Genomic DNA, 112,442 nt, shown 5'->3' with positions numbered 1-112,442 from the left:
CGAGCGTCGCCTGCTCGAGCTGCGACTTCGGCGCGAAATTCTTGGCGTAGAGCTGTTCGGCGCGCTTGCGCGTAAGCTCGACTGTCTCGACCTGACGGTCGGCAGCATCGAGGCTGGCCTGAGCGCTTCTCACCGAAAGCTCGTAGTCGGTGGGATCGATGCGGGCGAGAACGTCGCCCGGCTTAACGCGGTCACCGATGTCGACAAGGCGCTCGGTGATCTTGCCATTGATGCGAAAGCCGAGATTCATCTCGGTGCGGGCGCGCACCGATCCGGAATAGGAAAGCTGACGGGTATCGCTCGCCTTGGCGATCTCGACCACCTTGACCGGGCGGATGATCTCCTTGACCTCGGCTTTCTCCTGCGAGCAGCCGGCGAGGCCGAGAGCGGCAACGACAATCAGTGCCAGGCCGGCGGCCGGTCGCCTGTAGGTGATGGACTTGGACAAAGACACTTTCGTACTCCCGAACTGTGGAGATGAATTCTCGGCATCGCCGCCCGACGGGCGGCAACGGTCATTTCTTCAAGGCTCTGATGGCAAAGTCGGCAAGCTCGTCCGGCGTTGCCCGGTTCTTCTTGGCGAGGCACTGGGCCATGATCTGCGGATGGCAGAGGCTGATAATGGCAGCGCCGAAGCACCGGGACGCGATCACCGGATCCTGATCGACGAACTCGCCGGTGGCGATGCCCTCGCGGATCACTTCCGCGACCAGTTCGTGGATGCTGTCGATGTGCTTTTCGATGACGTGCCAGTCGCGCTCGATGGCGACGATGACCATCTCGTGCACCTTCTCCTGGTCGATCATGGTCTCGAGCGTCCACTGATAGTGCGTATGCACATAGCGGCGGAGTTTTTCGCTGGCGGTGCCGGGGCCATGGCAGGCCTCGTAGGTCAACCGGTAGCAGGTCTCGAGCATACGGCCGCAAACCGCCTGGTGGATTTCGACCTTAGAGGCGAAGAAGCGATAGATGTTGGCGGTCGACATGCCGAGTTCGCGCGCTATATCGGCGACGTTGGTCTTGCCGTAGCCGTAGTGGCGAAACAATCGCTCCGCGCAATCCAGGATGCGCGTGACATTCTCCTGGCGGGCGGAATCGGCGGTGGTGTCTAGGGTTTCAAGCATCTCGTTGGCCAAAATTTACGACTGACGAATTTAGAATTTCGTCACTCGTAAATTGAAAACCGTCACCTGTCAAGGCACGATTTTGGGCGCTGACGACAGAGGGTGACATCTCTGGACGGAGTTGGCCCATGAAGCGCATGGGATTGGCGCCGGGCGCGCCTGCGACAGCGCGCGTTTTTTTGTGCGAAGGATTTTTGAAAAGATGCTTTCCGAAATCGGTTCCGTTTCGGATCAGGCGCTAAGGCTGCTTTGCCATCTCCCGCAGCCGGAACTTCTGGATCTTGCCCGTCGAAGTCTTCGGGATTTCGGCGAAGATCACCGCTTTCGGCACCTTGAAGCGGGCGAGCAGTGCGCGGCAGTGCTCGATGATTTCGGCCTCAGTCGCCGCCTTGCCCGGCTTCAGCTCGACATAGGCAACGGGCACCTCGCCCCATTTATCGTCGGATCGGGCGACAACGCCGCAGGAAGCGACGGCGGGATGCTTGTAGAGCGCCTCCTCGACCTCGATCGAGGAGATGTTTTCGCCGCCGGAGATGATGATGTCCTTGGAACGGTCCTTGAGCTGGATGTAGCCATCCGGATGCATCACGCCGAGGTCGCCCGAATGGAACCAGCCGCCGGCAAAAGCCTCGTCGCTCGCCTTGCGGTTCCTGAGATAGCCCTTCATGACGATATTGCCGCGGAACATCACCTCGCCGATCGTCTCGCCGTCGGCCGGCGTTTCTTGCATGGTCTGCGGGTCCATCACCGTCAGGCCTTCGAGCGCGGCGTAGCGCACGCCCTGCCTGGCCTTCTTCGCCGCCCTCGCCCCCTTCTCCAGCCCGTCCCACTCGCCGTGCCATTCGTTGACGACGGCCGGGCCGTAGGTTTCGGTCAGGCCGTAGAGATGGGTGACGACAAAGCCCGCCTCGGCCATGCCCGACAGCACCGCCTCAGGCGGCGGCGCCGCGGCGGTGTTGAAGGTGACGGTCTGCGGAAATTGCCGCTTGTCCTCGTCCCTAGCGTTGATCAGCACCGACATCACCACCGGTGCGCCACACAGATGGGTGACGCCGTAATCGGCGATGGCGTCGTAGATCGGCTTCGGCCGCACCCAGCGCAGGCAGACATGGGTGCCAGCCTGCACGGCAAGCGTCCAGGGAAAGCACCAGCCGTTGCAATGGAACATCGGCAGCGTCCACAGATAGACCGGGTGCTTGCCCATGCCGGCATGGATGGTGTTGGCATAGGCCATCAGTGCCGCGCCGCGATGGTGACAGACGACGCCCTTCGGATTGCCTGTCGTGCCGGAGGTGTAGTTGAGCGAGATGGCATCCCATTCGTCGTCCGGCATCGACCAGGCGAAATCCTCGTCGCCGTCGGCGACAAACGCCTCATAGTCCAGCGTGCCGATCCGTTCCCCCTTGGGAGAGGGCGCATCGGCGGCATAGTCGGGATCGTCGTAATCGATCAGCAGCGGCCTGACCTTGGCTAGCGTCAGCGCTTGCTGGACCACGCCGGCGAATTCGCGGTCGACGATCAGCACCTTGCTTTCGGCGTGATCGAGCTGGAAGGCAATGACGGCGGCGTCGAGGCGGGTGTTGAGCGAGTGCAGCACCGCCTTGGTCATCGGCACGCCGAAATGCGCTTCCAGCATCGGCGGCGTGTTGGACAGCATGACGGTGACGGTGTCGCCCTTGCCGATGCCGCGCTTAGAAAGGGCCGAGGCAAGCCTCAGCGAGCGTTTCCAGAAATCGCGATAAGTCGTGCGCCGGCGGCCATGAATGATGGCGACCTGGTCGGGAAAGGTTTTTGCCGCCCGCTCGAAATAGGTGAGCGGCGTCAGCGGCTGATGGTTGGCCGGGTTCCTGTCGAGATCCTGTTCGTAGGGATTGCCCATCCCGTCCTCCCCGATGTTCGTCCAGAACTTTAGCTACCGGTTTGCGGTCCGTCACCACCAACGATGCCGCGACAGACCGCATTTGGCACAATGACGATCTAGATTCGACGGGCGCGAGAGCATTACCTGCCCGCGCGTAGTTTGACTTTTGTCGAGAGCCGTGAATAATGTCAGCGAGGAGATGGCATGGCGATCCGACCGGCAGAACAGCTTATCCACAAGGCCGCCTGGCTTTACTACGCACACGGGTTGCGCCAGGACCAGGTGGCCAGCCAGCTCAAGATTTCGCGTGCCTCAGTAGCGATGTATCTGCGCAAGGCGCGCGAGACCGGCATCGTCAACATCTCGACCTCGACCCAGCTTTTCACCGACGACGTGCTGGCGCGCGAGCTGGAAGACGCGCTGAAGCTCGACGCCGTCTGGATCGCGCCGGAAAACGGCTATGTCGCCGACCCGTCCACCGACATCGCGGTACTTGCGGCAAGCGTCTTTCTCGAGCTGGTCAGGAAGGGCGACCGCATCGGCGTCGCCTGGGGGCGGACCATCTACACCATCGCCGATATCATGTCCTATGCCGATCTGCAGGACGTCACCGTGGTGCAGCTCTGCGGCAATCTGGGCGCCCCCTATTCGTACCGGCCGGACCAATGCACCATGGAGATCGCCCGCCGGCTCAACGCCAAGGGACTGAATTTTTACGCGCCGCTGGTGCTGACGACGGAAGAACTGGCACGCGGCCTGCGCGCCGAGCCGGTGATCCGCGAGCAATTGTCGGGCATCGGTGACTGCAACCTGGCGCTATACTCGGTCGGCTCGGTGGATACCGACAGCCATCTGGTCAAATGCGGCGCGCTGACGCCAAGCGAAATGGCTGCATTGCGCAAGGCGGGTGCGGCCGGCGTCATTGCCGGGCAAATCATCGACGCCCAGGGCCAGGCGCTCGACTGCAGCTACAACCGCCGGCTGATTTCGGCGGAGCTGTCATCGCTGCGCCAGATCGAAAAGCGCCTTGTGGTGGTGCAGGAGGAGAGCAAGTTCGAACCGCTCGTCGCGGCGATCGCCGGCGGGCTCTGCACCCATCTCGTCGTCGGCGCGCGCATGGCGCGACGGCTGCTCGACCATGCCGGAGCGGCAGCAGAAAAGGTAGCGTGATAGCCGCCGGTGCATTGTCATCAAGGCGTCGCGGCATTCCTGTTCACAACAAAGAGAAATCGGACGAAGCTGACATGAAGAACCTATGGAATGACGGCGAGGCGGAGAAGCTGGTCGCCGACTATGCAAAGAAGGGTGTGGCCCGCGACCTGGCGTTGCGCGTCTACACGACCAGGCTGCTGGGCGGCGAGCCGCGGCTCGTCCTGCATGGCGGCGGCAACACCTCGTGCAAGACCAAGGCCACCGATCTTGTCGGTGACGAGTGGGACGTGCTCTGCGTCAAGGGCAGCGGCTGGGACATGGGCGTCATCGAGCCGCAGGGCCTGCCGGCGGTCAAGCTCGGCGCGCTGTTGAAGGCGCGGTCGCTGAAGAAGCTCTCCGACGAGGACATGGTCGCGCTGCAGCGGGCGAACCTCATCGATCCGTCCTCGCCCAATCCGTCCGTCGAGACGCTGCTGCACGCGTTCCTGCCGCACAAATTCATCGACCACACGCATTCGACCGCAATCCTCGCCATCGTCGACCAGGAGGACAGCGAGGCGCTGAGCCGGAAGGTGTTCGGCGAAAAGATGGGCTTCGTGCCTTACATCATGCCGGGCTTCGATCTGGCGAAGGCGGCCGCCGATGTTTTCGACGCCGATCCGATGGTCGAAGGCCTGATCCTCGACAAGCATGGGATTTTCACCTTCGGCGACGATGCCAGGCAGGCCTATGACCGGATGATCCATTATGTGAACGTCGCCGAGGATTTCATCGCCAGCCACGGCAAGCCGCGCACCGAAAAGGTGGCACTGCCGGCCAGGCTGGCGAAGCCCGCGGAGATTGCGCCGATGCTGCGCGGCGCGGTGGCGGTGGCTCGCGGTGAAGGCCGCTTCGACCGCATGATCAGCGATTTCCGCACCTCGGATGCGATCGTGGATTTCATCAATTCGGCAAAAATTGCCGACTATGCCGGGCGCGGCGTCTCGACACCCGACCTGTCGATCCGCATCAAGACCGGACCGATGGCACTGCCGGCGCCCGACGCTGACAAGGTAGGCGACTACAAATCCGTCATCCGCCAGCATGTCGAGAAATTCGCCAAGGACTATCGCGCCTATTTCGAAACCAATGATGCGCTCGACGACGTGAAGCGCACCATGCTCGACCCGATGCCGCGGCTGACGCTGGTGCCCGGCCTCGGCATGTTCGGCCATGGCCGCACGCTCAAGGACGCGAAGATCGCCTCCGATGTCGGTGAAATGTGGATCGAGGCGGCGCGCGGAGCGGAAGCGGTCGGCGACTTCCGTCCACTGTCCAAAGCCGACCTGTTCCCACTCGAATACTGGTCGCTGGAACAGGCCAAGCTCGCCTCCAACAAGCCGAAGCCGCTGACTGGCCAGGTTGTGCTGGTCACCGGCGGCGCCGGCGCAATCGGCGCCGCCACCGCAAAGCTGTTCGCCTACAACGGCGCTCATGCCGTCGTCGTCGATCTCGATGCGGCAAGGGCGACGGAAGCGGCGAAGAAGGCCGGCAACAATTCGATCGGCATTGGCGCCGACATCACCGATCCGGCGCAGATGCGCGCTGCGTTCGACAAGGCGGTCGACGTCTACGGCGGCCTCGACATTCTCGTCTCGAATGCCGGTGCCGCCTGGGAGGGCCGGATCGGCGAGCTCGACGACGCCACCTTGCGCAAGAGTTTCGAACTCAATTTCTTCGCCCACCAGTCGGCGGCGCAGAATGCCGTGCGCATCATGCTCGAACAGGGCACCGGCGGCGTGCTGTTGTTCAATACCTCCAAGCAGGCGGTCAATCCGGGGCCGAAGTTCGGCGCCTATGGCATTCCCAAGGCGGCAACGCTGTTTTTGTCTAGGCAATATGCCCTCGACTACGGCGCGCATGGCATCCGCTCCAATGCCGTCAACGCCGACCGCATCCGTTCGGGGCTGTTGACCGATGCCATGATCGCCAGCCGCTCGGGCGCACGCGGCGTGTCTGAAAAGGAGTACATGTCCGGCAACCTGCTCGGGCAGGAAGTGACGGCCGAAGACGTCGCCCAGGCCTTTCTGCATCAAGCGCTGGCCGAGCGGACAACCGCCGATGTGACGACGGTTGACGGCGGCAACATCGCGGCGGCGTTGAGGTAGATCTAAACGCCGGGCCAACAAAAAAAAGAGCGGCCCGCGAGCCGCTCTTTTCCTTTGCCGATAGCGAAAGACTACTTCGCGTTCGGGTTCGGCATCCAGGCCGGCATCGCGACATCGGCATGGGCGAATTGCGGCAGCTTGGCCGAGAGGTCCTCCATGTTCTTGATGTCCTTGTCGATCAGATCCTTCTGGGTGATCAGCGTCGGCGGCACGATGACGTTGTGGCCCGGGTCTTCGCCGGCCAAGAGTTGCGCCAGCGCACGCACCGAGACCTGGCCGACGACGGCCGGGTTGGTGGCGGCGGTTGCCGCCCAGGCGCTGTCCGGCTCGCGCATCGCGGCGATGTCCGAGGTAGAGATGTCGGCCGAATAGATCTTGATGTCCTTGTTCAACCCGGCCTCGTCGACGGCGATCTTCACGCCTTTGGCGAATTCGTCATAGGGCGCGAACATCACCTTGATGTCGGGATGAGCCGACAACACCGAGCGAGCCTGGTTGGCGACCGAATTGGCGATCGGATTGTCGAGCGTGCCGAACATGGCGACTTCGTTGATGCCCGAATATTTCTTCTTGAATTCGACCCAGGTCTCGTTGCGGCGGTCGAGCGGCGCGATGCCGGCGACATAGACATAGCCGGCCTTCCAGCTCTCGCCATTGTCTTTGACCGCCTGTTCGAGCGCCAGGCGCGCGAGGTCGCGGTCGGATTGCTCGATCTGCGGGATCTTGGGGTTTTCGACATTGACGTCGAAGGCGACGACCTTGATGCCGGCATCGACCGCGCGCTGGGCGGCGTCCTTCATCGATTCCGTCAGTCCGTGCTGGATGATGATGCCCTGGACGCCGAGCGCGATGGCTTGGTCGACCATGTCGGCCTGAAGCGCCGCGTCCTGGCGACTGTCGAGCACGCGCAGGTCGACGCCGAGCGCCTTGGCCTGCGCCTCGACACCTGACAAATACGCCTGGAAGAAGTCGCCGGTCGAGAGATAGCGGACCAGCGCTATCTTGACGGCGCCCGGCTTGTCGAACGGCGCTGGCCGATCCTGCGCCATTGCCGGCAACTGCATCAGCAATGTTGCGCCGGCAAGCCCGAGCGCTGCCTTCCCCAAAAGTCTTCTTGTGATGTTCACGTCGCTTCCTCCACTTGTTGAACCCAAAATGTGACCCGGTCGAACCCTATCTCCTGCCCCTGCCGGACAGGGCGAAGGTAAAGACAAGGGCGACCACGAGAACCACGCCCTTGACGAAATCCTGCGTGTAGTAAGGCGCGTTCATCATCGTCAGGCCCTGCAGCAACACGCCGACAAACACCGCGCCGACGGCGGTGCCGAAGGCGTTCGGCTTGGCGGCGCCGAGAACCGCGTAACCGATGAGTGCCGCGGCCACCGCGTCGAGCAACAGATTATTACCCGAGGCGATGTCGCCGCGTCCAAGCCGGGCGGCGAGCAAAATGCCGCCGATCGAGGCAAAAACCCCTGATATAACGTAGGCCCAGATTTTGTATGCCTTGACAGGGGCGCCGGCGAGTTCGGCGGCGCGTTCGTTGCTGCCGACCGCATACATCATGCGCCCGAAACGTGTGTATTCTAGAAAGAACCAGATCAGTACGGCCAGCACGAGCAGGACGACGACCGACACCGGGATGAGGTTCGGGATGAAGAAGTCGAAGCGGTGACGCCCAAGTGCCAGGAACGCTGCGCCGAAGCTGCCGTTGGCAACCGAGCCGTCGGGCATGGTCATGCCGGTGGCGATCGAGCGGCCCTCGGTAGGTATGCGCTGCAGGCCGACAAGCAGGAACATCATGCCGAGCGTCGCCAAAAGGTCCGGCACCCGCATATAGACGATCAGCCAGCCATTGATGAGGCCGACGACGGCGCCGATCACAAGGCAGACGACGACCGCCACGACGGCGTTCTGTTCCAGCACCACCATGACGTAGGCAGCCGCCATCATGGCGCTGGTGGCGACCGAGCCGATCGACAGGTCGAAGCCGCCGACGACCAGCGTGGCGGTGACGCCGAGCGCCAGAACGCCGGTGATGGCGACCGACTGGAAGATGAAGACGGCGCTTTGCGGCGAGACGAAACCATCGGCGGCGACGGCGAAATAGGCGATCAGCCCGAACAACAGAACGATGAAGCCGTAGCGAATAGCATGGTCGCGCAGGATCATTCAGCGCTCCCGCACGCTGGCACCGTCTTTATCCGACCCGAATTCATACCCTCTCCATTCCAATTCTCATCGTCTTCCCGCTGTCAGGCTGCGCTGTGCAACGGCCCGCCCGCCACTTCGGCCAATAGCCGCTCGAGATCGACATCGGTATTGCGGTGCTCGCCGACGATCGTCTGCTCCGACATCACCAGGATGCGATCGGCCGTCTCCAGGGCTTCGTCGAGTTCGGTGACGAACAGCAGCGTCGCGCGGCCGTGGGCGCTCGCCCGCAGCTTTGCGGCGATATCGCGTCTGGCCGAGATGTCCACACCTTGAAACGGCTCGTCGAGGATGAAAAGCCTTGCCGCCTGCGACATCCAGCGGGCGACCATCACCTTCTGCTGATTGCCACCGGAAAGCGACGCCATCTCGTCCCTCTCGGAGCGGCAGACGATGCCCAACTCCTGGATCTGCTGGCGGGCAACAGCGCGTTCGATACGGCGTTTGAGAACACCGAGACGCGACATGCGACTGTGAAACGGCAGGCTGATGTTTTCCTGGATGTTGAAGTCGCCGACGATGCCGTTTTCGCCACGGTCCTTGGCGACGAGAAACACGCCGGCGGCAATCGCTTCGCCGGTCGACGCCGGCGCATAGGGTTTCCCGTTCAGCACCATGGTCCCGGACAGCGGCTTGCGCAAACCGAACAGCGTCTCGGCGAGTGCGGTCTTGCCGACACCGACGAGGCCGGTGATGGCGACGACCTCGCCGTCGCCGAGGGTCAGCCAAATCGGCCTGGCGCCTTCAGCAATCCGCAACGCATCGGCAGTGAAAATTGCCTTGGCCGAATTCCTGGCGACGATCCGCTCGAGCTGGATCTTACGGCCGAGCATGGCGTTGACCGCACCTTCGTAATCCAGCGGCTTCTTGTCGAAGATACCTGAGATAACCCCATCGCGCATTGAAATGATGCGATCGGCAAGCCGTCTGATATCCGACATACGGTGCGAGATGTAGAGGATCGCCACGCCTTGCTGGCGGAGCCGGTCGAGCAATGCGAACAGCCGGTCGGCTTCGGCGCTGGACAGCGAGGAGGTCGGCTCGTCGAGGATCAGCACTTTCGGCCGGTGCGCCATGGCGCGGGCGATCGCCACCATCTGGCGGTCGGCCAGAGAGAGATCGCTGATCCGGGCCTTGAGGTCGATGGCCAGTCCCATGCGGTCGGCCACCGCCTTTGCCTCGCGACGCACCCGGCCTGGATTGAACAGGGTCGGCACGCCGCTGCCGCTCAACCTATCGAGGGTAAGATTGGTGGCGACGTCGAGGTCGGCGACGACACCGTCATTGATGTTCTGGTGGACGGTAACGACGCCGGCGCGGATCGCCTCCGCCGGCGTTTTCGGGTCGAACTCATGCCCGGCAAGCGACATCGAGCCGCCGCCATGGTCGTAAACGCCGCTGATGATCTTGACGAGGGTGGATTTGCCGGCGCCGTTGGCGCCCATCAGCACGGTCACTTCGCCGGCATGCAATTCGAGCGAGACGCCGCCAAGCACCTCGATATGGCCAAAGGATTTCCTCAGGCCATCGACGCGGAACACGGCATCATTGCCCATTCGTTCCTCCCTGACCGTGACGCTATGGGCTATATCGGCAATTGTCAACACGATTGACAATTGCCAGAAGGCTTCCTAGCTTGGCCCGGCCGCCATGGCTCCGCTATCATCGGAGCACATAAGCGGGAGGTGAGGATGACTGGGAAATCGCCGTTCGAAGCACTGTCGGTCGAGACACTGGCGGGCCGTCTCGGTGCCAACGAGGCCCTGTGTTCGCAGATCGGCAAGGATACGAGCCAGTGGAAGGTTCGTGAAGTCGGCGACGGCAATCTGAACCTTGTGTTCATCGTCGAAGGTGCTGAGGGTGCGGCCGTCGTCAAGCAGGCCCTGCCCTACGTCCGGCTGGTCGGCGACAGCTGGCCGCTGCCGTTAAAACGCTCCTTCTTCGAATACCATGCGCTGACGCGGCAACAGGCACGGGCGCCGGGTTCGGTGCCGGCCATCTACCACTTCGACGAAAGTCAGGCGCTGATCATCATGGAGTATCTGTCGCCGCACATCATCCTGCGGCGGGCGCTGATCGAGGGCCGGCAATTGCCCAACATCGCGAAAGATATCGGCTTGTTCATGGCCCGCACGTTGTTTCGCGGCTCCGACCTGCATATGGCGACCAGGGACCGCAAGGCCGATCTGGCGCTGTTCGCCGACAATGTCGAACTATGCGACATCACCGAGAACCTGGTTTTCTCGGATCCGTATTTCGATGCCAAGATGAACCGCCACACCAGTCCGCAGCTCGACGGCATTGTCGCCGAGCTGCGTGCCGACCGCGACCTCAAGGTCGAGGCGCAGCGGATGAAGCACATCTTCGCTGCCAATGCCGAGACGCTGCTGCATGGCGACCTGCATTCCGGCTCGATCATGGTCACCGACGCCGAAACGCGGATGATCGACCCCGAATTCGCCTTCTACGGCCCGATCGCCTTCGACGTTGGCATGCTGCTCGCCAATTTCTGGATGGCGTTCTTCTCGCAGCGCGGCCATGAACAGGGCGGAAGCCGCGATGCCATGCGCGACTATCTGCTCGGCGTTACGGTCGAGACATGGTCGGTATTCCGCGTCGAGTTCTCGCATCTGTGGCGAACCGAGCGTACCGGCATGCTCTACCAGAAGAGCCTGTTCGAGGATCAGGGCGACAGGCTTAGCGCCGAGCAGGCGCTCGACCACATGCTGCAGTCGATCTGGACCGATCTGCTCGGCTTTGCCGGCGTCGAGGTTCACCGGCGCATTCTCGGCCTTGCCCATAATGCTGATTTCGAGACCATTGCCGATCCTGATCTGCGCGCCAGATGTGAGGCAAAGGCGCTGAAATTCGGCCGTCACGTTGCCGTCAACCGGCGCCAGATCCACAGCATCGACGAGGTCAACCGGTTGGCCGCGCTGATCGAACGGGAGAGCAGAATTTGAACGTCGGCGACCGCCACTACCGCACTATCTGGCCGAGTGACGACGGGCGTTCGGTGGAGATCATCGACCAGCGCTGGCTGCCGCATGAGTTCCGCATCGAAAAGATCGATACCGTCGCCGGCATCGCCACGGCAATCCGCGACATGTGGGTGCGCGGGGCGCCGCTGATCGGCGTCACCGCGGCCTATGGCGTCGCCATGCAGATGGCCGACGACCCGTCGGATGCAGCACTCGACGCCGTCTGGGCAACCTTGCACGAAACGCGCCCGACGGCGATCAATTTGCGCTGGGCGCTGAACGAAATGCAGCGCTTCCTGCTGACGCTTCCCCTGGCAGAACGTGCCGCGGCTGCGTATCGGCGTGCCGGCGAGATCGCCGACGAGGATGTCGGCCTCAACCGCGCCATCGGCGCCCATGGGCTCGAAATCATCAAGGCGATCGCGGCGCGCAAGCAGCCAGGCGAACCAGTCAACATCCTGACCCACTGCAATGCCGGCTGGCTGGCCACCGTCGACTACGGCACCGCCACCGCGCCGATCTATCTGGCGACGGAAGCCGGCATTCCAGTCCATGTCTATGTCGATGAAACGCGACCCCGCAACCAGGGTGCCCAATTGACCGCCTGGGAGATGGCCGGCCACGGCGTGCCGCATACGCTCATTGTCGACAACGCCGGCGGCCATCTGATGCAGCGTGGCCAGATCGACATGGTCGTCGTCGGCACCGACAGGACCACCGCCGACGGCGATGTGTGCAACAAGATCGGTACCTATCTCAAGGCACTGGCCGCCGCCGACAACGACGTGCCGTTCTATGTCGCGCTGCCGTCGCCGACGATCGACTGGACCGTGGGCGACGGGCTGGCCGAAATCCCGATCGAACAGCGCTCGCCCGACGAGGTCTCGCTGGTCTGGGGCAAGACCGCGTCCGGCGAGATCGCCCAGGTCCGCGTGTCGCCGGAAGCCACGCCGGCGGCCAATCCGGCCTTCGACGTGACGCCGGCGCGGCTGGTCACCGGTTTGATCACCGAACGCGGTGTCGCTACGGCCTCGCGCGAAGGCCTGAAGACGATGTTTCCCGAGCGCGGATGATCCGCGGTCGGCGCCGCGATTGACAGTACAGCCCTGCCCTCCCATACATCTGCCGTCAATGTTCTCAGGGCGGGGTGAAAGTCCCCACCGGCGGTGAAGGGTTTCGGCCCAAGCCCGCGAGCGCCTTCCAGATGATCGGAAGGGTCAGCAGATCCGGTGTGATTCCGGAGCCGACGGTCAAAGTCCGGATGGAAGAGAACGAATGGAAGACGGTCCGCTTTCGCGGTTCGGATTCCATATCGTGCGTCCTGATTCTGGTTCGAAACGGAAGGATGGACCCATGAATCAGCATTCCCGGAAAAACTATGAAACGATCCGCGTTGCCGTCATTCGGGCGCGCTGGCACGCCGACATCGTCGACCAATGCGTTGCAGCGTTCGAGGCGGACTGGCGGTTCTCGGGGAGAAACGCTTTGCCGTCGATGTCTTCGACGTGCCGGGTGCCTATGAGATTCCCCTGCATGCAAAGACCTTGGCCCAGACCGGTCGCTATGCGGCGATCCTCGGCGCGGCGTTTGTCGTCAATGGCGGCATCTACCGCCATGAATTCGTGGCGGGCGCTGTCATCGACGGCATGATGAACGTGCAATTGTCGACTGGCGTGCCCGTGCTTTCGGCGGTGCTGACGCCGCACAACTACTATGACAGTGCGGACCATCACCGCTTCTTCTTTGAGCATTTCAAGGTCAAGGGCAAAGAGGCGGCCAGTGCCTGCGTGCAACTGCTGGCGGCACGCGAACGCATCGCGGCATGAAATCTCCGTCGCGGGTGGAAATCCCGGTAAGGCGCTGTAGTATCTCACGAAAACCAAGGAGGATGCCGGTGCAGACCAAGAAGATCATCAATGACGGTAACCGCTCCGTCGACGAGATGCTGGAGGGCATCCTGGCTGCGCATCCGCGCCATCTCAAAAGTGCGGAGGGAAGTCCGCGCTCCATCATCGCCCGCGACGGCCCACGCCCCGGCAAGGTCGGCCTCGTCATCGGCGGTGGCTCCGGCCACGAGCCGACCTTCCTCGGCTTCGTCGGCAAGGGGCTGGCCGACGCCGCCGCAATCGGCAATGTCTTCGCCTCGCCGCCGCCGGACCCGATCCTCGAATGCGCCAAGGCGGCCAGCGGCGGCGCCGGCGTGCTGTTCATGTACGGCAACTATGCCGGCGACGTGATGAACTTCGACATGGCCGCAGAGATGGCGGCGATGGACGACATCGAAGTGCGCACCGTGCTGACCACCGACGACGTCGCCTCGGCGCCACGCGACCAGAGGCAGAAGCGGCGCGGCGTCGCCGGAAATTTCTTCATTTTCAAGGCCGCCGGTGCCGCATGCGACCAGATGCTGTCATTCGATGAATGCGAGCGTATCGCCAGGAAGGCCAACGATCACACCTTCACGATGGGCGTGGCGCTGTCGCCCTGCTCGCTGCCGCAGACCCGCCGGCCCAATTTCGAGATCGGCCCGGACGAGATGGAGATCGGCATGGGCATCCACGGCGAGCCCGGCACCGCGCGTGGAAAGTTGAAAACCGCCGACGAGATCACCGACGAAATGCTGGACAAGGTCCTCGACGAGATGGCGCCGGCGCGCGGCGATAAGGTCGCCGTGCTCGTCAATTCGCTCGGCTCAACGCCGTTGATGGAGCTTTACATCATGAATCGGCGCGTCAAGCAGAGGCTCGACGACATCGGCGTTTCCGTCCACGCGACCTGGGTCGGCAATTATTGCACGTCGCTCGAAATGGCCGGCGCCTCGGTGACGCTGATGCATCTCGACGGCGAATTGCAGGCGATGCTCGACCATCCCTGCGACTGCGCCATGTTCCGCGCCGGCTGAGAGAGCATCATGAAATCCACCGATACGGCCAAATTGAAAAGAATGTTCGATGCGATCGCCGCGGCGATCGACGCCGACAAGGACAGGCTCTGCCGGCTCGACGGCATCATCGGCGACGCCGACCATGGCATCGCCATGGCACTAGGCTTCGGCGCTGTGCGCGACGCGCTGGACCAGATCGATGCGTCGACCGAGCCGACGGCATTGCTCAACACCGCGGCAAAGTCGTTTCTCAACGCAGTCGGCGCCTCGTCGGGCCCGCTCTATGCGACCGCCTTCATGCGCGGTGCCGCCGCCGTGAAAGGCAAGGCAATTCTGGAGGACGCTGACGTCATCGCCATGTTCCGCGCGATGGCGCAAGGAATCCAGGATCGCGGCAAGGCCGAGCTCGGCGAAAAAACCATGGTCGACGCCTGGCTGCCGGCAGCGCAGGCAGCGGGTGTCGCACAGGAAGCCGGCAAGAGCCTGTCCGAGAGCCTGGATGCGGCCCTTGCCGCGGCCGAAAGCGGCGCCGAGGCGACCAAGGACATGATCGCCACCAAGGGCCGCTCTTCGCGTCTCGGCGAGCGCTCGCTCGGCCACGTCGATCCTGGCGCCGCGTCGGCCGTGACGATCGTCAGGGCGATGCGGAACAGTCTGGCTTAGCCCCGCTTCGCTGCGTCGAGCCTGTCGATGGCCTGGACATTGCCGGCCGATGGTCCCCTCTCATCGAATTCCGATGCGAGCCAGGCGTCGACGATCGACTTGGCCAGTTCCGGGCCGATGACGCGCGCGCCCATGGTGATGATCTGGGCGTTGTTGGATTTCGCCGCGCGCTCTGCCGAATAGGTGTCGTGGGTGAGTGCGGCGCGAATGCCGGGGACCTTGTTGGCGGAAATGGATACACCGATGCCGGTGCCGCAAAACAGGATGCCGCGATCGTTCTCGCCGTCCAGGATGGTCTGGGCGAGCTTCTGCGACAGGTCGGCATAGTAGCCGGCCTGGCTGAGGTCGCTAACCGTGAGGCCGGGCTTGGTGGCGAGGTGAGCGGCAATGACGTCGAGCAGCGGCTTGCCGGCGCTGTCGGCTCCAATGGCTATTTTCATGTTCGGTTTCCTTCCTGTTCGATGCTTCAGATCGCCGCCGAGGCGCGTTTGAGGATGTCGATATAGCCTTCCGCCTGCCAGGCGGAACGGCCGATGAACAAGCCGTCTATATTGGGCTGGCCGACCAATTCGGCGGCATTTTGCGGATTGACGCTGCCGCCATAAAGCACCGGTGGCACCACGGGCAGCAGGTCGCGGGCGATTTTCTTGATCAGCGCCTGCTGCCTGTCGGCATAATCCGAACTGGCCGGCACACCCTTGTCGCCGATCGCCCAGACCGGCTCATAGGCAAACAGGATCGTCGCCGCCTTCGCCGCCCCTTCGAGAAACTGCAGTGCGCCGTGCACCTGCAGGGCCAGTACCGCAGCGGCCTGCCCGCTGTTGCGTTGAGCCAAGGTCTCGCCGACGCAGATGAGTGGCACGAGACCGTGCTTCACCGCCGCTGCAGTCTTCAGCCCGACAGCCTTGTCGGTCTCGCCGAAATGCTCGCGCCGTTCGCTATGGCCCAACTCTACCATATCAAGTTCGCAGTCTTTCAGCATTACCGGCGAGATCTCGCCGGTCCAGGCACCGGCGTCGGCCCAATGCATGTTCTGCGCGCCGACCTTGGTGCGTGTCGGCGACAGCGCTTTCTTGACCTCGCGGATCGCGGTGAAGGGCGGGACGACGAAAGGCTGAATGCGCTCGTCGAAACCGGGGACGAACTCCGCCAGCGCCTCGGCGAAAGCCATCGCCTCGGCGAGCGTCTTGTTCATTTTCCAGCTGGTGCCGACCCAATAAACCATACGCGCCCTCCTACTCTGCGATCACCGTCAGCGAAACGCCAGCGCCATCCAGTGCGGCGCGCATCTGCGGCTGCGGCTCGCGGCCGGTGAAGACCATGTCGAAGGCCTTGAGATCGGTGAGGAAGTGCAAGGCGGTGCGGCCAAACTTGCCGTGATCGGCCAGCAGATATTTGCGCGCTGCTGCGGCCATCATCAGCCGTTTGGTCTGGACCACTTCCTGATCTTGGTGAAAGGCAGAGGCACCATGGATGGCCGATGAAGACAGGAAGGCGACATCTGCGCGCAAAGATTTCAGCGTGTCTTCGGCGAGCAGGCCGAAGAAGCCGTGGAACTTCTTGCTGTATTGGCCGCCAAGCGCAATCAGGTTGATGCCGGCAACGCCCGCCAAATCCTGGATGACAGCCAGGTTGTTCGAGATCACCGTCAGCGGACGCAGATCGGCAAGGTGCCGAGCAACGCCGCCCGCGGTCGAGCCGTCGTCGATGATCACCGTCTGGCCCGGTTCGATCATCCTCACGGCGGCGACGGCGATGCGCTTTTTCTCGTCGCCAGCCAATCTCTGGCGGTAACGGAAATCGCTCTCGAAAAGGCTGCTCGGCTGGATCGAGGCGCCGCCGCGCACCTTGCGCAGGAAGCCGCTTTCCTCGAGCTCGTCGAGGTCGCGGTGGACGGTCATCTTCGACACGCCGAAGCGTGAGGCAAGATCGTCGACACTGGCGGTGCCGATGTCCATCAGAAAATCCATGATGCCTTGCCGACGGCCGTCGCTCTTCATTTCCGCGGCTTCCTCGTAGACCCCGGTTCCGAGATATAACAGCAAACGTCGCACAAGCCACCAAATTTTTTGTGATAATGTTATATCTCTATGGGATATCATGACGCTTCTGGTCGCGTGCTGTAACAAGAATTGCTGCCGGCCGAGCGCCCAGCGGTTGCGGTGCCGCGGAAATCCGGCCAGAAGCATCAGGGGCTCGACGACAACCGAACAGCCCGCAAACACTGGCTCGAAACCGGATACGGGAGACTACTGAGTGGCTCGCATCACACTGAGACAATTGCTCGATCATGCCGCCGAATACGGCTATGGCGTGCCTGCCTTCAACATGAACAATATGGAACAGGGCCTCGCCATCATGGAGGCAGCCGAGGAGACCAAATCGCCGGTTATCCTGCAGGCGAGCCGCGGTGCGCGAGCCTACGCCAACGACGTGGTGCTGGCCAAGCTGATCGACGCGCTGGTCGAAATCCATCCCGATATCCCGGTCTGCATGCATCTCGACCATGGCAACAACGAAGCGACCTGCGTCACCGCGATCCAGCACGGCTTCACGTCGGTGATGATGGACGGATCGCTGAAGGAAGACGGCAAGACACCGGCCGACTACGCCTATAATTCCGGCATCACCCGCCGCGTCGTCGACATGGCGCATTGGGGCGGCGTCTCGGTGGAAGGCGAGATCGGCGTTCTCGGATCGCTGGAGATGGGCGGCGGCGAGCAGGAGGACGGCCATGGCGTCGAGGGCGTCATCAGCCACGACCAGCTACTGACCGATCCCGTGCAGGCCGAACAATTCGTGCGCGACACCCGTGTCGATGCGCTCGCCGTCGCCATGGGCACCAGCCACGGCGCCTACAAGTTCAGCCGCAAGCCCGACGGCGCTGTGCTCGCCATGAACGTCATCGAGGAAATTCACCGCCGCCTGCCGAGCATGCATCTCGTCATGCACGGCTCGTCCTCGGTGCCGGAAGAGCTGCAGGAGATCATCAACAAATATGGCGGCCAGATGAAGCCGACATGGGGGGTGCCGGTCGAGGAGATCCAGCGCGGCATCAAGCACGGCGTGCGCAAGATCAACATCGATACCGACAACCGCATGGCGCTGACCGGCGCCATTCGCAAGGTGCTGACCGAGAACCCGAGCGAATTCGACCCGCGCAAATATCTGACGCCGGCGATGGCCGCCATGCGAAAGCTCTGCAAGGAGCGTTTCGAGCAATTCGGCACCGCTGGCAACGCGCCGAAGATCAAGCCGCTGCCGCTATCGGAAATGGCCAGGCGCTATAAATCCGGCAGCCTCGACCCTAAATTCGGCTGATGTGTTCTGGATGAGCAGGGGCCGGATCGGCTCCTGCTCATCCATCATGCTCGCGGCAAAAGATCGGCCCTGCCGGTCTCGATGAAGGGCGCCCAATAGTCGACCGACTCGCGGATCATGGCGATGACCTGGTGGTCGACGGGCTCGCGCTCGCGGAACGACAATTCGAGGCAGATCTCGTTGTCGACGCCGCCGCCACGGCGAACCGTCTCCAGCAGCTTTTCCGGCGTGATGCGGCCGTCCTTGTTGTGGGCGGCAATGAACGGCCAATGGCCACCCTTGTTCATCGACGACTGCTTGACGTGGATGATCGGCGATTGCTTTGGAAAGGCTTCGGCCCAGGCATAAGGGTCGATGTCGTCCGGATTGCTCGACGTCACGTCGCCATGGTCGATGTCGACCATCATGTTGAGCGGGATCGCCATGCCGGCGGCATCGATCTCGCGCTGCAGCGTCCGGCAGCTCTCGATCGTATGGCCGAACTCGCGGCCGACCGACATCGGCTCCCAGAACAGGTAGATCAAGCCGGCGGCCCGGGCATGCTCGGCAACCTCACGCCAGCACGCCAGCGCGATGTCGAAAAGCCGCGCGCGACGTTCAGGATCGTCGTAATCCCGGTGGGTGAAGATCGCGAACTGCGTACCCATGCCGCCGGCGCCGAGCTCGGCCGAAATTTCGGCAAAGGTCTTGAACCAGTCGACGTAGTAGCGCCGCACGTCGGCATCGGGATGGCCGAAATGATTGAGCCGGCCGTAAGGGCCGGTCATCGCCGAGGTCACGCGCACCCCGGTGCGATTGAGAGCGGAGCGGAACAGGCGGGTGAATTTGGCGATCGTTGCCGCCGGCCAGCCGGGATTGATGAACTCATGCGTGAGCTGCACGTCGCGGATGCCGATGTCGTAGGCGATCGTATCGATCAGGTCGTCCGGTTCGGCAAAACGGTTGACCAGCGGATTGGTGTTGAGGGTCAGCGTAAAGGCCATCAGCCGGCCTTCGCCAGCCGATTCGAACACCAGTCCTCGAACGCTTCTCTTTCCGCGGCGGACAGATGCAGGCCGTGCTTGGTGCGTCGTTCGAGAATATCGGCCGCGGTCTCGGCCCATTCGTGCTCGAGCAGGTAGTTGGCTTCGCGCTCGAAAAGATCCTTGCCGAATCGCCGGCCCAGTTCGGCGAGCGAACCGGCCGCGCCGACCAGATCACGCGTCCTTGTGCCATAGAGCCGGCCATAATGCTTGATCAGGGAGGCAGGCATCCAGGGATATTCGTGGCCGAGGTCACCGAGGAACTGCTCGAAATCGGCATTGGCGATATCGCCGCCCGGCAGATGCCCTTTCGAGGTCCACGGCTTGCCCATCTTCGGAAAGAATGGGGCGATGCGGTCCAGCGCGTGCTCGGCCAATTTGCGGAAGGTGGTGATCTTGCCGCCGAAGACGGAAAGCAGCGGCGCCTGCCCTGCCGAAGCGTCGAGTTCGAAAATATAATCGCGGGTCACCGCACTCGGATTGTCGGCATTGTCGTCATAGAGCGGCCTGACGCCGGAAAACGAATGAACGACGTCGCTGCGCGCAAGCTGGCGCTTGAAGTAGCGGTTGACCACCTTGATCAGATAATCGATCTCGCCGGCATCCGCGGTCACGTCTTCCGGCCGCCCGTCATAGGGGATGTCGGTGGTGCCGATCAGCGCCAGATCGTCCTGGTAGGGATTGATGAAGATCACGCGCTTGTCGCTGTTTTGGACGAGATAGGCCTGTCGCCCTTCCCAGAATTTTGGCACGACAATGTGGCTGCCCTTGACCAGACGCACGTTCCGCTTGGAGTTCTGGCCGGCCACGCGGTTGACGATGTCGTTGACCCAGGGACCGCCGGCGTTGATCAGCGCCCGTGCCCGGACTGTGGTCCTGACGCCGGTTCGACCGTCGCGCATCTCCACCGACCACAGGCCGTTTTCGCGACGGGCGGCAATGCAGGCGGTGCGGGTGAATATCCTGGCCCCACGCTCCGCGGCGTCGAGCGCGTTGATGACGACCAGGCGGGCGTCGTCGACCCAGCAGTCGGAATATTCGAAGCCGCGCTTGAAGGCGTCCTTGATCGGCGCGCCTTCGGGTGCGGTGCGCAGGTCCAGCGTGCGGGTGGCCGGCAGCCGCTTGCGGCCGCCAAGATGATCGTAGAGGAACAGGCCGAGCCGGACCAGCCAGGCCGGCCGGTCATCGGGGCTGTGCGGCAGCACGAAGCGCATAGGCCAGATGATGTGCGGCGCGGATTCGAGCAGCACCTCGCGCTCGATCAGCGCCTCCCGCACCAGGCGGAACTCGTAATATTCGAGATAGCGCAAACCGCCATGAACGAGCTTTCCTGATCGCGAACTGGTGCCCTCGGCGAGATCGTCTTTTTCGCAGAGAATGACCGACAGGCCACGGCCCGCCGCATCGCGCGCGATTCCGGCGCCATTGACGCCACCGCCGATGACGAAGAGGTCGACGATTTCGGTTTCGCCGTTCATCTCGCTCGATGCCCTGTCGTCAGCATGGATTGACCGGAGGCAGACCGGCGATGAAGCGGCGCACTTCCTCGGCCGCCTGCTCGGCCGCATAAGTCACCGTGCGCACCGACGCGCCGGCGATATGCGGCGTCAGTGTCACGTTCGGCAGCTGCAGCAAGGGCCAGTCGGCAGGCACCGGCTCGACGGCGAACGTCTCCAACATGGCACTGCCGATCTGTCCCGAGACGAGCGCCTCGTAGAGTGCATCGTAGTCGACCAGCGGTCCGCGCGCGGTATTGACGAAGATTACGCCTGGCTTCATCCGGGCAATAGCGTCCTTGCCGATGAGGCCGCGCGTCTCTTCGGTGACCCGGGAATGCAGCGTGACCACATCGGAGCGCGACAGCAGACCGTCCAGCGCTACCAGCTCGACGCCGGCATTGCGGTCCTCGACGCTCAACTGCACATAGGGATCGCAGACCAGGATGCGACAGCCGAAAGCACGCAGCAGCCGAACCAGCCTGGTGCCGATATTGCCATAGCCGATGACGCCAACGGTCATTTCGTTGAGCTCGCGGCCGGTGCGGTCGGCGCGGTAGAGATCGCCGCGCCACTCGCCCTTGCGCAAGGCTTCGTGGCCGACGCGGATCAGCCGCGTTTCGGCGAGAATGGCGCCGATGGTGAACTCGGCCACCGCGCTGGCGTTGCGGCCGGGCACATTGACCACCGTGATGCCATGGGCCTTGGCGGCAGCCATGTCGATGTTGATCGGCCCGCCGCGCGACACCGCAACCAACTTGAGTGTGGGCAGGCGCTGCATCATGGCTTCGGAGAGCGGCGCAAGCTGGGTAACAAAAATTTCGGCATCGCCGATAAAATCGACCACCTCGTCCGGATCGCCGAAATACTCCTTGACCTTGTCGAGGCCGAGCGCCGCATTGCCGAATTGCATCGGCTCGTCGGGCCAAGCGGTCTCAACGGTGCGGATGTCGAGATTGTCGCCGCAGGCCGCCTCGATTTTCTCGCGAAACACGTCCGGAAGCATGAAGCGGTCGCCGATGATCGCAATTTTCTTGGGCATGCTCTTCTCAATTCACGTCGGTTTGCCTGGACGCGGCCAGCGAACGCCAGACCGGCCGCAGCGCCTCGTGCGCCAATGTGTAGGACGGAGTCATCGCCTCATAGGCAGCGGCAAGTTTTCGGTCGCTGGGCTCGGCCGCACGGAGCAAAGGTGTGACCCATTCACTGACGCAATCGTCCATCGATGCGTATTGGCCGACGCAGACCGCAGCAATCATTGCGGCGCCCGCCGCACCGGCCTCCTCGCGCTCGCTGGTGCGAATGTCGGCGCCGATCGCAGCACCCAGGATATTGCGCAGCGCCGGGCTCCTGGCCGCTCCGCCGGTCAGGCGGATTTCCTTGGGCAGCGGCCCCATGGCGGCGTAGCAATCGCGTGCCGCGAAAGCCAGTCCCTCGAACACCGCACGAACCATGTCGGCATAGCCGTGCCTGGATGAAATGCCGATGAAGCCGGCCCGGGCATTGGCATCGACGAACGGGCCGCGCTCGCCGGCCTCCGAGACATAAGGCTGGTAGAGCAACGAGCCTGGCTCGGACGACGATATCCACTGGTCGACCAGCGCGATCATCTCGCCGTTGGTCCGTGTGATACCTTGCGAGGCGAGAATGCCGGAGGCGAGGCCAAGGACCCAGTCAATATTGAGCGTTGCCGCCATGTTCGACTGCATCTGCGCAAAGACGCCCGGCGCCGGCATCGTCATCGTGTAGCCGGTTGCAGCCTCGTTGAGCAGAACCTCCTCCGGCGTTTCGGCAAGCCGCATATGCATTCCGGTGGAGCCAATGATCGAGCATCCCGGCTTGCGCTCGCGATCGAACAGGCCGGCGCCAAGCGCCGTGCAGGCGACATCGACATAGGCCAGAACGACCGGTGTGCCGGCGAGCAGACCGGTCGCTTTGGCTGCTGCCGCCGACAGCGAGGTGCTTTGCCTGGTGCCATCGACGATGGGCGGCAGCAGATGCCGGAGATCGGTGACTCCGAGTACCTCGAGCACATCATCTGAATAGCCGCGCGTGCGGAAGTCGCCGAAGGTAAAGGTGCCCTCGGACGGGTCGGTGGCGCGTTGGCCCGTCAATTTGAAATAGAGCCAGTCCTTGCAGTGGAAGGCCGTCGCTGCATTGGCAAGCATCGCGGGCATGTGGCGCTTCATGAAGACGAACTGCGATCCCTGCTGGCAGGCAGCGAGCCCGCTGCCGGTCTTTTCGAAGCGCAGCCGGTCCTCGGGCCGCGCGCGGATCTCCTCTACGACCGCTGCAGCGCGCGCGTCGAGCCACAGCCAGCCCTTGGCCACCGGCTCACCATCCTTGTCGATCAGCCAGGTGCCGTCGCCCTGCCCGGTCACGGCGATGGCAATGGTCCGGCTGGCGAGATCCGGCACCTTGTTGGCAAGCTCGCGCAAGGTCGTCGCGGTATCGGCCCAGGTGCGTGTCAGGTCCTGCTCGGCGCCGCCGCCCGGCAGTGTCTCGTACTTGTTGGGCAGCGAGGCGGCCGCGATCTGCCTGCCCGCCGTGTCGAAGGCGACGGATTTGATGACAGACGTGCCGGCGTCGACGCCGATCAGCACATCCCGCATCAGGCAAGCTCCGTGCCATGCGATATGGCGTCACCGCTCGCCTGATCGAAGACGTGCAGGTTTTTTGGATCGATGCTGACCTTGATCGGCGCCCCGAGCTCCAGGCGGGTCCGGTCATGCTCGACCAGAACCAGCGAACCGCCGGCGAAATCGGCGGCGATATGGGTCTGATCGCCGAGCCATTGATTGGCCGAAACCGTGGCCGGCACGCCGTCCTTGGAGCGGCGGACAGCATAAGGCCTGACGCCGATGACGACGCGCTGCCGGTTGAGCAATTCGTCGCGAACCGGGCCGCTGAAGGCATCCTTGTCGTAGTCGAGCGAAAGCCCGTCGGGCAGCTTGAGACTGATCTTGCCGTCAGTCGTGCCGACATAGGCTTCGAAGACATTCATTGGCGGCTCGCCAACGAAGGTGCCGGTGAACAGGTTTGCCGGCCGCTCCTTGATCCTGTCAGGCGTATCGAACTGCTGCAGCACGCCGCCTTCCATAACGGCGATACGGTCGGCCAGCGCATTGGCCTCCGTCTGGTCGTGGGTGACCAGGATCGCGGTCAGGCCGCGCTCCTTGATGAAGTGCTTGATGCGGCCGCGCAGCACAGCGCGAAGCTGCGGCTCGAGTTGGCCCATCGGCTCGTCCAGCAGGTGCAGGTTGGCTTCGCGGATCAGCGCCCGGCCGAGGCTGGCGCGCTGCTGCTGGCCGCCGGAGATCGAGCTCGGATAGCGCTCGAGAATGTCCTCGATCTCAAGCAGCTTGGCGATATGAGCAACCTTTGCATCGACCGCGCTCTTAGCCAGCCTGGCAGCCTTGAGGGCGAAGGCCATGTTCTCGCGCACGGTCAGCGGCGGGTAGAGCGAATAGCCCTCGAAGGCCATCGCGACGTTGCGCTTGACCGGCGGCAACGTGTGCACCTTGCGGCCGGCAACCGAGATTGTGCCGCGCGAGACTTCTTCGAAGCCTGCGATCATGCGCAATGTCGAGGTCTTGCCGCAGCCGGATGAGCCGAGCAGTGCCACGATCTCGCCCTTGGCGATTTCCATCGTCAGGTTCTTGACTGCGTGCACGCCGCGGTCGATCGGACCGTAGAACTTGTCGACGCCCGAAATGGTGATTGCGCTCGAGCTCATGCCGCTTCTCCACTGCGCAAATTGACGACATTTTTCGAGCCGATGCGCTCGCCGCTTGCACGATCGAACAGCAGGGCGCTTTTGCTGTCGACAGCGATATGCGCCCTACCCTCGGATTGACCCGGTATCCCGGACGGACGCGAAACCAGGATTTCACGGCCGCGCACGGTGCGCACCAGGGTGACGATCTTCTCGTTGAGCGGCGTCTCGGCCTCGACCGTCACCGGGATGGCGCCGGACGTGCCTTCGTCAACAAAGGCCAGCGCCTCCGGCCGCAAGCCTATCACGCAGTCACGGCCGACCGCCGCCTCATGCGCGCCGGCCAGATGGACCTGGACATTGGACAGGCCGACATAGACGCCCTTGGCATCCCGGGACGGCTTGACGTCGAGCAGGTTGATGGTCGGGTCGCCGAACAGTCGGGCGATCTCGACGTTGGCCGGCTCGCGATAGATCTGTTCGGGCGTGCCGAGCTGTTTCACGACGCCTTGCGACATCACTGCGATGCGATCGCCAAGCGCCATCGCTTCCTTGTAGTCCTGGGTGACGTAGACAACGGTTGCGCCACGATCGGCGAGCAGTCTTGGCAGTTCGAGCCGCATTTCGAAGCGCAATTTGGCATCGACGTTGCGCAAGGGATCGTCGAGCAGCAGAAGCGGCGGCGAGCCGACCAGGGCGCGGGCAAGCGCGGTGCGCTGCTTCTGGCCGTTGGACAGCGCCCGCGGCTTGTGGCTGAGCACATGGCCGATCTTCAACAGCTTGCCGACGCTCTCGACGCCGGCCTTGATCGCGCCCTGCGACGAATGCTTCGCCTGCAACGGCGTGGCGATGTTGTCGAACGCCGTCATATGCGGGAACAGCGCGAAGTTCTGGAACGCCATGCCGACGCCGCGGAACTCGGCGTCGACGTCGGTCATGTCCTCGCCGCCGATGAGGATCTTTCCCTCGTCGGGGTCGATGACGCCGGCGACCAGCCGCAATAGCACCGTCTTGCCGGCGCCGGACGGCCCGAACAGGACCAGCGTTTCGCCGTCGGCGACGGTCAGCGACAGATTGTCGAGAACGGTCTGGCTTTTGTAGCGCTTGACGATGTTTCGCAGTTCGAGGCTTGCCATCGGACTATCCTTTCACCGCGCCAAGCGACAGGCCTTCGACGAGATAGCGCTGCGCATAAAGCGCGAGCGCGAGCGTCGGCGTGATCGACAGCACGATCGCGGCTGAGATCTGGCCGTACTGAATGCCGGAGGAGGTGATGAAAGCCAGGGCGCCGACCGTCACCGGCTGCTTGTCGGCCGAAGCGAGCACCAGCGCAAAGACGAAATTGTTCCAGGCGAAGATGAAGGCGAGCAGGCCGGCAGCGGCAATGCCCGGCCCGGCGAGCGGCAGCGCGATCTTGCGGAAGGTGGCAAACCAGGAATGGCCGGCGATGCGGTAGGCGTATTCGATGTCGGCCGGAATATCCTCGAAATAGCCGCGCACGATCCACAGGATCAGCGGCAGGCAGATCAGCTGGTAGACCCAGATCAGCCCGATATAGGTGTTGGCCAGCCCGAGCTTCTGGAAATAGAGAGTGAGCGGCAAAAGCACCAGCAGCGCCGGCGCGAACCGGAACGACAGCAGCGTGAAGGCGATGTCCTCCGAGCCACGGAATTTGTGCCGGGCAAAGGCATAGGCTGCGGGAACGCCGAGCAGCAGCGCGACGGCAACCGAGGTGACCGACAGGAAGACGGAATTCCAGAGATTGCGCATGAAGGCGATGTCGAGCGTGCCGGCAGCCGTCATCAGCTTGCCTGTGATCAAGGCGGTGTAGTTGGCGAGCGTCGGCTCGAAGACAAGCTGCGGCGGGATCCGCAGGATTGTCTCGTTGGTCTGGAACGACATCATCAGGATCCAGACGATCGGGAACATGAAGAAGATCACGACCAGCGCCAGGGCTATGCCACGCAGGATGCGTTCGAGAAGGGAGGTGTGTTCCATGCCAGCCTCCTATGCATGGCCGCGGGCGCGTTCGCGCAGCCGCAGCCAGTTCTTGATGAAAATGTTCGAGAGAAAATAGGTGATCGCCCACAGGATGATCATCAGTGCTGCCGAGCGGCCGACATTGGTCGACTGGAAGAAGTTGAGATAGGCCTCCACCTGGAAGACGGTCAGCGTATCGCCCGGCCCGCCTTGGGTCATGGCGTAGATGATGTCGAACTGCTGGATTGAATCGAGCAGGCGGAACAGCGTCGCTGTCAGGATATAGGGGGTCAGCATCGGCAGGGTGATGCGGAAGAAGACGAAGCTGCGCGGCACGCCGTCGAGTGCGGCCGCCTCGAAGGGCTGCGTCGGCAGGCTGCGCAGTCCGGCAAGCAGCAGGATCATGATGAAAGGCGTGTAGACCCAGATGTCGACAAGGACGACGGTGAGCAATGCCGTCGACGGAGACGAGGCCCAGCGGAAATCCTGCAGCCCGATCAGGCTAGCGAGATAGCTGAGCACACCGAAGCCGGGATTGGTCATCAGCTTCCACATCAGCGCGGCGAGCGCCGGCGCCGTCATCAGCGGCATCAACAGCATGATCGAGATGAAGTTGTTTAACGTCGAGCGCTTCTGCAGCAGCATGGCGATGCCGAGACCGAGAAGCAGTTCGAGCACGACGGTGATGCCGGCGTAGAGCAGCGAAATCTCCAGCGTGTTCCAGAACTTCGGGTCGGTGAAGAAGGAGATATAGTTGTCGCCCCAGTTGAACTGCCGCGCCCAGGGTTGGCTCAACCGGTAGCGCTGGAACGAATAGACCACCGAGGTCAGGAACGGGATCAGGATTCCGATGCAGACCAGCAGGGCCGGCAGGCTGAGGAGGTAAGGCAGCACACGCTTGCTGATCCTGAAGCCCGACGGCCTGTTTCTTTGTATTGTCGCCGCAGTCATCTGCTGCTCCGTCATCCTGTTGCTTCGCCGTCCCGGCCGCCCAAGGGAGCAAGGCGGCCGGTCGGGCGAGCAGGCGGCACCTTTCGGGACCGCGTCGCAAACGATCACATCTCAAAGGCTGGCCCGCGACGGGCCAGCCTTTGCCGCGGCTTAGCCGAGCCCGGCTTCCTTGAGCTGGCCGTTGATGCTCTCGGCCAGCTTGTCGAGGCCCTCGTCGACCGGCACTTCCTTGGCCACCATCTTCTGCAGCGTCGCCGCCCATTCGGTGGTGAGATCGAAGAACAGCGGCTGCGGAGTGAACTTGATGCTGGCGCCCGGCGCCGAGACGTCGAACATCTCGACATAACCGGGATAGCTCTTGTTCAACTTGTCCCGGAACATCTGGTCGTTCCAGACCGACTGGCGGACCGGATTGACGAAGTCCATCTTGGTCGCACCGAACAGTGCATGCTCGGGTCCGGATGCCCATTGCATGAAGTACCAGGTGGCGTCCTTGTCCTTGGAGAAGTTGGACATCGACAGCGACCAGATCCAGATATTGGGCGTCGGTGCCTTGGCGGCGGGATTGGCCTTGAACGCCGCGAAGGCGAGCTTGCCGGCCATCTTGTTATCGCCGCCATTCATGAAGTAGCCGAGAATGTCGGCATCGTAGATCATCGCCGAGGCGCCTGCACCGAGATCGGTGCCGACCTGGTACCAGGTGTAGGTCGACCAGTCCTTGGGGCCGCTCTCCTGAATCATCTGGACCCACTGTTTGTGGAAAGCCTTGGATTCGGCGGTGCTCATTGCGGCCGACAATTTGCCGTCAGCCGAGACGTTCAGGTCCTTCTGGTCAAAGTTGGCGTAAGCCGAGAGGAAGCCGGGATGGATGGTCGCCCAGGAGCGCGAGCCGCGCACGCCGATGCCGTAGACGCCTCCACCAACATCCTTGGTAAGTTTCGCCGCGGTAGCGACCATCTCATCCATATTGCCGGGAACGCTGACGCCGACCTTGTCGAACATGCCCTTGTTGTAGGTGATGTTGTTCTGTTCGAAGCCCCACGGAATGCACCACTGCTTGGCGTCGTCGGAACCGAGCACTCCGCCAGGCTGGCCGTTCCAGGCGCAGGACTTCCTGACGCCGGGCAGGAAGTCGTCCCAGGCATATTTCGGGTTGGTCTTGGCCGAATCCTTGATCCATTCGTTGAGGTCGGTGATCCAGCCGGCCGGGCCATAGGTCCAGGTCATGTAGGCGCCGGTCATGAAGGCATCGTATTCGGGCGAGCTGGCCGACAGCGCGGCGGTAACCTTGTCGAAATAGACGTCTTCGGGGAACACGTCATAGACGACATTCATGCCGGTCAACTGCTTGAAATTGTCGAGGTTGGCGATCATCGCATCGGCGTAAGGATGCTTGTTGAGCAACAGCTTGATGGTCTTGCCCTTATGCGCCTGCCAGTCGAAATCAGCCGCCAGGGCGCGGGTCTGCCCGAAATTGAGCAGTGTGCCGGCGGTGCTGGCGGCAAGGCCCATTGCACCGAGGCCCTTGATCAGCCCACGGCGGTCGACTTGTCCACGCAGGAACGCGTCGATGAGGTCTTTCTCTTTCTCATGCATTTCTCTTCTCCTCCACAGGGTAGTTTCAACGAAATGGTTGCCGGCTACCCGACCGGCGTCTGTTCCACGAGCGATCGCGCCGTCCGCTCGTCAGTTATCAAGCCTTTGAGATAGCGGCCCTCCAGCACTGATTTGATGGCGCGAACCTTCACCTTGCCGCCGGCCACGGCGACAATCCTGCGGTTGCTGATGTCTTCGCGCGCCAGCGCCAGCGCCCGGTCGGAAAGCGTCGTCGCAACGGCCTTTCCGGCGTCGTCGAAGAAATGCCCGAGCAGTTCGCCGACGCCGCCATTACGGCGGATCTCCTCCATCTCGCCCTTCTCGATCATACCGGTGGCGACAAGCGAGGCCTCACGCTCGGCGGTGCCGATGCCGGCGATAAGCAAGTCGGCGGACTTGGCGAGGTCGAAGACATCGCTGACGCCCTTCTGCCCGAGCAACACGGTTCGATCCTCGACCGTGTTGGCGAACATCGGTACGGGCATCACATAGGCCTCCGCACCGGTCCGTTCGGCGACGCGGTGGATGACGTCATGCGGATTGGCCGAGAACTTGCGCGTCAGGCCGCCAAGCAGCGAGACGAAACGGATCCGGCCGGCCGATATGCGCGGCAGATACTCCACGCAGGCGGCAAGCGTGCGGCCGTGGCCGACGCCGATCAGCGCCTCTTCGCCGCGTTCGATCTCGCGCTTGAGAAACTGCGCGCCGGCGATGCCGAGCGCCTTGAGCGGCAGGTCTTCGGCATCGAAGTCCGGAACTACCTCGCAATAGTCGAGGCCGTAGCGGCCGGACAACTCGTCCTCAAGCTCCACGCATTCGGAGACTTCGCCGTCGATATAGACTTTGACCAGGCCTTCCTGATTGGCCTTGGTGATCAGGCGATGCGCCTTGAGGCTGGTCAGGCCGAGCCGCTTGGCGACCTCCGACTGGGTCAGGCCGCCGGCATAGTGAAGCCAGGCGGCACGGGCTGCCATACCTGTCTCATCGTCGCGCAGCAGGCCGTTGCCAAAACCAACCATTTCCGCCCTTTGATATTTTTATCAGTTGCTGCAAAATTTTTCACAAGGCGTCGCCCGAGTCAAGCAACCGCTGCGTTTAAATCGCCGACCAGGAGCTTGCGGGCCGGGGTCGATAGGGCCGCGCTACCCAACGAGCAAGAAACAAAACCGATCGCGCGTCATTTAAAACGTTTGCAATTTCGCTTGAAGTGATTACAAACGTTTCAAACTTCGTTCGGGAGGAACGATGCCGGCCCGGGTTACCACCCTCAAGGAACTTGCTGCGCAGCTCGGCCTGTCGATCACCACCGTTTCGCGGGCCCTTGCCGGCCACGAGCAGATCGCCTTGAAAACGCGCCAACGTGTCACCGAGGCCGCGCGCCTGGCCGGCTATGTGCCGAATACCGCAGCCCGCACGCTGGTCTCCGGCCGCAGCGGCTTTGTCGGCATGGTGCTGCCGATCCGCGGCCCCAATCTGGTCGATTCCTTCCTCGGCGAATTCGTCACAGGGCTCGGCGAAGGGCTGGTTTCGCACGGCTCCGACCTGATCCTGGCCGCAGCGGCGCAGGGCCAGTCGGAACTTTCCGTGCTTCGCCATGTCGTCGAATCGGGCCGCGCCGACGGGGTCGTCGTCACCCGTATCGCCGAGGTCGACGAGCGGCTTGCCTATTTGCGCCAACGCAATTTCCCTTTCGTCGCGCATGGCAGGCTGCTCGACGGCGACTTTGCCTACCATTGGCTCGATACCGATGGCGCACATGCTTTCGGCGAAGCCTTCGACATGCTCTACGACCTCGGACACCGGCATTTCGGCCTGGTGACGATTTCCGAGCCGATGACGTTTCGCCATCTTAGGCAGGATGGGCTCGCCGCCGCGATCGCCCGCCGGGGCGATCCGTCGGTCAGGCTCGATGTGGCGACGGCGCCGCGTTTCGATCGCGGTGCCCGCATCCAGGCGATCAACCGGCTGCTGCACGCTGCCGAGCGGCCGACGGCCATTGTCGCGCTGTTCGACGAGCTGGCGCTGACGGTCATGGAAGAGGCGGGGCGCGCCGGACTTGCCATTCCTCACGACCTGTCGGTGATCGGCTTCGACAACATAGCCGCCTCCGCCTATGCGCCGCCGGGGCTGACCACTTTCGACGCCTCGATCCGCCAGTGCGCGCGCGAGATCGGCGAGATGCTGCTGACCGTCATCGGCGACAGGCCGACCACGCCGCTGACGCGGCTGGTGCGGCCGACACTTGTCTCGCGGGCAAGCCATGGCCCGGCACCTACAGGACGGAACTGACGCCTTAGCGGCGCACAACCAGGGAGGAAGATGACGATGAATGCGTTGAGGACATTGGCAGGTGCGGTGCTGGCGTTGTCGCTTGCTGCCGGCGCAGCACAAGCCCAGCAGGTGTTGTTCTGGTCGACACAGGCGCGACCAGTGGAAGAGACACAGAAGATGCGCAGCGAAGTGCTGAAGGGGTTTGACGGCCAGGTCGACTATCAGGTCGCCGAGGACGGGCCCTGGCTCACCCGCCTTCAGGCCGAACTGCAGGCCGGCTCCGGCACCATAGGTGTGCTCGGCGGCCTGCACGGAGACTTCTCCACCGTGGGCGCGAACCTTGTCGATCTCTCTGGCGTCGATCTCGGTGGCGTCAGGGTCAACGAGACCTACAAGAAGCTCGGCATGCTCGGCACCGGCGAGCAGAAGTACCTGCCATGGATGCAGGCCACCTTTCTGATGGCGGCAAACAAACAGGCGCTGCAATATCTGCCGGCCGGCACCGATCTCAACACCATCACTTATGACCAACTGATCGAGTGGACGAAAAACATCGCTGAAAAGACCGGTTCGCCCAAGTTCGGTTTTCCGGCCGGCCCGAAAGGGCTGAAGCATCGTTTCTTCGAGGGTTTTCTCCTTCCGTCTTATACCGGTTCGATGGTGACCAAGTTCCGCTCGGCGGAGGCCGAGACGGCGTGGAACAAATTCAAGGAGTTGTGGCAGTACACCAACCCGAATTCGCCCAACTATGCCTTCATGCAGGAGCCGCTGCTGACCGGCGAAGTCTGGGTGGCATTCGATCACGTGGCGCGCCTCGCCGACGCCTTCAACCAGAAACCGGACGAGTTTGTCGCCTTCCCGGCGCCGGCTGGCCCGGCAGGCCGCGGCTACATGCCGGTGGTGGCCGGTGTCGCTATCCCGAAGACCTCGCCTGACATGGACAAGGCCAAGGCGCTGGTCGCCTATATGCTGAAACCGGAAACCCAGATCGCGACGCTGAAGGCGACAAACTTCTTCCCCATCGTCGACGTCAAGCTGCCCGACGACATGCCGGCCTCGGTGAAGGCCTTCAGCCCAGTGATCGCCACCATGACAGCAGCTCCCGATGCGTTGCCGGCGCTGCTGCCGATGGGACTTGGCGGCCTCGGCGGCAAGTTCAATCAGATCTACACCGACAGCTTCGAGCGCATCGTGCTCGGCGGCGAGGATGTGCACGGCGTGCTCGACGAACAGGCGACGGCGCTTAAAGCGATCATCGAACAGGCGAAGGCGCCGTGCTGGGCGCCCGACAAGCCATCGCAAGGCGCCTGCCCGGTCGACTAAGAATCCTCCCTGGGCGTCCGGATTTCCAGCGCGCCGGGCGCCCACCCGTTTTCAAGCGTCGAATAGAGAGCGCTCCATGCACGGCAAGGCCCTTCCCTATCTGCTGCTGATGCCGGCGACGCTGTTCCTCTGCGTCTTCTTCCTCTACCCGTTCGCGCTGGTCGCCTTCGAGGCGTTCACCCGCGACGGCGGCTTTACGCTCGACAATTTCCGCACCATGGCGGGCAGCTGGAAGTTTCCGGTCACGGTCCGCAACACGCTGCTGCTGAGCGCCATCGTGGTGCCGATCCAACTGGTGATGGCGCTGCTAATGGCAACGGTGGTGTCGCGGCTTGAAACCGGGCGCAGCACCGCGCTTTACATCTTCGCTATTCCGCTCGGCATCTCCGATCTCGCCGCCGGGCTGATCTGGCTCGCCATCTTCGACCAGTCCGGCTTCCTGAACACCTTGCTCTCCAATCTCGGCGTCATCGACAGGCCGGTTATGTTCCTCGGCTACCAGAGCAAGCTGACGATCTTCATCGCCGTGGCGCTGGCCGAGATCTGGCGCGCGACCGCCATCATGATGGTCATTCTGGTCGCCGGCATGGGGCTGATCCCCCGGGAATACTACGAGGCGGCGGAGGTTTTTGGCGCTAGCCCGTGGAAGCGCTTCATCAAGATCACGCTGCCTCTGCTGCGCCCAAGCCTGCAGACGGCGATCATCCTGCGCGTCATCCTTGCCTTTGAAGTCTTTGCTGTGGTTGCAGCACTCGGCGGCACCAATCTGCCGGTGCTGATGGGCGAGACCTACAATTGGCAGTTCACGCTGCAGGACCGCAATGTCGCCGCCGCCATGGCGCTGTTCATCCTCGCCATCTCGATCGGTTTCACGCTGTTCTTCCTGCGGGTGCTGCGTGTGCCGAAGGAGGCGCGGATATGAGCACGGTCGCGGAGCTCTCGATCGCCGCGCCTGAGGCCCGCAAAGCCGGCAACTGGTTGCTTGTCGCCGCCGTCATCCTGCTTTGCGTCTGGGTGCTGCTGCCGATCTATCTGTTGATCGTCAACGCGCTGTCGTCGCCGGAAGAGGTGACCGCCTTTCCCAAGCGCTTCTTCCCGTCATTCGATTTCGGCAGCCTTTCTTTCTTCATCAATTTCGCCGGTGTCGCCAAGGCGCTGTGGAACTCCGTTCTCGTCGCCACGCTGACGATGCTCCTCTCGATCGGCTTCGGCGCACCCGCGGGCTACGCGCTGTCGCGCTTCGATTTCCCAGGCAAGGAAACGTTCCGTTTCCTCGTGCTGATGACCCGCGCCTTCCCGCTGCCGCTGCTGGCGCTGCCGCTGGCGGTGATGTTCATCCGCACTGGCCTCGACGATACCGCGATCGGGCTGGCGCTGGTCCACACCACGCTGGCGCTGCCGTTTGCGGTGCTGATCACCTTCTCGCTGTTCTCCGGCATCCCAGTCGAGCTGGAGGAAGCTGCCTGGACGCTCGGCTGCACGAGATTGCAGGCATTCCGAAAAGTCATTCTGCCGCTGGCGCTGCCGGGCATCGCGGCGTCGGCGGTGTTTGCCTTCACCATCTCCTGGAACGAGGTGTTTGCCGCCGCAGTGCTCACCATAGAGAACCGGACGCTGACCGCCTTCCTGCTGCAGAGCCTTGGCGAATCGCCGCTCTACCTCAAATTCGCCGGCGGTGCTGCCTTGGTTATCCCGGCGCTGATCTTCATCTTCGCCGTCCGCAAATATCTGTTCGCCATGTGGGGGATCGCCAATCGATGACGCGCACAAAAGAGAACGCCGATGGCTGAGATCGTCATCAAGCAGGTGGCAAAACGTTTCGGCGGCTTCACGGCGCTGCATTCGATCGACCTGACCATCGCCGACCAGGAATTCATGGTGCTGCTTGGCGCCTCGGGCTGCGGCAAGACCACGCTGCTGAGGATCGTCGCCGGGCTGGAAACGCCAAGCCAGGGCGAGGTCTGGATCGGCGGCCGTCGCGTCGACCATCTGCCGCCGCGCGACCGCGGCATCGCCATGGTGTTCCAGAACTACGCGGTCTTTCCGCACCTGACGGTATTCGAGAACATCGCCTTCGGCCTGCGCATGAAGAAGCTGCCGCAGCAGGAGGTCGACGGGCGCGTCAACCGCACCGCGGAGCTCATGCATATCGAGCAGCTTTTGAAGCGCTATTCGGGCCAGCTTTCCGGCGGCCAGCGCCAGCGTGTGGCCGTCGCCCGCGCGCTCGCCATGGAGCCCGATGTGATCCTGATGGACGAGCCGCTGTCGAACCTCGACGCGCTGCTCAGGCTCGAAATGCGCGCCGAGCTCAAGGGCGTGCTGGCGGCGTCCAAGACCACCACCATCTACGTTACCCACGACCAGGTCGAGGCGATGAGCCTCGCCGACCGCATCGCTGTCATGCATCAGGGCCGTATCGTCCAGGCCGCCTCGCCGGTAGAGGTCTACCGCAATCCGGCGGCCCGCTTCGTCGGCTCCTTCATCGGCAACCCGCCGATGAATTTCATCCCGGCGACGAAGACTGCGAACGGCAACTGGACCGTCGCCGGGGTGACGCTGCCCGGCCCCAAATCGGACAAGCAGACAATAGAATTCGCCATTCGCCCCGAGGATGTGGACGCCGGCAACGAAGGTATTAACGCCACCGTGCGCGTCGTCGAGCCGCTCGGACCGCACACGCTGGTCACTTGCGATGTCGAGGGCGGCCTGTTTCGCGCCATCCTCGAATCGAATGCCACGGTCGCGGTCGGCGATCATCTTCGGCTTGCTCCCAAACCCGACCGCATCCGCTGGTTCGATCCCGAAACCACGAACGCCCTTTGATTCCTCCTTCGATCCTGAAAGCACGAACGCCTCAATGATATCTCTTGCCATTGACGAAACCATCGCCCGCGCCGTCGAGGTGCTCAGGGAAAACGACCAAGGCACCTACACCATACCGACCAAAGGCCTCTACCCGTTCCAGTGGAATTGGGATTCCTGCCTGACCGCCCTCGGTCTTGCCCACTATGACGAGGCCCGAGCCTGGACCGAGATCGACACGCTGTTCGCTCACCAGTGGCCGGACGGCATGGTGCCGCACATCGTCTTCCATGTCTGGAGCGACGGCTATTTCCCCGGGCCGGAGGTCTGGCGAACGGACCGCCCGACCGCCACCTCGGGCATCACCCAGCCGGCAGTCGCCGGCTTTGCCGTGCGCCGCTTGTTCGACCGGGCCAAGGACAAGAAACTGGCGGCCGAGCGCGCCCGCGCGCTGCTGCCGAAGATCGACGCCTGGCACCGCTGGTTCTACGAAAATCGCGACCCGAACGGTGAAGGGCTGGTCGCCATAATTCACCCATGGGAGTCCGGCCGCGACAACTCGATCGACTGGGACGAGGCGTTCGAGCGCGTGCCGACCGAAGGCGTCGAGCCCTACACCCGCCGCGACATCCTGCACGCCGACCCTGCGCATCGACCGACCAGGGCCCAGTACGATCGCTATATCTGGCTGCTGCAGCATTTCCGCGAACTTGGTTGGGACAACACCCGGCTGCACGATGCCTCGCCCTTCCAGGTCGTCGATCCCGGCTTCAACGCCATCCTGATCCGTTCCGCCGCCGACCTTGCCGATCTCGCCGATACACTTGGCGAAACTGAAATCGCAGAAGCCAATCGCGCCCGTGCCGAAAAGGGGCTTTCGACGATGGAACGGCTGTGGAGCGACACACATGGCCAGTACATTTGTTTCGACCGAGTGGCCGGAAAGCTCGTGGACAGCGCGTCGGTCGGCGGCATTCTGCCGGTGTTTTCGGCCATTCCGGAAAGCCGGGCAGCGGCCATCGCTGCAACGATCGAGCGCATCGCCGGCAAAGCGCGTTACATCGTCCCCTCGCACGATCCTGGCGATGGACGCTTCGACCCAAAGCGCTACTGGCGCGGCCCGGTCTGGCTGGTGGTCAATTACATGATCGCCGACGGCCTTGCCGCCGCCGGCCACAGCCAAATCGCACAACGGATCACGCAATCCAGTCTCGACCTGATCGCCGAGAGCGGTTTTGCCGAATATTACGGTCCCCTCAGCGGCGAGCCGCTCGGCGGCAATCGCTTCACCTGGACCGCGGCGATGGTGATCGAGTTCCTGAAGGGCAGAGCCTGAACGCTTCCGCCTAGGCCGCCGGCTGCCAAAGCCCGTTCTGTCTGCCGAATAACAGTCGACCCCATTTGCGTCTGAGGCATGTCCTGGCCCATCAAACAGGGCCAAGGCATGCCCAATCTTCACCATGCCAGAGCTATAATAATTCGTCACAAACCGCTATCTATACTGCGTCGGGGCGGGGAGAAGCGCGGCTTGGAATTCGATCTGAAGACCATTGAGGCGCTTGCTCCCGATCAGGCGTCGCTGAGCGCCGCCTCCAAGCTCACCAAACGAACGAACTGGCCGCGGCTCGAAAAGCATGAGCAGCAGGCGCTCATCTGGGGCGAATGCCAGGGCTCCGGCTCCAATCCTTATCGAGTGGTGGTCGACACGGGTGATCACGGCTACCAATGCACCTGCCCTTCGCGCAAATTCCCATGCAAGCACACGCTGGCCCTGATGTGGATTGCCGCCACCGCGCCAGCCAGTTTTGCCGCGGCCGATACCACGCTGGAATGGGTGAACGACTGGCTTGGCCGACGCCGGAAGACGGCGTCACAGCCGGTGCAGCAACCGGCACCGGGCGCGGAAGCCAAGAGCATTGGCGAAGCCGCACGGGCGGACGAGAGCGCCGCCGTTGAAGATAACGCAACGGTCGAGCGTCGCGAGGCGGCGCAGCGCAAGCGGGCGGAAAGCACACGAGAAGCAGTGTCGGCGGCGCTCGATGAACTCGACCAGTGGATTGCCGACCAGTTGAGGCTCGGTCTTTCCGGGTTTGTCGACGCCAGCAGCGACCGTTGCCGGCGGATTGCTGCGCGGCTGGTCGATATGAAGGCAGCGGCGCTCGCCGGCCGTATCGACGAGATTCCGTCGCGGCTGATGGCGCTGCGCAGCGAAGAACGACCGGATGCGGCGATCCGCGAACTCGGCAAGCTCGTGCTGCTGGCCAAGGCCTGGCGGTCGGCGCCTGATGATCCCGAGCTGAAGCGGCTTGTATCGACATCCGAAACCCGCGAACAGGTGCTGGCCAATCCCGATGCAATGCAAGTCGAAAGTCTCTGGGAGGTTGTCGGCGAGAAGATCGAGACCCGGCGCGATGGTTTGGTCAGCCATTCGACATGGCTGCTCGATCTGAAAAGCTCCACACCACAATTTGCCCTGCTGCTCGATTATTTTCCCGCCTCGGCCGGACGCCGATCCAACGCCTTCTCGCCAGGCGATCGCTTCAATGCCCGGTTGGTCTTTTATCCATCACACCGGCCACTCCGGGCGCTGGTGGCAGAACGCATGGGCGACGTCGCATCGGGCCCGTGGCCCGATTTTACCCTGGGCGTCGCCAAGGATCCGCTGGCTGCGCATGTGTGCCATCAGGATGCCGCTCCCTGGCTCACAGATAGCCCTCTCATGCTGCCGCCTGGTCCGATCCTGGTCGACGATCGGGGCGCAGCCTGGTGGCAGGCCGCCGATGATCCGCAAGGGCTCGCCTTGCCGATCAGTGGCGCCGTCAATCAGACATTGCTCGGCCTCGACCTTGCCGCCACGGCAGCGCTCTGGGACGGCGCTCGGCTTGACCTTCTGGCGGCTCAAAGCGGGTTCGGGAGGCTTGACCTGTCGTGAATGAGGGCGAGCAAACAGGCCTGGCGACCATGCGCGATTGCTGGATCACCGGCGGAGCCACCTTCGATCTGGCTCCGGCCGCCTGGAAGGCAATCGCAGGCGGCGCAAGTCCCGACGAGCAGGAGCGCCGGCTCCTGGCAATTGCAGCGCAAGCGCTCGACGTCGCCTTGCGGCCGGCGGCGCCGAAGACGCTCAAGCGGCGGCCGCCGCTGCCCGGGCTTGCCTTGCCAATGCTGCCGGAGCGGTTGCGGCCGCTTTTGCGCGCCGCCCTGAAACAAGCCGCCGACGCAAGGCGCAAGACGCGCGTGGTGACGCTTGTCGCCAGCCGCGGCTTCGTGCTCCACCCAATGGACTGGATGCCCTCGTCGGATCAGAACAGCCCGGATGTCTACGCTCCATGGATCGACTGGCAAGCCAGTGTGGATGGAGAAAGACATACCCGCAAGAGAAACTCACAGCGGAAAATTGGGATGAGTTCTATCCCGCCGCGCGCCGCATCGCGCTGGCCGATATGCGCCGGCGCGAACCGGCCGCGGCGCGAATGCTGATCGAGGCCAAGGCCTCGGGCGAACCTGCGGAGGTCAGGCTTGCGCTCATCGAACTTATGCGCTTCGGCCTCAATGCCGAGGACGCGCCGTTCCTGAAAAGCCTCGCCACCGACCGTTCCGGCAAGGTGCAGGACCTGGCTGGCCGGTTGCTGGCAAGGTTGGGCGAGCACGGCCATTCGAGCGAAGGCGGGGCGGAGGATCCAGCAGTCGAACTCGCCGTCTTCATCGGCGAAGGCAAATCCGGCTTCATCCGCCGCCGGACCACCTACACGCCGGCGAAACTCAAATCCCGGCGCAGGAAAAGCGCCGCGCCGAATTGTTCGAGACCTGCAATCTGGTCGACCTCGCCAGACGGTTCGGCATCACGGAACCCGAATTCATCGGAGCCTGGCAGTTCGGCGCCGACAACAACGCTGATATCCTGATCGCCCGAATGGTCGCCGCTTCTGGGAGCGACGCGGCGGTGACGCATATGGCGGACATGCTTGTCACCGAAGGCGGCAAACCGGCGCTGTTCGTGTTGCACCTTGTGCCGCGTCTGGACGGCCGCAGGAAACGGGCTCTCGTCCGGCTGATCCTCAAGCAAGCAAATTACCTCAGCGCGATCAATCTGGCGGAAGGCATTGATGCTGGCTGGCTGGAATGGGACGATCTTTCGAACGGGTCAGCTCTTCCCGCTTTGCGTTCCGCCGTTGCGGGAAACGACGAAGCCGTGCGGCGGGGCGCTGACGATATACTGGAAACGATCGGCTACCTTGCCACAGCGACCACAGCAGCCAAATTGATCGACGAGGTCGTCGCTGCCGGTATGCCGCCCGCCGCCCCATCACTCAGTGTCCTGCGTCTCAATGCGGCGCTGGCCGAACATCAGTCTCGAACCGACACATGATCAATCCGGAGAATTCATATGAACGCTGCCATCCGTCTCCCGGTCGAGCAGGCCTATGCCTCTGAATTGCAGGCGCTGGCGCGCGGTGACGACAGGCAAAAACCTGCCGGCTGGAGCCTGTCGCCACAGGCTGTGCTAACCTATCTGCTCGGCGGCAAGGCTAGCGACGGCACATTGATAACCCCGAAATATGTCGGTCGCCGCCGGTTGATGGAAACCGCGGTAGCGACGCTTGCCACCGACCGTGCACTCTTGCTGCTCGGCGTTCCCGGAACCGCCAAGTCCTGGGTATCTGAACATCTTGCCGCCGCCATCATGGGCGACTCGACGCTGATCGTGCAGTGCACGGCCGGCACCGACGAGAACCAGATCCGCTATGGCTGGAACTATGCGCAGCTGCTGGCAACAGGCCCGAGCCAGGAAGCGTTGGTGCCGACGCCGCTCTACCGAGCCATGCAGAACGGCAAGCTCTGCCGGCTGGAGGAACTGACCCGCATGGGCTCGGACGTGCAGGACACGCTGATCACCGTGCTTTCCGAAAAGATGATGCCGATCCCGGAATTGAACACCTCGATCTACGCCCAGCGCGGCTTCAACATTATCGCCACGGCAAACAACCGCGACAAAGGTGTCAACGAGCTCTCCTCGGCGCTCAAGCGTCGCTTCAATGTCGTGGTGCTGCCATTGCCGGAAGACATGGCCGAAGAGGTGGCGATCGTCTCCAAACGGGTCGATGAGATGGCTGGCGGACTCGACCTGCCGGTGCCAAAAAATGTCGGCGAGGAGATCGCCCGTGTGCTGACCATCCTTCGCGAATTGCGCTCCGGCGCGACTGCCGACGGCAAGGTGACGCTGAAGACTCCTTCCGGCTCGCTGTCGACCGCAGAAGCGATCGCCACGATGGTTGGCGGGCTCAGCCAGGCGGCGTGGTTCGACAGTGGCAAGCTCGGCGCCGAAGGTCTCGCCGCCAGCCTTGTCGGCGCGATCGTGAAGGATCCGGTGCAGGATAAGGTGGTGCTCGAGGAATATCTGGAAACGGTGCTCAAGAAGCGCCCCGACTATGCCGGCTATTACGCGGCGCTGAACGCAGCGATCTGACGCCATGAGCCACGGCGACATTGCCTATTTCGGGATACGCCATCACGGGCCGGGTTCCGCCGACAGCCTGGTGCAGGCACTGCAGGATTTGAACCCGGTCGCCGTGCTGATCGAGGGGCCGATCGACGCCTCTGAGCTTCTGCCCATGCTGGCCCGCCCCGAAATGCAGCCGCCGGTGGCGCTCCTTTGCTATCCGGAAGACGATCCGGCTTCGACAAGCTTCTGGCCTTTTGCCGAGTTCTCGCCCGAATACCAGGCGGCGCTTTGGGCTGTGGGCAATAAGGCGACGTTGCAGTTTATCGACCTGCCATCGTCGGCACGGTTCACCACTGCTGCGATCGGTGGCGCGGAGGACACCGATGCGACCGAAGCTACCCAAGCCCCCGAGGATGGTGACGCGGCTCCGCTTCCGCGTGATCCGATTGCCATGCTGGCGCACGCCGCCGGTTATGAGGACGGCGAAAGCTGGTGGTCGGACATCATTGAACAGAACCCGGAACCCGGCCCGATATTTGCGGCCATCGCCGATGCGATGACGACACTGCGGAATGGTGAGGGTCCGATCGCGCAGTTCGAAGCCAAGCGCGAGGCGCATATGCGGCTCGAAATCGCCAAGGCGCGTAAGCAGTTCGAGGGGCCGATCGCCGTCGTCTGCGGAGCATGGCATGTGCCGACGCTGCAGGCCACCCAAACTCAGAAAAACGATCAGGTCCTGATCAAGGGAATTGCCCGGCGCAAGAGCACAATGACATGGGCACCGTGGACCGGACCGCGCCTGGCGCTGGGATACGGCTATGGCGCGGGCGTCGTCGCGCCCGGCTGGTGCAAGCATCTTTGGCGCACGCGCGGTCGGCGCGATGCGGCAACCCTGTGGCTTGCCATGATCGCGGCGCTGCTGCGGGCGAAGGGCCATCTGGTCTCGACCGCTTCGCTGATCGAAGCGGAGCGGCTCGCCCGCGCGCTCGCCGCCATTCGCGAACGGCCGAAGCCCGGGTTCGAGGATTGCGCGACGCCGCGATCGCGGCCCTGTTCAATGGCGAAGCGTTGCTGTGGGGGCTGGTCGAGGCCGAGTTGCTTCTGGGTGCGGACGTCGGCGAAATTCCGCCCGACACACCGCTGGCGCCGCTGATCGAGGATCTGCAGCGTAGCCAAAAGGCGGCGCGCCTGAAGCCCGAGGCGCTGGAGCGGGAACTGTCGGTCGACCTGCGCAGCGAAAGCGGGCTGTTTCGCTCGACATTGCTGCATCGGCTGAGCGTGCTTGGTGTGCATTGGGGCAGACTGACCGATGCCGGTCGCAGCCGTGGCACCTTCCGCGAGCGGTGGACCCTGGCGTGGGAGCCGGAATATGCCGTTCGTCTGGTCGAGAACCTGATCTACGGGCCGACCATCGAAAAGGCTGCCAATGCCCGCCTGATCCAGATGATCGAAACGGCGGCGACGCTCGATACGCTTGCGGCATTGGTGCAGAACGCGATCACGGCAAGCCTGTCGGAAGCATCGACTGCCGGCCTTGCGGCGTTGGAAGCGCGAGCGGCGCGCAGCAGCGAATGCCTGGAGATCCTGGCGTCTGTGCCGCCCCTCGCCGACATCATCCGTTACGGCGAGGCCCGCAAAACGGAGACGAACCGGCTGTCCGGTCTCATGGAGCGGCTGATCGTCGAAGGTGCGATCGCGCTTCCGTATGCTGTACGCGATCTGGATGAGCAAGCCGCCGCGACGCTGGTCGGTGCGATGCGCAAGGCCGATGAGGCGATCAGACTGGTCGAGCCCGGGCAAGACGTGCTGGACGGATGGCGCAACGGGCTGGCGGCCGTACTGGAGGCGTCACGGTCGACGGCGCTGCTGGCCGGGTGCGCCGCACACCTGCTGTATGAAGCTGGTCGCCCGTCCGCCGAAGCCGCCGCCGGGCTGCTCGGGCGACGCCTGTCACCGGGGACGCCTGTCACTGACGCGGCCGGGTTCTTCGAAGGCTTCTTCAGCACAGCCGGTCAACGGCTGATTTATGACGAGGGTCTGCGCGGTGCGGTCGATGGGTGGCTCAGATCCCTTGACGAAGATGCTTTCATTGCGCACCTGCCGTTGCTGCGCCGCGTCTTTTCCAATCTGGATCGCATGGAACGCCGCCGGCTGATCGAAGCGGTCCTCGGCCGCGCGGCGCGCTTACCGGCTGGCGTGACGCCGACGCCGGATGGCGGCGAGGCATGGCGCCGGCACCTGGGGCTGCTTGGACCATTGCTCACCGGAGAAACCGGCAATGGATGACGAGGCCGAAATGAGCGAACCCGGCCCGTTCACTTCCGATGGCGGAAGGGAGCGCCGCTGGCGACTGGCGATCGGCGCCGATGATGAAACGTCTGGGGCACTTTCCAGCGACGACAAACGGCTTTCGGCGGCACTCGACGCTCTCTACGGCGACGGCATTAGCGCCGCTTCTGCCGACCCGCGCAAGCGGCGTGGCGGCCTTGGCCGGTCGGCGCCGCGCGTTGCACAATGGATGAGCGACATCCGCTCCTTCTTTCCGGCGCAGGTCGTCCAGATCGTCCAGAAGGACGCCTTCGAACGGCTGGACCTGAAGCAGATGCTGATGGAACCGGAATTCCTCAAGGCGATCGAGGCGGACGTCAATCTCGTCGCCGACCTGATTTCGCTGCGCTCGGTCATGCCGGCCAAGACCAAGGACATTGCCCGGACGATCATTGCCGATATCGTCGGCAAGCTGATGCAGAAGCTGGAGCAGAAGACCGCCGAGGCAATCCGAGGCGCGCTCGACCGGTCGAGGCGCACCAACCGCCCACGTTCGCGCGATATCGACTGGCAGCGCACCATCTCGGCGAACCTTCGCCACTACCAACCCGAACACAAGACTATCGTGCCGGAGAAGCTGGTTGGTTTCATACGCAAGCAGCGACGGCTGGTCGATCTCGACGAGGTGGTTCTGTGCGTCGACCAGTCCGGCTCGATGGCAAGTTCGGTGATCTATGCCTCGATCTTCGCAGCGGTCATGGCCTCGCTGCCGGTTGTGCGCACCAAGCTCGTCTGTTTCGATACCGCAATCGTCGACCTGACTGAAGAACTCAGCGATCCTGTTGAAGTGCTGTTCGGCGTGCAACTCGGCGGCGGCACCGACATCAACCAGGCAGTCGCCTATTGCGCCGACCGTATCGAGCGGCCCACCAAGTCGCATCTGGTGCTGATCACCGACCTCTTTGAAGGCGGCAATGGCCAGGAACTGCTGCGGCGGCTGGCGGCGCTGGTTCGATCCGGCGTCAATGTCGTCGTGCTTCTGGCGCTGACCGATCAGGGACGGCCCGGCTATGATCCAGCGATGGCAGGTTCGGTCGCGGCACTTGGCATTCCGGTCTTCGCCTGCACGCCGGATCTGTTTCCGGACATGATGGCGGCGGCACTGCGGCGGGAGGATATCGGCGCCTGGGCGGCGGGAGCCGACATCAAGCTCATTCGCGCCGAGGCTGAGGCGCCTGGGATGCATGAGTGAGCGTTTGCCTCGGTCCAGAATACCGGGCCGCCCGCGGGCAAGCGCTTGCGGTCAAAGGTTTGACAAATAGCCGGCCGCGCCTATGGTCGACCGGTTACAGGAGCGACGCATGGCGAAGGCAACCGGCTGTATTCCTGGCGGGTTTTCCCTACATTTGAACAGTAGAAATCAGCCACGGCCGCTTTCACAGCCCTCGCCCTTCCCTCCCCGGCCGCGTCGATGCGCCCGGGCCGTTCATGTCCTTGAGCCACATGTCGCAGAAGATTGACGAGCTTCTGTCGCGGCTGGAAAAGCGGCTGGACAGATCAGCGATTGTCTCGGCTGAGGAGGCCGGACCACGCTACCGGGAAGATCCCGACGGCAAGGACGGCGCGCCGCCGGCGATCGTCTTGCGTCCACGCACGACCGGCGAGGTGTCGGACATTCTGCGCCTGTGCAACGAGGCCGGGCAGAGGCTCGTCGTCCAGGGTGGCACCGGTCTTGCGGGCGCGGCGCGCATCCAGCCCGGCGAGGCGGTGCTGTCGCTGGAGCGCATGACGGCGGTCGCGGCGCCCCACCGCGAGGCGGCGACGATCGTCGCCGAGGCCGGCGCGCCGCTGCAAATGGTGCAGGACGCGGCCGATGCGGCCGGCTTGCTTTTCGGCGTCGACATCGGCGCGCGCGGCACGGCCACCGTCGGCGGCAATGTCGCCACCAATGCCGGCGGCATCCGCGTGCTGCGCTACGGCATGTACCGGGCGCAGGTGCTTGGGCTGGAGGCGGTGCTTGCCGACGGCAGTGTGCTCACGTCGCTCAAGGGCTTGCCAAAGGACAATTCCGGCTATGACCTCAACCAGCTCTTCATCGGCAGCGAAGGCACGCTCGGCGTGGTCACGCGCGCCTGCCTGCGGCTGCATCCCAAGCCTGCCACCGAGGTCAATGCCTTCTGCGCACTTCCATCGCTCGACGCGGCGATTGCGCTGCTTGCGCTGCTCCGGCAGAAGCTTGGGCCGTTGCTCTCGGCCTATGAGGTGAATTTCGCACCGCTCTACGGCGCCATGATCGCCGGCATGGAGGCGCCGGCGCCGCTGCCCGCCGGCTCGCCCGTCTATGTGCTTGCCGAGATACAGGGCAGCGAGCCCGACCGCGACGGCGAACGTTTTGCCGCGGTGCTGATGCAGGCGGTTGAAGATGGCGTGATCGACGACGTGGTCGTCTCGCAATCGCCGCGCGAATTCCGGGCGCTCTGGGCGGTGCGAGAAGAGGCCAACCGTTTCCTGTTTTCGATGGCAGGCCTGATCGGCGTCGATATCAGCATCCCACTGGCGAGAATGGCGACTTTCCTGGGCGAAACAGAAGCCGCCATCAGGGCCGTCGACCCTGGCGCCGACATCTACGTCTTCGGCCATCTCGGCGATGGCAATCTGCATTATCAGGTCCGCACCGCGGATCCGGCGGCCGCATACGGCATCGTGTACCGCGGTGTTGCCACCGCCGGCGGTGGCGTTTCGGCCGAACATGGCATCGGCCTCGACAAGAAGGAATGGCTGCACCTTGTGCGCAGCGACGCCGAGATCGCGGCCATGCGCCGCCTGAAAGCAGCCTTCGACCCGAACAACATCCTCAATGCCGGGCGCATCTTCGACCTCGCGCCGGGCTGAAATCGAAGGCCGGTAGCGCTGGCCGGATGCTGTCTCTATCTGGTCGCGCTTTTCAATTCCGCATGCGCCACCGCAATGCGGGCAGCAAGCGCGGCGTTGTTGCGGACCAGCGCGATGTTGGCCTTCAGGCTGCGGCCTTGCGAAAGCTCATTGATGCGTGCGAGCAGAAACGGCGTTAGTTCCTTGCGCCCGATGCCGCGCTTCTCGGCCTCAGCCACGGCCGCTGCGATCGTGCCGTCGATGAACGCCGGATCGAGCGCGTCCGCTTCGGGGATAGGGTTGGCGACGAGAATGCCGGTGCCGGATTCCATCTCGTCATGCAGCAGCATGGCTCGCGCGATCTCGTCGGGCGTGTCGAGGCGATGATCGGCCTTGAGCCCGCTGGAGCGGGTGTAGAAAGCCGGAAAATCATCGCTCCCATAGGCGATCACCGGCACGCGCTGAGTTTCCAGATATTCCAGCGTCTTCGCAATATCGAGGATCGACTTAACTCCGGCGCAGACGACGGTCGTGCCGGTTTGGCCGAGTTCGGTCAGGTCGGCGGAGATATCGAAAGTGGTTTCGGCGCCGCGATGCACGCCGCCGACGCCGCCGGTCGCAAAAATGCCGATCCCGGCTAAAGCGGCGATCCGCATCGTCGCCGAGACGGTGGTTCCGGCCGAGCCGCCGCGCACCATGATGGCGGCGAGATCGCGCCCGGAAGCCTTGACCACGCCCTTTGCCGCTGCCAGCTCTTCCAGTTCACGGTCGTCGAGGCCAACCTTGATCTTGCCGGCGACCACTGCGATCGTGGCGGGCACGGCGCCGTTTTCACGCACTACGGTCTCGACACCACGGGCAGTTTCCAGATTGGCCGGATATGGCATGCCGTGGGTGATAATCGTCGATTCCAATGCCACCACCGCGCGGCCTTCATCAAGCGCAGCAGCGACTTCATCGTTCAGGTGGACAAGGAAAGGTTTCATATCATCTCGCTTTCAGGCAGGAATGCGGTACATGCCGGCGGCAAGGAAGCGCGGCGACAGATCGGGATGGACGCTGGATTCGCTCTCGGTGGTCAGTGTGGCAAGCAGCGCGCCGGTGCGCACGGCATGAGCGACCGGCTCACCCGAAAGCACCTTGTACAGTGTGCCGGCGATCATCGCGTCACCGGCGCCGGTGATATCGACGGGCTGCGCCGGGACGGAGTGCATGGTCGTCACACCGCTCTCGGTCGCAACCGCAAATCCATGCGCGCCCACGGTCACGACCACCTCGCTGGCGCCGGCCGCGCGCAGCGCTGCCGCTGCTTCCTCCGGCGTCAGCCGCCTGTCGGCATCCGTCATGCCGAGCATCGTATTGGCCTCGTCATGATTGGTGAACAGAAGATCGATGCCGGTCAGGTCCTTCGGCAGGCGCGCTGATTTCGGCGCCGATACCGTGTCGACTGCGAGCTTGAAGCGCGCACCCTGCTTGCGCGACATCAGTGCTGCGAGGGTCGCGGCCGGCAGATTGCAGTCGATGAACACCCATGTCGCCGAAGCCAGATGCGGCCAGAAACGGTCGAGATAGGACGACGAAAACAGATCGAAGATCTCCATGTCGGCAATGCCGAGCACGAGGTCGTTGTTGCGGTCGAGGATGGCCGCGTATTCCGCCGTCGGCCGTTCCGTGGTGGTGATGATCTGGCTGACATCGGTGCCGAGGTCGCGCAGATGCCGGACCAGTGAGCGGCCGGTTTCATCGTCGCCGACGATCGAGACGAAGCTTATGTCGACGCCGAGGCGGGCAAGGTTTTCGGCGACGTTGCGGGCAACCCCGCCGAAGCTGCGATAGCCGTCGACCGGGTTCGACGTCTCGAAAATCAGATCCTTCTTGGCGTGGTATTTGCGGTCGAGCACCGCGCCGCCGACGCAGACCATGCGCTTGGACGTCGGCAAGACGTAACCACGGCCGAGAATGTATCCCTTGTTGACGAGTTGCACGATGTGGGCCGCGACCGTCGAGCGGGCGATGCCGAGCACCGTTGCTATGTCCTGCTGGCCGGCGAATGGGTTCGCCGCAATGAGGTCGAGAACCGCTTGTTCCTGTGCTCCAAGGTCGTCCATTGTCTCACCCGGCCGTCAAATTCGAAGCTGAACGCTTTCGCAACAACAGATGACATTGTCAACATTTGTTTCGACCGGCGGCATTTGACCAATCGGCGCTCCCGCGACTCTCTGCCAGCCGGACGAAGAAAGCGGGTGAGCACATTGAAGAAAGCTATTTCACCAAGGAGGACGAAAGTTGCTCTTGTCGGCGTGCAGCGCCGGGGAGGAACTGAGGCCTTAACGAGACGGCGAAGAGCGCTAAGCCTTCAGCACCGAGACGGCCAATTCGCTGTTGTGGACGTATTCGTTGGCGTCAGGCTGCTTCTGCACGAGCAGGATGAACAGCAGGTCGGTCACCGTCAGTTGTGCATCACGCGCAGTTATCGATGACGAGCGCGCGCGCTCTTCATCGGCGATCGTGTGGAGGCGAATGTCGGCAACCCGGCTCAGCGGATTGTCGCTCAGTCCGGTGACGGCGATAACGGTGGTGCCACGTTTGCGGGCAAGTTCAGCTATCCGCAGGGTTTCGATGCTCGCCCCGGAATAGGAGAGCGCGAACAGCACGTCACCTCGTCCAAGCGTCGAGACATTGGCCATTTGCACATGGCTGTCGCTGTCGTGCAGCACGTTGCGGCCGAGCTTCATCAGCTTGTAGGAAAAATCGCGCGCCACCAGCGAGGATGCGCCGACGCCGGCCAAATGAATGCGGCGCGCACCGTTCAATGCTTCGAGGGCCTTGCCGATTTCCTGCTCGGTGTTGGCCGCGACGGTCTGTTGCATAGACAAAAGCTTGCTGCCGATCAGCTTGCGCAGGATGACCAGATAGCTGTCGCCGACCTCGATCGAACCGTGGATCATGCCGGCCGGCACGTGCCATTCCTGCGACTTGGCCTCACTGACGGCGAGCTTAAGCTCCTGATAGCTGGAATAGCCGAGCTTCTGGCTGAACTTGACGACGCTCGACTGGCTGCGGCCGATCTCGGCGGCAAGCGCCGCCGTCGACAGGCGCAGCATCTGGTCGGGATTATCGACGATATACCGACCGATCTCGCGGTCGCCGGGCGCCATGACTTCGAGCTTGGCCTCGATCTTCTTCAGGACGGACATGCGTTCCCCCATTGCCTGTCATCGACAATGCCAACCCATGGAATAAATTATTCCGTCTCTGATTGACAGCCAAGAATGATCCATCAAATCTCGACTGGTGCGGATGTGGCCCAGCCGTCGGGCATGTCGACGATTCGGCCATGCAAGATCGTAGACACACCGACAGCTCGGGATTAGGTCAGAGCCATGGACAAATTGCGGATCGCCGGCGGGCACAGGCTTGAGGGCGCGGTGACGATCTCCGGCGCCAAGAACGCGGCCTTGCCGCAAATAGCGGCGGCGTTGCTCAGCCATTATCCGCTGCAACTGACCAACCTGCCTGCGGTGACCGACGTCGAAAACATGCTTGGCGTCGTCGGCCTTCATGGGGCCGAAGTCACCAGATCGGCGCATGCCGCCACAATCGATGCCAGTGCTGCCGCTTCCAGGGAGACAAGCTACGATACCGTCAGGCGCATGCGCGCGACGGTGCTGGTGCTCGGCCCGCTGCTTGCCCGCTTCGGCCATGCCCGGGTTTCGCTGCCCGGCGGCTGCGCGATCGGCGCACGGCCGGTCGACATGCATGTCGCCGCACTCGCCGCACTTGGCGCCGACATTGCGATCGAAAACGGGCTGATCGTCGCGTCCGCGCCGGGCGGACTGAAAGGCGCGCGTATCGTTTTGAGCTCACCATCGGTCGGCGCGACCGAAACGGCGATGATGGCAGCGACGGCTGCAAAGGGCGAAACCGAGATCCTCAATGCGGCGCGCGAACCGGAGGTGGCCGATCTTGCCGCCTGCTTGAACGCCATGGGCGCGCGGATCGAGGGCGCCGGCACGCACCGTATCCTGATCGCGGGCAGCACAGGCTGGCGCGCCGCCACGCACGACATCATCCCGGACCGGATAGAGGCCGGCACCTATGCCGTCGCGGCGGCTATCACCGGCGGTCAGCTCGAGCTGACCCACGCGCGGCTCGAGCACATGGCATCCGTCGTCCAGCTGCTCGAAACAGCCGGTGTGAAAATCTGGCCGGGCGACCGCGGGCTGATCGTATCGAGAGACGGGCCGCTCAAAGCCGTCGATGTGACGACGGAGCCCTATCCGGGCTTTCCGACCGATCTCCAAGCGCAGTTCATGGCGTTGATGTGCTGTGCCGAGGGCGCTTCGCTGTTGCGTGAGACGATCTTCGAGAACCGCTTCATGCATGTGCCTGAACTGATGCGGCTCGGCGCCAACATCAAGCTGCAAGGCACCATGGCGCTGGTGCGCGGAGGCGAGAAGCTGAAGGGCGCGCAAGTGATGGCCACCGACCTGCGCGCCTCCGTCTCGCTGGTGCTGGCAGCGCTGGTGTCCCAGGGCGAGACGACGATCAACCGCGTCTATCATCTCGATCGCGGCTATGAGCAGCTGGACCGCAAGCTCCGGCTTTGCGGCGCCCAGATCGAGCGGATAAGTGGATGAGTGCCGGCGCGGCGTCTTCGCATTATTTCCTGGGCGTCGATGGCGGCGGAACCGGCTGTCGGGCGCGTATCGAAGACGAGGCGGGAACCGTGCTCGGGCAAGGTCTCTCAGGTCCGGCGACAACGCGGCTCGGTATAGAGGCGGCCTGGGCCTCCGTTGCCAAAGCCTTTGGTGCTGCGATCAAAGAGGCAGGGTTCACGGCGACGAAAATCGCCAGGATCCGTGCCGGCGTCGGTCTTGCCGGCATCGGCCGCAAGGGGTCGCTTGAGGCGTTTCGTGCGATCTCCCATCCCTTTGCAAGTCTCGACTTCGTCAGCGACGGCGTCGCGGCTTGCCTGGGCGCGCATTCGGGCCAGGACGGCGCCATCGTCATAGCCGGCACCGGTTCGATCGGGCTCGGCTTTGTCGAAGGGCGCGACCTGCGTGTCGGCGGCTACGGTTTTCCGATTTCCGACGAGGGAAGCGGTGCCGATCTAGGGTTGAAAGCGGTACAGTTCGCCTTGCGCGCCCATGACGGCCGGCACGAGCGGACCGCGCTGCTGGCCGAGGTGATGCAGCGCTTCAAGGACGACCCGTTCGAGGCGGTGGCCTGGATGGACCGCGCCAGTGCGACGGACTATGCCGCCATGGCGCCGATGGTGATCCGCCATGCCGACCAGGGCGATCCGGCCGGTCGGCGGATCGTGCAAGGCGCTGCCGAGCAGATCGACACCTTCGTGCGGGTGCTGTTCGAAAAAGGCGCGCCGCGGGTTACGTTGCTCGGAGGGTTGTCCAGCCCGCTTGAGCCATGGCTCGCTCCCGACGTCCGCCGACGGCTGAAGCCGGCCGACGGCGATGCGGTTTCGGGAGCCATAATCCTGGCCAGAAAGTCGCTTTGCGGCGAGTAACGCGCTACTCAAAGAGGAATATTTTATTCCTACAGTCCGTTGACACTGGGAATACCGAATTCTAAAAAGTTAACTAAGCAGAAACAAGACAGCCGGGCGCCTGCCCGGCACGGCATCGCGTTTCCCGCTCACGGCAGATTGAAAGTAAGCAAGTGGTCGAACACGGGTTGATGTCGGAGTTGGAGCGGTTGGTTTCCGAGGACCGCAACCCGAGAACCATCGACATCGACCTGTTGCCGACCATTGAGGTGCTGCGCAAGATCAATGACGAAGATAAAGGCGTTGCGGCCGCCGTCGAGAAGGTCATTCCTGAGATTGCTGCTGCCGTGGACCGGATCGTGAGCGCGTTCCAGAAGGGTGCGCGCCTTGTCTATGTGGGCGCTGGCACCAGCGGCCGGCTCGGCGTCCTCGACGCCGCGGAATGTCCACCGACCTTCGGCGTACCCGAGGACATGGTGGTGGGCCTGATCGCCGGCGGCGACGACGCGCTGGTGCGCTCCGCGGAAGGCGCCGAGGATGACCCGAAACAGGGTGTAAAGGCATTGCAGGACATCAAGCTGACCGCCGACGATGTGGTGGTCGGCATCGCTGTCAGCGGGCGCACGCCTTATGTCATCGGTGGCCTGACCTATGCCAAGCAGGTGGGAGCGACCACCGTGGCGCTGTCCTGCAATCCGCGATCGACCATTGCCGGCATAGCCGACATTGCCATCTCTCCGGTGGTCGGCCCGGAGGTTCTCACCGGCTCGACCCGACTGAAATCGGGAACCGCGCAAAAGCTGGTGCTCAACATGCTGTCTACCGCCAGCATGATCCGCATCGGCAAGAGCTATCAGAACCTGATGGTTGACCTCAATCCAAGCAACAAGAAGCTTGTCGCCCGGGCGGTCAGGATCGTGATGCAGACGACCGGCTGCGCGGCACAGCAGGCACGACAGGCACTCGACCAGACCGGCAATGATGTAAAACTGGCAATCCTGGTGACGATCACCGGCATGGGCGTCGAGGAAGCACGTAAGGCGCTTGCCAACGCGGGAGGTTTCCTGCGCAAGGCGATAGGCGAAAAGACGGTGTAAGACCGCATGGATACTGGGCCGATGTTCCGGGACGTGTGTCCCTTTGAAGCGGTCCGGGGAACTGCAAGGCATCAGGTTTAACAATAATGGGAGACGACAATGGTACGGCACATTGGCAAGAAACTGCTTTCCGGCATGGCCCTTGCGGCAATGGTTGGCATCGCCGCGCTACCGGCGCAGGCGAGTGCGGCGACGCTGCATATGGCGTGGTCGCAGGACGCCACCGGTCTTGATCCGCACAAGCAGACGGCATTCTCCTCACTGCGGCTGCTGGAACTGATCTATGAGCCACTGGTGCGGCTCGACGCAAACCTGCAAATCACGCCCGCGATTGCCGATTCGTGGCAGTTCTCGCCGGACGGCAAGGAGCTGAGCTTCAAACTCAATCAGAAAGCAAAATTCCAGAACGGCGCCGCCGTGACCTCGGCCGATGTCAAGGCATCGTTCGAGCGCATACTCGACGAGAAGACCGGCGCGGCCGCGCGCGCCAACTTTCTCTCGATCGCCAGCATCGACACACCCGATCCAGCCACCGTCGTGTTCCACCTCTCGCAGCCGGATGTGCCGATCCTGACGGCGATGAGCGACGTCAACGCCGCGATCGTCCCGGCAAGCGAAATCACGGCCGGCTCGATCGGCACGACGACGATCGGCTCGGGTCCGTTCAAGTTGGAAAAGTGGGATCCGAATTCCAAGGAAGTGCTTGTCGCCAACAAGGATTGGGCGGGCGGCACGACCGGCGTCGACGGCATCGAGATCAGCGTGCTGCCGGACGAGACGGCGATCCTGGCGGCGATGCGCAGCAAGCAGATCGATTTTGCCCTGCTCAACGATCCGCTTGTCGCCACCCTTGTGCCCAAGGAAGCCAGTCTGCAGTTGAACCGTGTGCCGGTGCTTGCCTATCACGTGCTGCAGCTCAATCCTTCCCGCAAGCCGATGACCGAACTCAAGGTGCGTCAGGCGATTTCCTGCGCCATCGACCGGCAGGAAGTGCTGGACACCGCCTCGCTCGGTGAAGGCAAAGTCACCGGCCCGCTGACTATCCCGGCCCTTGCGACCGATCCGAGCCAGTTGTTCTGCTATAAGCGCGACGTCGAGAAAGCCAAGCAGCTGATGGCCGAAGCGGGCTACGCCGACGGCTTTTCGGCGACCGTGATCGGCGCCACCGGCGAGCCGCCGACAGCGGCGGCGGAAGCCCAGGTCATCCAGTCGCAACTCGCAGAAATCGGCGTCAAGCTCGACATCAAAATGATGGAGCTCAACGTCTATGTCGATGCCTGGCTGAAGGGCGATTTCGACATGGCCATCGCCCTGAACGGCGGCAGGGCCGATCCCTACACTATGTACAACCGTTACTGGACCAAGACGGGCAATCTGCAGAAGGTCGCGAACTATATCGACGATACGCTGGACAGTCTTATGCAGAAGGGCCGCAGCGAGACCGACCCGGCAGCGCGCAAAGCGATCTTCGCCGACTTCGAGAAGCACATCACTGAGATGTCGCCCTGGATCTGGCTCTACACGTCCTACAGCTACACGGCACAGCAGAAGAATATCGCAGGATTCGAACCGGTGCCGACAGGCTCGCTGTTCAGCCTCGCCAAGGTGACGATCCAGTAGCTGCTTTGGTGCCAGACGAGAGGGTATTCTTCGCGTGAACTATCTGATGCGGCGACTGGCAACCTTCCCTCTCGTCCTGCTTGGCGTGTCCATCGTCGTGTTCCTGGCGATCAGGATGGTTCCGGGCGATTCGATCACGGCAATGCTGGGGACCGAAGCCGGCCTGCTGACGCCGCAGCAGCGCGATGCGCTTGCAGCTTATTTCGGCATCGACCAGCCCTGGTTCATCCAGTACTGGCGCTGGCTGCTTGGTCTTTTCCAAGGTAATCTCGGCATTTCGTCCACCTATGGCAGGCCGGTGCTCGTCGTCATCCTCGAGCGTTTCCCGCTAACGTTGGAGCTCGCCCTGCTTTCGATGGTCATCGCCCTGGTTGTCGGCATGCCGGCCGGGATTTTTGCCGCCACCCATAATGAAAAGCTGTCCGACCTCGGCGTGCGCGTTGTCGCAATGATCGGGCAGTCGACGCCGAACTTTGTCCTTGCCCTGCTGATCATCTACACGCTGTCGGCGGGGTTTGGCGTTTTGCCGGCGATGGGCGAGTTTTCGCCGCTGTGGCAGGATCCGCTGCGCAATCTCGGCCAGCTGTTGCTGCCTGCGGTCACGCTTGGATTTGCCTTCGCGGCTTCGGTGACCCGCATATCGCGTTCGGCGATGCTCGATGTGCTCAGCGACGACTATGTCAGGACGGCGCGCAGCAAAGGCGTTTCGGCGCGCGGCGTCATCTGGCGGCATGCTTTGCCCAACGCGCTCATCCCGGTCGTGACGCTGAGCGGCATAGAGTTCGGCTATCTGCTGGGCGGGGCAGTCATCGTCGAGCAGATATTTGCGCTGCCCGGTCTCGGCCGTATGGTGCTGGATGCCATCCTGCAGCGCGACTACGCGCTGGTGCAGGGAAGCGTGCTGTTCATCGCCTTCAACTTCATGATCGTCAATCTCCTCGTCGACCTCGCCTATGTCGCGCTCGACCCGCGTATCCGGCTAAGCGAGCACTGATGGCGACATTGCGGGCTATATTTGCGCATCCCAGCGGCCGCATCGGCGGTGCCATCGTTGCGCTTTATCTGCTGCTTGCCGTGCTTGGCATGCTGGGGCTGACGCCGCACGATCCGCTGACGCAGCACCGGGTCGAGCGACTGCATGCGCCTGACGGCACCTACTTGATGGGCACGGACCTGTTCGGCCGCGATGTCGCAAGTCGGCTGATGACCGGGATCGGCCAGTCCTTCATCGTGGCCTTCTTTTCGGTCGCCTTCGCGACACTGGCCGGCACCGTGCTCGGGCTGGCGGCAGCCTGGTTCGGGCGCCGCTGGGACGGCCTGGTGATGCGCATCATGGACGTTGTGCTGGCGTTCCCGGCGATCCTGCTGGCGCTGCTGATCGTCGCGGTTGCTGGACCGGGAACCTCGACCAGCGTCATTGCCATTGCCATCGTCTACACGCCGATCTTCACGCGCGTCGTGCGAGGTCCGGCTCTGTCGCTCAAGGCGCGCGAGTTCGTCGACGCGGCCCGCACGTTCGGCAGCAGTGCGGGCTACATCGTAACACGCCATCTGCTGCTCAATCTGGTGGCGCCACTGACGGTTCAGGTGACGCTGGCGCTGGCCTGGGCACTGCTGACCGAGGCCGGCTTAAGCTTCCTCGGGCTCGGCACGCAGCCGCCCGCCGCCTCGCTCGGCCTGATGCTGAGCGACAGCCGCAATCTGATGGAGACAGCTCCCTGGCTGATGATCTTCCCGGGCGTGGCGATCATGATCAGCATCCTCGGCTTCAACCTGCTCGGCGATGCGTTGCGTGATGTCCTCGATCCGAAGATGCGGAGATCGATCGCATGATCCCGCTGCTGTCCGTCAGCGGATTGCGCGTCGGCTTCGGCCGCAACCCGAAAGCCAATGAGGTTGTGCGCGGCGTCAGCTTCGATCTCGCCGACGGCGAAACATTGGCAATCGTCGGCGAAAGCGGCTCGGGCAAATCGGTCACGGCGCTGTCGATCAATCGCCTTGTCGATTATGGCGGCGGCCGCATCACCGCAGGCTCGATCACGCTGAAGCGGGTCGACAACAGCATTTTCGACCTGACCGCCGCGGACGAGCCGCAACTGACGAAGATCCGCGGCGGTGAAATCGGCATGATCTTCCAGGAGCCGATGACCTCGCTCAATCCGGTGCTGACCATCGGCAGGCAGATCGAGGAATCGTTTCGCCTGCATCGCGGCCTGACCGGCCGGCAAGCGACGGTGGCGGCCAAGGACGCGCTCGACCGCGTGCGTATTCCCGACGCTGCACGGCGACTGAAATACACGCCCAACCAGCTTTCGGGCGGCATGTTGCAGCGGGTGATGATCGCCATGGCGCTCGCTTGCAACCCGCGCCTGCTCATTGCCGACGAACCAACGACGGCGCTGGATGTTACGGTGCAGGCGCAGATCATGGCGCTGCTCGCCGAATTGAAGCAGGAAACCGGGATGTCGATGATCTTCATCACCCACGACATCGGTCTGGTCGCAGGCATCGCTGACAAGGTCATGGTGATGCAAAGCGGAGAAGCTGTCGAGCAGGGCGCGCTGAACCAGATATTGGACGATCCGCAGCATCCCTATACGCGGCATCTGCTTCATGCGGTGCCGCATTTCGCCGGCGGCAATGCCGCACGCAAGGACGTGCAACGCGAAACGCAAAAAGCTGCCGAGCCGGCGCTGAAGGTCAATGGCCTCGTGGTGCGGTTTCCGGTCAAGGCTGGGTTTTTCCGCCGCGTCAGCGGTGCCGTGCACGCAGTGGACGGGGTGGATTTCGAGCTAATGCCGGGCGAGACATTGGCGGTCGTCGGCGAGAGCGGTTCCGGAAAGTCCACCACCGCCCGCGCGATTCTGGGGCTGGTGCGCCCGACGCACGGCACAATTTCGGCCAGCACGCGCAAGGCCGTCGCCGGGCAGAGCGCCCTTCCCGTGCAGATGGTGTTCCAGAATCCCTATGGCTCGCTCAATCCCAGACTCACCATCGAAAGCACCCTCGCAGAGCCGGTGATCGCTACCGGCGGACGGATAACTGCTGAAACGCAGGCGAAAATGGCCGCGCTGCTGAAACGCGTCGGCCTTCCGGAAAACAGCCTGCAGCGCTATCCGCACGAATTCTCCGGCGGCCAGCGGCAACGCCTGTGCATCGCTCGCGCGCTGATGCTCAGTCCTTCGGTTGTCGTACTCGACGAAGCGGTTTCGGCGCTCGATGTGTCGGTGCAGGCCAGGGTGCTGGAGCTTTTGGTCGAGCTGCAGCGTGAATTCGGGCTGGCCTACCTGTTCATCTCGCATGACATGGCTGTCGTCGAGCGGATCGCCCATCGCATTGCGGTCATCTATGCCGGTCAGATCGTCGAGATCGGCGATGCCAGATCGGTGCTCTCGGAGCCGAAGCACTCTTATACCAAACAGCTTATCGCGGCCGTTCCCACCATAGACCGGCGGCATGAACGTTTCGAGCTCGACACGCGCCAGGTCCCCTCGCTCGTGCGTCCGCTGGGATTTGAGCCGGGCCCGGCCAATTGGCAGCAATTCGGGCCGGATCATAGGGCACGGGTGGAAGCGTGATGATTGTCGCTCGAAAGCATGCAGAGTCAGACGGACAGCCCCCTCGCTGCTTTTCAGACGGAGGCCGCAATTGATCGACCATGATCTCTTCGACCGCGCATTCGCCCCGCTCGAAGCGGCCGTGGCTGCGTCGCGCATTCCTGGCGGCGTGCTCGGCATGGCCGACCGGGACGGTCAACGCATCGTCCGGGCAATCGGCTCGGCCCAAGTCGTGCCGAAGGTCAGGCCGATGCATATCGAAACATGGTTCGATCTGGCGTCGCTGACCAAAGTCATCTTCACCACGCCGCGTATCCTGGCACTGGCGGAAGAAGGCGTCATCGACCTCGACGCGCCGCTGATTTCGGTCCTGCCCGACCTTCGCCAATATGAGGAAAAAGCCTGGGAACGGAAGGTGACGTTTCGCCAGTGTCTCGGTCATCAGACGCCGTTTCCCGCCGTTGCTCCAATCTACACCTATGGCCGCGATCCCGAGCTGTTACGCGCCTTTGTCCTGCAGCGCGAGTGGCAGGCCGGGGAGCCGGTCTATTCCGATATCAACTTCATTCTGCTCGGCTTCGTCCTGGAGCGCCTGTCCGGCAAGACCATTCGCGACATGGATCCCGGTCCGGGCTTCGCGTTCTCCACCGAACCGGATCGCGCGGCGGCCACAGAAGACTGCACATGGCGCCATCGTGTTCTCAGCGGCGAGGTCCACGACGACAATTGCTCGGCATTGCAAGGGGCCGGTCACGCCGGGCTGTTCGGAACGGCGGCCGCGATCCTCGATTTTGCGCTAGGGCTGCAGGACGGGAGCGGCGCATCCGAGCGTTCAATAGCGCTGATGCGCACGCCCTTGTCGGCAACCCGCACCCATGGCTGGGAACGGCCTTACGAAGGCTGGTCCGGTGGGCGGCTGTGCAGCCCCGGCACAATTGGCCATACCGGCTTCACCGGCACCGGGCTGTGGATCGACTTCGACGAAGGCAGAGCATGGACCTTGCTCACCAACCGGATCCATCCGACACGTCATTTCAACAGCGGGATCGCAGCGCTTCGCCAAGCGGTCGGCGATCTCGTCAACGGAGCCTGACAATCATGAATCCGAAGAATGGCGAACCAATCTGGGCCGTCGGCCTGATGACCGGCACCGTGCTGGACGGCAATATCGACGTCGCGCTGATCAAGACCGACGGCGAACGGATCGCGGATTTCGGCACCTACACGCTGGCCCCCTACCCGCCGTCGATCCGGACCTTGCTGGAAGAGACGCTTAGGCAGGCAAGGAGCTGGAATTTCACCGGGCCGGAACCGGCAATCTTCCACGAGGCAGAGGAGGCGCTGACGCGCGCCCAGTCTCAGGCAGTCAAGGACCTGGTCGAACGCCACGGGCTGACGATGGCCGATATCGGCGTCGTCGGCTTCCATGGCCAGACCGTGCTGCACCGTGCCCCGCAAGTGGGCCGACTGGGCCAGACCCGCCAGCTCGGCGACGGCGAGCTGATGCATGCCATCCTGGGCACCAAAGTCGCCTATGACTTCCGCTCGGCCGACATGCGCGCCGGCGGCCAGGGTGCGCCGCTCTCGGCCGCCTATCACGCTGCGCTGCTGCGCGAAGCCGACGCCAGCGGCGACACGGCGGTGCTTAATCTCGGCGGCGTCGCCAACATCACCTGGTGGGACGGCACGGACAATGTTGTTGCCTTCGACACCGGACCCGCCAACGCACCGCTGAACGACTTCATCAAATCGAAGGGTCTTGGCGAAATGGACCGCGACGGCGCGCTGGCCCGCGCCGGGACGGTCGACGAGTCACGGCTGGCCAAGCTCCTGCAGCACCCGTATTTGACCAAGCCTTACCCGAAATCGCTGGACCGTTTCGATTTCGACGCCTCGATGGCGAACGGGATGAATGCCGAGGATGGCGCAGCACTGCTGACGGCCTTCACCGCGGCCGCGGTCGGCAAAGGGCTCGATCTTCTGCCGCGCCGGCCGAAGCGGCTGGTGGTCAGCGGCGGCGGGCGCCACAATCCAACGATTATGGCCATGCTTGCCAGCCGCGCCGGTGTCGAGGCCGTGCCGGCCGAGGCGATGGGCTGGAAGGGCGATGCAGTGGAGGCGGAGTGTTTTGCCTTCCTGGCAGTGCGCGTGCTTAGGGGCTTGCCGATCAGCTTCCCCAGCACGACCGGCGTGCCGCAGCCGATGCGCGGAGGGCGGCTCGCCGGCTAGTCGTGCTTCAGGTTCTTCTGTAAGAAGATGCGGCTGCGGCCGATGGGAAAGTCGGCGAGCGCACCGAACGGCCGGTAGCCGTGGCGCTCATAGGCCTTGGCCGCCTTGGGATTGAACGTGTCGATCCAGGCGCCGTGACAGTCGCGCGCGATCGCCTCCCTCTCGGCCGCCTCGAGCATCCTGCCGGCCATGCCCTGGCCGCGCAGTTTTTCATCGACCCAGAGCCATTGCACATAGAGCCAGCCCCAGGCGGTGTATCCCGAGATGCCGGCGACAATAACGCCGTGCTCATCGCGCACGAACACGGCCAATGCCTTCCTGCGGGAGGCGCCGACATCACTGTCGTTGAACGCAGCAAGCCGCTCTCCGAGAAAAGCCAGCTCGTGCGGCAAGGGATCGGCGGTTGTCTCAAGCGTTGTATTGTCCATCCACCAAGCATCTATCGATGGACGGGGCCGAGACGCAAGCCTTGCTGCGCTATAGCTTCGGCGAACGCCACGCCGCTGCCACAGCAGCGATCAGCATGAGCAGGGCTGCAACCACCGCCGACGTCGCAAAACCGAATGTGGAATAAAGCGGTCCGAACGCCGTGGTGCCGACGAACACGGCGAGGTAGGTCACCGCGCTGTTCAAGCCCATGATCGTGCCGCGCCGCGCAGGATCGAGCGCGGACAGGCGCATCACCAGGACGTTCAGCCCGAAATGATTGGCAAGGCCCCAGACGGCTATCATCGCTATAGTCAGATGGAAACTACTGCTCGCCGCGGCAATCGCGACATAGACGGCTGCGACGAGCAGGTAGGCAAATGGCATGATACGCCGCGCGCCCAGGCGATCGATAACGCCGTCAAGAAGTGCCGCCGCACCAAATCCGGCGCCATAAGCGAGCGCGGCCAACCCGTTGGCGCTGACCGGCCGTCCCAAGCCATTGTGAAGGTGATCGCCAAGATAGCCATAGACACCGTAGAACGCGGTCATGAATGCGGCGCAGGCAACCAGAAGCGGCACTATGCCGGGGACGCTCAAGGCGCCCAGCGGCGTCGGCGCCGGGCCGCTCTTCCTGACATCGCTCAGCGACGTCAGCGTCAGGCTTGCCAATGCGAGTGCTGCGAGCACCGCGACCGCCGCGAAAACGGCGCGCCAATGCACCAGGTCGGCAAGTACGGCCGACAGCGAAACCCCGGCGATCATGCTCAGCGTCCAGCCGGTCAGCACGACGCCTATGGTGCCGCTTTCGCGGCCGGGCGGTGCAATCGCGGCGGAGCTGGCGTAGATTGCCGGCATGGCGACACCTGCAGCGATGCCGGCGAGAAGCTGGGCCGCGACCAGCGCCGTCACCGTCGGCGCAGCAGCGCTGGCGACGAGCGCTATCGCCAGCAGCAGCAACGCTCCTTGCAGCATGCGGCGGGCACCAAGCCGGTCGATATAGCGCGCCAGGAACAAGGCGCTCGCCGACGTACCGAGCCCGAACGCGGCGGACGCGATCATAACCGCCGGCACGCTTGTGCCGAAGGACGCGGCCACCGCCGGTGCGATCGGACCGAGCACCAGCGAGTTCGAGCCGATCACGGCAATGCATCCGGTGAGGAGGTAAGCGAGCGCCGGGATAGGCGGCCTTGCCGTAAATGTTGCGACTTGATCACTATTCGACATAGGGCGATAATGGCCGTATTAAATTCTGCATCAATAGGGAATTTCATTATGGATGAAGAAACAGATTGCATTCCGCAGAACAGGCCTGCCGCCCGCGATATCGATGCAACCGACCGAAAAATATTAAGCGTTCTGGTCGACGACGCCACGATCAGCTATGCCGAGCTCGGCGACCGGGTCGGCCTTTCACCGCCGGCAGCCCATGAACGCGTCAAGCGCCTCCGGCGCAGCGGCGCCATCCGCAACACTGCGATCATCATCGATCCAAAAGCGGTGCACAAACCGCTGCTTGCCTTCGTCCATATCGACACCAAGGGGTGGGGCAAGACGCCGGAGCTGATGGCAATCTCCGAACACCCCGAAGTCGAGGAGATTCATTCGGTGGCCGGCGACACATGCATGCTGATCAAGGTCCGCACCGAGGACACGCGGGCACTCGAAGGCCTGTTGTCGCGCCTCTACGAAACGCCTGGCGTCACCTCGACCCGAAGCTATGTGGTCCTGTCGACCTATCTCGAGCGGCCGGTGCAGCCGGGGATAACGACGGAATGGCCGACCCCCCGGCACATGGCCAAGCCGCTTTATTAGCTCATACGATTCTCACGCGTATCCAAAGTCGAACCGGATACGTCTTAGGCACTGCATCCTGTGGTCATCCGTCGGGCCGGTTCGTTTGCGCCGGTTCTTGGATCCGACGGGATGCCTGTTGCGCAACCGGAGACACGCGATGAGAAAATTAATCGTAGGCAGCTTCATTTCGCTGGACGGCGTCATCGAAGCACCAATGGAATGGGCCTCGCCCTTCTTCGACGAGGAGATGAAGGAACACTCATATAAAAAGGCCGGCGAGGCGGATTTTTTCCTGCTCGGCCGCATCACCTATGAAATGTTTTCGGCGCGTTGGCCGCAGGTCAAAGGCAGCAAGTACATGGACCGCATGAATGGGCTGAACAAGCTCGTCGCTTCGCGCAGCCTCAAGGCAGTGAGCTGGAACGCGTCGCTGATCGAAGGCGACGTCGCTGCCGAAATCGCCGGAATCAAGCAGCAAACCGGCGGCAACATATTGAAGTATGGAGTGAGCAATCTCGACCAGACGCTGCTCGCCAACAGGCTTGTCGATGAGTATCAACTCTCGATCGTGCCGACCCGCGTCGGCCATGGCAAACGCGCTTTCCAGGATGTCGACCCGTCCCTGGTCAAGCTGGAGCTATAGATACGCACCGTTTCAAGAACGGCGTGATCACGCTGACCTATGCCCCGCTGTGATCCGCCGCCGAATCGAATGCCAATGAAGATGCAGCCAAGACTTGACCCGACCGGGCTTTTCGACGTCCGCTACGCCGGCTTCCTGGAGACAGTCGCGCATTTGCGTGGACGGCTGCACCGCTACTGTGCACGTATGACCGGTTCGACGCTCGACGCCGAAGACGTGATGCAAGAGGCGCTGTTCGAGGCTTATCGGAAGATCGAGAAGCTGGACGATGCGACTGCTCTTCGCCCTTGGCTGTTTCGCATTGCACATAATCGCTGCATCGATTTCCTGCGAAGCCGGCAGGTGCGTCAGCATGCGGAGGCCAATTTCGTCGAAGACGAGATAGTCTTGCCGGTCGAGCCGGCGGCCCAGGGCGCGGATCGCGCGATGGAACGGCTGGTGATCCACCTGCCGCCCAAGGAACGCGCCTGCGTCCTGCTCAAGGACGTCTTCGACTATTCGCTGGAAGAGATCGCCGATCTCGTCGGCTCGACCGTGGGTGGTGTCAAGGCCGCGTTGAGCCGTGGCCGCTTCAAATTGGCCGCCTTGTCAGGTGAGCCAATCGTGCGTTCGGAGCCCCAGCGCGATCCGGAACTTCTGGAATTGCTCAGCCGCTATGTCGAACTGTTCAACCGCCGCGACTGGGACGGGGTTCGGGCGTTGACCAGCGCCGACGCACAATTGCGGGTCGCGGATTGCTTCAAGGGCAGGCTGTCGGAATCACCTTACTTCGTTGAATATGAAAGAGCCTCGACGGCCTGGAAAATGGCGATTGGCATGATCGATGGCGAGGCGGTGCTGCTCCTGCTCCACCATGGCGAAGACGGTTGGAGGCCGGCCCATCCGGTTCGGATCGAAGCCGCTGGCGGGACCATAAATCGCATCACCGATTATTATGCCTGCCCCTGGATCATGCCGACGGCTGTGCGGTGGTCGTTTCCAGGCCGGCCTAACCAGCAACAGGACATGCAAGCGTCCGGCATCAACCTCAATGAAATGGGATCGATGCCGGACAAGACATAGGGGGCTTACTGAAGCTTCGCCTGCAAGGCGTTGACGTCATCCGTCGTCATTTCGCCATCGGTCGTCACCTTGCCGTCGACGATCTTCCAGAGCCGGAACGGGCCGGTGATGTCGCCGTACTTATCGAAGGCGACCGGCCCGATGACGCCTTCGTAGCGGATCGGCTTGCCGTCCTTGATCAGGCCTAGCGCCTTGGCGAACTCGTCTTTGCCGGCATAGATCGGCGTGCCGGCCGGATCGACCGCCTTGTACATCGCGTCCTTGATTTTGGCTGGATCCTCGGAGCCGGCAATGGCGATGGCCAAGCCGACGATGGCGCCGGCATCATAGGAACGGTCGGCCGCCGGGTTCGACGGCTCAATGCCCGAAAATTCCTTGTAGTTCTTGGTGAAATATTCGGTCGATGCGGTCGGGCTGGTGCCCGAGGAAGTGCCATAGGCATCCTTCAAATAGTCGGCGCCGACGGATTCGATGAAATCCGGGCTGTTCATGCCGTCATTGAGCAGGAACTTCTGGACGCCGCCCTGCGAAATCCAGGTGCGGGCGATGGTTGCGCCGTCGACAGGCGTGCTGACGAGATAAAGCCCGTCCGGCTCGCCGGCCATCGCCGCGGTCACTTCAGAGGCATAGCTCGACTGCTTTTCATTGTAGGGCGTGTCGGAGACGATGGTGCCGCCGAGCGCCTTATAGGCACGCGAGAATTCCGCCACCATGTTAACGCCGAAGTCGTTGTTGACGTGGATGACCGACAGCTTCTTGAAGCCCTTGTCGATGGCATATTTGGCGGCGGCGACGCCCTGCAGAGCGTCCGAGGTGATGGTGCGGAAGAAGATGCCGTTGGTCTTGCCGTCGCGCCCGAGCGCCGTCAGCGTCGGCGACGACGAAGCCGGCGACACCTGGACGATCTTGGCCGGCGCGGTGACCGAGGTCAGGATCGGGATCGACACCGAGGAGATGATGCCGCCTATGATCACCGGCACCTTCTTGACCTGCACGAGCTGGGTTGCGGCGTCGACCGCAATGTTGCCCTGGCTCTGGCTGTCGCGGGTGTCGGTCGCGAGATCGCAGCCGCGCACGCCGCCGGCATCGTTGATGTCGCGGAAGGCCATTTCGACCGACTTGGCGCCGGCCTGGCCGTATTCGCCGGCCGGGCCGGTCAGTTCCATGACGAGGCCGACGGTGATCTTGCAGTCGGCGGCCTGCGCTGCGCCGGCCGCTGTCAGCAAGGCGAGCGCGGTGGTGATCTGAAGTATGGTCTTTGTCATTGTTGTTCCCCTTTCGTTACACGACTCTCATTCACGCTTGAGCCTGTTCAGCCTTCCGGCACCTGCAGCCAGGTTTCATGCAGATGTCGCCATTCGACGCCGTTAGGCCCCGATGAACTGGTGGTGAAAACGGCACTCGAGCGACGGCGGCTGTGCTTGCCGGCGCGTTGCTGTGCCTCGACGTAGCAGACGACGATCGTGTCGCCGGCCTGCCAGCCGGCCCGGATATCCTCGATCGAGATACTGAAATCGCCGTCACAGCTGGCGCGGCTTGCGCTGACATGGTCAAGCACAGCATCGCGATCGAGGACCTGACCGTCCGGCGCAACCATCTGGAAGCCTTTGCCCATGACGCTTTCGAAGCGCCTGAAATCTGCATTGTCCGCACTCGCCGCATTGAACCAGTCGACGAAGAAGCGGTGGAGATCGACCACCTCGGCGCTGGCGCGGGAAAGCAAGGAGGGGTTTTCGTCCATGGCCGCGTTCATTTCCTGCCTGCATTCAAATTGTAATGCATGATCGAGCCGTGGCGGCCGTGACGGTCGCGTTCCAATGCGTAGACGTCGCCCAGCGGCCCCCGGCTTTGCGCGACTACGGCAGCGACCCTCGCCCGTTCGTCTGCATCGAGCGCGACGTCCATGATTCTGGCATTGGCAAGGGCGTGCGCCTGGTTGCGGGCTCCGACGATGACGGCCGCCACTTGCGGCTGCTCCAGCACCCAGGCGCTGGCGATGGTGGCGATGTCGACACCGCGGTGATCGGCGATGGCCTTCAGCGTGCGAAGCAACTCCTGGAAAAGCTCCCAGCCGCCGAAATCATCGATGATCAGCTTGTATTTGACCAGCGACCGGTTTTCGAGCGGCGTCTGCGGCTCGGTAACGCCAAGCCATTTTTCGCTGAGGAAGCCGCCCGCCACCGAACCGTAGCAGAGGAAACTGACGCCATGCCGGCTGGCGAGTGCTGCAAGGCTGTTGGCCGGCCGCTGGTCGAGCACCGAGTATTGCAATTGCTGGCTGACCAGCGGCACACCTGCGGCCAGGATCTCGGCCAACCGCGGCGTGTCGAAGTTCGTGGTGCCGATATTGCGCACCTTGCCTTCCCTGCGGATTTCGTCGAGCCAGCCCATCGCATCGACATAGCGGGGCACCGAATAGTCCCACCAATGGAACTGCACAAGATCGAGGCGCTCAGTCTTCAACCGCCGCAGCGACTGGTCGACGATGCCGCTGATGTAGTCGCGGCTGATCGTGGAAAGCCGTTCGAGGTCAGGCACCAGCTTGGTGTGCACCTTCATCTTGGCGGCGGCGTCGAGGCCGCGCTCGTTGGCAAGGCGCAGGCGCGCTGCGCCGATCAGCTCTTCGACACCGGTATAGATATCGGCGCAATCATAGGTCCAGATGCCGGCGTCGAACGTGGCGATCAGGTCGCTCACCGCCTGTTGGCGATCGATCGCGCCGTGCCCGCCGGCAAGCTGCCAGCCGCCGCGAATGACGCGCGAGATCGTGTAGCCGGGGCTGAGCTCGAATGCCTTGGCGGTCATCTTCGGTCACTCTCCTTCGGCAGCGGCACCGCCGTGGTTTCGGCATGGCTGAACCGCCGCTTGCCGGTCCTGATGATCCGCAGCCGGCTGGCGCAATTGGGATCTGGACAAGCGATCTCGGCGTCCGATGTCATCCAGTCATTCCTGTGGGTCGGGCGCTGTTTTGCCGCGAGCAGCGGCAGCACGGCTGATATCGAATAGATCGAAAAACCCTGGCCCGCCGGCATCGACAGCATCTCGCCCTTCAGCTCGAAATAGTCGCCGGCCTTGGCGCCGCAATAGATCGGCTTGCCCTCAGGGATAACCGCTTCGACACGAAGGTCGAAGAGTTCGAAACTGTCGTCTTGCTCAGCCATTCAGATCTCCACCCGGGTAAAGGTGATGTCGCAGGCGCCGTTGCGGCGGATCACGCCACAAGCGGCTGCGAATTTATCGCGATCCTCAGGCAGCACCTGCGCGACGACGCTTCCGGCAAGCCAGCCGATCGGGAACAGCAGCCGCGCACCCTGTCCATAAAACAAGCCGATGTCGAAAATAGCATTCGGATTGCCGCCCCACATGCGCGGCGGCACGTAGGACAACACGATGTCGCCCGGCTGCGGCGTCAGCGTTGCATTCTCCGCCGGCAAGGGCCTGGCATAGGTTTGGCCCTCAAGATCGGCTGATGGAACCGGGCAGGAAATCTCAGGCCCCGTCCACATCGCATGGATGCCGGCAACGACGCGCGGCTGCTCGAGATAGGCCAGCAGGAAGGCGGCGTTGTCGGGCGCCTTTTCAGGCAACAGCAGGGCGGTCACCGAAAGTTGTGAGCGCGGCTCGGTGATGCTGATGCCAGGCGCCGTCATGCCCTCAATCCTTCCTTGCTTGTGGATTGGAGCTTGTCGCGCAGAAAGGCGAAGGGCCGGCTGATGTCGGCCACCAGCGCCTCGCGCGCCGCTTGCGCATCCTGCCTGGCAAGCGCGGCGACGATGCTGCGGTGATAGTGGGCGGTGTCGACCTCGCCGGCGTCGGAAAAGGCGTAGATGGCGACGCGGATACAGGGTCCGGATTGCAGCCAAAGGCTCTCGATCATCGGGATCAGCACGGCGGAACCGCAGCAACGGTAGATCTCGAAATGGAAGCTCTGGTTGAGCGTCGCCTCGCGATCGATATCCTTCTTGTGCTTCAGTGCCCGCATCTCGTCCCACTCGCCTAGCATGGCTTCGACCGAAGCAATCTGGCGCGGGTTCATGCGCGTGGCGGCAAGTGCTATCGCTTCGCCCTCTATGAGCGACCGAGCCCGCAAGAGATCGTCGATACGCTCCAGCGTGATCGGCGGCACGCGCACCGAACGGTTGGGAAGCGCCTCCAGCGCCTTCTCGGTGATCAGCCGTCCGAGCGCCTCGCGCACCGGCATGGTGCTGGTGACCAGCGCGTCGGCGAGGCCGCGGATGGTCAGAACCTGGCTCGGCTCGAAAAGGCCGCCGATCAAGGCGCGGCGAAGCTCCGAATAGACGCGATCCTGCACGGTCTCGCGGCCGACCGGTGTAAGCTGGGCCGCGATCACCTCATTGTTCTTGTTCTTTTCGACGGCGGCCTTCTGCATTGGCAATTCCGGTCTTGGCCGTTTTCGGCTTGCGGAAGAAATTAAAGCCGAATAGCGTGATCAAAGCAAGTGTGATCACAAATCAAATCATAGGCGACGAAGATCGCTTTCGGCCAGAGGGATTGATGAGCGACACGACGGAACGGCAGGAGGAGATCCGCACGCCGGTCCTCACGGCCAGGAACGTCCTCAGACGCTTCGGCGGGCTCGTTGCGGTCAACAATGTCTCGTTCGACGTCCGGCCGGGCGAAATACTTGGCCTTATCGGCCCGAACGGCGCAGGCAAGACCACGATGTTCGACCTGCTCGCCGGCAGCATTCTGCCGACCAGCGGCGAAATCCTCCTCAACGGCGTATCGGTGTCGGGGGAAGCTGCCCATCGCCGCATCCGCCGCGGCCTCGGCCGCACGTTCCAGATCCCCCGGCCCTTGCCTAACCTGACGCTGATCGAAAACGTCATGCTGGCCGCGCAAGGGCAGGCCGGAGAAAAACTGCTCGCCAATTTCCTGACGCCCCGGCGGGTCGCTGCCGAAGAACGGGCTGCCGAGATAAGAGCCGTCGAACTACTCGAGCTCGTCACGATCGCTCACCTTGCGCACGAGCCGGCGCGCGTGCTTTCAGGCGGCCAGCGCAAGCTGCTCGAGCTGGCCCGCGTGATGATGGCCGACCCGGCGATCATCCTGCTCGACGAGCCGGCGGCCGGGGTCAACGCAACCCTGCTCGAGATCATCATCGACCGCATCCGCGACATCAATGCGCGCGGCATCACCTTCCTGCTGATCGAGCACAATATCGACATGGTGACGCGACTCTGCCACCGCGTGCTGGTCATGGCGAGCGGCCAGCTTCTGCGCGAAGGCACTCCGGACGAGGTGGCGCGTGACCCACGCGTCATCGAGGCCTACCTCGGAGGCACGGCATGAGCCAAAGGGTACTCGATGTCCGCGATCTCGAAGCCGGCTATGAGCCCGGCGTTCCGATCGTGCGCGGCGCCTCGATCACCGTCGACAAGGGCGAGATCGTCGTCGTCCTTGGTCCCAACGGCGCCGGCAAGTCGAGCCTTATCAAGGCCATCGCCGGCCTCGTCCCGATCACCGGCGGCACGGTGCTGCTGGACGGCAAGGATATCACGGCGTCGCCCGCCCACACCATGGTCCGCCTTGGCCTTGCCTTCGTGCCGCAGACAGAGAACATCTTCCCGCTGATGTCGGTCGAGGACAATCTCAGGGTCGCCTGCGGCATTCTGAGGCCGCGCGAGGTCCCCGCCCGCATTGAGGAAATGTATGCGGTCTTTCCCGATCTCGCCCGTCAGCGCAGAACAGCCGCGGGCAATCTCTCAGGCGGACAGCGGCAGATGCTGGCCGTCGCGCGGGCATTGATCGTCCATCCCAAGGTGCTGGTGCTCGATGAGCCGTCGGCCGGCCTGTCGCCGAAATTCGTATCGATGGTGTTCGAGATGCTGGCCGGCATCCGCAAATCCGGCGTCACCATCCTGCTGGTCGAGCAGAACGCGAAGGCAGCGCTTGCCGTTGGAGACCGCGCCTACGTGCTGGTCGAGGGCAAGGACCGGCACCAGGGCATCGCCGCCGAGCTCTGGAACGATCCGGTCGTCGCCGAACTCTACCTTGGCCAGCGCCGCCCCGACTCTGGGAAAGGAGGCGCGGCATGAACCTGCAATTTGTCGTCGACGGACTGCTGGCAGGCTCGATGATCGGCCTCGGCGCCATCGGTGTGACACTCACCTATTCGATCTTGCGCTTCTCTAACTTCGCCCATGGCGACTTCATGGCCTGGGGCGCCTATGCGACGCTGGCCGTGGTTGGCGCCATTGGCGCGATGTTCGGCAAGATCGCGCCGATCGCGCCCCTCTCCTTCGGTTGGCCGCTGATCGCCGCGCTCATCATCGGCATGGCGGTTACCGGCCTGCTGGCACTGGCGCTCGATCTGGTGCTGTTCGCGCGGCTGCGGGCCAAGGGCCAGGCGATCATCGTGGTGATGGCCAGCTTCGGCGCCTCGATGGCGCTGAGAAGCCTGCTCGAATTCATCTTCACCTCGCGTCCGACCTATTTCAGCCGGGCCATCCAGATCGCCATACCCGTCGGCTTCGGCATTCGCATCACCCCCGACCAGATCGCGCTGCTGCTGCTGACGGCCGTCCTGGTGCTCGGTGTGCACCTCCTGATGACCCGCACCCAGACCGGCCGTTCGATGCAGGCATTGAGCCAGAACGCGGCACTGGCGCGCATCGTTGGCATTGACGTCGCCAAGGTGGTGCGCGTTACCTGGATGATCGGCGCGGCGCTGGCCTGCGTCGCCGGCGTCATGATCGGCATTCTCATCCAGATCCGCCCATTCATGGGTTTCGAGATGCTGCTGCCGATGTTCGCGGCCGCTATCCTCGGCGGCATCGGCAGCGTGCCCGGCGCCGTTCTCGGCGGCCTGATCATCGGCTTGGCCGAAGCCGGCGCGGTGCAGCTGATCGGCGCCGAATGGCGGACGGCCGTCTCCTTCATCATCCTGATGGCGGTGCTGTTCGTGCGCCCCATCGGACTTTTCGGAGTGAGGGAACGCTGATGGATCTGCTCGGCTACGGCGCTTTCTTCCTGACCACCGCGCTGATTTTTTCGCTCGTCACGCTCGGGCTCAACCTGCAATGGGGGCTGACCGGGCTTTTCAATGTCGGGGTCGCCGGCTTCGTTGCCATCGGCGCCTACACCTCGGCACTGCTGACCACGCCCGACGATGCCGCGCGCCTCGGCGGCTTCGGCCTGCCGATCCTTGTCGGCTGGCTCGGTGCAATGGTCGTTGGCGGCGCCGCGGCCGCCCTTACCGGCATTGCCACGCTGCGCCTGAGATCGGACTATCTGGCGATCACTACTTTCGGCGTCGCCGTCGTCGTGCAACTGGTAGCGCTCAATGCCCAGAAGCTGACCGGCGGCCCTTTCGGCATCGGCTTCATTCCGCGTCCGTTCGGCGGTCTTGCGGAAACGCCGTTGCTGTTCAACCTTTCGAACCTTGCGATCGTCTTCGTGGTGACGCTGATCGTCTATCTCGCGCTGGAGCATCTGTCGCGCAGCCCGTGGGGGCGCGTGTTGAAGGCGCTTCGCGAGGACGAGCGGGCCGCGATATCCCTAGGTAAAAGCGCACGTTTCTACCGCGTCCAGGCCTTTGCCGTGGGCGGTGCCATCATGGCACTGGCCGGCGCGTTGCAGGCGCATTTCACCGGCTTCATCGCTCCGGACAATTATTTGCCGGCGCTGACTTTCCAGGTCTGGGTGATGCTGATCGTCGGTGGCGCCGGCAGCAACATCGGCGCCGTCATCGGCAGCATCCTGGTCTGGGCGATATGGGCCGGATCGGGAGCCTTGACCAGTGTGTTGTTCTCGCCGGAACAGCAGGCTCGTGCCGCTTCGCTGCAGATCGTGGCGATCGGCGTGATGCTGTGCGTCATCCTTCTGGTCAGGCCGAACGGCCTGTTCGGCGACAGGCCGCGGCGCGCAAGGTTCGGCAAGGGCGCGAAAGCGGCTCCGGACGAGAGCGCGGCACGGTGATGAGCAGCGCTGCAGTGCCACGCGGCCTTTCGCTCTGGCACGCCGTCGGCCGCAACCGCCGAGAACGACCCGCCCTCGAAGGTGCACTCGAGGTCGATCTGGCGATTGTCGGCGGCGGATTCTTGGGCCTTTCCACCGCGCTGCACACCGCCGAGAAAGGCATCTCGGTCGCCGTCCTCGAGGCGGAAACCATCGCCTGGGGCGCGTCCGGCAGGAACGCCGGTTTTGTCGTGCCGAATTTCGCGAAAAGAGATCCCGAAGATATCATTGCCCAACTCGGGCCCGAACGCGGCGAACACCTTGTCGATTTCGCCGCCGGCAGCGCCGACCTCGTCTTCGACCTGATCAAGCGGCATGCCATCGAATGCGATGCCGTCCAGAGCGGCTGGATACAGCCAGCCCATTCACCGACAGCTTTGCAAAAGACCAGATCGCGTGTCGAACAATGGGCACGGCGCGGAAGACCGACTGTTGCGCTGGATAGACCGGCGGTCGAGGAGCTGACCGGCGTTCGCGGCTATCTCGGCGGCTGGATGGATCGGTCGGGTGGCGTCCTCAATCCGGTCGAATATGCGCGCGGCCTCGCCGATGCGGCGGAGAAAGCCGGCGCGCGCATTTTCGAACATACGCGTGTCGCCTCGATCGATCACATAGGCGATGGTTGGGCTTTGAAGACGGCCTCCGGCTCGGTACGCGCAGGAAAGGTGCTGGTCGCCACCAACGCCTATGGCGGGCCGCTGGATCGCGCGCTGCGGCGAACCTATTTCCCGCTGAAAATCTTCCAGATCGCGACAGCGCCGCTGCCGCGCGAGATACGCACTCGCCTGCTTCCTGGCGGGCAAGGCGTCGGCGACACAAGACGCAATCTCTTCACCTTCCGCTTCGACGGCGAAAACAGGCTGATCACCGGCGGCATGCATGTTTTTGGCCCCGGTGCCGACACGCGGGTGCCGCGGGCGATCTGGCGGCGCCTGGCAAAACACCTCGACCTCCCGGAGATCCCGCCGCTTGAATATAGCTGGTCGGGGATGGCTGCCGTCGAGCCCGACTTCCTGCCGCGCCTTGTCGATCTCGGCCCCGGCCTGATCGCGGGCTTTGCCTGCAACGGACGCGGCATCGCCATGACGACGAGCATGGGCAAGGTGCTCGCGGATTGGGCTGACGGAACAAAGCCTCAGGATTTGCCGCTGCCGTTTGCGCCGCCGTCGCCGATCCCGTTCCACGGCCTGACGCGGCATGCGCCAAACATGCTGCTTCCCCTAAGCATGCTGCGCGATCGGCTGGATGGCTGATCGACGTGCGTGTCCGTCCGCCGTCCTGATACCGAACCGCTAGACTCGCTCAGATCATGTTGTTAACGACAGCGGATGAAGCAGAACTATCTTTATCTCATCATCGGCGCTTTGGTCGTCGCCGTCATTGCCTTGGGCATTTACGTCTATCGCGAGGAGACCAAGCCGAAAGGCGTGGAACTTCGTATCGACGATTCCGGCATTTCAGTTCAGGAAAAGTAGACATTTCTGCTCCCCGACTTGCGCGCTCAGAAGCCGACTTGCACCGTCTCAACCAAGCTCCAAGGTCGTTATCGCATAGACACCGGACTGCGTGAGCTGCGGCGCGCTTCCCTTGTACATTCGAGCCGTTTCGAAGCCCGGTTGAAGACCTGCGGATGACAGCAAATCTGCAAATTGCCCGCTGGTTTCGGGAACGTCGAGATGGACGTTTCCGGGGCCGCACATCTGCGCAAGCGTGGCGAAGAGACGGCTTGCCGTGTCCAGATTGTCGGCAAAGAGCGGGCCGACCTTGCAGCCGTCGCGGCATCGGCGTGCGACGCCGTATCCCGCAATGGCGCCGTGCTTGACGACCGCAAGCGCTGAGTGCGGTGGGCGCAGCCAGTGTTCCAGGAAGGACTGTCTCGGGCCGGGAAAGAAGCGGCGGTCATAGTCCAGTATGTCCGGCACGAGGTCCGGCCCTATTGCGCAAATGTCACTGCCGACGGCTGCCGGAACATCCGGCAATCCGACGAACCGGATCGTCCGGTAGGCAGGTGCAAAACCCATGCTGCGGTAGTTGGCCTGCTGTTCGACGACGCCGTCGAGTCCGATCGTGCGGTTGCCGAGCCGCGCCATGCCGGCATCCCAGACCGCTTTGCCATGACCTTGGCCACGCCTGTCCGGCCGGCAGATGTAGAGGCCGATGAAGCCGAAATCGTCGCCGTAGGCCACTGCTGAAATACCAGCCACCATCTCGCCATCGACAAAGGCGCCGATGAAGCCCTGCGGGTCCGCTGCCTGGAACAGAGCGGCATCGTTGAGGCCGGGATTCCAGCCTTCCGCCGCCGCCCAATCGACAAGGGTTTCCACCTCTTCAAGTGCGAGTGTTCGGATCGTTCTGAGCATTTGCGATCACTCGGCGGCACCAGGCGCGAAGGACTTCAACGCGCCATGATAGGGCTTTGCCAATGGGCTTGCATAGGCGCCGCGCTTGGATGTCGTCAGGCCAAGCGCGATCAAGGCCTCGGCCTGCTTGACCGCGGCACCGACCCCGTCGATGACCGGAAGGCCGAATTCCGGCTGCAGCGCCGCCGCCAGATCGGCCATGCCGGCACAGCCGAGCACGATCGCCTCTGCGCGATCCTCGTCGATGGCGCGCGCAATCTCGTTGCGCAGTTTGAGCAGTGCATCCGACGCCGGATCTTCGAGGGCAAGGACCGGAATGTCGGCAGCGCGCACGCGTGCCCGCCGCGCCATGCCATAGCGCTGCACCAGGCCTTCGACCGGCACGCGCGAACGCCCGGTGGTGGTGACGACGGTGAAGCGCTGGGCGATGAACGAGGCCGTGCTGAGCGATGCCTCGCAGATGCCGATGACCGGAATGTTGGCCATGGCGCGCGCGGCATCGAGGCCGGTGTCGTCGAAACAGGCGACGATCGCGGCCTGTGCGCCCAAGCGCTCACCGGTGGCGATCTCGACCAGCAGGCCGGGAACGGCAAGCGCTTCATCGTAATAGCCTTCGATCGACACCGGGCCCATCGTAGAGGTAACGGCAACAATCTTCGTCGATTGAGCAGCGACCGATCGGGCGGCGACCGCGATAGTCTCGGTCATGCTGGCGGTGGTGTTCGGATTGACGACGAGGATCTGCACTGTCAGGCACGCTCGCGGCGGCGGCCGACATAGACGATCGCGCCGAGCGTCAGCAAGATCACCAGGAACGAAAACACGGTCGTCACGGTGCCTAGCGCATAGAGCACCGGCGTCGTGACATTCGTCGTCATGCCGTAGATTTCGAGCGGCAGCGTGTTGAAGGTGCCCGACGTCATCAGCGTGCGAGCAAACTCGTCATAAGAGAGGGTAAACCCAAACAGGCCGACGCCGATCAGGCTGGGTGCGATCATCGGCAGGACGACATGCGCGAAGGTTTGCCACGACGATGCTCCGAGATCGCGCGCGGCTTCCTCGTAGGCCGGCGAGAACCGGTTGAAGACAGCAAACATAATCAGCACGCCGAAAGGCAAGGTCCAGGTCAGATGGGCGCCGAAAGCCGACGTGTACCAGGCGGGGCGGAAGCCGATCTGCTGGAAGACGACGCCAATGCCGAGACTGATGATGATCGAGGGCACGACCAGGCTGGCGACGGCCAGATAGAACAGTGCGGTTGCGCCGCGAAATTTCTGCCGGAAGGCAAGGCCGGCGAGCAGCGACACGGCGACCGTGACGACCATCACCATCAGGCCAAGGACGAGCGAGCGCTTGAAGCTGCCGCCGAAGTCGCCGACCGCCTGGCGCTCGAACAGGTTGGCAAACCAGTGCAGCGAGACGCCGTTCAGCGGAAATGTCAGACCGCCGTTCTCGCCCTGGAAGGAAAGGATCAGGATCGCCGAAAGCGGGCCGTAGAGGAACAGCACGAAAACCGCGAAGAACGCCGCCAGCACATAGAATTCGAGGGTGCGCTTGTCGTGGCTCAAAGTCTCACAGCTCCTTGCGAATGTCGACGATGCGCAGGATGCCCGCGACCATCAGCAGGACCAGTACCAGGAGCACGACCGCGTTGGCAGCGGCCGCCGGATACTGCAGCAGCGACATCTGGTTCTTCATCATCAGCGCGACGGAGGCGCTCTGGCCGCCGGACATCACCTGCACCGTCGAAAAGTCGGCCATCACCAGCGTGACGACGAAGATGGTGCCGATCGCCATGCCGGGCTTGGCAAGCGGGATGATGACGTTCCACAGAACCTGCCAGCCGGAAGCGCCGGCGTCGCGCGCGGCCTCGATCAACGACTTGTCGATGCGCATCAGCGTGTTGAAGATCGGCGTCACCATGAACAGCGTGTAGAGATGCACCATGGCCAGCACCACGGCGAATTCGGAATAGAGCAGCCATTCGATCGGCTTCGGGACCAGTCCCATCTGCACCAGCGTCGAGTTGACCAGGCCATTGCGGCCAAGCACCGGAATCCACGAGATCATGCGAATGATGTTGGAGGTCAGGAACGGCACCGTGCAGACCAGGAACAGCACCATCTGCATGGCCGTGGTCCTGATATGGAAGGCAAGGAAATAGGCGACCCAGAAACCGATGAACAGCGTCAGCGCCCAGACGATGGCGGCGTATTTCAGCGTATTTAGATAGGTCTTCCAGGTAACCCACGAGCCGAGCGTGTCGGCGTAGTTGGTGGTCAGGAAATCCGGGTACATCGCCGCGAAATCGTAGTCCCAGAATGAGACCACGGCGATCATCAGGATCGGCAGCAGGAGGAACGCGCCGAGGATCAGCGCCAGCGGTGCCGCCTGGAGATAGGGTGCGACGCCGGCAAAGGGGCGCCTACGTCTGGCAGGCTTTGTGGCAATGGTTGCTGGCTGATCGAGTGCCACTGTCATCTGGAACAGCCCTGGGGTGTCGCAAAGGGCCGATAGTCCGGCACGCCGTGATCCTTCCCACCCCCCTCTGTCCTGCCGGACATCTCCCCCGCAAGGGGGGAGATCGGCAATTTGGCTGCTAGCTCTCCTCTTGAAGCATTGGAGATTGGCGAAATCAGAGATGACGGCGCAATCTCCCCCCTTGCGGGGGAGATGTCCGGCAGGACAGAGGGGGGTGGGAAGGAATGAGGCATCTCAGTTGTTGCCCGGCTGCATCAAGCAGCGATGAACTCGTTCCAGCGCTTCACCATGTAACGGTCCTCGTCCATGACCGAGTTCCAGCAGGCGACCTTGCCCATGCGCTCTTCGAACGAGCCGCCGTCACGCACGGCGCCGGCCTTTTCCATGACCTTGCCGTCCGGCGACAGGATGTCGCCCTTTGCCGGCTTGCCTTCGATCCAGTAGCCCCACTCGTCCTCGGACATGAACTTCTTGGCCGACACCATGTTGGCCGAGTAGTAGCCCTGGCGATTGAGATAGCCGCCCACCCAGCCTGACGTGTACCAGTTGATGTATTCATAGGCGGCGTCGAGTTTGGCGCCGGAGAGATGGGCTGCCAGGCCAAGCCCGCCACCCCAGGAGCGGTAGCCTTCCTTGAGCGGCTGGAAGCGGCACGCGATGCCCTTGGAGCGGACTGCGGCCACGGCCGGCGACCACATCGACTGGATTACCACTTCGCCTGAAGCCATCAGGTTGACGCTTTCGTCGAAGGATTTCCAGAAGGCGCGGAACTGGCCGGCTTGCTTGGCTTTGATCAGGAAGTCGATCGTCTTATCGATCTCCTCTTTGGTCATGTTGCCCTTGTCGGCGTATTTGATGTTGCCCGTTGCCTCCATGATCATCGCCGCATCCATGATGCCGATCGACGGGATGTTGAGGATGGCGGTCTTGCCCTTGAAGGCCGGATCCATGATGTCGGCCCAGGTGGTGATATCGCGGCCGACGAGGTCGGGGCGGATGCCCAGCGTATCGGCATTGTAGATCGTCGGCACCATGGTGAACCAATTGGTCGGCGCCTTGGCGAAAACTTTGCTGTCCTGCGCCTCGACGTAACCGACCGTATGCGGCGCGGTGCCCTGGGCAATGACGCTGTCCGGCGTCAGCTTGCCGGTTTTGAACAGCGGCACCAGTTCGTCGTAATATTTCAGCTTGCTGACATCCATCGGCTGCAGGACGCCTGTCGGGAACACCTTCTTGCAGATCCAGTATTCGATGTCGGCGATGTCGTAGCTGTCGGGCTGCGTCACGGCGCGCTGCGCGGCGGCGTCGGAATCGGTTGCCGTCATCTCCAGCGTGATGCCGAGATCGGCTTTGCACTTGTCGGCGATGGCGTTGAGATTGGACACGCCGGTACCGAACTGGCGCAGCGTGATGTTCGATTGCGCCCAGATGGTCGGAAAGCCTGATATGGCGCCGGAACCGGCGGCGAAACCGACGGCGGCGGCACCTGTCTTGAGCAGCGAACGTCGCGATATTCCAGTCTTCTTGTCGGTGGTTTTGGTCATGTTCAGTTCCCCTGTTTTGGTTGGTTATGGTTTTGGTTGGTTATGCTGGGTTTCAGGAATCGAGACGGCCAAGGACGATCGCGTCCTCGGCGTCCCAGGCGATCGGCACGGCGTCGCCGACGGCAACCGGCCTGGCGAAGAAGCTGGTGTCGTCGACGATCACCGTGAAATCCTCGATGCCGGCGCCATTGACCAAGAGCTTCACGGTCGAACCGCGATACTCGACGTTTGCAATGATGCCGGTGAAACCGAACCCGGCTGCCGGCGGCTCGCCGATGCGCACGTGGTCGGTGCGAATGGCGATGTCGATGGGCTCCCCGGTCTCCCTGCCCTGCCCGCTGGCGGCGAGCGCGACGCCGCCGGGCACGTCGAAAACGACCATGCCGTCGCGATTACCGGTGACGCGGCCGGAGATGACATTGTGGTCGCCCATGAAACGAGCGACGAAGGCGGTGGCCGGCCGCTCGAACACCGTGCGCGGGTGCGCCGCCTGCTCGATTCGGCCGTCGTTCATCACCACGATCAGGTCGGCCAGCGCCATCGCCTCTTCCTGACTGTGGGTGACGTGGACGAAAGTGATGCCGAGCGATGTCTGCAGCTTCTTCAGTTCGGCCCGCATGCGTATCTTCAGGAACGGATCGAGCGCCGAAAGCGGTTCGTCGAGCAACAGCGCCTCGGGATCGGTGATCAATGCGCGGGCGAGAGCAACGCGCTGCTGCTGCCCGCCGGAAAGCTGCGCCGGACGACGGCTGGCATAGGCCTCCATCTGCATCAGCTTCAGCATGTCGAGTGCCTTGGCGCGGCGCTCTTCCTTGCCGACGCCCTTCATCTTCAGGCTGAAGGCGACATTGTCGATCAGGTCGAGATGCGGAAACAGCGCGTAGGACTGGAACATCATGGCGGTGCCGCGCCTGGCCGGCGGCAGGTCGGTAACCACTGTGTTGCCGAGACGCACGTCGCCGCTCGATATGCTCTCGTGCCCGGCGATCATGCGCAGCGTCGAGGTCTTGCCACAGCCGGACGGACCGAGCAGGCAGCAATAGGTTCCCGCAGGGATTTTCAGGCTGATGCCTTCGACGGCAGTCGTCGCGCCATAGACTTTCGAAACGGACACAATGTCGATTTCGGCGGCTTTGGACATCCAGCTTCCCCTTTGGTCGGATTAGCCAAAGCATCATGCGTGCCAGTTGCGCACCGCCGCACCAACCGACTGAATCCTCGAAGAAATCAGGGCCGCCTCAATATGGCTGCCGATACGGCATCCTTGTGCAATGCACAAATTATAGGCGATTGCCGCCGATCCTCGCAAAAATCGTATGCAATCTTTTTCGTTCCTGTATTCACTTTGTCTCTCGTCCAAGCGATGCGATTCAGGATAGAAGAAGGCAGGACCACTGCCATGAACATTGCCGACCAGACTACCCCTGCTATCGAGGCCGCCAACGAGGATCGCGCGCAGGCGATCCGCGACCAGTTGCGCGACGCGATCGTCGATCGCCGGCTGGCGCCAGGAACCAAGCTTTCCGAAGGCGAAGTCGGCACGCTGTTCGATGTCAGCCGCACCGTGGCGCGCGCCGCACTGCAGATGCTTTCCTTCGAGGGATTGGTGCGCACCGAGCGCAATCGCGGCGCCTTCGTCGCCAATCCGTCGCCGGAGGAAGCGCGGCAAGTCTTTGCTTCGCGCCGGCTCATCGAACCCGGCATCGCGACTGCCGCAGCCGGGCGGATGACGCCGGCGCATGTCGCCGCGTTCAAGGCCCAGCTCGACGAAGAAGGCCGTTTCATCGCCGAACGCGGACCGAACGCAAGGCGATCGGAGATCAAGGCGTCGGGGGATTTTCACCTGCTTCTGGCGTCGGTCGCGGGAAACGTCATCCTGCAGCGCTTCATGGAGGAATTGGTCGCTCGTTCATCGCTGGTGATCGCACTCTATGGCCGCTCGGGTATCTCGAGCTGCGGCCACAACGAACACACGCAGATCCTCGAAGCGCTGGAAAATGGCAATGCCGAACGCGGCAGCGCCCTGATGCTGCACCACATCGACCATATCGAGGCCGACCTCGATTTGCGCGTCAGGAGCGGCCCGGCACTCAGGCAGGCGCTCGAGTTCTGAGGTCACTTCAATGCACGATTCTCACGCACATCGGCGTGCCGATGCCGATGGATCGGCCGGTATCGGTCAGCCGGCCGGTTGCGGCATCACGGGCGAAAATCGAGATGCGGTCGGCATTCTGGTTGGCCGAGAACAGATGGCCGCCCGAAGGCGTCAGGGCCAGATTGCGCGGCGTGGCGCCCCCGCAAGGCGTATAGCCCACAAGGGTAAGCCTGCCGTTTTGCTGGTCGACCGAAAACACCGCGATGCTATTATGGCCGCGGTTGGAGCCATAGAGGAAGCGGCCGTCGGGCGAGATCTGGATGTCGGCGCAGTGATTGCCGTCGCGTGCCTCGGGCGGCACCGCCGGCTTACTGCCGATCACCGCAAGCTTGCCTGATCCGTCTTCCAGCGCTAGCGAGACGACCGTCGAGTCCAGCTCGTTCATGACGAACACGAAGCGCCCGTCCGGATGCAGCGCGAGATGGCGCGGACCAGCCCCCGACGCAAGCGCCGATTCGGCGAGCTTCGTCAGACTGCCGTCTGAGCCGATGCGATAGGACACCAGCTGGTCGATGCCGAGGTCGGCGACGATCGCCATGCCGCCGGCAACCGTCTCGGTTACGCTATGGGCGTGCGGCCGCTCCTGGCGTGCGGGGTCTGGTCCGGTCCCGCTATGGGCGACGCTCGACAACGGTGCGGTCAGGCCGCCATCCTCGCGCAGCCCCAAGACCACGACCGAGCGATCGGGGCCGCCCTCGCCCATGCCGTAATTGGCGACCAGCAGCTTGGTCCCGTCGCGCGTGAGGGTGTTATGCGCCGTGATGCTGCCCAGCGTCGGCTGCTTGTTGATGTAGGACAGCGTGGCGGTCTGCCTGTCGAAACGGTAGGCCGAGACAACACCTTCGCGCCAGGTGAACACTTCGGAATTGGCGTAGACGTGGGAGCCGTCCGGCGTCACCGACAGGAAGGTCGGATTGTCGATGTCTTCCGTCTCGGCCAGTTTCTTTGTCTCCAGTGTCCCCTCGTCGAAACTGTAGACGCCCAGCCCGACGCCGCGCGCGCCCTGAAAATATGGGGCGTCGCGATTGAGGCTGCCGACGAAAACCAGACAGGCATTCTGCATCACTTCCTCCCATGTTCCGCCGGCATGGGCCGCGACGGAGCCGCCAAAATTTCGCCGAGACTCGCTTGCAACACAACCCCATATGTGAAAATACTATTCACAAAAGAAGATTGACGGGAGGATCGATCATGCATTTCGCTGGTCTGCGGCGCGCCCTGATGGACGATTCCCGCTCCCAGAGGAAGTCGTCATGAGCGGCTTCGCGCCAACCGTGGGCGTGGCATCTACACACCCCGCCAACATGCCTAGGGATCACGCCGACCTTCCCGTCTGGAACGCGGAGAACTGGTTCTACGAAGACTGGCCGGTCGGCCAGAAGATCCGCTCGCTGCGACGGACCATTGCCGAGGGCGACAGCCATCTCTTCAACACGCTCGTGCTCGACATCCATCCATACGTGCAGGACCAGATGTTCGCCGAAACAGAAGGCATCTTCGGCAAGCGCCTGGTCGCCGGCGCCTTCGTGTTCTCGGCCGGGCTCGGCCTCGTTGCCACCAACTGCATCAACGCTTTTTCCTATGGCTACGACAAATTGCGCTTCATCAAGCCGGTGTTCATCGGCGACACGATCTATTCGATCCGCTCCAATCTCGACAAGAAACCCAAATACAAGGAGATGGGGCTGATCCGCGCCAGCTATGAAGTCTTCAAAGGTGAAGGAGAGCTTGTGCTTTATTGCGAGCACCTGCAGACGGTGAAGTACCGCAATCCGGCCGATTTCGCCGGCAAGACGGAGAAATAGGCAATGGCTGCCATTGCCGAACTGCCGCTGACCGGGCTCATCGTTGTGGATATGAGCCAGTTCTTGTCCGGCCCCTACTGCTCGCTCAGACTGCTCGACCTCGGCGCTCGCGTCATCAAGATCGAACGGCCGGATGGCGGCGACCTGTCGCGCCGTCTCTATCTCAGCGACACCGAGATCGGCGGCGATTCCACTATCTTCCACGCGATCAACCGCGCCAAGGAAAGCTTTGCCATCGACTTGAAGGACGAGGCCGACCTTGCGGCACTGCGCGGCCTGCTGGCCAGGGCTGACGTGCTGATCCAGAACTTCAGACCCGGCGTCATCGAACGACTGGGCTTCGATTATGACGCGGTGCGCAAGATCAATCCGCGCCTGGTCTACGCCTCGATCAGCGGCTACGGCGAGGAAGGCCCATGGGTGAAGCGGCCCGGGCAGGATCTTCTGGCGCAGGCCCGCTCCGGCGTTATGTGGCTGAACGGCGACGAGGACCAGGGGCCGGTGCCCTTCGGCCTGGCGATCGCCGACATGCTGGCGGGTTCGGCCGCCGCGCAAGGCGTCCTCGCCGCACTGGTGCGGCGTGGTGTGACCGGCAAGGGCAGCCATGTCGAGACCAGCCTGCTCGAAGCGCTGGTCGACTTCCAGTTCGAGGTGCTGACCACGCATCTCAATGATGGGCGCCGGCTGCCGCGGCGGTCGAGCTTCCGCAGCGCGCACGCCTATCTGTCGGCGCCCTACGGCGTCTATCCGGCCAAGGACGGCTATCTGGCGATCGCCATGACGCCGATCTCGAAACTCGCCGATCTCCTCGGGCTCGAGGAACTTGCGCCCTACCGCGATCAGCCGTCGACCTGGTTCACTGCCCGCGACGAGATCAAGGCGATCATCGCGCAAAAAATCGCGACGAAAACGGTCGACGAGTGGCTTGCTATCCTCGAGCCTGCCGACATCTGGTGCGCCAAGGTTTTGACCTGGCCGGAAATGATGGCCAGCGAAGGCTTCCAGGTTCTCGACATGTTGCAGACGGTGACGCGCGAGGATGACGTTTCGATCCTTACCACGCGCTCGCCGCTCAGGGTCGACGGCATCCGCGCCAAGGTCGAGCGGGCCGCGCCACGCATCGGCGAGCACAGCGCAAAAATCCGCGCGGAGTTCGGGCTGTGAGCGACGTCATGCTCAAAGGCATGACCTGGAGCCATCCGCGCGGCTATGACCCGATGGTCGCCTGTTCGGCGCTGTGGAAGGAACGGACCGGCGTCACTATCGAATGGGACAAGCGCTCGCTGCAGGATTTCGAATCCTTCCCGGTCGAGGAACTGGCCCGCGCCTATGATCTGATCGTCATCGACCATCCGCATGTCGGCCAGATCACCGCCGAGAACTGCCTGACGCCGCTCGATGTCGCCGGCCGGGAAGCCGAACGTAAAGCACTTACGGCGGGCAGCGTGGGCCGGTCCTATGCCAGCTACAACTGGCAGGGCCGGCAGTGGGCGTTTCCGATCGACGCGGCCAGCCAGGTGCAGGCATGGCGCCCCGACATGCTCTCGGCTGCACCGGCGAGCTGGGCCGATGCGCTCGATCTGGCGCGGCAGGGCCGCGTATTGTTGCCGCTCAGGCCGCCGCATTCGCTGATGGTGTTCTACACGCTCGCCGGCAATCTCGGCCGGCCCGCCGGTGAAGGCCCGGGCGACCATGTGGATCCTGCAACGGGCAAGCAGGTTTTCGAGATGATGCGCGAGATCGCGGGGCTCGTCGACCCGGCCTGTCTTGGCATGGATCCGATCGCGGTTCTTGAGCAAATGGCCGGATCGGGATCGCGGATCGCCTGTGCGCCGCTGATCTATGGCTATGTCTCCTATGCCATCGCCGGATTCCGGCCCAGCCGCGTTGTTTTCGCCGATATCCCTGCTGCGGGCAATGTCGGTCCCAAAGGCTCGGCGCTCGGCGGGACCGGCATCGCCGTGTCGGCCTTTTCGAAGGCCAGGCGGGCCGCCATCGACTTCGCTTACTGGATCGCCAGCGGTGACGTGCAGCGCGGCCCTTATGCCTCGGCCGGCGGCCAGCCCGGCCATGCGGCAGCCTGGGCGGATGCCGCCGTCAATGCCGCCAGCGGCAATTTCTACAAGGACACCCGAGCCACGCTCGAAGGTGCCTGGGTCAGGCCGCGGCACGACGGCTACATGGCCTTCCAGCAGGCGGCGTCAGATCGCATCAATTTTGGCCTGAGCGAAAGGAACAATGCCGCTCGCGTCGTTGCCGATCTCAATCGCCTGTTTCGGGAGTGCCTTTCGAGGCAGGTGTCCGGCGTTGCCGGCGGAGAAGCCTGAAACAACCGAACAGAGGAGAACATGAACAGGCTGATCCGCGGCCTTATGGCCGCAACCGCACTTGCATCGCTCACGACCATAGCCTGCGCTCAAGACGTTTCGGGCGTGATTGCTGGATTGCCGACCGAACTGAAGGCGCAATATGACGGCGCACCGCAGAAGGTGCTGCCGTGGGCCTGGGCGGCACTTGGCCTGGTCATCGTGCTCCTGGTTTCGCTCTACGGTCGCGAGCGGCACGTATCGGCGACCATCTGAGGCCGTCTATTCGTTTTAGCCGCATTTGTGCGACGCCAAGTAATTCCAACTTGGCTGCAAAATGCTCTACAAACTCCACAGCCGCTTGGCGTTGCCGGAGAGCAGCTTTTGCCGTTCATCGGCGCTGGTGCCGGCAAGCAGCGCGTGCGTTGCCGCCACCCAGGTCGCAAGCCCGCCGCCGAGCGTGCAGACCGGCCAGTCGCTGCCCCAGACGACGCGATCCCAGCCGAAGCATTCGATGGTGTGCTCGACATAGGAACGCAGCGTTTCGACAGTCCAGGATCCGGCATCCGCATAGGCGACCACACCGGAAATTTTGCCGGCGACGTTCGGGCGCCGCGCGATCTCCGCCATGTGCTCGCGCCAGGGGTGCTCGGCACCGCCCTTGATGTCGGGCACGCCGCAATGGTCGAGCACGAACTGGACATCCGGCGCGAGGTCGGCGAGTGCGATCGCCTTGGGGATCTGGTGCGGCAGGACGACGAGGTCGAAGGTCAGGCCGGTGCCGGCAAGCCGCTTGACGTTTTCACGAAACAGCGCGCCTTCCGACAGTTCATCCGGCATGACGTGCAGCACACGCCGAAAGCCCTTGACGAAAGGATCGGCGCGCTGGCGCTCGAGATAGCCGGCAAAGCCCGGCTCTTCCGGACGGCAGGAGGCGATTGCACCGCGTAGCAGGCTGCCCTTCTGCTGCGACAGCGTTTTCACATGGCTGGTCTCGGCCTCGATGTCGGCAGGATCGACATCGACCTCCATGTGCAATGCGCCCTCGATGCCGGCGCGGCGGGCCTGGACTGCATATTCGTCGTAGGAGAAATCGCGGTTGAGCGCTGGCACGCCGGCCAGCCAGGGATAGCGCAGCGCGGACTGGTCGATCAGGTGCAGATGAGTGTCAAAGATCATGGTGGCGCGCTCCTCCTTGGCGACTTCGCGATCATCTCACGGAGAAATTCTTCATTCAAATAAGAATTCATCGCGATTGCTTGACGGTCGATCCCGCCAGTTGGGACAGCTTTTCGGTCGCTGCCAGCAGCAGCTCAATCGTCCTCGTAATGTCGGGCGCCTTGGGTGCGTTGACCAGGGTTATGTAGGGGATCGACAGCGCAGCGATTGCCCTGCCGTCCGAGCCAAGAACCGGTGTCGACAGGTTGAAGACACCGGCGGTCTGCATCGATGCCATCATCTCGTAGCCGCGTTCCCGGATCTGGTCGAGGCGGGCAAAGAACTCCGGCGATTGCGGCGGCTTGTCGGTGCTGCGCAGATGTTCTGAGATCATCATCTGCCGCTCTTCCGGCGGGCGGAACGCCAGCAGCACATGGCCGGAGCCGGTGTCGAACAGGCTGATATGCGAACCGACGCGGATCGAGATGCCCCAGTAATCCGGCGCTTCCTGCTGGGCAATCACCACGGCGGAGCCGCGATCGAAGACGACCAGCTGATTTGCCTGCTGTGTGGTCTCGGCCAGCTCGCGCATCAGCGGCGTCGCATAGGAAACCAGCCGTCGCACCGGCGCGTGCAGCTGCGCCAGACCAAACAGCTTGAGCGTCAGCGAGTAACGGTCACCATCCGGCCGCGTGACATAGCCGCGCCGCACCAGCCGGTCCAGCATGCGATAGAACTCGTTCGGGCTGCGGTCGAGCTTCTTGGCGATTTCCGCCTGCGTCAGGCCGCCATCGACACCGGCCAGCAGCTCGAGGATGTCGAGCCCCTTGTCCAGCGCTGGGGCTCGATAGCGGTCGTCTTCCTCGTCCTCTGCCATTCCGCCTCTCCAGTGAATTGCATTTTTCATATACGCATAACGGTATTGCTTCCGAAAGAACTTTCGGCTTGACGATCGCATGAATGTTTTGTTTGTATATGAATGAAGCTGCCGATCGACCTCACTACGCGATCGATGCAGGCTCTTGGGAGGATACCAATGACGAAACTGTTCTGCGGCCTGTCGGCCGGCGTAACGCTGCTCGCACTTGGTGCGAGTGCTGCCCTTGCTGCCGACCTGCCAGGCAAATTCGACGGCGTCACCATCGACGCCAAGCTGATCGGCGGCCAGCAATATGAAGGGCTCTACGCGCGCATCGGCGAATGGGAAAAACTGACCGGCGCCAAGGTCAACGTGATCTCGAAGAAAAACCACTTCGAGCTCGACAAGGAAATCAAGTCGGACATCGCCTCCGGCAGCATCAACTGGTGCGTTGGGTCGAACCACTCGTCCTTCGCGCCGCAGTATCCTGATATCTACACCGACCTCAACAAGCTGCTGCCGAAGGAGGAGATCGACGCCTTCGTGCCGTCGACGATCAAGGCCTCGACGCTCGACGGCAAGCTGGTGATGCTGCCGCGCGCGCAGTTCGACGTGTCGGCGCTCTATTACCAGAAGAGCCTCTACCAGGACGAAGCCAAGAAGGCCGCCTACAAGGCCAAGTACGGCAAGGAGCTGACACCGCCCGACACCTGGGACGAGGTCGCCCAGCAGGCGGAATTCTTCGCCAGCCCGCCCGATTTCTACGGCACCCAGTTCGCCGGCAAGGAAGAGGCGATCAACGGCCGGTTTTACGAGATGCTCATCGCCGACGGCGGCGAATACCTCGACAAGGATGGCAAGCCGGCCTTCAACTCGGAAGCCGGCGTGCACGCACTCGACTGGTTCGTCAATCTCTACAAGGCCAAGGCGGTGCCGGCCGGCACCACCAACTATCTGTGGGACGATCTCGGCCAGGGCTTTGCCTCAGGCACCGTCGCCATCAACCTCGACTGGCCGGGCTGGGCAGGCTTCTTCAACGATCCGAAGTCGTCGAAGGTCGCCGGCAATGTCGGGGTGAAGGTGGCGCCGAAGGGATCGGCCGGCATTCGCACCGGCTGGTCGGGGCACCACGGATTTTCGGTCACCGAAAACTGCGCCAACAAGGAGGCTGCGGCGTCGCTGGTCTGGTTCCTGACCAATGAGGACAGCCAGAAGCTCGAGGCGGCAAGCGGCCCACTGCCGACCCGCACGGCGGTGTGGGACTGGGACATCCAGCAGGCGGCAAGCGATCCCTATAAGAAGGAAGTGCTGGCCGCTTTCCAGGAAGAGGCAAAGCACGCCTTTGCCGTGCCGCAGACAGCTGAATGGATCGAAATCTCCAACGCCGTCTATCCCGAATTGCAGGCCGCCATCCTTGGCGACAAGACCTCCAAGCAGGCGCTGGACGACGCTGCCGCCAAGGCCACCCAGATCCTCGAGGACGCAGGCAAGCTTTGATCATTCAACCAAGGGGGGCGCCGCGCTCATTGAAGAGCGGCGCCCCGAACTTTTTTCGAACCATGCGCAACACGCTTTGTCTTGATCCCAGCTCGCCAATGGCGGCCTTCGGCGTCCGGGCACCAACCAGAACCGGATCACCATGAAAGGCTGGAGACCTTCGCCGCCATTGCTGCTCCTGCTGCCGGCGGTGATCGTGCTGGCGGCGGTGGTGGTGGTGCCGCTGCTGCTGTCGCTCTATTCCAGCTTCACGCCGTTCCGGCTGACCAGGCCGGAGACGTTCTGGGTCTTCATCGGCGCGCGCAACTACGTCGCCATCCTGACCAGCCGCGCTTTCTGGGTCGCCTTTGCCCGCACCGTGGTGCTGCTGACGGTGGCGCTCAACCTGGAAATGCTGATCGGGCTAGGGCTGGCGCTGCTGGTGGAAAAGGCATCGCGCGGCCAGCGGGTTCTGCGCACCATCATGATGTTTCCGATGATGTTTTCGCCGATCCTGGTCGGCTTCCAGTTCAAATTCATGTTCAACGACAATATCGGCCTGGTGAACAACGCCCTGCAGGGGCTCGGCCTGACCGACCGCGCCATCCCGTGGCTGATCGACGGCAATCTCGCCTTCATCGCCATCCTGACCGCCGAGATCTGGTCGTCGACCTCGGTGTTCGCGATCCTGATCCTTGCCGGGCTGCTGGCGATGCCGCGCGAACCGGTCGAGGCGGCCCGCGTCGACGGCTGCACGCCGTGGCAGACATTCCGCTATGTCACCTGGCCGTTCATCATGCCGTTTGCCTTCATCGCCATGACCATCCGCTCGCTCGACGTCGCGCGCGCCTATGACATCGTCAAGATCATGACCGACGGCGGTCCTGCCGGCCGCACCGAACTGGTCTGGACGCTCGTCGCCCGCACTGCCTATGGCGATGCCCGGATGGGAATGGCCAACGCCATGGCCTATTTCTCCATCCTGCTGTCGATCCTGTTCACCGTCTATTTCTACCGCAAGCTCGCCGCGGCGCGCACGCAGATCGCGGCGGAGTGGTGAGGATGGACCAGAACAGCCTGCATCGCGTCGGCAACAAAGCGCTCGGCATCGTTCACGGCATCGGACTGTTCCTGGCCATGCTGGTCATCTGCCTGCCCGGCATCTGGATCGTGCTGTCGTCGCTGCGGCCGACCGTCGAGATCATGGCCAAGCCGCCGGTGTGGATCCCGCAGCAACTCTCGCTCGATGCCTACATAGCCATGTTCAGCGGCGTCGGCCAGGGCGGCATTCCGGTGCTCGACTACTTCCGCAATTCGCTGATCATCTCGGTGAGCTCGACGGTGATCGCCATCGTTATCGGCATGGCCGGCGGCTATGCCTTTGCGCGCTACCGCTTTCGCGCCAAATCGGCGATGTTCCTTGGCCTGATGCTGACGCGCACGGTGCCTGGCATTGCGCTGTCGCTGCCGCTGTTCTTCGTCTTTGCGCGGCTCGGCATCATCGACACGCATTTCGGGCTGATCCTGGTCTATGTCGCGCTCAACGTGCCGTTCACCGTTTGGCTGATCGACGGCTTTTTCCGCCAGGTGCCGAAAGACCTCGCCGAGGCGGCGCAGATCGACGGCTGCACGCGCTGGCAGGCCTTCTGGCAGGTCGAGTTTCCGTTGGCCGGGCCTGGCATCGCCTCGGCCGGCATCTTTGCCTTCCTCACCTCCTGGAACGAGTTCGCGCTCGCCTCGCAGCTGACACGCTCGATCAACTCCAAGACCCTGCCGGTCGGCCTGCTCGACTATACGGCCGAATTCACCATCGACTGGCGCGGCATGTGCGCGCTGGCCGTGGTTATGATCATACCGGCGCTCACGCTTACCTTCATCGTCCAGAAACATCTCGTCGGCGGCCTCACTTCCGGCGCGGTGAAAGGCTGACATGGCAACTGTATCGCTCAAGAAACTCACCAAGAGCTATGGTCCGGTGGCGGTCGTGCACGGCATCGACCTCGAGGTCGCCGACCGCGAGTTCATCGCGCTGGTCGGGCCGTCCGGCTGCGGCAAGTCGACAACCCTGCGTATGATCGCCGGCCTCGAGGCGATCAGCGACGGGATCATCGAGATCGGCGGCCGCATGGTCAACGACCTGCCGCCGCGCTCGCGCAACATCTCGATGGTGTTCCAGTCCTACGCGCTCTATCCGCATATGACGGTGCGCGAAAACCTCGGCTTCTCGCTAAAGATAGCCGGCGCCGCGAAGGAAGAAATGGACCGTCGCGTAGCCGAAGCGTCCGGCATTCTCGGCCTCGACCAGTTGCTCGACCGCCGGCCGTCGCAGCTGTCGGGCGGACAGCGCCAGCGCGTCGCCATGGGTCGCGCCATCGTGCGCGATCCCGACGTCTTCCTGTTCGACGAGCCGCTTTCCAATCTCGACGCCAAGCTTCGGACGCAGATGCGCACCGAGATCAAGAAACTGCATGCCAAGGTCCGGTCGACGGTGATCTACGTCACCCACGACCAGGTCGAAGCGATGACATTGGCCGACCGCATCGTCATCATGCGTGACGGGTTCATCGAGCAGGTCGGCACACCCGACGAGGTCTTCCGCCGGCCGCAGACACGCTTCGTCGCCGGCTTCATCGGCTCGCCGCCGATGAATTTGCACGAGGCTGACGTCGACGACGGACAGCTGCTGTTCGCCAGCGGCGAGAGACTGCCTCTGCCCAGCCAGTTCAAGGCAAATGTCGGTACCGGCGACAAGGTCGTCTTCGGCTTGAGGCCCGACGACATCTATCCGACGGGACACGGCATCAGCTCCGGCGAAGATGTCGACGTCCATCAGTTGGAACTGCCGGTGACCGTCACCGAACCGCTTGGCAACGAGACGCTGGTGTTTGCCGAATTCAACGGCAGCGACTGGGTATCCCGCATGCTCAATCCAAAGCCGCTCAAGGCCGGCGACCGGGTCAGGATGAGCCTGGACCTGTCGCAAGCCCATCTGTTTTCTGCCGAAACGGGCAAAACATTGCGAGGTTAACATCATGGCAAAGATCGAGAAAGTCGAACTGCGCATGGTCGACTTGGTGCCGAAGGTCAAGCGCACCGATGCCATCCAGAGTTTTGTCAGCCAGGAAACACCGATCGTCACCATCACCGACGCCGACGGCGCGGTCGGCACCGGCTACAGCTACACGATCGGCACCGGCGGCTCCTCGGTGATGCGGCTGCTGGCCGACCACCTTGCGCCGCGGCTGATCGGCCGCGACGCCGACATGATCGAGGCGATCTGGCGCGAGCTGGAGTTCGCCACCCACGCGACGACGATCGGCGCGATCACGGCAATCGCGCTGGCGGCCATCGACACTGCGCTTTGGGATCTGCGGGCGAGGAAGCAAAACCTGCCGCTGTGGAAGCTTGCCGGCGGCGCCAAGGACCGCTGCCCGCTCTACACCACCGAAGGCGGCTGGCTGCATATCGAAACCGAGGCACTGGTCGAGGATGCGCTGGCCGCCAAGGCCAAGGGGTTTCGTGGCTCGAAGGTCAAGATCGGCAAGCCGCACGGTTCCGAGGATCTTGCCCGGCTGACGGCGGTGCGCCGGGCGGTTGGAGACTCCTACGAGATCATGACCGACTGCAACCAGGGCTTTTCTGTCGACGAGGCGATCCGCCGGGCCGAGCGCTTGCGTGAACTCGACCTCGCGTGGATCGAGGAACCGCTGCCGGCCGACGACATTGACGGCCATGTGCGACTGTCGAGTGCCACATCGACGCCGATCGCCATCGGCGAGTCGCTCTATTCGATCCGGCATTTCCGCGAATATATGCAAAAGGGCGCGTGTTCGATCGTGCAGGTCGATGTCGGTCGCATCGGCGGCATCACGCCGTGGCTGAAGGTGGCGCATGCAGCCGAGGCGTTCGACATACCGGTCTGCCCGCATTTCCTGATGGAACTGCATGTCAGCCTGACATGCGCCGTTCAGAACGGCAGATATGTCGAGTATATTCCCCAACTCGACGAGCTGACCGGCACGAAAATGCGTATCGAGGACGGGCGAGCGCTGGCGCCGGACGAGCCCGGCATCGGCATCGACTGGGACTGGGATGCGATCAAGTCGAAGAGCATAGCGGAATTCACCATGGCGATAGTGAAATAGGAGGCGGACATGCAGCGAATGGGAATGGTGCTCGGTCTCAAGCCGGAGAAAGTCGCCGAGTATGTGCGCCTTCACGCTGCCGTCTGGCCGGACGTCCTCAAGATGATTTCCGCCTGCAACATCAAGAATTATTCGATCTATCTGAGGGAGCCGGAGCACCTTTTGTTCAGCACCTTCGAGTACCACGGCACCGACTATGCCGCCGACATGGCCAAGATGGCTGCCGATCCCACGACGCAGGAATGGTGGGCGCTGTGCATGCCATGCCAGGAGCCGCTGCCGACCCGCAAGGAGGGCGAGTGGTGGGCGTCGATGGACGAAGTCTTCCACTATGACTGATGACATTTTCGATCCTGCCTCGTTTTCCCAGGCCTGGCTACAGCCCTCGAAGCCCAGGCCGATCCTGATTTTCGGCGCCGGCTCGATCGTCGGCGATGCGCATTTCCCGGCCTATGGGAAAGCCGGTTTCCCGGTTGTCGGGCTTTTCGACCCCGACTTGGCCAAGGCGGAAAAACTGGCGCAGAAATGGGGCGTCACCGCTTACCGGTCGCTCGAGGAAGCTGCGTCAATCAAGGACGCCGTCTTCGACCTGGCGACACCGCCGGCTAATCACGCCGGCGTGCTCAGGGCGCTGCCCGATGGTGCGGTGGCGCTGATCCAGAAGCCGATGGGCAGCGACCTCACCGAGGCGACCGAGATCCTCGAAATCTGCCGCTCCAAAAACCTCAGGGCCGCTGTGAATTTCCAACTCCGTTTTGCGCCGATGATGCTGGCGCTGAAGGATGCGATCGCCAAGGGCTGGCTGGGCGAAGTGGTCGATTTCGACGCATGGCTGGCGCTGGCGACACCCTGGCAGCTCTGGGAATTCCTGTTGCAGGCGCCGCGTGTCGAGATCGCCATGCATTCGATCCATTATCTCGACCTGATCCGGCAATTGCTCGGCGATCCCAAGGGGGTTCACGCCAAGACACTCGGCCACCCCGGCCATAAGGTTGCGCAAACGCGAACCAGCGCGATCCTCGACTATGGCGACACCGTGCGCTGTGCGCTGTCGATCAACCACGATCACAAATTCGGTCGAAAACACCAGGCTTGCGAATTCCGCATCTGCGGCACCGAGGGCGCCGCTTACCTCAAATTAGGCGTCAACCTCGACTATCCGCGCGGTGAGCCGGACATTCTCGAAATCTACCCCAAAGGCGGCAAGGGCTGGATTGCGGTTCCACTCGTCGGCTCATGGTTTCCGGACGCCTTTGCCGGCCGCATGGCCAATGTCCAGCGCTACGCGTCGGGCGAGGACGCCGAGCTTGTCAGTTCCGTCGAGGACGGCTGGAGCACCATGGCGCTGGTCGAAGCCGCCTATCAATCGAGCGCGGCGCCAGCAACACCGATACCGGCGAGGCCCTGACATGGAGCAGACGATCTACTTCGAGGACTATCAGATCGGGTCGTCGCGCATGACCAGCGGGCGCACCATCACCGAGACCGATTTCGTCGTCCATGCCGGCCATACCGGCGATTTCTTTCCCCACCACATGGACGCCGAGTTCATGAAGACGACGCCGTTTGGCCAGCGCATCGCCCACGGCACGCTGGTCTTTTCGGTCGGCGTCGGACTGACGGCAAGCGTCGTCAACCCGGTTGCCTTCTCCTATGGCTACGACAGGCTGCGCTTCATCAAGCCGGTGTTCATCGGCGATACGATCCGGACCCGCACCACCATCTCAGCTAGGGAAGACGATCCGAAGCGACCCGATTCAGGCCGGGTCATCGAGCGCTGCGAGGTGATCAACCAGCATGGCGACGTGGTGTTGGTCGCCGACCACATCTACATCGTCGAGCGTCGCGACAAGCCGAGCAGAGCCTCGACGGATGGCGCTGAAACCTAAAGACAAAAAACCCGCCTTGCGACGGGTCCTCGGTGCGAATCAGCACCATACGCAAATTAGTAGCATAGCTGCCGGCACAAAGCAAGAACAAAATGTGGCGCTGTCGGCAAAAAATGCGAATTCACTCTTCACCTGTTCCCGTCTCTATCCGCTTGCCGAGGTCGCGCTCAAGGGCGCCTGCCCCGGAACGTCAAGGTGGAACTGTCGACAGGCAGCGGATGGTGCCGACATCGGGAATGGTCATATCCGGTTGACCGGATATACCGGCTTGCCGCCGCGCAGGACCGATGCGACATCGGCAAACACCTTGTTGCGAACCTCCGCGTAAGACTGGGTCGAGTAGTGCGCCGCGTGTGGACTGACCAGGACGGTGTCCAGCGCCAGCAGCGGATTGTCGGGCGAAGGCGGCTCCCGCTCGAAAGTGTCGATGCCGGCGCCAGCCAGATGGCGACGCCGGATCAGATCCGCCAAGGCGACCTCGTCGACGAGGCCGCCGCGGGATACGTTGATGAGTATCGCCCCTTCCTTCATCCGCGACAGGGCTTGCGCCGACATGATGTTTCTGGTCTCCGGTGTCGCGGGAACGTGCAGCGAGACGACGTCGGCCCTGGCAAGCAACTCGTCGAAGCCGACCGGTTCAGCACCACCGGCCGTGATGCGCTCGGCCGGCATGTACGGGTCGTAGGCGATGATGTGGTAGCCGAAGACACGCGCCCGCTCGGCAGTCAGGCGCCCGATCTGGCCGAAGCCGATCAGGCCGATGATCTGCCTGTCGGGCCGTAGGATGCCGGCGCCATCGGTCATTGCAGCCCAGCGGCCGGCGCGCACCGCGCTGTCGAACTGCTTCAGCTTGCGCGTCAAGGCCAGGATCAGGGCCATGGCGTGGGTGCTGACTTCCACCAGATTGGCGTCCGGCACGTAGGTTACCTGAACACCGGCACGGCTGGCGGCCTCGACGTCGATCGAGTCGAGCCCAACGCCGAACCGTCCGATGACCTTGAGCCTCTTCAGTTCCGCCAAAACGCGAGCCGTAATCGGCTCTCGCAATACCATCAATGCGTCGGCGTCGCGGCAGTGTTCGATCAGGGCTTCTTCCGTGAGCAGCGTCTTTTCGACAAACTCGGCGCCCAAGCCGTCGAGGTAGCGCAACTGCTCTTCCTCGACTGACAACACGCCGTCGGTCTTGATGATCTTCATGCCAAACTCTTGCTATGAGGCGCTGCGCGCCGACGCGACACCGGCGGCAAGGCCGGCGCCGAGAAACATCGTGTCGCTGGCCAGCACGTGGAAGCTGATGCCGTGCCGCGACCATTTGCCGACATCATCCGCCGAAGGGCGAAAGATGCCGACGGCCTTGCGGGCCGTGCGCGCCGCGGCCGCGATCCTCATAATCGCGGCATTGAGCTTGTCCTGGCCGGCCGGCCCCATGGCGTCGATCGAGACCGACAGGTCGCCGGGGCCAATGAAGACCACGTCGACGCCGTCGACCTGGACGATGTCGTCGATGTTGGCGAGGCCTTCGGCCGTCTCGACCTGGATGGCGACCGTCAGGACCTCGTTGGCCGATTTTAGGTAGTCCGGAATGCTGTAGCCATAACCGGCGGCGCGGCCTGGGCCGACACCGCGTGCGCCGACCGGCGGGTAACGGCAGGCCATGACCGCCATGCGGGCTTGCTCGGCCGTGGAGACGCGCGGCACCAGGACGCCCGACGCGCCGGCGTCGAGCGCGGCCGCGATCCACTCCGGCGTGTGGCCGGGAACGCGCACCATCGCGGGAACCTTGTGGACATCGGCGGCGCGGATCAGATCCTCGAGCCGTTCGCGGCCGATCTGCGAATGCTCCCAGTCGATGCACAGGAAATCGACCCCGCTCGCGGCCGCCACTTCGACCGCCACAGGGTGCGGGATGGCGCAGAAGGTGCCGATGAGGCGATCGAGAGAGATACATTTCTTGCGAAAGTCGTACATGAAATCTCCAGAAATTTTCGGCGTCGGCAAAACCTGTTTGCCTATGTGGCCCTTGACGAAGGATGCACGGCTTCCGTCGACATCGGAAAATGCCGGCTGCCGCCTGAAAACGGCGGAAAAGTCTTGTAGTCGGCGCGCATCTCCAGCCGCGCCGGCGATTGCAGCGCGTGCGTCAATGCAGCGGGACTGTCGAACATCACGCGATTGCGCTGCATATGGTCGATCCGCGGCCAGGGCAGCGAACCGCACCAATCCAGTCGCGACAGAACCTCGATGTGGCGAATGCCGGGGAAGCCCCGCATCAATTGCGGATGATGCGTCACATAGTGGTGGAGCCAGACACTCATGTCTTCGGCCGGCCCGGGATAGTGGACAAGATAGCTGCAGGGCAGCCCGAACGTCTTGACGCCAGCGTCATCGACGGGAAACGGACGCACGCACATTGCCTGTTGCGTCGGCCTTGAACCGGCGATGCTCGACAGCATGCTAGGTGCGGCAAGTGCCTGCAGATGGCCGGACGGCGCCAGCGCCGCCTCCATGTCCGCCAATTCGTCGAAATAGAGCTGGAAGCCAAAGACCGGCGGTGGACCATCGTTGTTGAACATGTCCGTCGCCACTTCGGGCAGATAGATGTTGGCAAGCGCAAGGCCCGGGGTCGACGCAATCACGCGCCGCACAGCGTCAACGTCTTCACCGGCGATGGCCAAATTTGCCTCGCGGTCGTCATGGAAGAAGGCAAGATAGGCAAAGCGCATGTGGAGACCCTCTGGATCGAGTTCGGCTAGATCAAATTCGGAAGAAAGAGAGCGATCTGCGGAAAGAGGACAATCAGCAGGATCAGCAGAAGCGTCAGCGCGATGTAAGGCGCCGCTGACATGGCAACCGTTTTGAGCGATGTGCCTTTCGGCGCGACACCGATCATGATGAACAGCAGCAGACCAAACGGCGGCGTGGTGAAGCCGACCTCGTACGCGAGCAGCAGGATCAGCCCGAACCATACGGGCTCGTAGCCGAATTGCTGGGCGATCGGCAGGAAGATCGGCAGCGTGATCAGCATCATCGAGACCTGATCCATGAACATGCCGAGCAGCAGGATGACGAGCACCATCATGAGCAGCATGGGATACGGTCCAAGATCGTAGCCGACGATGAACTGGATAAAGCCGTTGGAGGCGCCGGAGAAGGCGAATATCTGCGAGAATGTCGTCGAAGCCGAGATGATCAGGAAGGTCATGCCGGTGACCTTCATCGCATCGTCCAGCGACTTCCAGACAACCGACCAGCTGAACCGTCGGTAGACAAACAACAAGGCGAAAACGGCGGCGCAGCCCAGTCCCGCCGATTCCGTCGGCGTCGCTATCCCAAGGATGATCGTGCCGACCACCATGAACACGATGACGCTCATCGGAATGATGTTGACGGCGACCGCCCTCACCTTCTCGGCCGCGGGAACGGCGGGCACCGGATAGTGCGGAGCGGCGTCCGGGTCGATCTTCGTCTGGGCGAAGATCAGCGCCGCGTACATGACAACGAGCAGCAGCCCGGGCAGAGCCCCCGCTATGAGCAGCGCGCCGACATCGATCTGGGCAAGCGAGCCGAGCAAGACGGCCAGCGAGGATGGCGGGATGATGACGGCAAGGCTTCCGGCGCCAAGCACCGGGCCGTAGGCCATATGCGGCTTGTAGCCCCGCTTCAGCATCTCGGGCACCATCAGCGAGCCCATCATGCCGGTATTGGCGAGGCTCGAGCCCGACAGCGCGGAAAAGATCGTGCCGGCGGCGAGGACGACATAGGCGAGGCGTCCGCGCAGATTGCCGATGCACAGGTCGAGCGCGTAGATGACCTTCTCGCCGAGGCCGGAGCGGAAGAACAGGCTGCCCATGACAAGAAACATCGGCAGCGGGGCAAGCGCGTAGGTCGAGACAGCGTCGGAGAAGTTGGCGACCATCTGCGTCACGCCGATCGAACCGCCGAAGAACAGGTACAGCCCGATCACATTGGTGACGAAGAACGCGAAGGCGACCGGCAGCCCCAGCCCCATCAACACCAGGATGGTGCCAACGAGCACGGCGAATGGAAACAGCCAGGCCACCGGTCAGAGCCCTTCCATTTCCAGAGGATCCAGCGTGTACAGCGTGTCACGGCCGAGAAGATATCTGAGCCATTCCAGCGCCGAGAGGTAGAAGGCGAGCATGATGGGCAGAAAGACCAGCCATTTCGGCATGTCGAAGCTGCGCGTTTCATATTCGCCGCCCGCCACGGCACTGGTCAGGGACGACAGAGCGACGCTGCCGAGGTAGAGGCTGACGGCAATGCAGGCGAGATAGACCAGCTTTTCAAGCACCGCCCGTGCCCGCACCGGCAGCGCCTTGCGCAGGAACTCGACGAAGACATGGCCCTTGCTGTGGACCAGCCAGGGCATCGGCAGAAATGCCGCGTAAAGCAGGCCGTATTCCGTCGCGGATACTGCCCAGGCAAGCGGCCTCAGGCCCAGATTGCGGACGCATACATCAGCAACCACCGCGACAATCATGAGGCCAAGCACCACTTTTGCCACCGCCGCCAACGCAAGGCTCAGCTTCCCAATCGCTGCAAACAATCTGTCCATGCCCGACGACCCTCATGTCCACCTTTTGCCCTTGGCCCAGCTTTGACGGAGGGCGCACAAGGCACCCTCGGCTCGGGCTACTGAAAGAATTTCTTCAACTGATCGATGTTGGTGGGATCGCGTTTGGCTATTCTCGCCCAGCTCGCCTGCGTGGCAGCCGCCAGGAATTTGTCGCGGCCGGCGCCGGTCAAGCTGACAACCTTCTGCCCGCCGTCGATCATCGCCTGTGCCTGTTTTTCGGATTCGGCAAGGTTGGCGTCATAGCTCGCGCGCTCGTATTCGACGGCCGTGTCGGCAAGCAGCTTCTGCGCCTCGGGCGACAGCGTGTCCCATCTGGCCTTGTTGATCGAGATCAGCACGTCGGTTTTGAAGAATTGCGGATCGACAGGGTATTTGGTGAATTTGTCCCAGCCGAAGGATGCATAGCCAAATACGGTATAGGCGTTGGCATTGACGACGCCGCGCTCGAGCGAGGTATAGACATCCCCCGGCGCTTGCACGATCACTGTCGCGCCCAGAGATTCGAGGAAATCGCGATAGAGCGGCGACGAACGGATCTTCAAACTGCCCCAGTCGATGCTGCCTTCATCGTTGAGCTTGGGTTCGTCGACGGTGAAGACGTTGAAGCCCGAGCCCGCGTCGACATGCGCCAGCAGATGGGCATTGGCCTTCTTCTCGAAAATTGCGCTGATGAAGTCCCAGCCGCCATTTTCGCGAATCTCCCACGGCGTCTTCGTCGATGCGGAGAAAACCTCGCCTTCGGGCACGAGTTCGAGGAACTGCCCTGCCGGTGTGTCGATCACATCGATCAGGCCGCTCCTGAGCGCCGCGCCCTGCTGGATCGGTGGAATGACCTCCGGCCCGCCACGCACGTTGATCTGGACCACGCCCTTGCCCTTTTCGTTCACCTTTTGAACGAACTTCAGGAAGCTCTGGGCGTAGCCGTTCTGCGTCGGCGTAAAATGCACGGCGTTGAGGACGACCTCGTCGGCCATGGCGATACCCGCCACACCCGACATGAGTGCAGCCAGAACAAGGGATTTCCAAATGCGCATTGCCGTATTCCCTCTGATAGATTCACTTCGCCGGAGCCCATCATCGGGCCGATCTGAAATTGCACGCTTCGCCGCCACACGAACGGCGGTTAGTTGACATCATCTCCTACTGTCAGGAACCGCCCATGCGCGTAGAAGACCGGCGATCGGTGAGCGCGATCCAGCGCAACGCCCGAGACGATGCCGATGACAATCATGTGCGACGCCCGCACGATGATTTCGGCCACCACGCACTCGAACATTGCCCGCGCGCCGACAAGCAAGGGCGCGCCGGTTTCGCCGCGCACCCATGATCCGGACGAGAACCGCGCGGCGCCCTTGGCTTTGGTCATGCCGCCAAAGGCACGCACAACGTTCTCCTGGTCGCCGGCGGGAAGATTGACCGAAAAAGGCAAACCTTCGCGAATGGCCGAGGCAAAGGTGCTGCCGCGGTTGACACAGGCAAGCAGCGAAGGCGGCTCGGCACTGAACGAGCAGAGAGCGGTCGCCGTGATGCCGCAAAAGCCGATCTCGTCATGCTCCGACGCGAGGATGGCGACGGAGCCCGCCACGGCCCGCATAGCCTGCTTGAACGCGCGCGGATCGATGGCGTTGTGCCCATCCACCCATAGCGTCGGAATGGCGGCCGCCGGCATCAATTTACTCGAAGCCCGGCCTGGCGCATCAGCGGCAGCACGCGGTCGCAGAAGAAGGGCAGTTCGTAGGTGTAGTTGACGAATGTGAGGGCGGCGCCGGAATAACCCTGTTCCATGATCTCGGTGAGGTCGTCGACGATCTTTTCCGGCGTGCCGATGAGCGGGAACGTCCCGGCACCGCCGGCGAACCTTTGCCGATATTCGATGAAGGCCTTCGCGTCATGCGAGTTCGCGAATTCCTTCTTCTTGCGCATATGCTCGTCGACGGCACCCTCGTCCGCGCATTCGAGCGCGTAGTGCCGGTAGTAATCCTCGGCTTCCTGCTGGGTCTCCCGGCAGACGACGTGACAGACCGTATAGACACCGACTTCGCGCCCGACTTCGGCCGCGCGGTTGGTAATGTCGACCACATGCGCACGGCCGTCGGCAATTTCGGAAAACGTCGAAAACAGATAGTCACAGTGGCGCGCCGCATAGTTGCGCCCCGGCGCGCCGAACGCGGCGTTCATGGTCACCGGTCGTGGCACTTGCAAGCTTGGCGGGCGGCTAACGACACTCTTGAGATCATAGAACTCGCCGCTGAAGTCGAACGGCTCCCTCGATTGATAGGCACGCACGATGATGTTGATCCATTCCTCGGCCTGATCGTAGGTCCGCTCGCCGACCGTCTGCCCGAACATAGCGAACTCGTCCGGGTTCCAGCCGCAGACGATGTTCAAGCCGGCACGCCCGTTGGAGATGTGGTCGACCGTCGCAAGCGCTTTGGCAGCCTGCAGCGGATGAACCAGCGGCACATGCACCGTCATGAACAGGCCGATGTTTTCCGTGGCGACAGCAAGACCCGCCGCCCAGGTGAACGTCTCGAACGACCATTCCCGCACATGCGTCAAACCGCCGAAGCCGCGCCAGCGGGCGATCGGCAGCAGAAACTCGAGGCCGGCGCGGTCGGCGATGCAGGCGGAATTGAGGTTGTCTTCCCAGCGGGCACGCCAGCGCTCGGGAACGGTGGTCATTGCCAGGCCGCCATCGGCGTTCATGGAAAAGACGCCGAGCTTGAACCTGTTCGGCCCTTTCAGCGGGTGCTGCTTCCTGGTCATGGTTTCCCCCGCTGCGACATGCTCTCACCTTCACCTGTGGAATTTTGAGACGGAGGGCTCAGCTTCATGAAACGCTCCTCGGCGTTCTGAATGAAGTGGGTCATGCGGTCGTAAGCGGCGACGGCGTCGCGCTTGACGAACGCCTCATAGATTGCGCGCATGCCGGCCACGACGACGGCCTGCGTCGGCTGGTGCGACAGCGTCCTTAAACGGACGACGAGGACATGATCGGCGAACCTTGCAATGGTTTGTGAAAGGCGCTCGTTCTCGACAGCGCCGAGCCAGCAATTCCTGAATGCCGAATTGGCCTGGAAAAAGCGGTCGGCATCGCCGGCGGCGGCCGCAGCCTCCGCCTCCCGAAGCGCGGCCGCAAGCGTCTTGAGGCCAGCGGCGTCGAGTGTCCGCGCAGCGTGTGCGGCGGCCCGCGGCTCGAGCAAGCGGCGGACCTCGAAGATGTCGGCGACATCCGTTGCGGTAAGCGTGGGCAGCGTGAAGCCGCGTGTGGTGCCGACGAGATAGCCCTCATGCACCAACTGCATCAAGGCGTCGCGGACAGGCATTCTGGAAATACCGAGCTGGGCGGCAATGTCGACATCTACGAGCTTCTGGCCAGGCGCCAATTCGCCATGCTGTATGGTCAGACGGATTTGTTGATAGACCTGGGCACGCAGATTGCCATCGCCAACCCGTTTGAGCTCTATCGTTTCCGTCATCCACGCCTTCCCCTGCGAAGATTTCGTATATCGTTTGAGGCTGGTGTTCTCGCAGTGATCGTTGAAATGCAGCTACATATCGAGAGAATTCGACCTGCAGGCCACGTTCCAATGCGAAGTGGAGCACAGGCTGGATCGCCTGGCAAGATGTTTTAAGTTTATAATGTATACTGTTTAGGTTCGTTGTCCGGAGGGCAGAGGGTCACGCCATCCGTGCGGTCGCGCCGCGCGACGCGGGGAGAGCCAGCGATCCGCGCGGTTCGGTAAAAAACGTACAGACGTTTTCCCGTGACACATCGAGGCTGGCGGATTTAACTAAAAATACTTGCGATCTGCGCGTGCCGGCACGCCCACCCGATCCCCTCGCCGGTGCGCATTACTGGATCGCCCGCCGTATCGAAAGGTGCGGCGGGCTTTTGGTTTCGTTTGGCGGGGAGGCGCTTATGCGAGACTTGCCTAGGGATATCGACGCAGACGTCGTGATCGAAATCAGCAAGCTGCTCGACGACCGGGCGAAGTCCGTGCCGGTGCCGGTGCACAAGCTGGCGGCGATGATCCGGCTGGGCGTCGAGACGCGTCTGACCAATCACTCCATCGAAGAGCTGATCGTAGAGATGGCCGCGACGCGAGGGCTTCCGATGCTGTTTGATTTGCCGGCGGCAAATGTCGACAATGTCGTTCCGTTCGCCTCGGCGCGCCGTCCCCGCTGAAATTTCAGCTCGAGCCACCGATCTTCGCGTCGCCACCCGATTTCACTTGCCCTGATGCGCAGGCCGGGTGTCGCCTTTCTTTTCGGGGTCGTGGGTATGGTGGCTGTCGCGTTCGCCGCCGCCACCGGAGACCTTGCTGTGGCTGCGCTGGTCGGAATCGGCCGGCGGCTTTTCGACGCTCAGCGGCTTCTTGGCGTTTTCGTGCGCCGCGCCGGGACCACCCTGGCGGATGCTGGCAGGAGTCTTCTTCGACGTGGACATGACCTAGCGATCCTGGACGTTGCCTTGATGGGTGGTGTTGACCTTCGTATTGCCTTGCTGGCCCTGCTTGTCGGGATCCGGCACGGTCGATTGGCCGTGCGGTGCTTGGTCGGCGGCTACCGGTTTTTTGTCACCGGCTCCTTTTGGGCTCAGATTCTCCGGTGGAACAGGGGGAGGTTTTGTGCTCATGGCGTTTCTCCTTCCGCCACCCAAACAAGCGGGTCGGGAGAAAAGTTCCAGATGGCCCAGTCCGAACGGCAATTGCTGCGAATAGCCGGGCCAGCAGGCCGTGGCTTGGGCCGGCGGAAGGCCTGCGCAATCCAGGATTATTTCTTGATGATGGTTCCGTTGTTCAGATCGAAGGCCTGGGCACCGAAAGCCTGTTTATAGAAATCCTCCTGCAGCTCGCCCCATTCGCCGAGATAGGCGCCGCAATTGCTGCAATAGATCGGCGTCGAATCCTTCGGGTCGTCGGGAATATCCATCAGGATCGTCCCGCACGCCTTGCAATCGAGCTTGTCATCCAAACGGCGGCTCATCGGCCGATAATTGCGCGTTTTCGGCCCCGCGCCAACTGTCGTTTTCGTACGCAGCCCCGATGGCACGTCTTCCAACTTGCAACGGACCCCAGGCTAGCGTTCCGCCGGATTTCCGAAGGTCGGATCTCGCCGCCTCGAATACGTCCCCACCCGCGGCAGCTCGTCTGGAAAGTCGACCCAGGGCAACCTCATGTCCCAGTATGCATGGGCCTGTGGCGGAAACCGTTCGGGGTGATCGAGAAAGCCGATTGCCAGATAGAGTTCGTCGGGCAACCCTTGGTCGACATAGCCGATCGATGTCCCGCAATCCGCGCAGAAGGACCGGAGCACGCCGGAGGTTTTCGAAAAGGTCCTCGGCGTGCCGGTGAGCAACGTGAATTCGGAAGGCCGATAACCGACCCACACCGTCAGAGGGCTTCCTATCGCCTTGCGACAGTCGTCATCGTGATCGGAGCAAATCCAGAAAGGCTCGCCGCGCATCTCCGCCGTTATGGCGCCGCAAAAACAGGAGCCCGTTTCAGTTCGTGGCATTGGTTAACTTCATTACTGGACCGGCCTTCATTGCTGGCCTGGCATTTCGGTATTTTCCTTGGGGTTCTTCTTGATGCCGGCGGCAGGCGAGGTATCGGCCGGAGCATTGCCACCCTGGTTCTGTTCAGGGGCTCTTTTGAGCGGCGAGGTTTGCCAGCCCATATCGCCGTACAAAAAGCCTATGAGAAAGCCGACGATGATGATGGCCGAAATCACCATCGCAATTAACGCGTTACGTCGCTCCATTTCGCGCGGCTCCTTTCTTCGAGCCGAACAAACGATGGCGGAAATGGTTCCGGAAGGCCTCGACCCGGAATCGGCGGCGGCAGGCTGGCACCTCGCTGCCCCACCGACAAGCCGCTGGATTGAAAAGGCGGGCCCGCTGGAACGACAGGAATTCAGCCGGCGCGCGCGAGTTCATCCACGGCATTCAGGATCGCGCTCTGGCTCGCCGGCTTCTGCACGATCCTGCAAGCGCGGAACCCGGCTGGAATTTCGCGTTCGCCGTACCCGGAGAGGAAGGCGAACGGAACACCGCGCGTTTGCAACGCTTCCGCGATCGGATAGCTGGTTTCGTCATTCAACTGGATGTCCAACAACGCCGCGTCGATGCCGCCTTCGCCAACGAGCCGAAGTGCTGCCGTTACCGACGAAACCGGTCCAACCACCTGATGGCCGGCTTTGCGCAGGTAAGCCGCCGCGTCGTCGGCGATCAGCCATTCATCCTCGACGATCAGCACACGCACCTTTCCGGTCACGACGAGCCCTCGCGGGTCAGAGGGAATGCAATTTCCGCCTCCAAACCATTTGAGCGGAAAGTTGTTTCAATTTTTCCGCCCAGCCTGTAGCCGATTTCTCCGCGCAGAAGGGTAAGGCCGAAGCCGCTGTCGGTTGGCTCCTTGATGCGGGGGCCGCCCTTCTCGCGCCAGACGAGCTTGAAGGTTCCATCCACCACCGACCATTTCACAATTATCCGCCCGGCAGGCTTCGACAGTGCGCCATATTTAGCGGCATTGGTCGCCAGTTCATGGATTGCCATGCCGAACGAAAGCCCCTGTACAGGCTTGAGGCTTACCCGCTTGCCATCGAGCTCGAACCGTTCGGCCCCGAAGGGACCAAGCTCCTGGCGCAGCAGTTCCTCGACGGAGGCTTCCGTCCAGCTTTCGCGCGAGAGCAGACTGTAGGCTCGTGACATTGCATGCAGACGGCCGATCAAAGCTTCAGCGAACTCGTCTTTTGACGCCGAGTATTCCCGCGTCCGGTTGGTGATGCTGGCGACAACCGCCAGCATGTTCTTGACGCGATGGTTCAGCTCCGAGATGAGCACCTGCTGACGCTCTTCCGCCTGCGCCAGTGTCGTCACGTCGATCAGTGTCACGACCACGCCTTGGATGCTGCCGGCTTTGTCCCGGTAAGGGTTGATGCGGACCAGGTAGAACCGGCCCTTGTCGTCGCGCGCAAGGTGATGGTTCAGGGTCTCTCCCGTCTCGAACACCGCCTGGATGTGCCGCTTCAACTCGGGGTAGTCGAGTTGGCTCGAAAGATCGGTCAGCGGTCGGCCGACATCTGACGGACGCAAGTTGAAGAACGACGACGCGGCAGGAGTAAAGGTTCGCACCACAAGGTTGCGGTCGAGGAAGATGGTGGCGATTTCCGTGCTTTCGAACAAGTTTCTGAGATCGCTGTTGGCGCGATCGAGTTCCTCTATCTTGCCGGTCAGTTCCGCATTGATGGTGTTGAGCTCTTCGTTGAGCGACTGCATTTCCTCCTTCGAGGCCTCAAGCTCCTCATTCGTCGACTGTGCCTCTTCATTGACGGAGACGAGTTCCTCGTTCGAAGATTTTACTTCCTCCAGCGCGGTTTCGTACTCCTCGATGGTCGACTGCAGCCGCTCGCGCGTGTCGCGCAACTCCCGTTCGAGATCGGCCGCGTCGTCTGTGCCGCGGCTTTCGCGGGCCGGATCGGAGCGTATCTGGGCCTGCCCCACCGGATTGAACAGGACGAGGTAGAGGGGCTCGCCATTGCTGCGTTCCGTGTACGGCTCGACTGTCAGTGTAATGAACTGAAGCTGTCCGTCGTCTTCTTCGACCGCTATGTTCTCCCGCACGACCGTGCGGCGCGTCGTTGCTGCTTCCCGCAACGCGGCGCGCATCTCAAGTCTCAGCCCGCGGCGGGCCAAGGTCAGCAACTGCCGGCTCGGGGCACCTTGCGGCGCTTCCAGATATTTACCCGTCCGCGCCGAATAGTAGACGATGTCGCCATCGCCATTGACGAGCACGTGAGGCGGGGCGAACCGCTCCAGCACCTGAGCCTCGATTGCCTGGCGCAGCGAATGGCTCGCGCCATCGTTTTTTGAGCCACGGCGTCCCGCCGGCAGGGCAGCTGTGAAGCCATTGCCGATCAGGACCGGCGGTCGCGGCGTGGCATGTTCCCGCGCCTGGAATATCCGCTGCTTTTTATCGACCGTGGCGAACAGGTCGCCGTGCTGACCGACGCTTTCCGAGGTGCCGAGGAACAGATAACCGCCCGGCCTCAGCGCATGGTGGAAGATCGGGACGACCCGGTTCTGGATCTGCGGGCCGAAATAGATCAACAGGTTGCGGCACGAAATCATATCCATACGCGAGAACGGAGGATCGCGGATGAGGCTGTGCGGGGAAAAAATGCAGAGTTCGCGCACCTCTTTGGCCAGCACATAGCTCTCGCCGTCGCTGTGGAAAAAGCGTTGCCTGCGCTCTGCCGATAGCCCGTGCAGCAGCGCTTCGGGATAACGCGCCGCACGCGCCACCGCGAGCGCCGGCTCGTCGATGTCGGTCGCGAATATCTGGACGCGCGGCGGCGCGGGAAGTTTCTCCATGCGCTCGCGCATCAGCATGCCGATCGAGAACACCTCCTCGCCGGTGGCGCAGCCGGGCACCCAGACACGCACCGCATCGGACGCGTTCCTGCCCTCGAAAATCTGCGGTATGATCTTGTCCTCCAGCAATTTGAACGCTTCGGCGTCCCGAAAAAAGCTGGTGACATTGATGAGCAGGTCGCGAAACAGCTTCGCCACCTCGTCGGGATCCCTCTTCAGCCGTTCTATGTAGGTGCTGATCGACTGTAGCTGCGTTATCTGCATGCGCCGCTTTACGCGACGCAGGAACGTCTTGGCCTTGTAGCCGGAAAAGTCGTGACCGGAATGGCTGCGCAGAATGGCGTAGATTTCATCGCGGGCTCGATCTATCTCGGCCTTGCGTTCGTCGTCCGCTTCGGTCAGGCCGTTCAGCACGTCGAAACCGCGGACAAACGCCTGAAGCTTTGCACCGATCTGCTCGGCGGGCGCCGCTATGTCGATCAGGCCGCTCGAAATCGCGCTCTGCGGCATGTCTGGATTGCGCGGGCCGGAACCGTTGGAGGCCTGGGCAATGGTCAGCCCGCCATGCTCCTTAATTGCCCTAGCGCCGAGCGTGCCGTCCGAATCGCCACCCGACAAAATAATGCCGACGGCATACTCGCCCTGGTCCTCGGCCAATGCGCTGAAGAAGATATCGATCGGCTTGCGCTCGCGGTTGAACGTGTTCGGCCGGCGCAGCGAAAGCGCGCCCTTACGGATGGTGAGGACGACGTTTTGCGGCATCACATAGACCTGGTCGGGTTGGACCGCTGCCCCCTCCTCAGCCACCAAGACCGGCATTTCGGTATAACGTCGGATGACCTCGTGCAGCAGGCTTTCCCGCTCCGGGCTGAGATGCGTGACGACGACGAACGCCATGCCGGTGTCGCCGGTCAGCCCTTTGAACAGGCCCTCCATCGCGGGAATGCCGCCGGCCGATGCGCCGACCCCGACTATGGGAAATCTTCCATTCTGGGATGCCACGCCAAGCCCCTGGTAACAGCCGCAAACACAAAGCCCGTCAAATCGGGCCTGAGACCCAATCGGTCCTCAGACTAAGACCGGGCCGAGCCGCAGGCCAGTAAATAGTCCACCAACGGAACAAAGCACCGCCGGTGGGCATTAACAGGCGATCTTCGAGGCGGTTCCAATGGCAAAACGATCACCTGAAATAAAGCCGGCCAAGCGAATCCTGCTGCCTTCGCCGGATATGACCAAATTCCCGGTATCCGAAAAAACCCCGCCTCGCCTGCTGGCGCTCGCGGAACGGGTGCAAGAGGCCCTGTCCCGCCACTTTGCAGAAGTCCGCGCCGACAAGCGTAGATCCCGCAGAAAGAAGGAACAATGAGGTGCGCGACCTGCAAGGCCTGCATATCCTGATCGTCGAGGACGAATGGATGCTGGCGGGGGATCTTGCACGTTATTTCAGCAAGATGGGCGCCGTGGTGCTTGGCCCCGTGGCGACGGTCGAACAGGCATCGAAACATACGGATGAGGCGGAAGCCGCGATCCTGGACGTCAATCTCAACGGACGACGGGTATTCCCGATCGCGGACGAACTGATGCGCCGCGGCGTGCCATTCGTATTTTTCAGCGGTGACGAAGACATCATCATTCCGGAACGGCTTCGCCACGCCAGCAGCCTGAGAAAATCCTCGGACGGCCAAGCCGTGTTCGATGCTCTTTTCCCGCCCGAGACGTCAGCATCGAAAGAGGGCCAGGTGCCGGAGCCGTCCGATGACGTATTCTCGCTTCTGCCGAAGCTCCGGCTCGCGGCACGTCTGCTGCTGGGAGACGTGGACGCTTCCGACCGGCTGGTCGAGCGGACGCTCGAGCAGGCGATCGGCGAGATCGACAGCAGGCGATCCGGCTCCTCCACCGAGGACTGGCTCAACGGCATCATGCGAAACATCGTCAGGGCACGTGGAGCGAACCTGCTGCACTGACCGCGGCAGTTGCCGGCAATCAGACGAGGTCAGCCTTTCCGGCTGCGTTCGACGAATTTGTTGAAGCGGCTGGTTTTGCCGCCGCTGGTCTCTTCCTGGTAGAGGAAGGCCAGTTCGTTCTCATCGAATATCCTGAAGAACTCGTCCCACTCGACGGGGTCGAACGTCTCTTCAGGCTCGCCGAAGTCGATGCGCAGTATGCCGCCCTCGCCCTTGGTGCGCACCACCGCCGGCCGGCCATCGCGATCCTCGGCCCAACGGCGGATTTCATCATGATCGGTGGTCGTCTTCGATTCAGACATTCCAATCTCCCTTCGATTCCACCGCACACCGCGAGATCCCGGTCTGCCTTCGTACAACCAGCAGATGCATTGCTGCCGAGCATATGCGCGCGGTTGGTCGATTTATGGCTCCTAACACCAAGCGCGCTTCGATGTTCCCGTGCCCAGCCCAAGGCGGTCGCTTCCGGAGCGCAGCGCTCGGGAACTTTGTTGAAGCAAGGGAACAAACCTTTCGCCCGGAAGTTTGGGGCGGCAAAGCCATTCGTATGAGGAGTTGTCGTGAAACGTATACTGGTCACGGGAGGCTGCGGTTTTATCGGCCGCCACGTCGCCCAGGAACTCGTTGAACATGGCTATGGGGTTTCAATTCTCGATGCGTTGCTGGACCAGGTGCATGGCGGCGAGGCAATCAGCCTGCCGCCAGGCGCCAAGCTGATCAAAGGCGACGTTCGCGATCGCGAGGCCATCGCAGAGGCGGTCGACGATGTCGACGCGATCATTCACCTGGCGGCCGAAGTCGGTGTCGGCCAGTCCATGTACGAGATCGCCCGCTATGTCGGCGCCAACGACCTCGGCACCGCCACGCTGCTGGAATCGCTGATCAAACGCCCGATCGAACGGATCGTCGTTGCTTCGTCGATGAGCGTCTATGGCGAGGGTCTCTATGCCACGCCGGACGGCCGGCGCATCGACAATGCAAGACGGCAGCCGGACGATATCCGCAGCGGCCAATGGAATCCCCTGTCGCCGGAAGGCGAAGTCCTATCGCCGCTGCCGACCGACGAGCAGAAACCGGTCGACCTCGCCTCGATCTACGCACTGACAAAATTCGCCCAGGAACGCGCCGTGCTGATCTTCGGTGAAGCCTATGGCGTCGACGCGGTGGCACTGCGCCTGTTCAATGTCTTCGGCGCCGGACAGGCGCTCTCGAACCCGTATACCGGCGTCCTGGCGAACTTCGCCTCGCGCATCGCCAATGGCCAGCGGCCGCTGATTTTCGAGGACGGCGAACAGCAGCGCGATTTCGTGCACGTGCGCGACGTTGCCCGCGCCTTCCGGCTGGCGCTGGAGCAGCCCCAGGCACGCAGCCACGTCATCAACATCGGCAGCGGGCGGGCCTACGCAGTCAGCGACGTCGCCCGGCTGCTCGCCGAAGCAATGGGCGTGCCTGGCCGCCAGCCGGAAATCCTCGGCAAGGCACGCTCCGGCGATATCCGCAATTGCTTTGCCGACATATCGAAGGCGCGCGAACTGCTCGGCTTCCAGCCGCAATACCGGCTGGAGCATTCGCTCGGCGATTTCGTCGCATGGGTGCGCAACACCGTCGCCATCGATCGCAGTGCCGAGATGAAGCGGGAACTCGAAGCGCGAGGGCTGGTATCATGAGACCGGATTCACCCGATTTTCGCGAAGCGCCCGTCGCCGTTATCGGCGGCAGCGGCTTCATCGGCTCCAACCTCGCCGACAGCCTGTTGTCGGATGGCGAACCGGTGCTGGTCATCGATAATCTGAGCCGTCCCGGCGTCGAGCAGAACTTGGAATGGCTGACGCAAAAGCACGGCAGCCGTCTCACCATTGAAATCGTCGACATCCGCGAGGCCGAAGCGCTGATGCCGCTGGTGGCTGGTTCGAAGGCGGTTTTCCACTTTGCCGCGCAGACCGCCGTCACCACGAGCCTGGTTCGGCCGGACGAGGATTTCGACATCAACCTGCGCGGAACGTTCAACGTCCTGGAAGCCGCTCGCCGCAGCGGCAAACGCATCCCCGTCGTTTTCGCCAGCACCAACAAGGTCTATGGGCGGCTCGCTGACATTGCGATGCGCGAAGACGACGGCAAATATGCGCCTTGCGACGCCAGCATCCAGGCCCACGGCATTGACGAGACGCGCGGCCTTGATTTCTGCACGCCCTATGGCTGCTCCAAGGGCGCGGCGGACCAGTATGTCCTCGATTACGCCAAGTCATACGATCTGCCGACGGCAGTGCTGCGCATGAGCTGCATCTATGGACCGCGCCAGTTCGGGACGGAGGATCAGGGCTGGGTCGCCCATTTCCTGCTTAGCGCGTTCTCCGACCGGCCGATCACCATCTATGGCGACGGCAAGCAGGTGCGCGACATCCTGCATGTTGCCGACGCGGTCGCGGCCTACCGCGCGGTGCTCGACCGGATCGAGGAAATCAAGGGCCAGGCATTCAATCTCGGCGGCGGACCGGAAAACGCCGTCAGCCTGCGCATGCTACTGAACGAGATTTGCGACATAACGAAACGGGACGTTTCGATCCGTTACGACCGCGAACGCACCGGCGACCAACCGTTCTTCGTCGCCGACACACGCGCGATCGAGGCGGCGCTAGGATGGAAAGCGCATGTCTCGTGGCGAAACGGCATCCGCGACCTCGCCGACTGGCTGCATCGTCATCGCGTCGACCCGCATCCCGAACCGGCGAGGTACGTGGCATGAAGGTCGCTCTGGTCAATCCGTCCTGGACCTACCAGGACAGCATCTATTTCGGCTGCCGCCAGCCGCATCTGCCGCTCGAACTCGGCTATTCGAAAGCCTTGCTCGAAGCCGCCGGCCACGAGGTACTGATGCTGGACGGGCAGATCCAGAAGCTCGACAATGCCGCGCTTGCCGATCGCGTCGCCACTTTCGAGCCTGATATGACCGTCGTCAGCACCGCGCCGACCTACCTGTTCTGGCGCTGCGCACCGCCCGAGTTGCGCGTGCCAGCTGAGTTCCTCAACCATCTTGCCGGGTGCGGCGGCCGCACCGTCGCCGTCGGGCCGCATGGCTCGGCGACGCCGGCGCCGACTTTGCGCAAGCTTGGCGTCGACATTGTCGTGCGCGGCGAATGCGAGGAAGTGGTCGCGGAACTCGCCCGGCGCAACGACTGGAATGCTGTGCCGTCCACCGCCCATTTTGAGGATGGAGAACTGGTTTCGAACGGCGGCGTGCGTGCGAGCTCGTTCATCGATCACCCAGCGCTCGAATGGCCATCGGACTGGATTGCCGCCCATTCGCACCACCATCACCGCTTCGACGACAAC

At 63.0% G+C, this 112,442-nt stretch carries 112 protein-coding genes, 2 pseudogenes and 1 riboswitch (2 of these 115 running past the window's edge); of the genes and pseudogenes, 58 read left to right on the top strand and 56 right to left on the bottom strand.

Annotated elements, in window-relative coordinates; translation table 11 throughout:
* The 3 genes from NKH83_RS12435 to NKH83_RS12425 all read right to left on the bottom strand — a co-directional run.
* Window positions 1–454, bottom strand: the beginning of a protein-coding gene (locus NKH83_RS12435; protein WP_352804652.1) for an efflux RND transporter periplasmic adaptor subunit. It extends 695 nt beyond the left edge of the window; only the first 454 of its 1,149 coding nucleotides appear in the window; the start codon lies at window positions 452–454; the stop codon falls past the left edge of the window.
* 61 nt (window positions 455–515) lie between these two features.
* The gene (locus NKH83_RS12430; RefSeq protein WP_352804649.1) at window positions 516–1,124 is read right to left on the bottom strand and encodes a TetR/AcrR family transcriptional regulator; all 609 of its coding nucleotides are present in this window, start codon (window positions 1,122–1,124) and stop codon (window positions 516–518) included.
* 238 nt (window positions 1,125–1,362) lie between these two features.
* The gene (locus NKH83_RS12425; RefSeq protein WP_352804646.1) at window positions 1,363–3,003 is read right to left on the bottom strand and encodes an acyl-CoA synthetase; all 1,641 of its coding nucleotides are present in this window, start codon (window positions 3,001–3,003) and stop codon (window positions 1,363–1,365) included.
* A 186-nt stretch (window positions 3,004–3,189) separates the two neighbouring features.
* On the opposite strand from NKH83_RS12425, the gene NKH83_RS12420 reads away from it, so the two are divergent.
* Both NKH83_RS12420 and NKH83_RS12415 read left to right on the top strand, forming a co-directional pair.
* Window positions 3,190–4,155: a sugar-binding transcriptional regulator gene (locus tag NKH83_RS12420; protein WP_254818705.1), complete on the top strand. Its 966-nt coding sequence runs from the start codon at window positions 3,190–3,192 to the stop codon at window positions 4,153–4,155.
* A 74-nt stretch (window positions 4,156–4,229) separates the two neighbouring features.
* Entirely contained in the window at window positions 4,230–6,284 is a 2,055-nt protein-coding gene (locus NKH83_RS12415) for a bifunctional aldolase/short-chain dehydrogenase (protein ID WP_352804643.1), read from the top strand.
* Window positions 6,285–6,355: 71 nt separating this feature from the next.
* Here the strand turns inward: NKH83_RS12415 and NKH83_RS12410 are convergent, their stop codons facing one another.
* The 3 genes from NKH83_RS12410 to NKH83_RS12400 form a co-directional block, all read right to left on the bottom strand.
* Window positions 6,356–7,411: a substrate-binding domain-containing protein gene (locus NKH83_RS12410; RefSeq protein WP_352505322.1), complete on the bottom strand. Its 1,056-nt coding sequence runs from the start codon at window positions 7,409–7,411 to the stop codon at window positions 6,356–6,358.
* Window positions 7,412–7,457: 46 nt separating this feature from the next.
* The gene (locus NKH83_RS12405; RefSeq protein ID WP_352476556.1) at window positions 7,458–8,453 is read right to left on the bottom strand and encodes an ABC transporter permease; all 996 of its coding nucleotides are present in this window, start codon (window positions 8,451–8,453) and stop codon (window positions 7,458–7,460) included.
* Window positions 8,454–8,536: 83 nt separating this feature from the next.
* Complete coding sequence (locus NKH83_RS12400) at window positions 8,537–10,048, bottom strand: sugar ABC transporter ATP-binding protein (protein ID WP_352804640.1); 1,512 nt, start codon at window positions 10,046–10,048, stop codon at window positions 8,537–8,539.
* 135 nt (window positions 10,049–10,183) lie between these two features.
* Here NKH83_RS12400 and mtnK point away from each other — a divergent pair, with 135 nt between their 5' ends.
* The 5 genes and pseudogenes from mtnK to dhaL all read left to right on the top strand — a co-directional run bounded on the left by mtnK (window position 10,184) and on the right by dhaL (window position 15,020).
* Window positions 10,184–11,455 (top strand): S-methyl-5-thioribose kinase, encoded by a 1,272-nt coding sequence (mtnK, locus tag NKH83_RS12395; RefSeq protein ID WP_352804637.1) that lies wholly within the window; start codon window positions 10,184–10,186, stop codon window positions 11,453–11,455.
* Complete coding sequence (gene mtnA / locus NKH83_RS12390; protein ID WP_352505326.1) at window positions 11,452–12,546, top strand: S-methyl-5-thioribose-1-phosphate isomerase; 1,095 nt, start codon at window positions 11,452–11,454, stop codon at window positions 12,544–12,546. The genes mtnK and mtnA overlap by 4 nt, the downstream gene beginning before the upstream one ends.
* A 56-nt stretch (window positions 12,547–12,602) precedes the next feature.
* Window positions 12,603–12,750: riboswitch (FMN riboswitch) on the top strand.
* A 76-nt stretch (window positions 12,751–12,826) separates the two neighbouring features.
* A pseudogene (locus NKH83_RS12385) lies at window positions 12,827–13,299 on the top strand (6,7-dimethyl-8-ribityllumazine synthase).
* Between the two features lie 68 nt (window positions 13,300–13,367).
* Complete coding sequence (locus NKH83_RS12380) at window positions 13,368–14,375, top strand: dihydroxyacetone kinase subunit DhaK (protein WP_352804634.1); 1,008 nt, start codon at window positions 13,368–13,370, stop codon at window positions 14,373–14,375.
* Window positions 14,376–14,384: 9 nt separating this feature from the next.
* Window positions 14,385–15,020 (top strand): dihydroxyacetone kinase subunit DhaL, encoded by a 636-nt coding sequence (gene dhaL, locus NKH83_RS12375; protein ID WP_352804631.1) that lies wholly within the window; start codon window positions 14,385–14,387, stop codon window positions 15,018–15,020.
* Here dhaL and derI read toward each other — a convergent pair.
* From derI to NKH83_RS12360, 3 genes are read right to left on the bottom strand one after another with little or no spacing between them, the layout of a single operon-like run.
* Entirely contained in the window at window positions 15,017–15,460 is a 444-nt protein-coding gene (gene derI, locus NKH83_RS12370) for a D-erythrulose-4-phosphate isomerase (protein WP_352804628.1), read from the bottom strand. The two genes, dhaL and derI, sit on opposite strands and share 4 nt — an antisense overlap.
* Window positions 15,461–15,486: 26 nt before the next feature.
* Window positions 15,487–16,245 (bottom strand): triose-phosphate isomerase, encoded by a 759-nt coding sequence (locus tag NKH83_RS12365; protein WP_352804625.1) that lies wholly within the window; start codon window positions 16,243–16,245, stop codon window positions 15,487–15,489.
* Window positions 16,246–16,255: 10 nt separating this feature from the next.
* A complete protein-coding gene (locus NKH83_RS12360) occupies window positions 16,256–17,020 on the bottom strand; it encodes a DeoR/GlpR family DNA-binding transcription regulator (RefSeq protein WP_352505332.1) in 765 nt (254 codons plus the stop codon).
* Between the two features lie 256 nt (window positions 17,021–17,276).
* Here NKH83_RS12360 and fba point away from each other — a divergent pair, with 256 nt between their 5' ends.
* The gene (gene fba, locus NKH83_RS12355) at window positions 17,277–18,341 is read left to right on the top strand and encodes a class II fructose-bisphosphate aldolase (protein ID WP_352701790.1); all 1,065 of its coding nucleotides are present in this window, start codon (window positions 17,277–17,279) and stop codon (window positions 18,339–18,341) included.
* 44 nt (window positions 18,342–18,385) lie between these two features.
* On the opposite strand, the gene NKH83_RS12350 is transcribed toward fba, so the two are convergent.
* The 10 genes from NKH83_RS12350 to NKH83_RS12305 form a co-directional block, all read right to left on the bottom strand.
* Complete coding sequence (locus tag NKH83_RS12350) at window positions 18,386–19,324, bottom strand: sugar phosphate isomerase/epimerase family protein (protein ID WP_352804764.1); 939 nt, start codon at window positions 19,322–19,324, stop codon at window positions 18,386–18,388.
* Window positions 19,324–20,841: a glycerol-3-phosphate dehydrogenase gene (locus tag NKH83_RS12345; protein ID WP_352804622.1), complete on the bottom strand. Its 1,518-nt coding sequence runs from the start codon at window positions 20,839–20,841 to the stop codon at window positions 19,324–19,326. The genes NKH83_RS12350 and NKH83_RS12345 overlap by 1 nt, the downstream gene beginning before the upstream one ends.
* A gap of 19 nt (window positions 20,842–20,860) precedes the next feature.
* Window positions 20,861–21,901, bottom strand: coding sequence for a 2-hydroxyacid dehydrogenase (locus NKH83_RS12340; RefSeq protein ID WP_352804619.1), 1,041 nt, complete (start codon window positions 21,899–21,901; stop codon window positions 20,861–20,863).
* Window positions 21,902–21,908: 7 nt separating this feature from the next.
* Window positions 21,909–23,471, bottom strand: a complete 1,563-nt coding sequence (locus NKH83_RS12335) for an FGGY-family carbohydrate kinase (RefSeq protein ID WP_352804617.1) — start codon at window positions 23,469–23,471, stop codon at window positions 21,909–21,911.
* A complete protein-coding gene (locus NKH83_RS12330) occupies window positions 23,471–24,595 on the bottom strand; it encodes an ABC transporter ATP-binding protein (protein WP_352804614.1) in 1,125 nt (374 codons plus the stop codon). The genes NKH83_RS12335 and NKH83_RS12330 overlap by 1 nt, the downstream gene beginning before the upstream one ends.
* The gene (locus tag NKH83_RS12325) at window positions 24,592–25,710 is read right to left on the bottom strand and encodes an ABC transporter ATP-binding protein (protein WP_352476539.1); all 1,119 of its coding nucleotides are present in this window, start codon (window positions 25,708–25,710) and stop codon (window positions 24,592–24,594) included. The genes NKH83_RS12330 and NKH83_RS12325 overlap by 4 nt, the downstream gene beginning before the upstream one ends.
* A 4-nt stretch (window positions 25,711–25,714) precedes the next feature.
* On the bottom strand, window positions 25,715–26,572 hold the full coding sequence (locus NKH83_RS12320) for a carbohydrate ABC transporter permease (RefSeq protein ID WP_023676025.1): 858 nt from the start codon (window positions 26,570–26,572) through the stop codon (window positions 25,715–25,717).
* 9 nt (window positions 26,573–26,581) lie between these two features.
* Window positions 26,582–27,505 (bottom strand): carbohydrate ABC transporter permease, encoded by a 924-nt coding sequence (locus NKH83_RS12315; RefSeq protein WP_254818724.1) that lies wholly within the window; start codon window positions 27,503–27,505, stop codon window positions 26,582–26,584.
* A 150-nt stretch (window positions 27,506–27,655) separates the two neighbouring features.
* Entirely contained in the window at window positions 27,656–29,101 is a 1,446-nt protein-coding gene (locus tag NKH83_RS12310; protein WP_352645344.1) for an ABC transporter substrate-binding protein, read from the bottom strand.
* 44 nt (window positions 29,102–29,145) lie between these two features.
* Window positions 29,146–30,120 (bottom strand): sugar-binding transcriptional regulator, encoded by a 975-nt coding sequence (locus NKH83_RS12305; RefSeq protein WP_023676028.1) that lies wholly within the window; start codon window positions 30,118–30,120, stop codon window positions 29,146–29,148.
* Window positions 30,121–30,346: 226 nt separating this feature from the next.
* On the opposite strand from NKH83_RS12305, the gene NKH83_RS12300 reads away from it, so the two are divergent.
* The 13 genes and pseudogenes from NKH83_RS12300 to NKH83_RS12235 all read left to right on the top strand — a co-directional run bounded on the left by NKH83_RS12300 (window position 30,347) and on the right by NKH83_RS12235 (window position 46,100).
* Window positions 30,347–31,390, top strand: coding sequence for a LacI family DNA-binding transcriptional regulator (locus NKH83_RS12300; RefSeq protein ID WP_352804610.1), 1,044 nt, complete (start codon window positions 30,347–30,349; stop codon window positions 31,388–31,390).
* Between the two features lie 30 nt (window positions 31,391–31,420).
* Window positions 31,421–32,695: an ABC transporter substrate-binding protein gene (locus NKH83_RS12295; protein WP_352804607.1), complete on the top strand. Its 1,275-nt coding sequence runs from the start codon at window positions 31,421–31,423 to the stop codon at window positions 32,693–32,695.
* Between the two features lie 76 nt (window positions 32,696–32,771).
* On the top strand, window positions 32,772–33,617 hold the full coding sequence (locus NKH83_RS12290; protein ID WP_352804605.1) for a carbohydrate ABC transporter permease: 846 nt from the start codon (window positions 32,772–32,774) through the stop codon (window positions 33,615–33,617).
* The gene (locus NKH83_RS12285; RefSeq protein ID WP_352804602.1) at window positions 33,614–34,456 is read left to right on the top strand and encodes a carbohydrate ABC transporter permease; all 843 of its coding nucleotides are present in this window, start codon (window positions 33,614–33,616) and stop codon (window positions 34,454–34,456) included. Before NKH83_RS12290 ends, NKH83_RS12285 begins: the two co-directional genes overlap by 4 nt.
* Before the next feature lie 21 nt (window positions 34,457–34,477).
* The gene (locus tag NKH83_RS12280; RefSeq protein ID WP_352804599.1) at window positions 34,478–35,518 is read left to right on the top strand and encodes an ABC transporter ATP-binding protein; all 1,041 of its coding nucleotides are present in this window, start codon (window positions 34,478–34,480) and stop codon (window positions 35,516–35,518) included.
* 34 nt (window positions 35,519–35,552) lie between these two features.
* On the top strand, window positions 35,553–36,833 hold the full coding sequence (locus NKH83_RS12275) for an amylo-alpha-1,6-glucosidase (protein ID WP_352804597.1): 1,281 nt from the start codon (window positions 35,553–35,555) through the stop codon (window positions 36,831–36,833).
* A 192-nt stretch (window positions 36,834–37,025) separates the two neighbouring features.
* Window positions 37,026–38,429 (top strand): SWIM zinc finger family protein, encoded by a 1,404-nt coding sequence (locus NKH83_RS12270; protein WP_352804594.1) that lies wholly within the window; start codon window positions 37,026–37,028, stop codon window positions 38,427–38,429.
* 37 nt (window positions 38,430–38,466) lie between these two features.
* Window positions 38,467–39,402, top strand: a complete 936-nt coding sequence (locus NKH83_RS31625) for a DUF5691 domain-containing protein (protein ID WP_502895566.1) — start codon at window positions 38,467–38,469, stop codon at window positions 39,400–39,402.
* A 47-nt stretch (window positions 39,403–39,449) separates the two neighbouring features.
* Complete coding sequence (locus NKH83_RS12255; protein WP_352804592.1) at window positions 39,450–39,866, top strand: hypothetical protein; 417 nt, start codon at window positions 39,450–39,452, stop codon at window positions 39,864–39,866.
* An 18-nt stretch (window positions 39,867–39,884) separates the two neighbouring features.
* Window positions 39,885–40,964 carry an ATP-binding protein gene (locus NKH83_RS12250; protein ID WP_352804589.1) on the top strand — a complete coding sequence of 360 codons (1,080 nt, stop codon included), beginning with the start codon at window positions 39,885–39,887 and terminating at the stop codon, window positions 40,962–40,964.
* A 4-nt stretch (window positions 40,965–40,968) separates the two neighbouring features.
* Window positions 40,969–43,226: pseudogene (locus NKH83_RS12245) on the top strand (DUF5682 family protein).
* A complete protein-coding gene (locus tag NKH83_RS12240; protein WP_352804586.1) occupies window positions 43,219–44,460 on the top strand; it encodes a VWA domain-containing protein in 1,242 nt (413 codons plus the stop codon). Before NKH83_RS12245 ends, NKH83_RS12240 begins: the two are co-directional and overlap by 8 nt.
* Window positions 44,461–44,711: 251 nt before the next feature.
* Window positions 44,712–46,100 (top strand): FAD-binding oxidoreductase, encoded by a 1,389-nt coding sequence (locus NKH83_RS12235; RefSeq protein WP_352804584.1) that lies wholly within the window; start codon window positions 44,712–44,714, stop codon window positions 46,098–46,100.
* Window positions 46,101–46,135: 35 nt separating this feature from the next.
* On the opposite strand, the gene NKH83_RS12230 is transcribed toward NKH83_RS12235, so the two are convergent.
* The 3 genes from NKH83_RS12230 to NKH83_RS12220 all read right to left on the bottom strand — a co-directional run bounded on the left by NKH83_RS12230 (window position 46,136) and on the right by NKH83_RS12220 (window position 49,276).
* A complete protein-coding gene (locus tag NKH83_RS12230; RefSeq protein ID WP_352804581.1) occupies window positions 46,136–47,065 on the bottom strand; it encodes a pseudouridine-5'-phosphate glycosidase in 930 nt (309 codons plus the stop codon).
* A 12-nt stretch (window positions 47,066–47,077) separates the two neighbouring features.
* Entirely contained in the window at window positions 47,078–48,187 is a 1,110-nt protein-coding gene (locus NKH83_RS12225; protein ID WP_352804580.1) for a carbohydrate kinase, read from the bottom strand.
* 240 nt (window positions 48,188–48,427) lie between these two features.
* On the bottom strand, window positions 48,428–49,276 hold the full coding sequence (locus NKH83_RS12220; protein WP_352804579.1) for a MurR/RpiR family transcriptional regulator: 849 nt from the start codon (window positions 49,274–49,276) through the stop codon (window positions 48,428–48,430).
* Between the two features lie 186 nt (window positions 49,277–49,462).
* Here NKH83_RS12220 and murA point away from each other — a divergent pair, with 186 nt between their 5' ends.
* The 9 genes from murA to NKH83_RS12175 all read left to right on the top strand — a co-directional run bounded on the left by murA (window position 49,463) and on the right by NKH83_RS12175 (window position 60,088).
* The gene (murA, locus tag NKH83_RS12215; RefSeq protein ID WP_352804576.1) at window positions 49,463–50,719 is read left to right on the top strand and encodes a UDP-N-acetylglucosamine 1-carboxyvinyltransferase; all 1,257 of its coding nucleotides are present in this window, start codon (window positions 49,463–49,465) and stop codon (window positions 50,717–50,719) included.
* Entirely contained in the window at window positions 50,716–51,606 is an 891-nt protein-coding gene (locus NKH83_RS12210) for a glucosamine kinase nucleotide-binding domain-containing protein (RefSeq protein ID WP_352804574.1), read from the top strand. The genes murA and NKH83_RS12210 overlap by 4 nt, the downstream gene beginning before the upstream one ends.
* Window positions 51,607–51,776: 170 nt before the next feature.
* On the top strand, window positions 51,777–52,682 hold the full coding sequence (gene murQ / locus NKH83_RS12205; RefSeq protein ID WP_502895565.1) for an N-acetylmuramic acid 6-phosphate etherase: 906 nt from the start codon (window positions 51,777–51,779) through the stop codon (window positions 52,680–52,682).
* A 99-nt stretch (window positions 52,683–52,781) separates the two neighbouring features.
* Window positions 52,782–54,302, top strand: a complete 1,521-nt coding sequence (locus NKH83_RS12200) for an ABC transporter substrate-binding protein (protein WP_352804569.1) — start codon at window positions 52,782–52,784, stop codon at window positions 54,300–54,302.
* Window positions 54,303–54,336: 34 nt separating this feature from the next.
* The gene (locus tag NKH83_RS12195) at window positions 54,337–55,296 is read left to right on the top strand and encodes an ABC transporter permease (protein ID WP_352804567.1); all 960 of its coding nucleotides are present in this window, start codon (window positions 54,337–54,339) and stop codon (window positions 55,294–55,296) included.
* Window positions 55,296–56,135 carry an ABC transporter permease gene (locus tag NKH83_RS12190; RefSeq protein ID WP_352476522.1) on the top strand — a complete coding sequence of 280 codons (840 nt, stop codon included), beginning with the start codon at window positions 55,296–55,298 and terminating at the stop codon, window positions 56,133–56,135. Before NKH83_RS12195 ends, NKH83_RS12190 begins: the two co-directional genes overlap by 1 nt.
* Window positions 56,132–57,880, top strand: coding sequence for an ABC transporter ATP-binding protein (locus NKH83_RS12185; protein WP_352804565.1), 1,749 nt, complete (start codon window positions 56,132–56,134; stop codon window positions 57,878–57,880). Before NKH83_RS12190 ends, NKH83_RS12185 begins: the two co-directional genes overlap by 4 nt.
* Window positions 57,881–57,950: 70 nt before the next feature.
* Window positions 57,951–58,952: a serine hydrolase domain-containing protein gene (locus NKH83_RS12180; protein WP_352804562.1), complete on the top strand. Its 1,002-nt coding sequence runs from the start codon at window positions 57,951–57,953 to the stop codon at window positions 58,950–58,952.
* Window positions 58,953–58,957: 5 nt separating this feature from the next.
* Complete coding sequence (locus NKH83_RS12175; RefSeq protein WP_254818744.1) at window positions 58,958–60,088, top strand: anhydro-N-acetylmuramic acid kinase; 1,131 nt, start codon at window positions 58,958–58,960, stop codon at window positions 60,086–60,088.
* Here the strand turns inward: NKH83_RS12175 and NKH83_RS12170 are convergent.
* Together NKH83_RS12170 and NKH83_RS12165 are read right to left on the bottom strand one after the other, a co-directional pair.
* Window positions 60,085–60,516: a GNAT family N-acetyltransferase gene (locus NKH83_RS12170; RefSeq protein WP_352804557.1), complete on the bottom strand. Its 432-nt coding sequence runs from the start codon at window positions 60,514–60,516 to the stop codon at window positions 60,085–60,087. The genes NKH83_RS12175 and NKH83_RS12170 overlap by 4 nt on opposite strands.
* 49 nt (window positions 60,517–60,565) lie before the next feature.
* Entirely contained in the window at window positions 60,566–61,741 is a 1,176-nt protein-coding gene (locus tag NKH83_RS12165; protein WP_352804554.1) for an MFS transporter, read from the bottom strand.
* Between the two features lie 48 nt (window positions 61,742–61,789).
* Between NKH83_RS12165 and NKH83_RS12160 the strand changes: the two genes are divergently transcribed.
* The 3 genes from NKH83_RS12160 to NKH83_RS12150 all read left to right on the top strand — a co-directional run bounded on the left by NKH83_RS12160 (window position 61,790) and on the right by NKH83_RS12150 (window position 64,016).
* Window positions 61,790–62,329 carry an Lrp/AsnC family transcriptional regulator gene (locus NKH83_RS12160; RefSeq protein ID WP_352804551.1) on the top strand — a complete coding sequence of 180 codons (540 nt, stop codon included), beginning with the start codon at window positions 61,790–61,792 and terminating at the stop codon, window positions 62,327–62,329.
* Window positions 62,330–62,468: 139 nt separating this feature from the next.
* Window positions 62,469–62,954 (top strand): dihydrofolate reductase family protein, encoded by a 486-nt coding sequence (locus NKH83_RS12155; RefSeq protein ID WP_352804548.1) that lies wholly within the window; start codon window positions 62,469–62,471, stop codon window positions 62,952–62,954.
* 75 nt (window positions 62,955–63,029) lie between these two features.
* On the top strand, window positions 63,030–64,016 hold the full coding sequence (locus tag NKH83_RS12150; RefSeq protein WP_352804545.1) for a sigma-70 family RNA polymerase sigma factor: 987 nt from the start codon (window positions 63,030–63,032) through the stop codon (window positions 64,014–64,016).
* Between the two features lie 5 nt (window positions 64,017–64,021).
* Here the strand turns inward: NKH83_RS12150 and NKH83_RS12145 are convergent, their stop codons facing one another.
* Genes NKH83_RS12145 through NKH83_RS12120 form a run of 6 tightly spaced genes read right to left on the bottom strand, consistent with a single transcriptional unit; the run spans window position 64,022 to window position 68,406 of the window.
* Window positions 64,022–65,281, bottom strand: a complete 1,260-nt coding sequence (locus NKH83_RS12145; RefSeq protein ID WP_128244314.1) for an ABC transporter substrate-binding protein — start codon at window positions 65,279–65,281, stop codon at window positions 64,022–64,024.
* Between the two features lie 47 nt (window positions 65,282–65,328).
* Window positions 65,329–65,757, bottom strand: a complete 429-nt coding sequence (locus NKH83_RS12140; protein ID WP_352804542.1) for a DUF4440 domain-containing protein — start codon at window positions 65,755–65,757, stop codon at window positions 65,329–65,331.
* A gap of 8 nt (window positions 65,758–65,765) precedes the next feature.
* Window positions 65,766–66,821: an aldo/keto reductase gene (locus tag NKH83_RS12135; protein WP_352804539.1), complete on the bottom strand. Its 1,056-nt coding sequence runs from the start codon at window positions 66,819–66,821 to the stop codon at window positions 65,766–65,768.
* Entirely contained in the window at window positions 66,818–67,177 is a 360-nt protein-coding gene (locus NKH83_RS12130) for a TIGR04076 family protein (RefSeq protein WP_352804536.1), read from the bottom strand. Before NKH83_RS12130 ends, NKH83_RS12135 begins: the two co-directional genes overlap by 4 nt.
* Window positions 67,178–67,666 (bottom strand): DUF3830 family protein, encoded by a 489-nt coding sequence (locus NKH83_RS12125; protein ID WP_352804533.1) that lies wholly within the window; start codon window positions 67,664–67,666, stop codon window positions 67,178–67,180.
* On the bottom strand, window positions 67,663–68,406 hold the full coding sequence (locus NKH83_RS12120) for a GntR family transcriptional regulator (RefSeq protein ID WP_352804530.1): 744 nt from the start codon (window positions 68,404–68,406) through the stop codon (window positions 67,663–67,665). Before NKH83_RS12120 ends, NKH83_RS12125 begins: the two co-directional genes overlap by 4 nt.
* A gap of 125 nt (window positions 68,407–68,531) precedes the next feature.
* On the opposite strand from NKH83_RS12120, the gene NKH83_RS12115 reads away from it, so the two are divergent.
* The 6 genes from NKH83_RS12115 to NKH83_RS12090 all read left to right on the top strand — a co-directional run bounded on the left by NKH83_RS12115 (window position 68,532) and on the right by NKH83_RS12090 (window position 73,471).
* Entirely contained in the window at window positions 68,532–69,329 is a 798-nt protein-coding gene (locus tag NKH83_RS12115; protein WP_254818756.1) for an ABC transporter ATP-binding protein, read from the top strand.
* Window positions 69,326–70,075, top strand: coding sequence for an ABC transporter ATP-binding protein (locus NKH83_RS12110; protein WP_352804526.1), 750 nt, complete (start codon window positions 69,326–69,328; stop codon window positions 70,073–70,075). The genes NKH83_RS12115 and NKH83_RS12110 overlap by 4 nt, the downstream gene beginning before the upstream one ends.
* Window positions 70,072–70,980: a branched-chain amino acid ABC transporter permease gene (locus NKH83_RS12105; RefSeq protein WP_352804524.1), complete on the top strand. Its 909-nt coding sequence runs from the start codon at window positions 70,072–70,074 to the stop codon at window positions 70,978–70,980. The genes NKH83_RS12110 and NKH83_RS12105 overlap by 4 nt, the downstream gene beginning before the upstream one ends.
* Complete coding sequence (locus NKH83_RS12100) at window positions 70,977–71,957, top strand: branched-chain amino acid ABC transporter permease (protein WP_352804750.1); 981 nt, start codon at window positions 70,977–70,979, stop codon at window positions 71,955–71,957. Before NKH83_RS12105 ends, NKH83_RS12100 begins: the two co-directional genes overlap by 4 nt.
* Window positions 71,957–73,249 carry an NAD(P)/FAD-dependent oxidoreductase gene (locus tag NKH83_RS12095; RefSeq protein ID WP_352804521.1) on the top strand — a complete coding sequence of 431 codons (1,293 nt, stop codon included), beginning with the start codon at window positions 71,957–71,959 and terminating at the stop codon, window positions 73,247–73,249. Before NKH83_RS12100 ends, NKH83_RS12095 begins: the two co-directional genes overlap by 1 nt.
* A 75-nt stretch (window positions 73,250–73,324) precedes the next feature.
* Window positions 73,325–73,471: a hypothetical protein gene (locus NKH83_RS12090; RefSeq protein WP_023716676.1), complete on the top strand. Its 147-nt coding sequence runs from the start codon at window positions 73,325–73,327 to the stop codon at window positions 73,469–73,471.
* A 48-nt stretch (window positions 73,472–73,519) separates the two neighbouring features.
* Here the strand turns inward: NKH83_RS12090 and NKH83_RS12085 are convergent, their stop codons facing one another.
* From NKH83_RS12085 to NKH83_RS12060, 6 genes are all read right to left on the bottom strand, one after another.
* Complete coding sequence (locus tag NKH83_RS12085; RefSeq protein WP_352804518.1) at window positions 73,520–74,356, bottom strand: GNAT family N-acetyltransferase; 837 nt, start codon at window positions 74,354–74,356, stop codon at window positions 73,520–73,522.
* Between the two features lie 6 nt (window positions 74,357–74,362).
* Complete coding sequence (locus NKH83_RS12080; protein ID WP_352804515.1) at window positions 74,363–75,103, bottom strand: aspartate/glutamate racemase family protein; 741 nt, start codon at window positions 75,101–75,103, stop codon at window positions 74,363–74,365.
* Window positions 75,104–75,105: 2 nt separating this feature from the next.
* Window positions 75,106–75,924, bottom strand: coding sequence for an ABC transporter permease (locus tag NKH83_RS12075; protein WP_352804512.1), 819 nt, complete (start codon window positions 75,922–75,924; stop codon window positions 75,106–75,108).
* Between the two features lie 4 nt (window positions 75,925–75,928).
* Window positions 75,929–76,837: an ABC transporter permease gene (locus tag NKH83_RS12070; protein ID WP_352804509.1), complete on the bottom strand. Its 909-nt coding sequence runs from the start codon at window positions 76,835–76,837 to the stop codon at window positions 75,929–75,931.
* A 254-nt stretch (window positions 76,838–77,091) separates the two neighbouring features.
* Window positions 77,092–78,381 (bottom strand): ABC transporter substrate-binding protein, encoded by a 1,290-nt coding sequence (locus NKH83_RS12065; protein WP_254818764.1) that lies wholly within the window; start codon window positions 78,379–78,381, stop codon window positions 77,092–77,094.
* 52 nt (window positions 78,382–78,433) lie between these two features.
* Window positions 78,434–79,522, bottom strand: a complete 1,089-nt coding sequence (locus tag NKH83_RS12060; protein WP_352804505.1) for an ABC transporter ATP-binding protein — start codon at window positions 79,520–79,522, stop codon at window positions 78,434–78,436.
* A gap of 258 nt (window positions 79,523–79,780) precedes the next feature.
* On the opposite strand from NKH83_RS12060, the gene NKH83_RS12055 reads away from it, so the two are divergent.
* Window positions 79,781–80,494, top strand: coding sequence for a GntR family transcriptional regulator (locus NKH83_RS12055; protein WP_352804502.1), 714 nt, complete (start codon window positions 79,781–79,783; stop codon window positions 80,492–80,494).
* Window positions 80,495–80,501: 7 nt separating this feature from the next.
* Here NKH83_RS12055 and NKH83_RS12050 read toward each other — a convergent pair whose 3' ends face one another.
* Window positions 80,502–81,599 (bottom strand): lactonase family protein, encoded by a 1,098-nt coding sequence (locus tag NKH83_RS12050; protein WP_352804499.1) that lies wholly within the window; start codon window positions 81,597–81,599, stop codon window positions 80,502–80,504.
* 190 nt (window positions 81,600–81,789) lie between these two features.
* On the opposite strand from NKH83_RS12050, the gene NKH83_RS12045 reads away from it, so the two are divergent.
* Genes NKH83_RS12045 through NKH83_RS12030 form a run of 4 tightly spaced genes read left to right on the top strand, consistent with a single transcriptional unit; the run spans window position 81,790 to window position 84,923 of the window.
* On the top strand, window positions 81,790–82,341 hold the full coding sequence (locus tag NKH83_RS12045; protein ID WP_352660477.1) for a MaoC family dehydratase: 552 nt from the start codon (window positions 81,790–81,792) through the stop codon (window positions 82,339–82,341).
* A gap of 3 nt (window positions 82,342–82,344) precedes the next feature.
* Complete coding sequence (locus tag NKH83_RS12040; protein WP_352804496.1) at window positions 82,345–83,505, top strand: CaiB/BaiF CoA transferase family protein; 1,161 nt, start codon at window positions 82,345–82,347, stop codon at window positions 83,503–83,505.
* A gap of 20 nt (window positions 83,506–83,525) precedes the next feature.
* A complete protein-coding gene (locus NKH83_RS12035; protein ID WP_352804747.1) occupies window positions 83,526–84,668 on the top strand; it encodes an ABC transporter substrate-binding protein in 1,143 nt (380 codons plus the stop codon).
* Between the two features lie 21 nt (window positions 84,669–84,689).
* A complete protein-coding gene (locus NKH83_RS12030) occupies window positions 84,690–84,923 on the top strand; it encodes a hypothetical protein (RefSeq protein ID WP_352804494.1) in 234 nt (77 codons plus the stop codon).
* A 66-nt stretch (window positions 84,924–84,989) separates the two neighbouring features.
* Here NKH83_RS12030 and NKH83_RS12025 read toward each other — a convergent pair whose 3' ends face one another.
* Complete coding sequence (locus NKH83_RS12025; protein WP_352804491.1) at window positions 84,990–85,826, bottom strand: amidohydrolase family protein; 837 nt, start codon at window positions 85,824–85,826, stop codon at window positions 84,990–84,992.
* Window positions 85,827–85,893: 67 nt separating this feature from the next.
* A complete protein-coding gene (locus NKH83_RS12020; protein WP_352451570.1) occupies window positions 85,894–86,682 on the bottom strand; it encodes an IclR family transcriptional regulator in 789 nt (262 codons plus the stop codon).
* 159 nt (window positions 86,683–86,841) lie between these two features.
* Between NKH83_RS12020 and NKH83_RS12015 the strand changes: the two genes are divergently transcribed.
* The 8 genes from NKH83_RS12015 (at window position 86,842) to NKH83_RS11980 (ending at window position 94,174) form a co-directional block, all read left to right on the top strand.
* Window positions 86,842–88,161 (top strand): ABC transporter substrate-binding protein, encoded by a 1,320-nt coding sequence (locus tag NKH83_RS12015; RefSeq protein ID WP_352804489.1) that lies wholly within the window; start codon window positions 86,842–86,844, stop codon window positions 88,159–88,161.
* A 142-nt stretch (window positions 88,162–88,303) separates the two neighbouring features.
* Complete coding sequence (locus NKH83_RS12010; protein ID WP_352476490.1) at window positions 88,304–89,200, top strand: carbohydrate ABC transporter permease; 897 nt, start codon at window positions 88,304–88,306, stop codon at window positions 89,198–89,200.
* Window positions 89,201–89,202: 2 nt separating this feature from the next.
* The gene (locus tag NKH83_RS12005) at window positions 89,203–90,069 is read left to right on the top strand and encodes a carbohydrate ABC transporter permease (RefSeq protein WP_352804485.1); all 867 of its coding nucleotides are present in this window, start codon (window positions 89,203–89,205) and stop codon (window positions 90,067–90,069) included.
* A 1-nt stretch (window position 90,070) separates the two neighbouring features.
* Window positions 90,071–91,168 (top strand): ABC transporter ATP-binding protein, encoded by a 1,098-nt coding sequence (locus NKH83_RS12000; protein WP_352804482.1) that lies wholly within the window; start codon window positions 90,071–90,073, stop codon window positions 91,166–91,168.
* Window positions 91,169–91,172: 4 nt separating this feature from the next.
* Window positions 91,173–92,285: a mandelate racemase/muconate lactonizing enzyme family protein gene (locus tag NKH83_RS11995; protein WP_352804479.1), complete on the top strand. Its 1,113-nt coding sequence runs from the start codon at window positions 91,173–91,175 to the stop codon at window positions 92,283–92,285.
* 9 nt (window positions 92,286–92,294) lie between these two features.
* A complete protein-coding gene (locus NKH83_RS11990; protein WP_023676093.1) occupies window positions 92,295–92,624 on the top strand; it encodes an L-rhamnose mutarotase in 330 nt (109 codons plus the stop codon).
* On the top strand, window positions 92,617–93,693 hold the full coding sequence (locus tag NKH83_RS11985) for a Gfo/Idh/MocA family protein (protein WP_352804476.1): 1,077 nt from the start codon (window positions 92,617–92,619) through the stop codon (window positions 93,691–93,693). The genes NKH83_RS11990 and NKH83_RS11985 overlap by 8 nt, the downstream gene beginning before the upstream one ends.
* A 1-nt stretch (window position 93,694) precedes the next feature.
* Window positions 93,695–94,174: a MaoC/PaaZ C-terminal domain-containing protein gene (locus tag NKH83_RS11980; RefSeq protein WP_352476485.1), complete on the top strand. Its 480-nt coding sequence runs from the start codon at window positions 93,695–93,697 to the stop codon at window positions 94,172–94,174.
* 240 nt (window positions 94,175–94,414) lie between these two features.
* Here NKH83_RS11980 and NKH83_RS11975 read toward each other — a convergent pair whose 3' ends face one another.
* The 9 genes from NKH83_RS11975 to NKH83_RS11935 all read right to left on the bottom strand — a co-directional run bounded on the left by NKH83_RS11975 (window position 94,415) and on the right by NKH83_RS11935 (window position 102,250).
* Entirely contained in the window at window positions 94,415–95,371 is a 957-nt protein-coding gene (locus NKH83_RS11975; protein ID WP_352804473.1) for a C-terminal binding protein, read from the bottom strand.
* Between the two features lie 12 nt (window positions 95,372–95,383).
* On the bottom strand, window positions 95,384–96,142 hold the full coding sequence (locus NKH83_RS11970; RefSeq protein ID WP_352804470.1) for an HpcH/HpaI aldolase family protein: 759 nt from the start codon (window positions 96,140–96,142) through the stop codon (window positions 95,384–95,386).
* 41 nt (window positions 96,143–96,183) lie between these two features.
* On the bottom strand, window positions 96,184–96,897 hold the full coding sequence (locus NKH83_RS11965; RefSeq protein ID WP_352804468.1) for a hypothetical protein: 714 nt from the start codon (window positions 96,895–96,897) through the stop codon (window positions 96,184–96,186).
* A 26-nt stretch (window positions 96,898–96,923) separates the two neighbouring features.
* Complete coding sequence (locus tag NKH83_RS11960) at window positions 96,924–98,234, bottom strand: TRAP transporter large permease (protein WP_254818782.1); 1,311 nt, start codon at window positions 98,232–98,234, stop codon at window positions 96,924–96,926.
* 3 nt (window positions 98,235–98,237) lie between these two features.
* Window positions 98,238–98,750, bottom strand: coding sequence for a TRAP transporter small permease (locus NKH83_RS11955; RefSeq protein ID WP_352804465.1), 513 nt, complete (start codon window positions 98,748–98,750; stop codon window positions 98,238–98,240).
* Window positions 98,751–98,827: 77 nt separating this feature from the next.
* Entirely contained in the window at window positions 98,828–99,805 is a 978-nt protein-coding gene (gene dctP / locus NKH83_RS11950; RefSeq protein WP_352804463.1) for a TRAP transporter substrate-binding protein DctP, read from the bottom strand.
* Window positions 99,806–99,894: 89 nt separating this feature from the next.
* The gene (locus tag NKH83_RS11945; RefSeq protein WP_352688599.1) at window positions 99,895–100,440 is read right to left on the bottom strand and encodes a flavin reductase family protein; all 546 of its coding nucleotides are present in this window, start codon (window positions 100,438–100,440) and stop codon (window positions 99,895–99,897) included.
* Window positions 100,440–101,537 (bottom strand): LLM class flavin-dependent oxidoreductase, encoded by a 1,098-nt coding sequence (locus tag NKH83_RS11940; RefSeq protein ID WP_352804459.1) that lies wholly within the window; start codon window positions 101,535–101,537, stop codon window positions 100,440–100,442. The genes NKH83_RS11945 and NKH83_RS11940 overlap by 1 nt, the downstream gene beginning before the upstream one ends.
* On the bottom strand, window positions 101,534–102,250 hold the full coding sequence (locus tag NKH83_RS11935) for a GntR family transcriptional regulator (RefSeq protein ID WP_352804456.1): 717 nt from the start codon (window positions 102,248–102,250) through the stop codon (window positions 101,534–101,536). Before NKH83_RS11935 ends, NKH83_RS11940 begins: the two co-directional genes overlap by 4 nt.
* Before the next feature lie 443 nt (window positions 102,251–102,693).
* Here NKH83_RS11935 and NKH83_RS11930 point away from each other — a divergent pair, with 443 nt between their 5' ends.
* Window positions 102,694–102,960: a hypothetical protein gene (locus tag NKH83_RS11930; protein ID WP_352505406.1), complete on the top strand. Its 267-nt coding sequence runs from the start codon at window positions 102,694–102,696 to the stop codon at window positions 102,958–102,960.
* Window positions 102,961–103,002: 42 nt separating this feature from the next.
* On the opposite strand, the gene NKH83_RS11925 is transcribed toward NKH83_RS11930, so the two are convergent.
* The 7 genes from NKH83_RS11925 to NKH83_RS11895 all read right to left on the bottom strand — a co-directional run bounded on the left by NKH83_RS11925 (window position 103,003) and on the right by NKH83_RS11895 (window position 108,150).
* On the bottom strand, window positions 103,003–103,221 hold the full coding sequence (locus NKH83_RS11925) for a hypothetical protein (protein ID WP_352804453.1): 219 nt from the start codon (window positions 103,219–103,221) through the stop codon (window positions 103,003–103,005).
* A 3-nt stretch (window positions 103,222–103,224) separates the two neighbouring features.
* Complete coding sequence (locus NKH83_RS11920; RefSeq protein WP_254818788.1) at window positions 103,225–103,410, bottom strand: hypothetical protein; 186 nt, start codon at window positions 103,408–103,410, stop codon at window positions 103,225–103,227.
* Window positions 103,411–103,547: 137 nt separating this feature from the next.
* Window positions 103,548–103,748 (bottom strand): hypothetical protein, encoded by a 201-nt coding sequence (locus NKH83_RS11915; protein ID WP_352645260.1) that lies wholly within the window; start codon window positions 103,746–103,748, stop codon window positions 103,548–103,550.
* Window positions 103,749–103,853: 105 nt separating this feature from the next.
* Window positions 103,854–104,291 carry a GFA family protein gene (locus NKH83_RS11910; RefSeq protein ID WP_352505410.1) on the bottom strand — a complete coding sequence of 146 codons (438 nt, stop codon included), beginning with the start codon at window positions 104,289–104,291 and terminating at the stop codon, window positions 103,854–103,856.
* A 27-nt stretch (window positions 104,292–104,318) separates the two neighbouring features.
* A complete protein-coding gene (locus NKH83_RS11905) occupies window positions 104,319–104,537 on the bottom strand; it encodes a hypothetical protein (RefSeq protein WP_254818791.1) in 219 nt (72 codons plus the stop codon).
* A gap of 152 nt (window positions 104,538–104,689) precedes the next feature.
* Window positions 104,690–105,031 (bottom strand): response regulator, encoded by a 342-nt coding sequence (locus tag NKH83_RS11900; protein ID WP_352505411.1) that lies wholly within the window; start codon window positions 105,029–105,031, stop codon window positions 104,690–104,692.
* 14 nt (window positions 105,032–105,045) lie between these two features.
* Window positions 105,046–108,150, bottom strand: coding sequence for a CheR family methyltransferase (locus NKH83_RS11895; RefSeq protein ID WP_352804449.1), 3,105 nt, complete (start codon window positions 108,148–108,150; stop codon window positions 105,046–105,048).
* A 166-nt stretch (window positions 108,151–108,316) separates the two neighbouring features.
* Between NKH83_RS11895 and NKH83_RS11890 the strand changes: the two genes are divergently transcribed.
* Together NKH83_RS11890 and NKH83_RS11885 are read left to right on the top strand one after the other, a co-directional pair.
* Complete coding sequence (locus NKH83_RS11890) at window positions 108,317–108,514, top strand: hypothetical protein (RefSeq protein ID WP_352804446.1); 198 nt, start codon at window positions 108,317–108,319, stop codon at window positions 108,512–108,514.
* Window position 108,515: 1 nt separating this feature from the next.
* Entirely contained in the window at window positions 108,516–109,112 is a 597-nt protein-coding gene (locus NKH83_RS11885) for a response regulator (protein WP_352804443.1), read from the top strand.
* A 29-nt stretch (window positions 109,113–109,141) separates the two neighbouring features.
* Here NKH83_RS11885 and NKH83_RS11880 read toward each other — a convergent pair whose 3' ends face one another.
* On the bottom strand, window positions 109,142–109,414 hold the full coding sequence (locus NKH83_RS11880) for a hypothetical protein (RefSeq protein ID WP_352804440.1): 273 nt from the start codon (window positions 109,412–109,414) through the stop codon (window positions 109,142–109,144).
* 258 nt (window positions 109,415–109,672) lie between these two features.
* Between NKH83_RS11880 and NKH83_RS11875 the strand changes: the two genes are divergently transcribed.
* The 3 genes in view from NKH83_RS11875 to NKH83_RS11865 are tightly spaced (each overlapping or abutting the next) and all read left to right on the top strand, a layout consistent with a single transcriptional unit that may run on beyond the window.
* A complete protein-coding gene (locus NKH83_RS11875) occupies window positions 109,673–110,779 on the top strand; it encodes an NAD-dependent epimerase/dehydratase family protein (protein ID WP_352804437.1) in 1,107 nt (368 codons plus the stop codon).
* On the top strand, window positions 110,776–111,855 hold the full coding sequence (locus NKH83_RS11870; RefSeq protein ID WP_352804434.1) for an NAD-dependent epimerase/dehydratase family protein: 1,080 nt from the start codon (window positions 110,776–110,778) through the stop codon (window positions 111,853–111,855). Before NKH83_RS11875 ends, NKH83_RS11870 begins: the two co-directional genes overlap by 4 nt.
* A protein-coding gene (locus NKH83_RS11865) for a TIGR04295 family B12-binding domain-containing radical SAM protein (RefSeq protein ID WP_352804431.1) crosses the window boundary here: on the top strand, window positions 111,852–112,442 show its 5' portion. 702 nt of this gene lie beyond the right edge of the window; 591 of the gene's 1,293 nt are visible here — the first part of the coding sequence; its start codon is at window positions 111,852–111,854; the stop codon falls past the right edge of the window. The genes NKH83_RS11870 and NKH83_RS11865 overlap by 4 nt, the downstream gene beginning before the upstream one ends.

The sequence above is a fragment of the Mesorhizobium sp. M0909 genome (assembly GCF_040319515.1).
Classification (GTDB): domain Bacteria; phylum Pseudomonadota; class Alphaproteobacteria; order Rhizobiales; family Rhizobiaceae; genus Mesorhizobium.
Note: the sequence above shows the minus strand (reverse complement) of the source record. Positions and strands in the feature narration are given on the sequence as shown.

Excerpts from the sequence above, each read along its gene's own strand:
- NKH83_RS12430 (WP_352804649.1), bottom strand. The coding sequence starts at position 1,124 with ATGCTTGAAACCCTAGACACCACCGCCGATTCCGCCCGCCAGGAGAAT.
- NKH83_RS12425 (WP_352804646.1), bottom strand. The coding sequence starts at position 3,003 with ATGGGCAATCCCTACGAACAGGATCTCGACAGGAACCCGGCCAACCAT.
- NKH83_RS12420 (WP_254818705.1), top strand. The coding sequence starts at position 3,190 with ATGGCGATCCGACCGGCAGAACAGCTTATCCACAAGGCCGCCTGGCTT.
- NKH83_RS12415 (WP_352804643.1), top strand. The coding sequence starts at position 4,230 with ATGAAGAACCTATGGAATGACGGCGAGGCGGAGAAGCTGGTCGCCGAC.
- NKH83_RS12405 (WP_352476556.1), bottom strand. The coding sequence starts at position 8,453 with ATGATCCTGCGCGACCATGCTATTCGCTACGGCTTCATCGTTCTGTTG.
- NKH83_RS12400 (WP_352804640.1), bottom strand. The coding sequence starts at position 10,048 with ATGGGCAATGATGCCGTGTTCCGCGTCGATGGCCTGAGGAAATCCTTT.
- mtnK (WP_352804637.1), top strand. The coding sequence starts at position 10,184 with ATGACTGGGAAATCGCCGTTCGAAGCACTGTCGGTCGAGACACTGGCG.
- dhaL (WP_352804631.1), top strand. The coding sequence starts at position 14,385 with ATGAAATCCACCGATACGGCCAAATTGAAAAGAATGTTCGATGCGATC.
- derI (WP_352804628.1), bottom strand. The coding sequence starts at position 15,460 with ATGAAAATAGCCATTGGAGCCGACAGCGCCGGCAAGCCGCTGCTCGAC.
- NKH83_RS12365 (WP_352804625.1), bottom strand. The coding sequence starts at position 16,245 with ATGGTTTATTGGGTCGGCACCAGCTGGAAAATGAACAAGACGCTCGCC.
- NKH83_RS12360 (WP_352505332.1), bottom strand. The coding sequence starts at position 17,020 with ATGAAGAGCGACGGCCGTCGGCAAGGCATCATGGATTTTCTGATGGAC.
- NKH83_RS12350 (WP_352804764.1), bottom strand. The coding sequence starts at position 19,324 with ATGGCCTTTACGCTGACCCTCAACACCAATCCGCTGGTCAACCGTTTT.
- NKH83_RS12345 (WP_352804622.1), bottom strand. The coding sequence starts at position 20,841 with ATGAACGGCGAAACCGAAATCGTCGACCTCTTCGTCATCGGCGGTGGC.
- NKH83_RS12340 (WP_352804619.1), bottom strand. The coding sequence starts at position 21,901 with ATGCCCAAGAAAATTGCGATCATCGGCGACCGCTTCATGCTTCCGGAC.
- NKH83_RS12335 (WP_352804617.1), bottom strand. The coding sequence starts at position 23,471 with ATGCGGGATGTGCTGATCGGCGTCGACGCCGGCACGTCTGTCATCAAA.
- NKH83_RS12330 (WP_352804614.1), bottom strand. The coding sequence starts at position 24,595 with ATGAGCTCGAGCGCAATCACCATTTCGGGCGTCGACAAGTTCTACGGT.
- NKH83_RS12325 (WP_352476539.1), bottom strand. The coding sequence starts at position 25,710 with ATGGCAAGCCTCGAACTGCGAAACATCGTCAAGCGCTACAAAAGCCAG.
- NKH83_RS12320 (WP_023676025.1), bottom strand. The coding sequence starts at position 26,572 with ATGGAACACACCTCCCTTCTCGAACGCATCCTGCGTGGCATAGCCCTG.
- NKH83_RS12315 (WP_254818724.1), bottom strand. The coding sequence starts at position 27,505 with ATGACTGCGGCGACAATACAAAGAAACAGGCCGTCGGGCTTCAGGATC.
- NKH83_RS12310 (WP_352645344.1), bottom strand. The coding sequence starts at position 29,101 with ATGCATGAGAAAGAGAAAGACCTCATCGACGCGTTCCTGCGTGGACAA.
- NKH83_RS12305 (WP_023676028.1), bottom strand. The coding sequence starts at position 30,120 with ATGGTTGGTTTTGGCAACGGCCTGCTGCGCGACGATGAGACAGGTATG.
- NKH83_RS12300 (WP_352804610.1), top strand. The coding sequence starts at position 30,347 with ATGCCGGCCCGGGTTACCACCCTCAAGGAACTTGCTGCGCAGCTCGGC.
- NKH83_RS12295 (WP_352804607.1), top strand. The coding sequence starts at position 31,421 with ATGACGATGAATGCGTTGAGGACATTGGCAGGTGCGGTGCTGGCGTTG.
- NKH83_RS12290 (WP_352804605.1), top strand. The coding sequence starts at position 32,772 with ATGCACGGCAAGGCCCTTCCCTATCTGCTGCTGATGCCGGCGACGCTG.
- NKH83_RS12285 (WP_352804602.1), top strand. The coding sequence starts at position 33,614 with ATGAGCACGGTCGCGGAGCTCTCGATCGCCGCGCCTGAGGCCCGCAAA.
- NKH83_RS12280 (WP_352804599.1), top strand. The coding sequence starts at position 34,478 with ATGGCTGAGATCGTCATCAAGCAGGTGGCAAAACGTTTCGGCGGCTTC.
- NKH83_RS12275 (WP_352804597.1), top strand. The coding sequence starts at position 35,553 with ATGATATCTCTTGCCATTGACGAAACCATCGCCCGCGCCGTCGAGGTG.
- NKH83_RS12255 (WP_352804592.1), top strand. The coding sequence starts at position 39,450 with ATGGCGGACATGCTTGTCACCGAAGGCGGCAAACCGGCGCTGTTCGTG.
- NKH83_RS12250 (WP_352804589.1), top strand. The coding sequence starts at position 39,885 with ATGAACGCTGCCATCCGTCTCCCGGTCGAGCAGGCCTATGCCTCTGAA.
- NKH83_RS12240 (WP_352804586.1), top strand. The coding sequence starts at position 43,219 with ATGGATGACGAGGCCGAAATGAGCGAACCCGGCCCGTTCACTTCCGAT.
- NKH83_RS12235 (WP_352804584.1), top strand. The coding sequence starts at position 44,712 with ATGTCGCAGAAGATTGACGAGCTTCTGTCGCGGCTGGAAAAGCGGCTG.
- NKH83_RS12230 (WP_352804581.1), bottom strand. The coding sequence starts at position 47,065 with ATGAAACCTTTCCTTGTCCACCTGAACGATGAAGTCGCTGCTGCGCTT.
- NKH83_RS12225 (WP_352804580.1), bottom strand. The coding sequence starts at position 48,187 with ATGGACGACCTTGGAGCACAGGAACAAGCGGTTCTCGACCTCATTGCG.
- NKH83_RS12220 (WP_352804579.1), bottom strand. The coding sequence starts at position 49,276 with ATGTCCGTCCTGAAGAAGATCGAGGCCAAGCTCGAAGTCATGGCGCCC.
- murA (WP_352804576.1), top strand. The coding sequence starts at position 49,463 with ATGGACAAATTGCGGATCGCCGGCGGGCACAGGCTTGAGGGCGCGGTG.
- NKH83_RS12210 (WP_352804574.1), top strand. The coding sequence starts at position 50,716 with ATGAGTGCCGGCGCGGCGTCTTCGCATTATTTCCTGGGCGTCGATGGC.
- murQ (WP_502895565.1), top strand. The coding sequence starts at position 51,777 with ATGTCGGAGTTGGAGCGGTTGGTTTCCGAGGACCGCAACCCGAGAACC.
- NKH83_RS12200 (WP_352804569.1), top strand. The coding sequence starts at position 52,782 with ATGGTACGGCACATTGGCAAGAAACTGCTTTCCGGCATGGCCCTTGCG.
- NKH83_RS12190 (WP_352476522.1), top strand. The coding sequence starts at position 55,296 with ATGGCGACATTGCGGGCTATATTTGCGCATCCCAGCGGCCGCATCGGC.
- NKH83_RS12185 (WP_352804565.1), top strand. The coding sequence starts at position 56,132 with ATGATCCCGCTGCTGTCCGTCAGCGGATTGCGCGTCGGCTTCGGCCGC.
- NKH83_RS12175 (WP_254818744.1), top strand. The coding sequence starts at position 58,958 with ATGAATCCGAAGAATGGCGAACCAATCTGGGCCGTCGGCCTGATGACC.
- NKH83_RS12170 (WP_352804557.1), bottom strand. The coding sequence starts at position 60,516 with ATGGACAATACAACGCTTGAGACAACCGCCGATCCCTTGCCGCACGAG.
- NKH83_RS12165 (WP_352804554.1), bottom strand. The coding sequence starts at position 61,741 with ATGTCGAATAGTGATCAAGTCGCAACATTTACGGCAAGGCCGCCTATC.
- NKH83_RS12160 (WP_352804551.1), top strand. The coding sequence starts at position 61,790 with ATGGATGAAGAAACAGATTGCATTCCGCAGAACAGGCCTGCCGCCCGC.
- NKH83_RS12155 (WP_352804548.1), top strand. The coding sequence starts at position 62,469 with ATGAGAAAATTAATCGTAGGCAGCTTCATTTCGCTGGACGGCGTCATC.
- NKH83_RS12150 (WP_352804545.1), top strand. The coding sequence starts at position 63,030 with ATGAAGATGCAGCCAAGACTTGACCCGACCGGGCTTTTCGACGTCCGC.
- NKH83_RS12145 (WP_128244314.1), bottom strand. The coding sequence starts at position 65,281 with ATGACAAAGACCATACTTCAGATCACCACCGCGCTCGCCTTGCTGACA.
- NKH83_RS12140 (WP_352804542.1), bottom strand. The coding sequence starts at position 65,757 with ATGGACGAAAACCCCTCCTTGCTTTCCCGCGCCAGCGCCGAGGTGGTC.
- NKH83_RS12135 (WP_352804539.1), bottom strand. The coding sequence starts at position 66,821 with ATGACCGCCAAGGCATTCGAGCTCAGCCCCGGCTACACGATCTCGCGC.
- NKH83_RS12130 (WP_352804536.1), bottom strand. The coding sequence starts at position 67,177 with ATGGCTGAGCAAGACGACAGTTTCGAACTCTTCGACCTTCGTGTCGAA.
- NKH83_RS12125 (WP_352804533.1), bottom strand. The coding sequence starts at position 67,666 with ATGACGGCGCCTGGCATCAGCATCACCGAGCCGCGCTCACAACTTTCG.
- NKH83_RS12120 (WP_352804530.1), bottom strand. The coding sequence starts at position 68,406 with ATGCAGAAGGCCGCCGTCGAAAAGAACAAGAACAATGAGGTGATCGCG.
- NKH83_RS12115 (WP_254818756.1), top strand. The coding sequence starts at position 68,532 with ATGAGCGACACGACGGAACGGCAGGAGGAGATCCGCACGCCGGTCCTC.
- NKH83_RS12110 (WP_352804526.1), top strand. The coding sequence starts at position 69,326 with ATGAGCCAAAGGGTACTCGATGTCCGCGATCTCGAAGCCGGCTATGAG.
- NKH83_RS12105 (WP_352804524.1), top strand. The coding sequence starts at position 70,072 with ATGAACCTGCAATTTGTCGTCGACGGACTGCTGGCAGGCTCGATGATC.
- NKH83_RS12095 (WP_352804521.1), top strand. The coding sequence starts at position 71,957 with ATGAGCAGCGCTGCAGTGCCACGCGGCCTTTCGCTCTGGCACGCCGTC.
- NKH83_RS12090 (WP_023716676.1), top strand. The coding sequence starts at position 73,325 with ATGAAGCAGAACTATCTTTATCTCATCATCGGCGCTTTGGTCGTCGCC.
- NKH83_RS12085 (WP_352804518.1), bottom strand. The coding sequence starts at position 74,356 with ATGCTCAGAACGATCCGAACACTCGCACTTGAAGAGGTGGAAACCCTT.
- NKH83_RS12070 (WP_352804509.1), bottom strand. The coding sequence starts at position 76,837 with ATGACAGTGGCACTCGATCAGCCAGCAACCATTGCCACAAAGCCTGCC.
- NKH83_RS12065 (WP_254818764.1), bottom strand. The coding sequence starts at position 78,381 with ATGACCAAAACCACCGACAAGAAGACTGGAATATCGCGACGTTCGCTG.
- NKH83_RS12060 (WP_352804505.1), bottom strand. The coding sequence starts at position 79,522 with ATGTCCAAAGCCGCCGAAATCGACATTGTGTCCGTTTCGAAAGTCTAT.
- NKH83_RS12055 (WP_352804502.1), top strand. The coding sequence starts at position 79,781 with ATGAACATTGCCGACCAGACTACCCCTGCTATCGAGGCCGCCAACGAG.
- NKH83_RS12050 (WP_352804499.1), bottom strand. The coding sequence starts at position 81,599 with ATGCAGAATGCCTGTCTGGTTTTCGTCGGCAGCCTCAATCGCGACGCC.
- NKH83_RS12045 (WP_352660477.1), top strand. The coding sequence starts at position 81,790 with ATGAGCGGCTTCGCGCCAACCGTGGGCGTGGCATCTACACACCCCGCC.
- NKH83_RS12040 (WP_352804496.1), top strand. The coding sequence starts at position 82,345 with ATGGCTGCCATTGCCGAACTGCCGCTGACCGGGCTCATCGTTGTGGAT.
- NKH83_RS12035 (WP_352804747.1), top strand. The coding sequence starts at position 83,526 with ATGACCTGGAGCCATCCGCGCGGCTATGACCCGATGGTCGCCTGTTCG.
- NKH83_RS12030 (WP_352804494.1), top strand. The coding sequence starts at position 84,690 with ATGAACAGGCTGATCCGCGGCCTTATGGCCGCAACCGCACTTGCATCG.
- NKH83_RS12025 (WP_352804491.1), bottom strand. The coding sequence starts at position 85,826 with ATGATCTTTGACACTCATCTGCACCTGATCGACCAGTCCGCGCTGCGC.
- NKH83_RS12020 (WP_352451570.1), bottom strand. The coding sequence starts at position 86,682 with ATGGCAGAGGACGAGGAAGACGACCGCTATCGAGCCCCAGCGCTGGAC.
- NKH83_RS12015 (WP_352804489.1), top strand. The coding sequence starts at position 86,842 with ATGACGAAACTGTTCTGCGGCCTGTCGGCCGGCGTAACGCTGCTCGCA.
- NKH83_RS12010 (WP_352476490.1), top strand. The coding sequence starts at position 88,304 with ATGAAAGGCTGGAGACCTTCGCCGCCATTGCTGCTCCTGCTGCCGGCG.
- NKH83_RS12005 (WP_352804485.1), top strand. The coding sequence starts at position 89,203 with ATGGACCAGAACAGCCTGCATCGCGTCGGCAACAAAGCGCTCGGCATC.
- NKH83_RS12000 (WP_352804482.1), top strand. The coding sequence starts at position 90,071 with ATGGCAACTGTATCGCTCAAGAAACTCACCAAGAGCTATGGTCCGGTG.
- NKH83_RS11995 (WP_352804479.1), top strand. The coding sequence starts at position 91,173 with ATGGCAAAGATCGAGAAAGTCGAACTGCGCATGGTCGACTTGGTGCCG.
- NKH83_RS11990 (WP_023676093.1), top strand. The coding sequence starts at position 92,295 with ATGCAGCGAATGGGAATGGTGCTCGGTCTCAAGCCGGAGAAAGTCGCC.
- NKH83_RS11985 (WP_352804476.1), top strand. The coding sequence starts at position 92,617 with ATGACTGATGACATTTTCGATCCTGCCTCGTTTTCCCAGGCCTGGCTA.
- NKH83_RS11980 (WP_352476485.1), top strand. The coding sequence starts at position 93,695 with ATGGAGCAGACGATCTACTTCGAGGACTATCAGATCGGGTCGTCGCGC.
- NKH83_RS11975 (WP_352804473.1), bottom strand. The coding sequence starts at position 95,371 with ATGAAGATCATCAAGACCGACGGCGTGTTGTCAGTCGAGGAAGAGCAG.
- NKH83_RS11970 (WP_352804470.1), bottom strand. The coding sequence starts at position 96,142 with ATGTACGACTTTCGCAAGAAATGTATCTCTCTCGATCGCCTCATCGGC.
- NKH83_RS11965 (WP_352804468.1), bottom strand. The coding sequence starts at position 96,897 with ATGCGCTTTGCCTATCTTGCCTTCTTCCATGACGACCGCGAGGCAAAT.
- NKH83_RS11955 (WP_352804465.1), bottom strand. The coding sequence starts at position 98,750 with ATGGACAGATTGTTTGCAGCGATTGGGAAGCTGAGCCTTGCGTTGGCG.
- dctP (WP_352804463.1), bottom strand. The coding sequence starts at position 99,805 with ATGCGCATTTGGAAATCCCTTGTTCTGGCTGCACTCATGTCGGGTGTG.
- NKH83_RS11945 (WP_352688599.1), bottom strand. The coding sequence starts at position 100,440 with ATGCCGGCGGCCGCCATTCCGACGCTATGGGTGGATGGGCACAACGCC.
- NKH83_RS11940 (WP_352804459.1), bottom strand. The coding sequence starts at position 101,537 with ATGACCAGGAAGCAGCACCCGCTGAAAGGGCCGAACAGGTTCAAGCTC.
- NKH83_RS11935 (WP_352804456.1), bottom strand. The coding sequence starts at position 102,250 with ATGACGGAAACGATAGAGCTCAAACGGGTTGGCGATGGCAATCTGCGT.
- NKH83_RS11930 (WP_352505406.1), top strand. The coding sequence starts at position 102,694 with ATGCGAGACTTGCCTAGGGATATCGACGCAGACGTCGTGATCGAAATC.
- NKH83_RS11925 (WP_352804453.1), bottom strand. The coding sequence starts at position 103,221 with ATGTCCACGTCGAAGAAGACTCCTGCCAGCATCCGCCAGGGTGGTCCC.
- NKH83_RS11920 (WP_254818788.1), bottom strand. The coding sequence starts at position 103,410 with ATGAGCACAAAACCTCCCCCTGTTCCACCGGAGAATCTGAGCCCAAAA.
- NKH83_RS11910 (WP_352505410.1), bottom strand. The coding sequence starts at position 104,291 with ATGCCACGAACTGAAACGGGCTCCTGTTTTTGCGGCGCCATAACGGCG.
- NKH83_RS11905 (WP_254818791.1), bottom strand. The coding sequence starts at position 104,537 with ATGGAGCGACGTAACGCGTTAATTGCGATGGTGATTTCGGCCATCATC.
- NKH83_RS11890 (WP_352804446.1), top strand. The coding sequence starts at position 108,317 with ATGGCAAAACGATCACCTGAAATAAAGCCGGCCAAGCGAATCCTGCTG.
- NKH83_RS11880 (WP_352804440.1), bottom strand. The coding sequence starts at position 109,414 with ATGTCTGAATCGAAGACGACCACCGATCATGATGAAATCCGCCGTTGG.
- NKH83_RS11870 (WP_352804434.1), top strand. The coding sequence starts at position 110,776 with ATGAGACCGGATTCACCCGATTTTCGCGAAGCGCCCGTCGCCGTTATC.